Raw genomic sequence first — 112,447 nt, forward strand, 5'->3', positions numbered from 1 at the left:
CGACCGAGGGCGAGGTGTACATCGGCGGCCAGCTCGTCAACGGGCTGCCGCCGCGGATCCGCCGGGTCGCGATGGTCCTCCAGTCCTACGCGCTCTATCCGCACAAGACCGTCCACAGCAACATCGAGTTCCCGCTGAAGGCCGAGAACGTCCCGCGTCACCTGCGCGAGCGCAAGATCCGCTGGGCGGCCGACCTCCTCGGCATCCCGGACCTGCTCGGCCGTAGGCCCCGGCAGCTGTCCGGCGGTGAACGCCAGCGGGTCGCGCTGGCCCGTGCCCTCGTCCGAGAGCCGGCCGTCTTCCTGCTCGACGAGCCCCTGTCGGGGCTGGACGCCAAGCTGCGTGCCACCACCCGCGACGAGCTGAAACGCTTCCAGCGGCAGATCGGCACCGCGACGATCTACGTGACGCACGACCAGGAAGAGGCGATGGGCCTCGGCGACCGGGTCGCGGTGCTGGACGCCGGGCGGCTGCGCCAGGTCGGCACGCCGCGCGACATCTACGACGAGCCGGCCGACACGTTCGTGGCGACGTTCGTCGGCTCTCCCCCGATGAACCTCGTGCAGCGCGCCAACCGGCTCGTCGGCTTCCGGCCCGAGCATCTGCTGCCGGCGGAGAACGTCGCGTACGACTCCCGCGTCACCATGCCGCTGCGGATCGAGCGCATCGAGTACCTGTCCGGCGACCGTCACGTCTACGGCACGGTGACGAAGATCGGCACGGAGACGCGTGTGATCGCGCGGCTGCCCGCGACCGTCATCACGCCGCTGGCACCCGGCGAGACGCACGAGTTCGCGGTGCCGGGCGACCGGCTGCGCTTCTTCGACGCCGAGTACGGAATCCGTACCGCGCCGGTACGGATCGGCGGTTGAGCGGCACGCGGGCGCGCGCCGGCGACCGGACGCGCCTCACCGACCGCGAGGGGTTCTTGGCCTGGGCGTTCCTGCTGCCCACGATCGTCTACCTGACCGCGCTGGTGGTGGCGCCGTTCGGGCTGACGGTGGCGTTCGCGTTCTCCCGCTCGACGAGCGACGCGCCGTCGTACCGGTTCGGTGGGCTGCGTGGCTTCCGCGCGGTGTTCGGCGACGACGTCTTCTGGCGGTCGCTGCTCGACACTCTCACCCTGACCTGCGTCTCGGTCGTTCTCGTCGTGGTCCTCGGGACGGTCCTCGCGCACGTCCTGCGCGCCGACCTCCGCTTCCGGCGCACCGTGCGCACGCTGGTCCTGCTGCCCTGGACGACGCCGGTCGCGCTGTCGGCCATCTCCTGGCGCTGGCTGCTCGGTCCGGCCGGCTCGCCCGTGGAGCGGGTGCTCCGCGGCGCCTCACTGCTGCACGGCGGCGGGTCGCCGCTCGGGCGTACGGGGCCCGCGGCGGTCGCGGTGGTGGCCGCGCACGTCTGGCGGCTGACGCCGCTCGCCGCCGTCATCGTGGCCGCCGGGCTGAACGCCGTGCCGTCCGGTGTGTGGGACGCCGCGCGTCTCGACGGGGCCGGTTTCTGGCGGCGTCTCTTCGGCGTGACGGTGCCGCTGACGCTTCCGGTGACCGCGGTGGCCGCGGTGTTCACGGCTGCCATCACGTTCGTGGACATGGCCGTGGTCCGGGTGCTGACCGGCGGCGGGCCGCACGACTCGACCCAGGTACTGCCCACGCTCGCGTACCTGCGCGGCGTCGAGGGCGGGGACATCGGCGCCGGGGCGGCGGCGTCCCTGTTCCTGCTGCCGCTGTTCCTCGCCGGTGTGGTCGTGGCGCTCCGGGCCGTACGGCGGGCGGAGGCGATCCGGTGACCCCGGTGAACGGGCTGGCGGCGCGCACGGCGGCGCGGGAGATGCTGCGCCAGCGGCGGCTGGCGGCCGTGCGGCAGGTCGTGGTCCGCGTGACGGTCTACGCCGTCGCGGCGGTCGCCGCGCTGGTGTGCGCGGCGCCGTTCCTGTGGGGCCTGGCGACCGCGTTCGAACGCGGTACGCCCGGCGCGCGGCACCGGCCGACCACCGAGCACGTCCGCGCGCTGTTCCACTCGACGCGCTTCCCGACGTTCGTGGTGAACACCCTGGTGGTCGGCGGTCTGGTCGTGGTCGTCACGCTGGCGCTCGCGCTGCCGGCGGCGTACGCGCTGTCCCGGCTGCACCGCTCGTGGGGCGGGCGGGCCGGGCTCGCGATCCTGCTGGTCTACCTCGTGCCTCCACCGCTGCTGTTCCTGTCTCTGTCGCGGGTGGTGGCGACGCTGGGGCTGGCCGACTCGATCTGGTCGCTCGTCCTCGTCCACCCGACCGTGACGGTCCCGGTGTCGGTCTGGCTGCTCGCGGCGTTCCTGCGCGGCGTGCCGGTCGACATCGAGGAACAGGCGATGGTCGACGGCCACAGCCGCTTCGGCGCGTTCGTCCGCGTCGTGGCGCCGCAGGTGCTGCCGGGGATCGCGGCCGTCGTGGTCCTCACCTTCACGCTGGCCGCCGGGGAGTTCACCTACGCGCTGACGTTCATCTGGTCGGACGCGAGCATGCCGGTGAGCACCGGGCTGCCGGCGCGGCTCGGCGGCGGCGACCCGATGCTGTGGCGGTCGGTGCAGAGCGGCGCGGTCTTCGTGGCCGTACCGCTCGCCATCGCGTGCGGCCTGTTCCTCGACCGGTTCGTCTCCGTCCTCGCGCAGGGCGCGCACCGGGACTGACGGCCGCCGCTCGGCCCGGTCAGGTCTCCGCCCCGCGCGGGCTCGCGTCGGCGACCCGGCGGGCCACCGGGGCCATCCACACGTAGTACAGGGCCGAGGCGACGATCAGGCCGATGATCCAGGAGATGTCGGCGCCGCCGAGGTGCTTCACGAACGGCCCGGTGAAGAACGTCGAACTGACGAATGGGACCTCGACCAGGACGCCGATCACGTACGCACCGATGGTGCGCCAGTTGAACCCGCCGTACACGCCGTCGGGCCGGAAGATCGCGTCGATGTCGTACCGCTCCTTGCGGACGAAGTAGAAGTCGATCAGGTTGATCGCCGTCCACGGGATGAGGAAGTACGCCAGGAACAGGATGAAGTTCTCGAAGTTGTGCAGGAAGTCCGCGCTCGCGGCCAGCGCGACGACCGTGCCCACGACGGCGGCGAGCAGCACGAAGACCAGCCGCACGCCGGCGTTCATCCGCATCGGGCGCAGCGCGGTCAGCGTGGTGGTCGCCGACATGAACATGCCGTAGAGGTTCAGCACGTTCACCGCGACGATGCCGAGCACGATGATCAGTGAGAACGCCCAGTGCGGCTCGGCGAGGCCGACGACGAACGACACGGAGCCGCCCTCGAAGGACTTGGCCGCCACCGCGGCGCAGACGCTGCCGAACGCCATCATCCAGACGGTGCCGAGCACGCTCCCGCCGTAGGTCCACCAGAACGCCGCCCGGACCGACGTGTCCTCCGGCAGGTAACGGGAGTAGTCGGCGACGTACGGCGCGTAGGTGATCTGCCAGGTCGCGGCGATCGCCACCACGAGCAGGAACGTGCCCGCGCCGACGTGCCCGGAGTGCCAGACCCGGCCCACGTGGTGCCCGGTCAGCAGGTGGTACGTCAGGTAGAGGAAGCCCACCGCGGCGATGAGGCTGACCCACTGCTCGTACTGGTGGATCAGCCGGTACCCGTAGGCGGCGAGCACCGTGCACACCGCCGACACGACGATCGTGGCGGGCGTCCGGCCGATCCCCCACCAGTCGGCCAGCGCCGCGCCGCCCAGCACCGCGCTGGTGGCGAAGAAGCCGACGTACATGAGGACGACGAGCAGCAGCGGCAGGATCGCCCCGTAGAACCCGAACTGCGCGCGGCTCTGGATCATCTGCGGGATGCCGAGCTTCGGGCCCTGGGCGGAGTGAAGGGCCATGAAGATCGCGCCGAGCAGGTTGCCGACGACCAGGGCGACGAGCGCCCAGGGCAGCGGGAGGCCGAGCACCACGCCGAGCGCTCCCGTCACCGCGGTGGTGACCTGCATGTTCGCGCCGAACCACACGGTGAACAGCCTCCACACCGACCCATGCCGCTCTTCGGGCGGCACGAAGTCGATCGACCGCTGCTCGACCCCGAGGGCCGCACCCTGTCCGGCACTCTGGGTACCGCCGCCGACCTGCTGTTTCGTCATGCGCGCACTCTCACGCTCGCATCGGGCGTCCCGCAAGAGTCGTTCCCGGCGAAATGTCTGAGATGCGAGACAACGGCGTTCCGCTCACACCTCGCGCCGGTGGAAGGCGTCCAGGAGGTGCAGTTCCTCCTCGGAGAGGCGCAGCGCGCCCGCGGCCACGTTGGCGGCCAGGTGCTCGCGGTCGCCGGTGCCGGGGATGACCAGCACGTGCGGTCCGCGGTGCAGCGCCCACGCCACCCGCACCTGCGCCGCGCTCACCCCGTGCGCCCGCGCGACGGCGAGCACCTCGTCGGCGTCGGTCCCGCGCACGCCCGCCTGCCCTCCAGTGCCGGCGATCGCGTAGAACGGCACGAAGGCGACGCCCTGCTCCTCGCAGACGCGAACGAACTCGTCCTGTTCGGGGCGCACGCCGACGCCGTACATGTTCTGCACGCAGACCACCGGCGCGATGGCCCGGGCCTCGGCGAGGTGGTGCGGCCGGACGTTCGACAGGCCCAGGTGGCGGATGAGCCCGGCCTCCCGGAGCTCTGCCAGTGCGCCGAAGCGCTCGGCGATCGAGCCGGTCCCGAGGATGCGCAGGTTGACCAGGTCGAGGTGGTCGCGGCCGAGCTGGCGCAGGTTCTCCTCGACCTGGCCGCGCAGCCGCGCGGGGCCGGCGTGGGGCAGCCAGGCGCCCGAAGGGTCGCGGCCCGGCCCCACCTTGGTGGCGATCACCAGGTCGTCCGGGTAGGGGGCCAGCGCCCGGTTGATCAGCTCGTTGGCGGAGCGCAGCGAGGAGAAGTAGAACGCGGCGGTGTCGATGTGGTTCACCCCGAGTTCGACGGCGCGGCGCAGGACCCCGATCGCCTCATCGCGGTCGCGGGGCGCGGCGTCGGCCGCGAACGCCTCTCCGGTCTGGGGCAGCCGCATCGCGCCGAATCCGATCCGGTTGACCCGCAGGTCGCCGAGGGCCCAGGTCCCCGCGGCCGCGGCTGGCGAGCGCGGGCCTGGACCGGGGATGGCTCGCCGAGCTGATCCCGCCGCGCGGGTACGTTCCCGACTTCATCAACCCGGCGCCGGCCGGGCCGGCCCCCACCCTGGCGGACGAGCTAGCCCGGATCCAGACCGCTCCGGCCGCCCGCGTACGCGACGACCTGGACCGGCTGGGGCGCGAGCAAGGCCGTCTCGGTCCCCGGCTGAGCCGGCTGTACGCCGACCCGCCGGCCCAGCTGCCCCGGGTCGCCGAGGAGATCGAGGCCTACTGGGAGCTGGCGCTGGCCCCGTACTGGTCCCGGATCCGTTCGGTGCTCGACGCGGACGTCTTCCACCGCGCCCGCCAGGTCGCCGAGCACGGCGCGGGTCACCTCCTGGCCCATCTGCACCCCTCGGTGAGCTGGACAGAAGACGCGCTGCGGCTGGCCCGCCGGCAGCGGCCCCTGTCCCGGACCGCGGCGGGCCCGGGGCTGCTGCTGATCCCGTCGGTCTTCACCGGACCCGACCTGTTCACCCGCGTGGCGCCGCCGGATCCGCCGCAGCTGGCCTATCCCGCGCGCGGCACCGGCACGCTGTGGCGGCCGCGGCCCGTGACCGGGACCGCCGCTCTCGCCGCCGTACTCGGCCGGTCGCGGACCCTCCTGCTGACGGAGCTGGAGGCCCCGGCCTCCACGACGGAGCTCGCCCGGCGTACGGGCCTGTCGCCCGCCGGGGTCTCCCGGTGCCTCACGGCACTGCGCGACGCGGGCCTGGTCAGCGCCCACCGCGCCGGGCACTCGGTGCTGTACGCCCGCACCGCCGCCGCCGAGTCCCTCCTCGCGGCGCCCGGCGAGCAGTGAGCCGCCGCCCGAAAGTGTCGGTGGCCGGGCGTACGGTGCGCGGCATGACGACATGGGCGGAGTTCGAGGCGAAGGCACCGGAGCTCGCGGCGCTGGGCGAGGCCCGGTTCCGGGCCGGCGGGCTGGCGCTCGTCGGCACGTTGCGGGCGAACGGCTGGCCGCGCATCACCCCGGTCGAGCCCAGGTTCGTCGACGGCGAGTTGCAGCTCGGCATGATGTGGCAGTCGTTGAAGGCCCTTGACCTGCTCCGCGACCCGCGGTGCACCGTGCACAGCGCCACCTCCGACAAGGACGGCACCGAGGGCGACTTCAAGCTGTACGGCACGGCCGAGCACGTGACCGATCCCACACGCCGCGAGCGGCACTGCCAGGTGACGGAGCAGGAGATCGGCTGGCGGCCGGCCGACGACGAGTTCCACGTCTTCTCGATCCACGTGGAAGAGGTCGCGTACGCCCTCTTCGGCGGCGATGAGGACGACCCGAAGATCTATTCCTGGCGTCCGGGGGGCGACCTTCGACGGCTGCACGTACGGTCCTGATAGGACTGAGGTGAGCGTCCGGCCGACCGGGTCACCCGGCCCGCGTGCAGGGGGCCGGACGCGTACCAACCGCGATCCCAGGAGGTTGCCATGGTCGGCAGGCCGCCCCTTCCGCACGACTTTCTCCCCCCGGTCGAGTCCTTCTCGGTGACCAGCGACGACGTCGCGGACGGCGAGCGTCTGTCCAACGCCCAGGTCTTCAACGACTGGGGCTTCAGCGGCGACAACATCTCGCCGCACCTGAGCTGGTCGGGTTTCCCGGCCGAGACCAAGAGCTTCGCCGTCACCTGCTTCGACCCCGACGCGCCGACGGGCAGCGGCTTCTGGCACTGGGTCCTGTTCGACATCCCGGCGTCGGTGACCGAGCTCCCGGCCGGCGCGGGCGGCGGCGACTTCAAGGGCCTGCCGCAGGGCGCCGTGCACGCGCGCAACGACTACGGCAACAAGGAGTTCGGCGGCGCGGCTCCGCCTCCGGGCGCCCCGCACCGCTACGTCTTCACGGTGCACGCCCTGGACACCGAGTCCCTGGGGCTCCCCGCCGACACCGCCCCGGCGGTGGTGGGCTTCAACATCACCGCCCACAGCCTGGCCCGCGCCCAGGTCGTCCCGGAGTACGAGAGCTGACCCACGGGCGGTGTGGGCGGGCGCGCCCACACCGCCGTACAAGCCCGGACAGGCTCTGTCGGAGGGCACCGGCCCCGGAAAGGTTTCCGGGGCCGTACCTGTTCGGCACGGCCCCGAAACCAAGCCCCGGCGGCGCACCCCCCGGGACCCATGTGACCCGCACGACCGGGTCCCCAGCCCCGTTGGTCACCTCCGGACCCCCGGAGACGCCGGCCGTCGTCACATCTGGACCTGGGCCGCCGTTCACACACCGGCCCAGGCCATCTCATGATGGACGGCGGCGCCATCGTTCCGCTTCGCTTCCGCTATCGGTCGGGGCTCCCGATCCGATGCCGCGTGCGGTGAGACCGGTCAGATCGACGGACCGGTCGCTGCCACATCGTGTGCGCTGGTGTCTCCACCTGGGACGATTCCCTCGAACGGGAACCGCTCGGCGCCGAACGCCGGCCTGAGGTCCGTCAGCCACTTGGCCGCGGGATCGTACTTGGCGAAGAACGGCTTGTTGACGAACTCCGGGTCGCGGCACTGGATGAAGTGCAGCAGGAACAGCTTCTCTCCGCCGACCTCGACGACGCCGTCGACGCAGACCTTGCCCGGAGTGGCGGACATGGACGGGCCTCGGACCGTACGGCAGAGGCCGGAGACGTTCTTGTAGGCGTCACGGAACACCTCGTAGGCGCGCTCGAGCGTCACCGCGAAGTAGTCCTGCGGGCCCGTGTCCCGTTCGATGAACATGTAGTACGGCACCATGCCCATCCGGAGCTGGCGCCGCCACATGCTCTCCCAGAGCTCGGGCGAGTCGTTGATCGTACGGATCAGTGGCGCCTGCGTGCGGATGACGGCCCCGGTGTCGCGGATCCGGCGGACCGCCTCGGAGACCATCGCCGGCTCCAGCTCCCGCGGGTGCGTGAAGTGGGCCATGAACGCCAGGTTCTTGCCGGCGTTGCTCACCTGCTCGAACAGGCGGAGCGTGTCGTCGGCGTCGGGGTCGGTCACCCAGCGTTGCGGCCAGTACGCCAGGGCCTTGGTGCCGATGCGGATCGACTCGATCTGCTCGACCTCGAGAAGAGGCTCGATGTAGCGGCGCAGCACCGGCTCGCCCATGATCATCGGGTCGCCGCCGGTGAACAGGATGCTGGTGACCTCTGGGTGGCTCCCCAGGTACCGCTTGAGCCGGTCGATGTCGTCGGCCGCCATCTTCAGGTCCGGCTCGCCGACGAACTGGGCCCAGCGGAAGCAGTACGTGCAGTACGCGTGACACGTCTGGCCCTGCTTGGGGAAGAACAGCACCGTCTCGTTGTACTTGTGCTGCACACCCGGCATCGGCTCTTCGTTGAAGCTCGGGATGTTGAGCTGCAGCTGGCCCGCGGGATGGGGGTTGAGCTTCATCCGCACCTGGTGGGCCAGCGCGTCGATCTCCGCCTTGGGCGCGTCCCGCCGGATGAGGTCGGACAACCGCGTGACGTCCTCGGCGGGGAGCATGTCCTCTTGGGGGAAGACGAGCCGATAGATCGGATCGTCCGGTGCAGCGGACCAGTCGATCAGCTCGTCGAGGACGTAGCTGTTGGTGCGGAACGGCAGAACCGTCGCGACCGCCCTGGTGCCCAGGCGCTGCTCGGCGGTCAACCCGGCGCGGGCGGTGAGCTCATCCAGGTGTTTCGCCGTGTAGGCGCGGAATCGGCGGCCGGTGGTTCGCACAGCGGCCGGCGCCGCGTCATTGACCAAGGTCACGTGTTGTTACTCCTTTGGCATCGAGGGAAAGCGTGCGATGCGCCACATCCGCCCAGGTGGGCGTGCGGGCGCTCGCCGGCAGGTTGTTTCATCTCCTTCGAAATCGATCGACTACGGCGCCGCAGGTCGCAACGCCGCCACGCTCCCCGCCCCATTGAACCCTGAATCTCCCGTTTCTTACGAATCTGGTACCCGTACAGGTGCTTATCGATACGCGAACACAGGGGCCACTGAATCTCTCAACGTCACAATCGACTCAAAAGTGTCAGCTCGACACGCACTGCCGGGCTCGATCCGGGTCAGCGGTCTGCGACATACTGTGTAACCCCAGTCCCGCTACGCCACGAAAGTCACTGTGCTCCCGCTCCGACACCACCGCCCCACGGGGGGCGACCGTGGGTAGACACCGCAAGAGGCAACGCCGGCACCGCCGCCGGGCGAGGATCGCGCTGGTCGCGGCCGGTCTGCTGATCCCGCTGACCGGCGGCGCCGTGGTGTTCGCGGCCACCGACGACTCCGGCACGACCGCGGCCCAGGCGCCGAGGACGAGCGACGGAGCGGTCCGCCGGGCGTACACCCACGGCTCATCGCACCCGCGCTCGACCGCCGGGGCATCGTCCACGCCGACGCCCGCCCGCACGCCGGCCGCGTCGGCGGCGCCGTCCCCGCCCGCGGGGCCGCGGATCGGTTTCGCCCCGTACGCCGACGTGCTGTCCTGGCCGCCGCCGGACCTGTCCAAGACCCACGCGAAGGCCTACACGATGGGGTTCGTCTCGGCCGGCGGCGGATGTTCGGCCGCCTGGGGCGGGCTGTCGGCGGTCGACGCCGCGTTCGCGGTGCACCGGATCAAGGACGTTCCGGGGAAGGTCATCCTGTCCTTCGGCGGTCCGCACGGCACCGAGCTCGCACAGAGCTGCGAGAGCGTGGACGCCCTGGTCAAGCAGTACCGCAAGGCGATGGACGCCACCGACCCGGCGGGGCTCGACTTCTACCTCACCGACGGCACGCTGTCCGACACCCTGTCCGTGCAGCGCCGCGTGCAGGCGCTCGCCCGGATCCAGCGCGACGACCTGCCGCTGTCGATCACGCTCCCGCTGCACCGGTCCGGACTGTCGGCGACCGCGCTCTCCGCGCTGCGCTCGGCCGTCGCGGGCGGCGTACGCGTCTCGGTCGTCAACCTCGTCCCGGCGGACGGCGCGGGCCAGTCGATCACCGCCTCCGCCACCACCGCCCACGGCCAGCTGGCGCGGCTCTACCACCTGGGCGACGCGCAGACGTGGCAGCGCATGGGCGTGACGCCGATCATCGGCGTCGCGGGCGTGGACGCGCAGTTCCGGCCGGCCGACGCCGGGCAGCTGTTCGCCTGGGCCACCGACCACGCCCTCGGGCGACTCTCGATGTGGACGGTCACCCGCGACAACCCGTGCACCGCCGACACGAGCGTCTCCCGCGACACGTGCAGCGGCCTGGACGAGGACGCCGGGGTCTTCACCAAGATCTTCGAAGGCTTCTGACACCCGGACCGGGCGGTCCTTGACCCCCGGATGGCGGGCGGCAGGGAGTCCGCTGGTTCTACCCGCGTCTGGGCAGGTCACAGGGCTGGCCGGTCGTTCGGCTCCGGTCCTGAGTCCTTATGCTTGGACTCTGGGCGGGGGGAGCCTAAGCCGTGACTGTGAGCTCGTACGGGGGTTCACGCGAGCCGGGCATGGTGCCGGTGTTCGCGTGGCTGCTTGCCGCCATCGCCGGGATCACGTACGCGTCGTGGGTTCTGCAGTTCCTCCTCAACCCCGGGCTCGACCCGGTCAACGGCTACGTCAGTGAGCTGTCCGCCAGCGACCAGCCCTACCACTTCCTGTTCTCCGCCGGTGACTTCGTCTCCGGCCTGCTGACGATCATCGTGGTGGTGGCCGTGCTGCGGGCGGTGCGGCCCCGCGGCTATGCCATGGCCGGCTGGCTGGCGCTGTTCCTGTTCGGCGTCTTCTCGATCGCCGACTCGCTGTTCGCGATGGACTGCGCGCCCAACTCCGACACGACGTGCGCGCTGCGGGAGCGGGCCGGGAAGGTCTCCTTCGCCCACCAGTTCCACAGCGTGACCAGCGTGTGCGTCGTGACGGCCGGCATCGTCAGCCTCGTCGCCCTCACCATCGCCTCCCGCCGTCACCGCCGCTGGCCCGTGATCGCCCGCTGGAGCTGGCTGTTGCTGGTCGTGGAGACCGTGACGGCCGTGGCCACGCTGCCGCTGATGTACTTCGGCGTCCTCCTCGGCGTGATCGAGCGGGTACAGGTCGCGATGATCTCGGTCTGGCTGTTCGTGATCGCCGCCCAGCTCCACGCCGACCGCCGCCGCGCCCCCGTTCCCGCACCGACGGCTCGGGACCGGCCGCCGGGCGGCGCCGCCCCCGTACGCGAAAGGCCGGAGTCCGCCCGGCGGCCCGTACGCGGGCGCCGTCACCGGCCCGACGACGGCGCCTGGGAGAGGACCGCGCGCACGTGAACGGACCGCTGCCCGGCGAGCTCCTCCTGGTCGGCGACGACCGCCTGCACGTGGTCGAGGAGGGCACCGGTACGCCGCCCGTGCTGCTGACCTCCGGGCTCGGCGGCGCCTGGTTCGACTGGAACCCGGTCGCCGAGCTGCTGCGCGAACGGCACCGCGTCATCGCCTTCGACCGTCCCGGTCTGGGCGGCAGCCCGCCCTCCGGTCACCGGCCGGCCGGGCTGTGCGCCGAGGCGGACCGTCTCGCCGGGCTCGCCCGCCGTACCGGTGAGGCGGTGATCGTGGTGGCGCACTCGCTCGCGGGCTTCCACGCGGAGGCATTCGCACGCCGGTACCCCGAGCTGGTCGAGGGCCTGGTGCTGGTCGACCCGAGCGTCGAGCAGGACAGGCCGCCGCACGCGTGGCGGCTCAGCCGGCTCGCGCCCGCCGCCGGGCTCGCCGGGCGCGCGATCGGCATGACCGGCCTGGCCCGGTTCGCCGGCCCGCTCATCCGCGGTGTGGTCATGCGGCGGATCACCGAACGCGGCGACGTCGCGCCGCCGGAGTTCTCCCGCGCCGTCTACGGGCGGGCGCACGTGCTCGGCACGCTCCTCGCCGAGAACGCCGCGTACCGCCAGCTCGCCGCCGACCTGCTCACGCTCCGCGAGTCGGCCCCGTTTCCCGAGGTCCCGCTGTGTGTGATCACGGCGCTCGGCGACGTACGCGGGGACGGCCGCGAGTGGCGGCGGGCCCACGCCGACATCGCCGCGCTCAGCCCGTACGGGCGGCAGATCATCCTCCCCCGCACCGGGCATCTGGTGCAGATCGACCGGCCCGAGGTCATCGCCGAGGCGGTGGACCGGCTGTGAAGGGACTTCTGGCGTTCGCGGTGGCCCTCCTGCTGGTCCTCCTCGCCCTCGCGAGCTGCACCGATCCGGCGCGGAAGGTCTCGGAGAGCTCGCTGCGCAACGCCACCGCCCGCGGCGCGACGGAGGAGATGCACGGCCTGGGCTACGAGATCAAGAAGGGCATGCGCTGCCGGACGCTGTCGGCCGACACGATGTCCGTCGTGCGGGTGCAGTGCGTGGGACGCACGACGCGAGACGAGCCCGTACGGGTGGACGCGGTCGCCTCCGACGCCGCGTCCGCGCACCCCCGCCAGGAGTTCGTGATCAAGGTCGGCGGCCGGGAGGTCGTCCGTACCCCGTGCCTCGGCCAGGGCTGCCAGGACCGTGACCGGTGAACCGGCGCGCCGGGGGGCACGATAACTTTCGCGCATGCAGCGCCGAGCCACCGGACCCAGCCGCATGACAGAGACGGCCGGGATCCTGGGCGGCACCGACAGCGAGCGCATCGTGGTGGACGCGATGGGCGGTGACCACGCGCCCGGCGAAGTGGTGGCGGGCACGATCATCGCCGCGCGCGAGCACGGCGTACGGCCCATCCTCGTCGGCCAGGCCGCCCGAATCCGGCAGATCCTCGCCGCGCACGACGCGCTCGGGGAGATCCCGATCGTCAACGCCGAGGACGTCGTCGCGATGGACGAGGGCGCGCTGGCGGGCCTGCGGCGGCCGCGGTCGTCGGTGGCGGTGGCCTGCCGGCTGATCCGGCGGGGGTACGCGTCCGCGCTGGTGTCGGCCGGGTCGACCGGCGGTGTCGTCGCGACGTCCCGGCTGCGGCTGCGCGGCCAGCCCGGCGTGGCCCGTCCCGCGATCGCCGTGGTCCTGCCGACCCGGCCGCGGCCGACCGTGTTCCTCGACGCCGGCGCCACCGCCGACGCCAAACCCGAGATGCTCGTGCAGTTCGCCATGCTCGGCACGGCGTACGCCCGGGTCCGGCTGGGCGTCGAGGCGCCGCGCGTCGGGCTCCTGACCATCGGCGAGGAGGCGGGCAAGGGCGACAAGCTGACCCGGCGGGCGTACGAGCTGCTCGCCGGTGACGTGGAGGGCGTGGACTTCGCCGGGAACGTCGAGGGCTCCGACCTGCTGACCGGCAAGGTGGACGTCGTGGTGACCGACGGGTTCACCGGCAACGTCGCGCTCAAGACGATCGAGGGCGCCGTACGCCTCGCCGTCGCGGAGATGCGGCAGGCCCTCACCGCCAGCCGCACCGCGAAGCTCGGCGCGCTGCTGCAACGACGGCGCCTGCGGCACCTGCGGCATCGCCTGGACTCCGAGACGTACGGCGGCGGGGTGCTGCTGGGGCTGAACGGCACGGTCGTGATCGCGCACGGGTCCTCGCACGCCCCCGGCGTGGCGGCGGCGTGCGTGCTCGCCCGCGATCTGGCCCAGAGCCGCATCGTGGAGCAGATCGGCGAGCGCATCGCCGCGAACCGCCCGCACCGGCTGCCCCGCCGGGAGGAATCCCGCTGACCCGCCGCCGCTCCTCGTGGTTAACTCACCGGTAACCACCGGGAGGTCTTTGATGGAGCGGTCGTACGACGTGGTGCTGATGGGCGGAACCGGGTTCACCGGAGGGCTCACCGCCGACTACCTGGCCTCGCGTCTACCGGCGGACGCCCGGTGGGCGCTGGCCGGACGGAACCTGTCGCGGCTGGAGGCGCTGCGCGACCGGCTCGGCGTGGACGTGCCGCTGCTGCGGGCCGACGCGACCGACCCGGACTCCCTGCGCGAACTCGCCGCCTCGTCGCGCGTCGTCCTCAGCACGGTCGGCCCGTACCTCGATCACGGCGAGCCGCTCGTCGCCGCCTGCGCCGAGGCCGGCACCGACTACGCCGACCTGACCGGCGAGCCGGAGTTCGTCGACCAGATGTACCTGAAGTACCACGCCCGGGCGACGGAGACGGGCGCGCGGCTCGTGCACTGCGCCGGGTTCGACTCGATCCCGCACGACCTGGGCGTCTACTTCACGGTCCGGCAGCTTCCGGCGGGCGTGCCGCTGCGCGTGAGCGGCTACGTGCGGGTGAACGGCAGGATCTCCGGCGGCACGTACCAGTCGGTGATCACCGTGGCGTCGCGCGCCCGGCAGATGGCCGAGGCCCACCGGCGGCGCCTCCGGGCCGAGCCGTCGCAGGAGGCGCGCCGGATACGCGCCCTGCCGGGCCGTCCGCACCACAACGCCGGCCTGGGCGCGTGGGCCATGCCGTTGCCCACGATCGACCCCGACGTCGTACGGCGCTCCGCGGCGGCCCTGGATTCGTACGGCCCGGACTTCTCCTATAGCCACTTCGTCGCGCTGAAGCGGCTGCCGAGCGCGGCGGCCCTGATGGCGGGCGCCGCGGGCCTGCTGACCGCGGCCCGGATCCCCCCGGTGCGTGAGTGGCTGCGGGGCCGCCTGAGTTCCGGCGAGGGCCCGTCGGAGGCCCGGCGGGCGAAGAGCTGGTTCGACGTCCACTTCGCGGGCGAGGGCGGCGGGCGAAAGGTCGTCACGCGGGTACGGGGCGGCGACCCGGGCTACGGGGAGACCGCGAAGATGCTCGCCGAGACCGGCATGGCACTGGCCTACGACGACCTGCCGAAGACCGCGGGCCAGGTCACGACGGCCGAGGCGATGGGCGACGCCCTGCTCGACCGCCTCCAGAAGGCGGGCATCACCTTCACCGTCGTGGGCCGCCGCGAATAGTTCTGTCGGAGGGTCCGCGTACAGTCCGTAGCCACCCGGAAGCTGTACGTGAGACAGGAGACCCTCGAAGAGATCCACGAGTCGGGCTATCTCCAGGCGACACCGATCCCGGTCGGCGGCGCGCTGTCCCTCCCCGCGCCTTTCGAGATCACCCTCGACACGACGACGATGCCGAGGCGAAAACACTAGGCGTCTCCGGCCATCCGGAACGCAGGCCACGGGCACAGTCCTCCGGGGCGTCCGGCGGGTCGGCGGATATTCGGTCGGGCCGGCGCGGTTCCGCCGATAGGCTTTGAGAAACTTCGCAGCGTGAGCTGCCGTACGCCTGTCTCCTGAGGATCTCCATGTCCGACCCGCAAAAAGTTCTCACCGCTCGCGTCCAGGCCGCCCTCGGGCACGCCTTCGGGGAGCCCGACGCGGATCCGGCGATCCGGCCGTCGCAGTTCGCCGACTTCCAGGCCAACGTCGCTCTCGCGCTGGCCAAGAAGCTGGGCCGCAAACCTCGCGACATCGCGGCCGAGCTGGTCGAACGCCTCGACGTCGCCGACATGTGCGAGAAGGTGGAGATCAGCGGGCCCGGGTTCGTCAACCTGACGCTGCGGAACGAATGGATCGCCGGCCGGGCGCAGCTGATGCACGGCGACGAGCGGCTGTCCGTCGAGCCCACCGCGACGCCCCAGACGACGATCGTGGAGTACTCCTCGCCCAACGTCGCCAAGGAGATGCACGTCGGTCACCTGCGCACCACGATCGTCGGTGACGCGATCGCGCGGGTCCTGGAGTTCCTCGGTCACAACGTCGTCCGGGACAACCACCTCGGTGACTGGGGCACGCAGTACGGCATGCTCATCGAGCACCTGCTCGACGTCGGCGAGGACTCCGACGAGGGCATGCTGCTCGAGACCGACCCGAACGCCTTCTACCAGTCGGCGCGGGCCCGGTACGACACCGAGGAGGAGTTCGCGGTACGGGCGCGGCGGCGGCTGGTGAGGCTGCAGGCCGGCGACCCCGAGACGATGCGGCACTGGCAGCGGCTCGTCGACCTGTCCAAGGTCTACCTCCACACGGTCTACGGGCGGCTCGGCGTCACACTCACCGACGACGACATCCGCGGCGAGAGCTTCTACAACGACATGCTCGCCGACACCGCCGACGAGCTGGCCGCGGACGGCATCGCGACGATCAGCGACGGCGCGCTGTGCGTGTTCCCGCCCGGGTTCACCGGACGGGACGGCGGGCCGCTGCCGGTGATCATCCGCAAGAGCGACGGCGGCTACAACTACTCCACCTCCGACCTGGCGACGATCCGCTACCGCGTGGACAAGCTGACCGTCGACCGGATGATCTACGTGGTCGGGTCCCAGCAGTCCCTGCACTTCCAGATGCTGTTCGCGGTGGCGCGGATGGCGGGCTGGCTGCCCGACGGCGTACGGGCCGAGCATGCCCAGATCGGCAACGTCCTCGGCTCCGACGGCAAGATCTTCCGGACTCGGAGCGGCAAGTCGATCAAGCTGACCGAGCTGCTCGACGAGGCCGTCGAGCGGGCCGGGGCGGCGTTCGACGACGTGCCGCACGAGGAGCCGTTCGACGAGGTCGCCCGGCGCGAGGTGGTCGAGGCGGTCGGCATCGGCGCGGTCAAGTACGCCGACCTGTCCGTGGCGCGCGACAGCGAGTACGTCTTCGACTTCGACCGGATGATCTCCTTCCGGGGCAACACCGGGCCGTACCTGCAGTACGCCACCGCGCGGATCCGGTCGATCTTCCGCAAGGGCGGGCTCGCGCCGGAGGACGCCATCGGCCCGATCGCGATCGGCCATGACGCCGAGCGGGCGCTCGCCCTGCACCTCCTGGGCTTCGGCTCCGCGCTGGAGACGGCCGGGGAGGCCGCCGAGCCGCACCGGCTGTGCGCCTACCTGTTCGACCTCGCCTCGGCCTACACCACCTTCTACGAGAACTGCCCGGTGCTGAAGGCCCCCGACGAGGACACCCGCGCGTCGCGGCTGGCGCTGTGCGCCCTGACCCTGCGCACACTGTCGAAGGGCCTCGAACTCCTGGGCGTTACCACTCCGGAACGCATGTAGCCCCCACTGCGTCGCATAAACCGGGACGATATGCGGCGAGGAGGGCACGTGCGCGAGCGGAGCGGCCAGACCGGCAGCCACAGCGACTCGTTCACCGGCCCGGTGGAGGAGGGGTTGTGAGCGACGACTGGTGGAGCGACGCCGGTTACGACGCCGGTTACTGGGAGAACAGGGCGACCGACCGGCGGCAGGACCGCCAGATCGAGAAGCTTCAGGGCGAGGTCCAGGCCGCCTACAGCTACGCCGCGTCCCGGTCGCGGGCGTTGCAGTCGCGGCTGTCGGAGGTCCAGGGCACGCTCGAACGCCGGCTCGGCCGGCTGGCCAAGTCCTTCGACGCGTTCGTGGAGCTGTCGGACGTCCGGCTGGAGCTGGCGATGTTCGACCGGGAGTCGGCGGTACGGCACCGCACGCGCCGGCTGCTCACCGGCCTGACCCAGGGCGCCGGCGACCCGCCGCCGCTCGACCTGGATGAGTGTCCCGGCTACTGGCTGAGGCCGGCGGCCGACGGCCTGGCCGCCCTCGTGCGCGGCGACGACGAGGCGGCGGAGAAGTTCACCGCCGAGGCGATCGCCCTCGACGAGGACCGCACGACGCTGTTCCTCACGCTCGGCCTGGCGACGGCCGGCCGGTACGTCGACGCGGTGCCCTGGCTGTCGCGGTCACTGCCGTCTCTCGGCACGACGGTGACCGCGGTGCAGCGGCAGCTGTGGATCGCCTGCGCCGACGGCGCGTTCGGCGCGCCGGGCGCCGCCCACATCGAGCGGCGGCTCACCGAGGTGATCGACGAGATGCCCGGTGAGGCCGCCGAGCAGGAGCGGGAGCGCTGGCGTCAGGCGGTCACCGGCAAGCCCGACGGCCGCCGGGGCCGGGCGAAACTGCCGCGTGAGCTGCAGAACGTGCCGGGCCTGACCGAGCCGCCGGTCGTCGCCGAGAGCCTCGCGGGCCTGCGCAGAAAGGTGGAGGAGGCGCTCCAGCCGGTCGACGTGGAGCCGGCCGCCGACTTCGTGGGCCTGCTGATCACCCTGGTGGACGAGGGCGCGCCGGACGAGCGCGAGTTGATGGCCCGTGCCCGCGAGCTGCGCGACATCATCGAGACGGGCGCCGGGCAGCGGCCGCCGGCCTGGGACGCCCCCGCCGGTGAGACGCTCGAACTCCTACGCGGCGACCTGTTCTCCCGGTCGGCGCCGGGCCCGCGCGCGCTCGCGGTCAGGGTGGGCTCGCGCTGGCTGCGCGCGATCGCCGAGGGTCTGGCCGAGCGCGCGTCCGCGGCGCCGCCGGACGCGGTGGACGTACGCGTGTACGGCCATCCCCTCCGGGTCGGGCTGGACGGCACGCCCGCGCTGCCCGAGGCCCAGGCCACGATCGACGAGGCCGCCACGGTCAGCCCCACGGGTGAGCGGCTCGGCATGGCAGTGGCGATCGCCGGGGTCCTGGTGCTGGCGCTCACGATCGCGGCCGGGATCCCGGCGCTGGCCGTGGTGTCGGCCGCGATGATCCTCGTCGGCGCCGGAATCTGGATCAAGCTGCGAGCCGATCGGTCGCGGGCCCGTAAGGAGGCGGAGCACAACAAGGAAAGGCTCGCCCGGCAGGCCGAAACCATTACCGGCGCGCTGAAGAACTGCCACACCGTTCACAAGAATCTCGCGAAAACCGTGGAGGCGGATCGCCAGGCGATCGTCACCGTCTTGACCTAGGAGATTTACGGGTATTCGTGCCACTGTGAGAGCAACATCCCGGAGGCACGTATGGGCAGGGACGTAGCGGCGATCACGGTCTCCACCGAAGACCGGCGGCGTTATCGCGAAAAAGTGCAGCGCTGCCTGGAGGCGTTCGCGGCGATGCTGAGAGACTCCCGGTTCGCGCCCGAACCACCCAGTATGGGAATGGAGATCGAACTCGCGCTCGTGGATGACGGAGGACGGCCGGCGATGCGGAACGCGGCCGTCCTCGACGCGATCGCCGACGATCAGTGGTCGACCGAGCTCGCCCAGTGCGACATCGAGGTGAACCTCCCGCCGTTCCCGCTGGCCGCCAAGTCGCTGGGCGCGCTGGAGCAGAGCGTGCGCGACACGCTGAACGACGCCGACGTCCGCGCCCGGCAGCAGGGCGCCCGGCTCATGCTGGTCGGCATCCTGCCGACCCTGCGGGAGACCGACCTCACCGAGGAGACCCTGTCCGCCAACCCCCGTTACCGGCTGCTGAACGAGCAGATCATCACCGCTCGCGGCGGCGAGGCCCTGCGCCTGGACATCGACGGCCGCGAACGGCTCCGTACCCTCGCCGACAGCATCTCGCCCGAGGCGGCGTGCACGAGTGTGCAGTATCACCTGCAGGTGACCCCCGAGGACTTCGGGGCGTTCTGGAACGCCTCGCAGATGATCGCCGGGGTCCAGGCCGCCCTCGCCGCGAACTCACCGTTCCTGTTCGGCCGTGAGCTGTGGGCCGAGACCCGGATCCCGCTGTTCGAGCAGGCCACCGACACCCGTGCCAAGGAGCTCAGAGAGCAGGGCGTACGGCCGCGCGTGTGGTTCGGCGAACGCTGGATCACCTCGGTCCTGGACCTGTTCGAGGAGAACAGCCGTTACTTCTCTCCCCTGCTGCCCGTCTGCGACGACGGCGACCCCCTGGACGAACTGGCCCGCGGCGACGCCCCGGGCCTGAACGAGCTCACCCTCCACAACGGCACCATCTACCGCTGGAACCGCCCCGTCTACGACATCGCCCAGGGCCGCCCGCACCTGCGGGTGGAGAACCGCGTGCTGCCCGCCGGGCCCACCGTCGCCGACACCATGGCGAACGGCGCCTTCTACTACGGTCTCATCCGGGCCCTGGCCGACGAGGAACGCCCGCCTTGGAACCGCATGCCGTTCGCCGCCGCGGCCGGCAACCTGCGCCGCGGCGCGCGGTACGGAATGGACGCCATGGTGGTGTGGCCCGGCGTCGGCGAGGTGCGGGTGACGGACCTGGTGCTGCGCGTGCTGCTGCCGAAGGCCGCCGCCGGTCTCGAGCGCTGGGGCGTCGACGGAGTCGTACGGGACCGGCTGCTCGGCATCATCGAACAGCGCTGCCTGGCCGGCCGCAACGGCGCGACCTGGCAGGCGGGCACGGTGCGCGCGATCGGCGGGGACCGCCAGGAGGCGCTGCGCCGGATGGTGCGGCTCTACCTCGAGCACATGCACACCAACGCCCCGGTCCACACCTGGCCGATCGGCTGAAGGCCTACTGGAGGTAGCCCTCGACCTCACCCGCCGGCCGGGACGAGGCGTCGTCCGGGTTCTCGCCCGCGTCGCGCCGGGCCCGCCGCTGGCGCAGGAGATCCCAGCACTGGTCGAGGGCCTCCTCCAGGCTCCGCAGCCGCTGGTGCTCCTCCTCGGCGGCCAGGTCGCCCTTCTGCAGGCGTTCGCGGAGCGTGTGCTCCTCGTCCACCAGGCCGTGGATCCGGCCGAGAATCTCGCTGTCCTGCATCTTCAGATCACCTCAAGACGACAGTCTGACAGCTGCCGCGCCCGCGGCGCACACCGCCGGTGGGCATGCGCCACCCGCACCGCGGCCTGACTGCGGCCGCGGCCTCTCTGACCACCGGCCGGACCGGGTCCCGTGCGCAGCGGACCCGGCCGGTCAAGGACCGGGCCTTACAGCGGGCTGCGGCTGCCGACCAGACCGTTGAGGAACCCGCCCGTGCTCTCCGGCTGCGGCCGGGAGGCGGACGCCGGTTCCTCCTTAGGCATGGCCTCCTTCGCCTTGCCGGCCGCCTTCTTGGCGGTCGACCTGGCCTTGGTCGTGGCCTTCTTCGCGGTGGCCTTCACCCCGGACGGCTTCTTCGCCGCCGCCGTGGTCCGCTTCGCCGTCGTCCCCGCCTTGGCGGTGGTCTTCTTCGCCGCGGTGGTGGTCTTGCGGGCCGTGGTGGCCCGCCCACCCGCGGCCGGCTTCGCGGCGCCGGCCGGCGGTTTGACGGCCGAGAAGGTCTTGGCCGCGTTGGTGAGCGCCTCGGCGGCGGTCATGAGCGCCTTGGTCGCGGTGTTCATCGTCTTCATGGCGGTGTTCATCGCCTGCGCCGAGGACGTCGCCTTGCTCGCCGCGTCGGTCATCTTCGTCGCCGCCGACGAGACCTTGGTCGCCGCGGACGACACTCGTGTCGCGGCGGCCGCAGGAGTGACGGACGACTTCGCGGCCGACGTGGACCGCGCCTTCGTCGACTTGGCGGCCGGCTTGGACGCGGTCTTGCGCGCCGTGCTGCCGGTCGTCTTCTTGGCGGCGGCCGTGGTCTTCTTCGCACCGCCGGACTTCGTGCGGCTCGTGCTCGCCGTTGAACGGCGGGCGGACGAACGCGTCATCGTATTAGTGGGCACTGATCCATCCCCCCGTGTCGATCAGCTTCGGGGGGATCTATTCCACAATTGGCGAAGATCTACACGCCTACCGGGTGCCAGACGGTCTTTGTTTCCAGGAATGTGGTCATCCGGACAGTGCCCGGATCCGCCGTCCAGTCGTTTCCGGCGGGCCGCAGGACGCGCTTGAGGTTCTCCGCGGCGGCCTTCTCGCACTCGGCGGCGAGCTCCTCGCCGGCGCCGGTGAGGTCGAGCCCGTTCACGTCCATGTGCGAGGCCAGCCACGGCGCCAGCTCGGCGCGGTGCCCGGTGAGGATGTTGATGACGCCGCCCGGCACGTCGGAGGTGGCGAGCACCTCGCCGAGGGTGACGGCGGGCAGCGGCGCGGGCTCGGCGGCCACGACCACGGCGGTGTTGCCCGCTACGACCACCGGCGCGAGCACCGACACGAGGCCGAGCAGCGGGCCGTCCGGCGCGACGATGCCGACGACGCCGGTCGGCTCGGGCGTGGAGAAGTTGAAGAACGGGCCGGACACCGGGTTGGCCGCGCCGGTGACCTGCGCGATCTTGTCCGCCCACCCGGCGTACCAGACCCAGCGGTCGACGGCCGCGTCCACCTCGGCGCGCGCCGCGTTCTTGGCCAGGCCGGTGGCGCGCAGCTCCTCGGTGAACTGGTCGCGGCGCCCCTCGAGCATCTCGGCGACCCGGTAGAGGATCTGCCCGCGGTTGTACGCGGTGCGGGCCGCCCAGCCCGCCTGGGCCTTGCGGGCGGCCACCACCGCGTCGCGTACGTCCTTGCGGGAGGCGCGTGAGGCGTTGGCGAGGAAGTTGCCCTTGGCGTCGTTCACGGCGTACGACCTACCGGACTCCGATCGGGGAAAGGCTCCGCCCACGTACAGCTTGTACGTCTTGCGCACACTCAACCGGTCGGTCATGAGCCCTCCTTCGTCGGGTTGGTGACCGGGGGGCCGTGCTTGTCGGTTCGCTCGCTCCGCTCGCTCACTGCAGGTACGCCTCCAGTCCGTGACGTCCGCCCTCACGGCCGAAGCCGGACTCCTTGTATCCCCCGAACGGCGAGGCCGGGTCGAACTTGTTGAAGGTGTTGGCCCACACGACCCCGGCGCGCAGCCGCTCGGCCATCCACAGGATCCGGGACCCCTTCTCGGTCCACACGCCCGCCGACAGCCCGTACGGGGTGTTGTTGGCCTTCTCCACGGCCTCCTGCGGCGTGCGGAAGGTCAGCACCGACAGCACCGGACCGAAGATCTCCTCGCGGGCGATGCGGTGCGACTGGGCGACGCCGGTGAAGACCGTCGGCGCGAACCAGAAGCCGCGGTCGGGCAGCTCGCAGGGCGGCGACCAGCGGGTCGCGCCCTCCTTCTCCCCCACCTCCGACAGCATCCGGATCTTCTCCAGCTGCGCGGCGGAGTTGATCGCGCCGACGTCGGTGTTCTTGTCGAGCGGGTCGCCGACCCGCAGCGTCGCCATGCGGGTCTTGAGCCGGTCGAGGAGCTCATCGGCCACCGACTCCTGCACCAGGAGCCGCGAACCCGCGCAGCAGACGTGGCCCTGATTGAAGAAGATGCCGTTGACGATGCCCTCGACGGCCTGGTCGAGCGGGGCGTCGTCGAAGATCACGTTGGCGGCCTTGCCGCCGAGCTCCAGCGTGAGCCGCCTGCCGGTGCCGGCGACGGCGCGGGCGATCTGGCGGCCCACCTCGGTCGAGCCGGTGAAGGCGACCTTGTCGATGCCGTCGTGCTCGACGAGGGCCCGTCCGGTCTCCCCCGCGCCGGTGACGATGTTCACCACGCCGGGCGGCAGGTCGGCCTGGCGGCAGATCTCGGCGAACGCCAGCGCGGTCAGCGGCGTCGTCTCGGCGGGCTTGAGGACCACGGTGTTGCCGCAGGCCAGTGCGGGCGCGATCTTCCAGGCCAGCATGAGCAGCGGGAAGTTCCAGGGAATGACCTGCCCGGCCACGCCCAGCGGGCGGGGGTCGCGGACGGCGTACTCCAGCTTGTCCGCCCAGCCCGCGTAGTAGAAGAAGTGCGCGGCCACGAGCGGGACGTCGACGTCGCGCGACTCGCGGATCGGCTTGCCGTTGTCGATCGACTCCAGCACGGCCAGCTCGCGGGAGCGTTCTTGGATGATCCGGGCGATGCGGAACAGGTACTTGGCCCGCTCGGCCGCCGGGAGCCGGGACCAGACGCCGTCGTAGGCCCTGCGGGCGGCGGCGACGGCGCGGTCGACGTCGGCGGCGTTCGCCTCGGCGATCTCGGCGAGGACCTCCTCGCTCGCCGGGTTCACCGTCTTGAACGACGTGTCCGCGTCGACGAACTCACCGTCGATGAACAGGCCGTACGAGGGTTTGATGTCGACGATGTCGCGCGACTCGGGCGCGGGCGCGTACTCGAACATCTGCTAGTCCAGGGTGAAGTAGTCGGGACCCGCGTACACGCCGGTCGTGAGCTTGCGGCGCTGCATGAGCAGGTCGTTGAGGAGCGAGGAGGCGCCGATGCGGAACCACTCGGGCGTCAGCCAGTCCGGCCCGGCCGTCTCGTTGACCAGCACCAGGTGCTTGATCGCGTCTTTGGTCGTGCGGATGCCGCCGGCCGGCTTGACCCCGACCTGGCGGCCCGTACGCGCGCGGTAGTCGCGTACGGCCTCGAGCATGACCAGGGTGACCGGCAGCGTGGCCGCCGGGCTCACCTTGCCGGTGGAGGTCTTGATGAAGTCGGCGCCGGCCATCATGGCCAGCCAGGACGCCCGGCGGACGTTGTCGTAGGTGACCAGCTCGCCGGTCTCCAGGATCACCTTCAGGTGCGCCTCGCCGCACTCGGCCTTGATCGCGACGATCTCGTCGTGGACCTTCGCGTAGTCGCCGGCGAGGAACGCGCCCCGGTCGATCACCATGTCGATCTCGCTCGCGCCGTCCTCGACCGCCCGGCGGGTGTCGGCGAGCTTGGCGTCCAGGGGCGCCCGTCCGGAGGGGAAGGCGGTGGCGACGCTCGCCACGCCGATGCCGCTGCCCGCCAGGGCGCGTACGGCCTCGGCCACCAGATCGGAGTAGACGCAGATCGCGGCCACCCTGGGCACGCTCGCGTCGCTCGGATCGGGGTGCATGCCCTTCGCGCACAGCGCGCGGACCTTGCCCGGCGTGTCGGCGCCCTCGAGCGTCGTCAGGTCGACCATGGAGATGGCGAGGTCGATCGCCTCCGCCTTGGCCGACTTCTTGATCGACCGGGTCGCGAGGCGCGCGGCACGCTCCTCGGCGCCCACCTGGTCGACGCCCGGCAGCCCGTGCAGGAACCGGCGCAGCTCGGCAGTGCCGGTGACAAGGCCCGGCAGAGTCTCCGTTGACACGCACACAGCATCGCCCATGGGACCCTCGGGCACAAAACGGGTCCGGCACGAACGCACCGGACCCGTTTTGGCAGGTTGTGTGGAATCAGCCAGTAGCGAGGTAGACGCCGTTACCGGTCGGGTCGTCCGGATCGCCCTCGGGGAAGGCGGCACCGGCCGCCCACACGGTCGAGTCCTTGACGGCCAGTGCGGTGAGGTTGATGTCGTGGCCGGACGGGCGCGGTGCGGTCACGTTGGTCACCGAGCCGCCGACGACGTGCGTCAGCTGCGGATCCCACGCGCCCCGCAGCAGCCACACGCCAGAGCCGCCGTCGCCGGTGACCCGGGTGTAGCCGCCGTAGCCCTGCGGGAAGGTCTGCGAGGACCACTTCGCGCCGTCCCAGTGCAGGAGGACCGGCTGGGTGCAGGTGTCGTCGCCGTCCTCGCCGCACGGCCAGTCGATCCCGCCGGACGCCCAGACGTTGCTCGCCGACGGGGCGTAGACGTCACTGATCACGCCCACGGCGTCCGGCTCGGGCAGCGTGAACTTCGGCGTGGCCGCGAGCTTCCAGGCCGATCCGGTCCAGTGCATGACGGCCGGCTGGTTCTTGTAGGTGCCGCCCGCGTACACGTGGGTGCTGGACACGCCCGCGATCGCACGGGCGGGGGCCGGAAGGGCGACCTTCTTCCAGCTCGTGCCGTTCCAGTGCATGGCCGTCGTGGTCTCGTCACCGCCGACCGCCCAGACGTTCGAGGCGCTGAGGGCGCTGGCGTCCACGGCGTCGTAGCGGCCGGTGGTCACGGTGGTCCGGCTCCACGCGCTGCCGTTCCAGCGGGCGGCGAACGTGCCGGCGCCGGTGGTGCCGAACGCCCAGACGTTCTTGCTGGAGGAGGCCGACAGCGCGCTGATCTCGCCCAGCGCGCTGCTCGGGCTCTTGGCCGTGGTCCACTTCCCGTTCAGCAGGTGCTGGACGAGCGGGACGCTCTTGCCGTTCGAGGACTGGTAGCCGGCCGCCCAGGTGCTCCCGGTCGGCGCGACGCTGATCGCCTTGATGCCGTCCTCGCCCGGCAGGGTGTTGGTCTGGGCGACGCTCCAGGTGGCGGCCGTCGTGCCCGCCTTCGTGGGCTCCGCCTGGGCCGCCGTGGTGACCGCGGCGGTGGCGGCCAGCGCCGCGGTGAACGCCGTCAAGCTTGTTCGCATGGGGGATTCCTCTCAGTGGTACTGCTCGACGACGCCGTCGCCGGACTGATCGCCGCTGTCGGACGCGGGCGGGATCTGGCCGACGGCGAGTACGGTCGTGCCGCCGGGCACCCCGGTGACCTGCCGAATCGACGGCGTCTGGCGTCCGCCGGTCGTGGCGACGGGGACGGTGGTCGTGGTGGTGCCGTTCGCGGCGACGTGGACGAAGGTGTCGTTGAAGCTGGAGTACCAGATGCCGCCCTGGCCGTCGGCGCCCGCGCTCAGCGCGAAGTCACCGTCGGCGCCGAGCCGGAGGCTCCACTTGCTCCCGTCCCAGTGCATGATCACCGGCTGGTTGTGCTCGGCCTCGGCGAGGGTGGCGTTCCGGGCCTTCTTGACGCTCTTGAGCTCCTCGCCGCCGCCCCAGTAGAGCCGGCCGACCGCCCAGACGTTGTCGCTCGACTCCGCGACGACGTCGTTGAAGTAGGAGAAGCCGCTCTCTCCCGCCGGAATCGGCACCTCGGGAAGCGTCGACGACGTCCACGACGTGCCGTCCCAGTGCTCCGCCACGGGCTGGTCGCCGCCGTCGCCCACGGCCCAGACGTCATTCGCCGCGACCGCGCCGACCTTCCGCGCGGTGGCGGGCATGGCGACCTGCGCCCACTTCCTACCGTTCCAGTGCAGGGCCTTTCCGCCGTCCGTGCCGCCCTCGTAGTCGTTGCCGACCGCCCAGGCGTTCTTCGGGCCGATCACGGCGACGTCCGAGACGTCGTACGTACCGGTCGACGCCGACGTCCACGACGCGCCGTCCCAGTGCCACGACGCCTGGGCGCCCTCGTTGGTCGCTCCCATGATCCAGACGTTGTTCGGGGAGGATCCGTCGACGCTGCCGAAAGAGCCCGTGTCACCGGGAACGGTGACGGGGGACCAGGTGGTGCCGTTCCAGCGCAGGACGGTGCCGCCGCCGTGGTCGGCGTCCAGCGTCTGCGAGCCCACTGCCCAGGCGTCATGCGCGCCGGTCGCCGCGACGTCGTACAGGCCGTAGTAGTCGTAGCCGGTGTCCGGGCTCAGGTAGGTGACCCGCCAGCCCTCCTGACCGGCGGCACCGGCCGGTGCCGCCCCGGCGGCGACGATCACCGCAGCCAATCCGGCGCTTATCAGCGACTTTCGCATTCAATGTCCTCCATTGCCCGATTTCCCGACGCCCTGACCGAACGGGCGTACGAGAACTTGACGCCGCCGAGGCGTGAATGGTTGGCGAAAGTTATGAGGACAAAGGTTTAAATTTTTCGAAAGTGTTGATCTCGACGGCGCACTCAGTACGGAGAGACGCCCCCGAACATCTCTCCGATGCGCGGAGCGAACGCCACGTCCCCGTCGATCTCCAGCCTGCCGTCGAGGGCGAGGGCCGGAGCCTGCCTCTCCCCCGCCAGGAGACGGAGGAAGTCCGCGGCGCCGATCCGGATGCCCACCACGGGACGGCGTGCCCGCTCCGGCCGTACGTGCGCCCGGCCGTCGCGGATCTCGATCGTCCAGGGCGTCTCCTCCTCGCCCCGGCGCAGGCGGAACTCCAGTTCGCCCTCGAAGCCCATGGCCATCCCGGGATCGAAGGCACGGACCATGCCGGCGAAGAACACCCGCTGCGCGGCCGGCCCGAACCCGCGCTCCAGCCTGTCGTCGGAACGACCGGCGACGAGCCGGGCCAGCGCGTGCCGCCCGCGGGCACGGACCGCCGTACGAGCCGCCGCCCTGAGGTCGCGCGCCGGCGCCCGCCGCCTGCGCGCCCGCGCGAGTTCGGCCGTCTCGTCGATGCGGTACGGGGCCGCCCGCTCGCGTGGCGGCTCCCGTCGCGCGAGGGCCGCCTCGACCGCCGGCGCCAGGCGCTCGGCCCTGGCCCGCTCGCGTTCCTCCCGCCCTTCGGCGAACCGTGGGATGACCTGCTCACCGACCAGTTCGAGGCTCTCGCAGACGTGGTCGTGGCGGTTCGGACCGGCCTGGAGCACGAAGATGACCTGGTCGACGCCGACGGCCTCGTACCGACGGACGAGCTCGGCCACCTGCGCGGGCGTTCCGACCGCCCCGCGCAGCGACCCGACGCCGCCCTCGGTGATCCGCACCGAGAGCGGCGCGTCGACGGCGCCCACGATCCCCCGTGAGTACCCCCGTTCCTCGCGGTGGCGGACGAAGTCGTCCCAGATGCTCGTACGGCCGGGTTCGTGCGGGGAGGTGCCGTAGTAGTGGGCGAGCGCGAACCCGAAGAAGTGCGCCCCGTCGATGCCGTGCTCGATCGCCGTCGCCTCGTCCTCATGGCACATCATGGGCAGCACCACCGCGACGCCGGGATTCACCGCGAACCCGACCGGAACGCATTCCTCGGAGTTCAGCAGGCGGTAGTACTCGTCGACCCAGACGCCGGCGTCCTCGGGTTCGGCGAAGGAGAAGGAGAGCGCGCCGATCCCGTTCCGGGCGGCGAAATGGATGGTCTCGCGCCGCGAACAGGCGACCCAGAGCGGCGGGTGCGGCTTCTGCACCGGTTTGGGGACGACGTTGCGCGGCGGCATCCGCAGGTACGGGGAGTCCCAGCCGGCGAAGGGCTCCTCGACGAACATCCGGGTGATCGCGTCCATGGCGTCCTGCCACATGGCGCGCTTCTCCTCCCGGGGCACCCCGAAGCCCCCGAGCTCGGCCATCGAACTGGCCTCGCCGGTGCCGAAGTCGACCCTGCCCCCGGAGACGAGATCGAGCGCGGCGACCCGCTCGGCGACACGAGCGGGATGGTTGACGGGCGGAGGCAACTGCACGATGCCATGTCCGAGCCGGATCCTCCGCGTCCGCTGCGACGCGGCGGCGAGGAACACCTCGGGCGCGCTGGAGTGGGAGTACTCCTCGAGGAAGTGGTGCTCGACCGCCCAGACGTGATCGAACCCGACCCGGTCCGCGATCTCGACCTGCTCGAGCGCGTCCCGGTAGAGCCGCTCCTCCGCCCGGTCGCTCCACGGCCTCGGCAGCTGATGCTCGTAGAAGATCGAAAACCGAATCTTGACCACCTCCGGCGCCACGACCAGACGAAACGTCCTCTGACCTGGCCGTACCCGCCGAACGCCACCCGGATCAGCCTCCGCGGTGATCTTGTGGCGCTAGGCCACGATCCCGGTCCAGAATTCGGGGTCTTCAGTGAGATTGGTCGTGCGGCTGCGCTCGGAGCGGTTACCGGAGTTCCCTCCGAACATCGGCATCAAGGGCAGACCCTCCCTCATGGCCGCCGCCTCGCTCGCCTGGAGAGCGGCCATTTCCTCGGCCGACCCGATCACACCGGCCGCGGACATGAAGGGGCCGAGGGCTGTAACGCCCCTACTCGCTCCGGGCAGCACCGCGCCGGCGAGGGCCGGATTGCTCGTGAGGCTGTCAAGGAAATGCGTGGGATCCAGCACACCGGCCAGGGTCGTGCCGTTGCCCGCAGTGGCGCCGTATGCGGAGGTGTCGGACTTGGCCAACTTGGTCGAGGTGCCAGACTTGGCCGATGAGCTCGCCCCTTGTTTGGCGCTCGGCATCATCTTGAGTACGGCCGCGCCGATCTCAAGAGCCGCAGCGGCGGAGGCGGTCCCGGTGATCGCCAGGTCCGCGGCCGCCTCGGGATCGCGCGACCCCGGCACAGGAGTGGGATACACCTTCCCCTGGAAAGGCTTCAGCGCCGTACCGTACATGACGAGAGTGTCGCCGATGGTGCTGAGCGCGCTCTGAATATTGCTGCCGGACGCCGACAGATCGGTCATGGTGCTCTTGGCTTTGCTCGCGGCGCCCCCGCTCCACGTCTTGTCACCCGCGAACAACTGCTGGTGGGCGGTATCGATGGTGGAGCCCAGGCTTCCGTAAAGGCTTGATATCTCCTTGATGGCGCTACCACACCCGATGATCGCGTCCGAGTTGATCGCCGCGAACAGCGACTCCGCTACTTCCGCGATTGGCACGAGCGGACCTCCTTGGAGTCGTTCGTCTACGCGTTGGAGATATTGGACTTCAGATCCGACACGATGGCGGAATTATCGGCCTCGCTCGCGTGATAAAGCTTCCCGCTCTGGGAAATCTTGTCGACGGCGGCCTGAACGTTTTTCGCGTGGTTATCATGCTGGACGGCCGCGACCTCAAGCGCCATTCCTATGGCGGCTGCGAGCTCTATTCCAGTGGGCCACATGCCGACGAGAGCTTCGGAAATTCCGAGACCTGCCAGCTGGTTCGAGGTGTCGGCAAGCGGTTCGAGACCGTTCGACACGGTGCTCGCCGCGCCGTCAAAGACCGACCGATGCGGAAACCGCAGCTCTTCGCCTTCACTCATCGCGTCCATCCTCGGGTGATCATCAGCTCCCGCTGGGACTACGCCTGCACTCCAGGGCCATCGTAGCGCTGATAAACAGTCTTGTCTGTAAGAGGATGGCAAAGAGCGGTGGAGACTCCCGCGTAGGCGGTCTGACCTCGCTCGCTACAGACGGTTCGGCTCCGGCGGCGTCGCATGAAGGCTCTGCGGCCGTTGCCTTTCCGGAGAGAAGAGCGGCGTGATGAGCTCGACCATGTCACCCACGACGACCGGCTGGAATCATGTGACCGGTGGACGCCTTCGATTGGTCACGGGTCACCGGTTCGCCTTGGTATCGGCCGGAGGCGGCTCAGGCCGCAGCGGACGCACTGGGCGGTTCTCCGTCGGCCGAGCACGCCGCCCGGGAGGTGGCGCGGCTTCGGTACGAGGTCAGCAACGATCATGAGGGGACCCTCTATCCGGCCGCCGTACCGGCGACGACGGTGTTCCTCGAAGTGATCGCCGATCACCCTGGCCAGGCACGCATGGAGGCCCTCAACGCACTGCTGGACTGGTGGAGCCGCTTCGTCCCCGACCCCGGATTCGAGAATTACGACGACCCGGAGCACGGCCCGGTGAATGTGTGCGAAGGCGTCGAGGAGAGAGTGCGGGCGGCGGCGGGCATGCTGCGCGAGGTGGCGATGGACCACTCCGACGGTGGCCGTCACCGGCCCGCGGTGCGGGAACTGCTGCGGAACCTCGACGATGGCTGGGTCGCCGGCGGCGGCTGAACCGGGCGCGGCCTCAGGCGGGGTTGTCGAAGAACGGGGAGACGGGCTCCCGGTCGCGGCGTCGACCGGAGGCGACGGGCACCTCTCCGGTCACCGGGGCGCTCGTGGCGCCACCCCGCACGCGGGCCAGTTCGCGTTCGAGCTGCTGGTTCTTCCGCTCCAGCGACGCCATCGTCTCCTCGCGCTCCTCGCGCAGGTCGTGCAGCTCCCGGCGGACTCGCGCCTTGCGCAGCAGGGAGATCCAGGCCATCGCCAGCCCCCCGCCGGCGACGAAGGCGACGATCAGCCCTGCGGCGAACACCTGCGCCTCGGTGTGCACTCCGGGCACGTGGTAGCCGAAGAAGCCGAGTGAGGCGGATGACGAGTTGTGGACGATGACCTCGATGCCCACCACGACGGCGGCGACGGCCACAACGACTCCCACGAAGACCATACGGTCCTCTCCTCTCTTCGATCGGACGCGGGCCGTAGGAGCCGTGGGCTCCGGCGACGCCCTGACACCCTCCAGCCAAATGGGCAATTCGGTCAAGGCCGGAAATCATCCGCGCAAGAAATCATCGAAAATAATCGACGCTCCGCACACGGCCAGTAGCTCATCGCTGTTCAGGTCGTAGCGAGCCACTCACCTAGAGCAACCATCATCTTTCTCAATGGTGAATTCACTGAAGAATTCAGGTCGCCATTTCCTCGGCTTCCGGGAATTCCGGGTGCCAGGTCACCGTGAGATGGTCGCGACGGCCGATGAGCTCCAGACGGGCGGTGATGCCCTCCTGCACGCGTCGCAGGCACTCCGGGTCGGTCGCCTCGGCACGGAGGACCAGTTCGGTGTCCGTGGCACGCAGGGTGCAGCGGCCCCACCCGAAGTCGATCAACGCGTCGGCGCCGGACCGCTCGGCGTGCACGACGTGCGCGGGGCCTCCGTCACCGTGGCGGCGCGGACGCCGGAAGGTCCGCCGGCTCATATGGCCTCCGTGCTCGCCGAGTTGCGCCAGGTAGCGGCCGGCTCGGGCGGTGGCGACCCGAGCGTGCGCGCTGACCATGCCCCTCACCTCTCGTCCGCGACGCGGGTGAGCGCGACCAGCCAGGCGGCGATGCCGTCGGGGTGGAGCGGGGACGTGGAGTCAGAGACGGCGGACTGGAGGGAGTCGACGCGCCATCCGCTCGTGAAGCTCGCCCGGATCCGATCGCGGCCGAGTCCGTGCGGCACCTCCCTCTCGCCGGGCCGGCGGTCGCCGTAGCACAGCAGGAACGCACGACCCGCCGGCCGCAGCACCGTCCGCAGGCCCGCCAGGTAGGCGGCACGGTCGGCGTCGGTGAGGGCGTGAAACACCAGTGAGTCGAGCACGGTGTCGAACGTCTCGCCCAGCTCGGGCAGGCCCCGCAGGTCGTGACGCAGGAACCGGGCCGTGAGCGACCGGCGGCGCGCCTTCTCCCTCGCGGCTTCCAGCGCTCCGGTGGCCAGGTCGATGCCGGTGGCGTCCAGGCCGAGGGCGGCGGCCATCAGCGTGTGCTCACCCGTCCCGCACCCGACGTCCAGCACCCGGCCGTCGATGGCCCCGGCCTCGGCGAGCGCGGCGAAAGCGGGCTGGGGACGGCCGATGTCCCACGGCGGTGGACTGGTGTAGAGGTCGTCCAGGTCACGGGGCGGGCGATGCGTGGATGGGCCTGCCATGCGCGTCTCCTTCCGGGTGCCGCTCCGTCAGTATTATTCAATACAATGTGTCTACGTCAATAGACGCGCTGTCGCCATTTCGGCGTTGTGTACCATCGGCCGTGTGCCGAAGCTGTGGGAGGACACGATCGAGGCGCACCGCCGTACGGTGCGCGAGGCCGCGGTGCGTGCCGCCGCGGCACTGGTGGCCGAACAGGGCCTGGCGTCGGTCACGATGTCGCAGATCGCCAAGCGGGCCGGCATCGGCCGGGCGACGCTGTACAAGTACTTCCCCGACATCGAATCGGTCCTGGCGGCCTGGCACGAGGAGCACATCGCCGATCACCTGCGCCGGCTCACCGACGTCGCCGAGCACACCGATCCGGCCGAGCGGCTGCGGGCGGTCCTGCGTGCCTTCGCCTCCATCACCCACCAGCGCCACGACGGCGACCTCGCGGCGCTGTTGCACCGAGGCGAGCACGTCGCCGAGGCCCATCGGCGCCTGCACGCGTTCATCGGCGATCTGGTGGCCGGCGCCGCGGCGGCCGGCACGGTCCGGGACGACGTTCCCGCCGGTGAGCTGGCCACGTACTGCCTGCACGCGCTCACCGCGGCCGGCGCCATGACCTCGTCGGCCGCCGTCCACCGGCTCGTCGAGGTCACTCTGGCCGGGCTGCGGCCCGCGCCGGCCGAGCCGCACCGACAGCCCGGTCAGGCAGCGCCCGGCGACCTCCCATGAGGACGCCGGGCGGTCCCGCCGTACGTCAGTCGGCCGCGAGTACCCGCGCGACCGGACGCCGGCAGACCACGCGGATCGGCAGGGCCGTGAGCGCGGCGACGACCAGCAGGGTCCCGGGCACGACCAGCGGCAGCCGGGCGTACGGGATGAGGATGGACCCGGCCGCGCCGCCCGCCGTACGTGCGGCGTAGTAGACGGCCAGACCGAGCGGGACGCCCAGCAGCGAAGCCCCGAGGGCCGGGAGCAGCTGCGCGGCCGACAGCCCGGCGGTGACCTGCCGCGGCGTCGCGCCGAGCGCACGCGCCAGGCTGGTGAAACGCTGCGTGTCCAGCGACGTCGCCCAGGCGATGAGCACCGCGTTCACCGCGGCGAGCGCGAGCAGCGCCACGGTCAGCGCCAGCACGACCTGGCTCACCTGCTCGGTGACCGGGTTGTCCGCGCCCGGGACGAAGCCGGGTCCGGCCAGCCGGGCGTCCTTACGGGCGATGTCGCCGTGCAGGGCGATCGCGGCGACCACCATCGCGACCGTGAGCGCGAGGCTCGCCGTCGCCAGGATCACCCGGCGCGGGCGGCGCGCCGCCACGCGTACGCCGAGCAGGAACGGCACCGGCAGCCGGGCCGACAGCGCGATCAGCCACGGTGAGCGGCGCGGCGCGCGCGTGGGGCCCGACAGGGCCCGTACGGTACTCGTCCGTGCGCCGCGGATCGCGGGGTACACCGTCGCCGCCCCCGCCACGGCCACCGCCACCAGGGCCACGACCAGCGCCGACGCGACCGTCAGGTGCGGTGATCCGGCGGGCAGCAGCCCGCTGCTCGGCCGTACGAGCAGGGGCGCGGCCGCCCGGCCGGCGAGCAGCCCGACGGCGGTCGCGGCGAGCGCGAGCAGCACGTGCTCGGCCAGCAGCACCACCGCCACGAACCGGGGTGAGGCGCCGACCGCCTTCAGCAGGCCGACGCGGCGGGTCTGGTCGGCGAGGCGTCCGCCGACGAGCACGGCCACGCAGGCGACGCCGAGGAGCGCGAGCGCCCAGGTGCCGGTGAGCAGGGCGCTGTCGACGAGATGCAGCTCCGCGGTCGCGTACGCGCCCATGTCCTGCCAGGAGCGGACGCCCCGGTGCGCCGCCGCGAAGGCCGGGGCGGCCGCGGGGTCGGCCAGCCGCAGCGGCATCACCTGCGACGTCGGCGCGCCGATCCGCCGCAGGTCCGCGCGGGTGACCCAGATCAGGCCGGGGGTGGAGGAGGGGTACGGGACGCGCCCGGCGCTGACCGCGATCCCGGCGACGCGGAAACGGTGCCCGGAGATCGTGATCTTCTCGCCCGGCCGTACGCGCAGAGCGCCGGCGAAGGCGCGTTCGATCACCGCTCCCCCGCGCCGCGCCCACGAGCCGGCGGTGACCTCGGGGCGGTCGACCGCGCCCGGAGCGGTGTCCCGGCCCTGCACGGAGGCGTCGACGCGGATGCCGCGGACGCCGAGCGCGGCGGAGAGGGCCGGGTACGGGCCGGCCGACGCCGTCACGCCGGGCGCGTGCGCGAGCGGCGTGAGCGAGGCCGCGCGGTCGCCGGTCGCGACCGCGTCCGGACCGGCGGTGGCGGCGCGCGTACGGTCCCAGGGCCGGTCGGCGACGCCGCGTACCGCCAGGCCCAGTGTGAGTGTGGTGGTCGTCGCCGCGATGGCGATGAGCAGCAGGAACGCCTCGGCGCGGCGGTGGCGAAGGTCGCGCCGCGCCAGCCGTGCCACCAAGGTGAGCATGCTCATGAGCCCTCCTTCGTCGGTGGAGTGACCATCAGAGCGCTGCGTTCACCGACTCGCTCGCTTCGCTCACTCATGAGCCCTCCTTCGTCGGTGGAGTGACCATCAGAGCGCTGCGTTTACCGATTCGCTCGCTTCGCTCACTCATGAGCTCTCCAGTCCGGCCAGGGCGCCGAGGCCGCCGCCTCCGCCGTTCAGGCGGGTCTCGCCGGCGAGCGCGCCGTCGCGCATGGTGATCACGCGGTCGGCGGTGGCGGCGATCCGTGAGTCGTGCGTGACGATGACGAGGGTCTGGCCCTCGGCGCGCAGCGAGCCGAAGAGCCGCAGCACCGCGGCGGTCGCCGCGCTGTCGAGGTTGCCGGTCGGCTCGTCGGCCAGGACGACGAGCGGCCGGCCGATGAGCGCCCGGGCCACCGCGACCCGCTGACGCTGTCCGCCGGACAGCGCCGCGGGCAGGTGACCGGCCCGGTCGGCGAGCCCGACGCGTTCGAGGAGCGCGGACGCCCGCCGCCGTGCCGTACGCGACGGCACTCCGGCGAGCAGGGCCGGCAGTTCGACGTTCTCCCGGGCGGTGAGCTCGTCGACGAGGTGGAACGCCTGGAAGACGAAGCCCAGCGACTTCCGCCGCACGCCGCTCAGCTGGGTCTCCGACATCCGGTCGAGCCGCCGGCCGTCGAGGTGCACCTCACCGCCGGTGGGCCGTTCGAGCCCGCCGAGCAGGTGCAGCAGAGTCGACTTGCCACAGCCGCTCGGCCCGACGACCGCGACGGTCTCGCCGGGCCGCACCTCCAGATCGACCTCGTCGACCGCGCGGACCAGCCCCGCGTCCCGGCCGTACTCCTTGCGCAGCCGCACGGCCCGCAGCACCGTCATTTCGTCTCCCAGTGGTGAGCGCAGGCGTCCAGCCAGCGCAGATCGGCCTCGAGCCGGAGGATGACGCCTTCGAGGAGCAGCACCGCGGCCGAGTCCTCGGGCTCGGTGAGCGCGGCACGCTGCGCGTCGGCCAGCCGGCGCAGCAGCTCGCGGCGCTGCAGGTCGACGAGCTCCACCGGATCGGCCAGGCGGGCCGCGGCGGCCGCGATCAGCTTGAGGTGGAACTCGGTCGGCCGGCCCCAGCTCACGTCCGCGAGCCAGGTCCGTACGCGCTGCTGGCCCTCGGCCGTGAGCGCGTAGACCTTGCGGTCGGGGCGGTCGGCCTGGCCGACGTGCTCGGCGCTGACCATCCCCGCCTTCTCCAGGCGCGTCAGGGTCACGTAGACCTGACCGGCGTTGAGCGCGTCGCGGAGCGGCCCCAGGGCCTCGTGGAGCCGGGCCCTCAGCTCGTAGCCGTGGGAGGGCTCCTTGGCGAGCAAAGCGAGTACTACGTCCTGCACGGCATCACCTCTAACGGTTAGCCATATAGGTAACGGTTAGCCGTGTAGGACGTCAAATCAGGCGGGACCGGAAGACGGCGGACGGACCGGACGAGGACGGAGGCGATCACCAGCCCGGCCAGCAGGGCGACGCCGTGGATGTCACGGTCCGCGGTCAGTGCCACGCCCGCGGCCAGTGCGCCCGCGGTGGCCCAGCGTCCCGTGGCGACGCCGCGCTCGGCCGCGATCCGGGCGGCCATGGCCGCCACGAAGCCGACCAACGCGAGCGGGAACCAGAGGCCGGCGAGCAGTGCACCGCACCACAGCAGCACGATCATCGGCGCGAACCGCGGAGGACGTCCGTCACCGCGCCAGAGGGCCACCGCCACGGCGCCGGCGAGCCCGCAGACCGCGACGGAGTTCCCGCCGCCGTGCGGCTGCCAGGCGTAACCGGCGAACTCCCCCACCAGGCCGGTGGCGAAGTAGCACAGCAGCCAGCGCGGCCGCGAGACGACCTGCTCGGCGACGACGCCGACGAGAACGAGGAACAGCAGGTTCGAGACCGTGCCCGCCACCCCGCCGTCCTGCACGAACAGCGACGTGCCGGTCCGCCACCAGTCGCCGTGCAACCCGGCGGGGGCACGTCCCAGGTGCGCGAGCATGCCGGGCACGACGAACTGCGCGACGTTCGACAGAGCCGTGACGCCGAAGACGACCGCGGTCACCAGGGGAAACCGCCACAGACCGAGAGTTCTCATGCGATTCACTCTCTCGGGCGGCGGCAGGTCGCGGCAGAGCCGTCGATCCACCTGTCGAAAGGACGAATGTCCCGGGCGTCACCCGTAGGAGCGCCGCCATGCGAGGCACGCCCCGGCGAACGCGTTCAGGTGGCGGGCGCCGAAGTCCTCCGGCGACCAGTCGGCGGGCAGCGCCGCCGTGGCGTCGCGGGTGAGGTAGGCCCATCCGTGGCGGCCGTCGGCGAGCGTGAGGCGTTCCAGGGCGTAGAAGCCGTCCTCGTACGCGTCGATGATCCCCCAGTCCGCGGCGGTCAGCCCGGAGATCAGCACTCCCCCGGCCGCGCCCGGACCCGGCACGAGCACGGGATAGATCCGCCCCTCCAGCGCGGCGACGCGCCAGCCCTCGACGGTCGCCGGGGTGCGGTCGGGCACCCGCCCGAGCAGCGCCCGCAGGACGTCCGGAAACCGCAGTGTGCCGTACGCGAACAGGGCGGCGGGCGCCGGCGGGAGCGACCGGCCCGGCGTCGTACGTGACATGGAGTACCTCCTCCGATTCACGGTAGCGACGCCGGCCCTTATTAAGTCTGTTTTGTCCGTCCTTGATGGCATGCTTGAGGCGTGCCCAACCAGCAGGGAATCAGTGCCGTCATGGTCGGCCGCGCCGCCGAGCTGGCCTTTCTCGAAACCGCTCTGCGAGAGACGCCGGCCGCCCTGCTCTTGGGCGGCGAGGCCGGGGTGGGCAAGACACGCCTGATCCGCGAGTTCCTGGACACCGCACGCCGCCGCGACGGTGGGCCGCGCGTGCTCATCGGCGGATGTCTCCAGATCAGCTCCGAAGGCCTGCCGTTCGCACCGTTCAGCGCGGTGCTGCGGCAGCTCGTCCGCGAGATCGGGGTCGACGGGGTGGCCGCCCTGCTGCCCGGCGGCTCGCCGGGCGGGCTGGCGCGCCTGCTGCCGGAGTTCGGTGAGCCGGACACCGAGACCGCCACGACCGAGGCGCGCACGCGCCTGTTCGACCACGTGCTGCTGCTGTTCGAGCGGCTGACGGAGCAGACGCCCGCCGTCCTGGTCATCGAGGACGCGCACTGGGCGGAGCGGTCAACGCGCGACCTGCTCAGCTACCTGATCCGCAACCTGCCGCCCGGCCTGCTGGTGATCGTCACCTACCGCTCGGACGAGTTGCACCGCGACCATCCCCTCCGGCCGCTGCTGGCCGAACTCGGCCGCGCGGGCTGGGTCCGCCGCCTCGACCTCGACCGGCTGCCGCGCCGCGCCGTCGCCGAGCAGACGTGCCGCATCCTCGGCCGCGAGCCCGCCCCGCAGCTGCTCGACGAGGTGTTCGAACGCAGTGAGGGCAACCCGCTGTTCGTCGAGGCCCTGCTCGGGCGCGACGGCGAGATCAACTGTGAGCTGCCCGAGTCGCTCCGCGACCTGATCCTCGGCAGTGTGCAGCGTCTGCCCGAAGAGACCCAGGAGATCCTGCGCGTCGCCAGCGCGGGCGGCGACCGGGTGGAGCACGCGCTGCTCGCGGCGGTGAGCGGGCTCGACGACACGGGGCTGACCCGGGTGCTGCGGCCCGCCGTGGCCGCGAACGTCCTCGTCGTGGACGGCGAGGCGTACGGCTTCCGGCACGCGCTGATGCGGGAGGCGATCCACGGCGACCTGCTGCCGGGTGAGCACACGCGCACGCACGCGCGGTTCGCCGAGGCGCTGGAGGCCGACTCGTCGCTCGTACCGCCGGGCCGCGCCGCCGCCGAGCTGGCCCACCACTGGTACTCCGCGCACGACACGACGTGGGCGTTGGTCAGCGCCTGGCAGGCCGCGCAGGTCGCCAAGGAGGCCACCGCCTACACCGAGTGGCTCCGGATGATCGACCGGGTCCTTACGCTCTGGGACCGGGTGCCCGACGCCGCCGAGCGGCTCGGCGTCGACCACACCGACGTACTGGAGCGGGCGATCGAGGCCGCCGACCTGGCCGGTGAGACCGAACGCGGCGTGGCGTTCGCCCGCGAGGCGCTCAAGGAGATCGACGACCCGCTCCGCGCGGCCGGGGTGCTGGAGCAGCGGGGCCGCCTCAAGATCCGGCTGGGCCACCGCACCGCGCTGGACGACCTGCGCGAGGCCGCCCGCCTCGTGCCCGTCGACCCGCCGAGCGTCACCCGCGCCCGCGTGCTGTCCACGCTCGCACAGCACCTCTACCTGCTGCCGAACCGCGCCGAGGAGGCGCGCGAGCTCGCCTCACAGGCGCTCGCGGTGGCTCGCGAGGCCGGTGACGCCACGGTCGAGGCGCACGCGCTGACCACGATCGCGGCCTGCGACTTCAGCGACACCGACGCCGAACGTCACATGGCCGTCCTGGACGAGGCCGCGGAGGTCTACCGGCGGGGCGCCGACGACTCCGCGATGCTCCGCGTGGCCACCAACGAGTCGCACATCCTCGAGAGCATGGGCGAGCACGAACGCGCCATCGAGGCGGCCCAGCGCGGCATCGCCCTGGCGCGCAAGCACGGACAGGCCCGCACCTCCGGCGCGTTCCTCACCATCAACCTGGCCGAACCGCTGCTCAACCTGGGCCGGTGGGACGAGGTCCTGGAGGTGACCGAGCACGCGCTGGAGCTGTCGCCGCCGCCGCTCACCCGCGCGTCGCTCCACAACGCGCTCGGCGACATCGCGCTCGCGCGCGGCGACCTGGCCGGCGCCGCGCGGGCCGCCGCCGCGCTCGACTCCGTCCTCGCCCCGACGTTCTCCCGCACGCAGGAGCTGTTCCCCTCCGTACGCCTGCGGCTCGGCCTGAAGGTGGCCGAAGGCGACCTGACCGGCGCGCTCGACATCGTGGAGCACGTGGTCGAAGAGCTGCATCCGTCCGTCAGCAGCCGGTACGGCTGGCCCCTGATGGCCGCCGCGGCGCACGCCTGCGCCGAGGCGCCGGGTGAGCGCTCGGGCAAGCTGCTGGCGCGGCTGTGCGACGAGGCGGACCGGACGCCGGCGCACGGACGGCCGCAGCGCGCGCAACGGCTCGTGTTCGAGGCCGAGGTGGCGCGTGCCGAGGGCCGGGACGACCGGGAGCGGTGGGACGCCGCCGCGGCCGCCTGGGACGACCTCGGCGAGCCGTACCCGCTGGCGTACGCGCTGTGGCGGGCGGCGGTCGCGAGCGGCGACCGCGACCAGGCCACCTCTCGCCTGCGACGCGCCGCCGAACTCGCCGGCTGCCTCTGCGCGAAACCGCTGCGCGAGCGGATCGAGGCGTCCGCCCGCCGGGCCCGCGTGCCGCTCGGTGGCCAGACCGGTGGCCCTTCCCTCGGCCTGACCCCGCGCGAGCTGGAGGTGCTGCGGCTCGTCGCCGACGGCCGCAGCAACCGCGAGATCGCCGGGGAGCTGTTCATCTCCGCCAAGACCGCCAGCGTGCACGTGTCCAACATCCTGGCCAAGCTGGAAGTGGCCAGCCGCGGCGAGGCCGCCGCCACCGCCCACCGGATGGGCTTGGTGTAAGCCCGCGACGGATGCGGCCTGCGGGGCGACGATCCGCGGGACCGCTTCGGTGGGTCAGCCCCCTGTCACGCTGGTCGTCTGCAGCGTCTCTGATCAGTTTTGGGATCCGTGGTCATCTGGGGTGTTGTGACTGGGGGATCTGTCCACCGTGGTGGGGTGGCGTGGGCGTCGGCCCGCGGGGGCTGGGGGTGGAGGGTGCCTCGCGTCGCCTGGGTGCCTTACCTGAATTGACACATAGGAGTCAGAAGCCTAACGGAGGGTGGGCTTAGGACCCGGCGTACCAGCCGGGCATCTCGGATAAGGCACACGCCGGATGTGGGGAGGTGCGGCTTAGGACGAATGTGGACGGTGTCGGAGCACCACCAGGAGGACACCATGCATCCCGAGATCGTCCAGGCCCTGATGAACGAGCGTGTCCGTGAGGCCCACGGGACCGCCGCGGTCTGGCGGCGGCGCGGCCGCGTTCGCCGCCCCCGCGTCCTGTCCCGTTACCCACGGCTACGCCCGACCTGGACCGCTAAGACGGCATAAACACCCTCATGACTGGCATGCTGTGGAGCGTGCGCGCACATGAGGTGAGTCCCGCCTTCGTGGGCCGGGAGGCCGAGCTCGCCACGCTGGCCGACGCTTTCGACCGTGCCCGCGCCGGCGCTCCCGGCGCCGTCCTGCTCGGCGGCGAGGCGGGCGGCGGCAAGACCCGCCTGGTCGGCGAGTTCACCGACCGCGTGCGCGGCGACGCGCACGTCCTCGTCGGCGGCTGCCTCGAACTCAGCACGGCCGGTTTCCCGTACGCGCCGTTCACCGCGGCGCTGCGCCAGCTCGTACGGGAGGCCGGCGCCGCGGAGATCGCCGCGCTGATGCCACGAGACGGCGCCCGCGACCTGGCCCGGCTGCTCCCCGAGTTCGGCGAACCGCCCGCCGACCGCGACCCGGACAGCGCGCGGGCCCGGCTGTTCGAACAGATGCTCGCGCTGCTCGAACGCCTGGCCGAACGCCGTCCCCTCATCCTCGTCATCGAGGACGCGCACTGGGCGGACCGCTCGACCCGGGACCTGCTGGTCTTCCTCCTCCGCAACCTGCTGCACACCGCCGTCCTGGTGCTCGTCACGTTCCGCTCCGACGAGCTGCACCGCGGCCATCCGATGCGGCCGGTGATCGCCGAGCTCGAACGGATCGAAGGCGTCATACGGCTCGACCTGCCCCGCCTGACCCGGACCGAGACGGCCGCCCAGCTCGCCGGCATCCTCGGCCACGCGCCGGAGCCCAAGGTCGTCGAGATGGTGTACGAACGCAGCTCCGGCATCCCGCTGCTCGTCGAGGCCACCGCCGAACATCCCGCCTCCGGGATGCCCCAGTCCGTACGTGACCTGGTGCTGGCCGACGTCAACCGGCTGCCCGAGAACACCCAGGACCTGCTGCGTCTCGCCAGCGCCGCCGGTGTGCGGTTCGGGCACGCGCTGCTCGTCGAGGTCTCGGGCCTGGACGACACGGCCCTGTCGTCGGCGCTGCGGCCCGCGGTCGACGCGAACGTCCTCATCGCCGACGCGCAGGCGTACGCCTTCCGGCACGCGCTGATCTGGGAGGCGATCCACGACGACCTGCTGCCCGGCGAGCACGGCCGCGCGCACCGCCGGTTCGCCGAGGCGCTGGAGGACGATCCGTCCCTGAGCCTGGCCGGCCGCCCCACCGTCGAGATCACGATGCACTGGGCCCGCGCGCACGACCACGAACGCGCGCTGCCCGCCGCCTGGCGGGCGGCGCGGGAGTCGGCCTCCGCGTTCGCCTACGCCGAGCAGCTCCAGCTCCTCGAACGCGTACTGGAGCTGTGGGACCGCGTGCCCGACGCCGAGGAGCGGATCGGCACCGACTGCGTCGACGTGCTCCAGCGCGCGGCGCAGGCCGCCGGCGCGTGCGGCGAGCCCGAGCGTGGTCTGGCGTTCGTCCGCGCCGCCCTCGCCGACCTCGACGAGCGGACCGACCCCGAACGCGTCGCGCTGCTGCTCCGCCGGCGCGCCTCGCTCACCCTCGGGCTGGGCCGTGCGGGCGCCCTGGAGGACCTGCGCCGTGCGCAGAGCCTGGTGCCGGAGGCCTCGATCGCGCGGGCGGAGGTGCTGGCCCTGCTGGGCGGCACGCTGGTGCTGCTCGGCCGCCACGACGAGGCCCGCCCGATCAGCGAGGAGACGCTCGCGCTGGCGGACCGGTTCGACGACGACTGCATCGCGGCGGACGCCCTGAACAACCTCTCCATCGCCGAGTCGGTCTCCGGCCGGTTCGACGCGGCGCTGGCCCTGCTGGAGACCGCACGTACGCGGGCCGAACACGTCCACGACGGCGGGTCGGTGCTGCGGTCGATGGTGAACACGGCCGACGCGCTGGAGGCGAACGGCCGGTCCGAGGCGGCGATCGAGACGGCGCAGCGGGCGCTGTCGCGGGCCGAGGCGCTCGGGCAGGCCCGTACGAAGGGGATGCACGCCGCGAACAACCTGGCGGAGGCGCAGATCTCCCTCGGCCGCTGGGACGACGCGATCGAGACGTTCGAGCGGGCCGTGGAGCTCGCACCGACACCCGGCGTGCGCGGCCAGCACCTGCTCAACCGCGGCCAGATCGCCGTCGCCCGCGGCGAGAGCGACGTCGCGGCCCGGATCGTCGCGGAGCTGCGGGCGCTGTACGCGGTCGACGACCCGTACCCGCAGCAGGTGCTGCCGCTGGCCAGCCTGGTCATCGAGTGGCGGCTGGCCGAGGGCGACGTGCCGGGCGCGATCGAGGCCACGAGGCTCGCCATCGCCGAGCACGACCTGACCCGGGACGCGCGGCACACCTGGCCGGTCCTCGTCGCGGGAATGCGGGCGTGCGCCGAGCGGCGGGACGACGCCCTCGCGGGCGAGCTGCGCGCCATCGCCGCGGCGACCGCCGCGTACGGCCCGGTGATGGAGGCGCGGCGCGCCGTGCTCACCGCCGAGTCCGCGCGGGTCGGCGGCGGCGCCGACCGGTCCTCGTGGGACGCGGTCGCGGCGGCCTGGGAGGCGCTGAACCATCCGTATCCGCTGGCGTACGCGCTGGCGCGCTCGGCCGAGGCCGCGGTGGCCGACGGCGGGCGGGAGGAGGCGTCATCGCTGCTCGGCCGGGCCGCGTCGCTCGCCGACCGGCTCGGCGCCCGCCCGCTGCGCGCCGAGATCGATCGGCTGGCGCGGCGTTCGCGGCTGACCGTGGCGGGCTCGGCGGCGAGCCGGCCGGGCCTGGGCCTGACCCCACGCGAGCAGGAGGTGCTGCGCCTGGTCGCGGAGGGGCGCAGCAACCGCGACATCGCCGAGGAACTGTTCATCTCGGCGAAGACGGCGAGCGTGCACGTGTCCAACATCCTCGGCAAGCTCGGCGTCGCCAGCCGGGGCGAGGCCGCCGCCACCGCCCACCGCATGCGCCTCGCCTAGGGCGGACGTTACGGTCGCCCGTACGAACCGGAAGTCGAGTAGGGGTGGGCGATGCATCCGTTCCGTCAGGCCGTCGAGGCGCGCGACCTCGCCGCGATCGAGCCGCTCTTCGCCGAGAACGCCGTGTTCAACAGTCCGGTCGCGCACCGGCCGTACACCGGCCGGGCGATCACGGCGGCGATCGTACGCGGCGCCGCCCGGGTGTTCGAGGACTTCCGCTACGTACGGGAGATCACGGGCGTGGACGGCCGCGACCACGCCCTCGTCTTCCGGGCGACGGTGAACGGCAGGGAGGTCCACGGCTGCGACTTCCTGCACCTGGACGACGACGGCCTCATCGACGAGATGACGGTCATGGTGCGGCCGCTGTCGGGTCTGAACGCGCTCGCCGAGGCGATGGGCGCCCAGTTCGACCGCATCGCGCGGGAGGCGGCGGGTGCCTGAACGGCGCGCTACTCCGGGACGCGCGCCACGCAGAAGACGGTCTGGCCGAACGGCGGCCGGATCACCTTCTCGATGGCCCGGGTGGTCGGCACGACCGTACGGTCGTAGATCTTGACCAGCTTCGGGTCGGGGTAGCCGGCGCCGCCGCGGCGGACCGCCGCCCACCAGGCGATGCCGCCGAGGAAGTTGATCGGCTTGAGCGTGTCGATGTTGAGCCCCGCGCCCGTGACCGTGGCCCGGAGCGTCTTCGGGGTGTAGCGGGTGACATGGCCGACCTTGCGGTCGAAGTCGCCGTAGAGCTGCATGTAGCCCGGCACCCAGATCACGATGCGGCCGCCGGGCTCCACCACGGCGGCGAGGTCCTTCAGCGCCTGGACGTCGTCCTTGATGTGCTCCAGGACGTTCATCATGACGACCGTGTCGACCTTGCGCTTGATCTTGATCTCGGCGGGCAGCGCGAGGTCGAGCACCTCGACGTCGTCCCGTCCGGCGTAGCGCTTGTTGAGCTGCTCGACGCAGTAGGAGTCGTTGTCGCTGACGACGAGGTAGTCGAGCCGGCCGGCGAACTGCTCGGAGAAGTGACCGAGCCCGGAGCCGACCTCCAGCAGCGACTTTCCGACGTGCGGTGCGACCATGTCGTACTCGTACTGCCGGTAGTTGCGGGCCTCGTCACCGCCGAGGTGGTTCTCCAGCTGTCCCTCACCGGCGGCGGGCTGGTGCTCGCCGTCGAACGTCTCCGGGGTGTCCCGGCGGCTGCCGAGCAGCCCGAGGAGCGTGCTGGCGACGGAATTCTTCTTGGCCTCTGGCATGCGATCACTCGCTGATGTCGACGATTTCGTTGGCCCCGGCAACGGCAACGGGCGCGCGTCAGTCTATCCACAGCGAGCACCCCCGCCGTACGAGTCGCGCGAGTCCGCCCCTCCCTGGAAGGTTCCTGACGATTCCCAGCGAACTCCCATAGTTCTCCATCTCGCCTCTGAACGGCGTCGGGTTCAGTGGGAGGCGTCGACCAAGAAGGGACACGAGGGTGAACAAGAAAATTCTCGGTGGCGTCTCCGCTCTGGCCATCGGCGTGGTGAGCGCCGGTGTCTACCTCGCGGTCCCGGCCTCCGCGGGCTCTCCGCAGGTCCAGCCGGCGGCGGCGACCGGCAAGCCCAGGGCGAACGCCAAGCAGCGTCAGCAGGCCCGCAAGGCGATGCGCCGCCGCGCCGGCGTGCACGGCGAGGCGACGGTTCGTACCAAGAAGAACGGGTTCGTCCAGGTGACCTGGCAGCGCGGCGTGCTCACCGCCAAGAGCGGGAGCGGCTTCACCGTCCGCAGCCTCGACGGCACGACCTGGCAGTGGCGGACGGCCAAGGGCACGAAGTTCCACAAGGACGGCCAGAAGGCCGACCTGTCCAAGCTGGCCGTGAACGACTTCGTCCTCGTCTACGGCCGGGCCGGGGCGGGCGACAGCCGTACCGCGAACCGGGTCTTCGCTCCGAAGAAGGTGCCGGCCAAGGCCACCCAGTCGCCCACGCCGCAGCACGGCTAGAAGCGCGGCGACGTCCCCGGCGACCGGTCGCCGGGGACATCGCGCGCTTCCGTCAGGCACGATGATGGGACCCGATGGACAGTCCACGCGTACTCGTCGTTGACGACGAACCGAACATCCGCGACCTCGTGGAGGTCGCGCTGCGTTTCCACGGCTTCGAGGTGACCACGGCCGCGACGGGTGAGGAGGCGCTGACGCGTGCGCGCGACGACGGGCCCCGGCTCATCGTGCTCGACGTCATGCTGCCCGACCTCGACGGTTTCGAGGTGTGCCGGCGGCTGCGGGGGCGCGGCGACGAGACGCCCGTCATCTTCCTCACCGCGCGGGACACCCCGACCGACACCGTCACCGGCCTGACGCTGGGCGGCGACGACTACGTCACCAAGCCGTTCTCGGTGGACGCCCTGGTCGCGCGGGTCCGCGCGGTGCTGCGGCGCTCCGGGCGTGAGCCGGTCGAGGAGATCCTCCGCGTGGCCGACCTGGAGCTGGACGAGGCCCGCTGGACCGTACGCCGGGCGGGCGCGGAGATCGAGCTGTCGCCCACGGAGTTCCGCCTGCTGGCCTACCTCATGCACAACCACGGACGGGTCCTGACGCGTGCCCAGCTCCTGGAGAACGTCTGGGGCTGGGAGCACTCGTCCTCCTCCCCCGTCGTCGAGACCTACGTCAGCTACCTGCGCCGCAAGATCGGCGCGGACCTGATCCACACGCAGCGCGGTGTCGGGTACGCGCTGCGGCCCCCGTCATGAGGTCCCGGTGAGGTCGCTCAACGCACGCCTGATGGCGGGCATGCTGGCGATCACCGCGATCGGCATGGTGCTGATGGCGCTGATCAGTACGGCGGCGCTGCGCGGCTACCTCATGCACCGGGTCGACGGGCAGCTCCAGGCGGTGCGGAAGAAGCCCGCCCTGGCGCGGGTGGGCGACAGCGTGGCCCCGGCGCGCTACATCATCCTCAACATGGCGCCGGACGGGACCGTGCGCGCGGTCAGCGGCGACGACCCCGACCCCTCGGCGGCGCTCGAACAGGCCCGGCGCATGGGCCCGGGGGTCTTCTTCGACGAGGCGGCGGGCGGCCGGACGTTCGCGATGGGCGGCATGCGCGCGGTCGCCCGGGTGGGCCCGCGCGGCCACGCCACCATCGTCGTCGCCCCGCTCGGGGAGATCCGCGCGTCGCTGGCCTGGCTGATCGTCACCGAGTTGCTGACGAGCGCGGTCATCCTCGGCGTGCTGGCGCTGCTCGGGCGCTGGCTGATCCGGCGCGGGCTCGCCCCGCTGTCGCGGATGGCCACCACGGCGCACGCGATCGCGAGCGGCGGCGACCTGCGCGCCCGCATGGAGGAGTCGCCGTCGGAGGTGGGCCAGCTGGCCGGCGCGATCAACGTGATGCTGGGCCGGATCGAGCAGGCCTTCGTGGCGCGGGTGCGCTCGGAGGCGAAGGTGCGGGAGTTCGCCGCGGACGCCTCGCACGAGTTGCGCACCCCGCTGACGACCATCCGCGGTTACTCCGAGCTGTACGAGCAGGGCGCGGTCGACGCCGATGAGGCGATGCGCCGGATCTCGGCGGAGTCCGAGCGGATGCGGCGGCTGGTCGAGGAACTACTGGAGCTGGCCCGGCTCGACAAGGGCTCCGCGCTGACGCGGGAACACGTCGACCTGGCCGCCCTCGCCCGCGACGCGGTCGCCGACGCCACGGCCGTGGAGCCGGAACGGCCGCTGACGCTGGCGGCTCCCGCGCACCTGACCGCCCTGGCCGACGAGGGCCGGATCCGCCAGGTGCTCGCCAACCTGCTGGCCAACGTGCGCGCGCACACTCCGGCCGGGACGCCCGCGACCGTACGGCTGGCCGAGCACACCGGTTCGGTCGTCATCGAGGTGGCCGACGAGGGCCCGGGAATGGCGCCGGAGGAGGCGGCACGGGCGTTCGACCGGTTCCACCACGCGTCCGGCGGCGACGGCAGCGGGCTCGGGCTGGCGATCGTGGCCGCGATCGCGGCCGCGCACGGCGGACGGGCGATGCTGCGGTCCTCACCCGGCGCCGGGACCGGCGTCCGCGTCGAGCTCCCGCGCGGCGGGCAGGTGCTCGAAGGCGTAGTAGAGCGCGGTCAGCCCGAAGAGGATCAGCGCGGCCAGCGGTGACACGAACCCGATCAGTGTCGTGACGACGTAGGCGACGAACCCGATGCCGAACCTCGGGATCGAGCGGCGTACCGTCTCCGTCTCCAGCCGCGCGTCGAGCATGCCCCGGCGGTGGCCGGCGTACCACCAGATCGCGGAGAAGCAGATCGACATCGCGATCATCAGCAGGCCGTACGCGACCATGATCGTCGTGGCGTCGCCGCCGCGCATGTGCTCGCCCAGTTCGTCGCCGACCACCTCGGTCAGGAACGGCACCGCCGCCACGAACATGAGCAGCAGCAGGTTGAGCACGAGCAGCAGGCGGTCGACCCGGAGGATGTGGTTGAACAGCGTGTGGTGGTTCAGCCACATGATGCCGATGCTCAGGAAGCTGACCACGTACGCCAGGTAGGCGGGCCAGATCTCCAGGAGCCGGTGCGCCAGCGGCCCCTCGCCGCCGGGCACCTTCAGCTCCAGCGCGAGCAGCGTGATCGCCACGGCGAACACGCCGTCGCTGAAGGCCTCGGCCCGTTTCCCATCCATGTGGGCAGTTTGTCGCATGGCCTGGCTACTGGCGGGTAGAACTCTGGAGTAACTTCCTGTGAGGTGATCTTCGTGACACACGTGGACGAACGCACCGCCCGCCGCGTGGCCGAGGAGGCCCGGCAGACGGAGTGGGAACTGCCCAGTTTCGGCAAGCAGCTCTTTCTCGGAGACTTCCGGCTGGACCTGGTCCATCCGCACCCCGAGCCCGCGGAGAACATGCGGCGCAAGGGAGAGGAATTCCTCTCCCGCGTCCGGGAGTTCTGTGAGACCAAGATCGACGCACGGACCGTCGAGCGCGAGTCCCGCATCCCGGACGAGGTGGTCAAGGGCCTCAAACAGCTCGGCGCCTTCGGGATGAAGATCCCTGAGGAGTACGGCGGGCTCGGGCTCAGCCAGCTGTACTACAACCGGGCGCTGATGCTGTTCGGCTCCGCCCACCCCGCGGTCGGCGCGATGCTGTCGGCCCACCAGTCCATCGGCGTGCCGCAGCCGGTCAAGCTGTTCGGCAGCGAGGAGCAGAAGCGCGCGTACCTGCCGCGCTGCGTGAACGAGATCAGCGCCTTCCTGCTGACCGAGCCCGACGTCGGCTCGGACCCGGCGCGGCTGCGGACGACGGCGACCCCGGACGGCGACGAGTACGTGCTGGACGGTGTCAAGCTGTGGACCACCAACGGCGTGGTCGCGGACCTGCTCGTCGTGATGGCCCGCGTGCCGAAGAGCGACGGCCACCGCGGCGGCATCACCGCCTTCGTCGTCGAGGCCGGCGCGGACGGCATCACGGTGGAGAACCGCAACGCCTTCATGGGCCTGCGCGGCATCGAGAACGGCGTCACCCGCTTCCACCAGGTACGGGTGCCCGCCGCGAACCTGATCGGCAAGGAGGGACAGGGCCTGAAGATCGCCCTGACCACGCTGAACACCGGCCGCCTGTCCCTGCCCGCCATGTGCGCCGGCGCGGCCAAGTGGAGCACGATGATCGCGCGCGAGTGGTCGAGCGCACGGGTGCAGTGGGGCCGCCCGGTCGGCGAGCACGAGGCGGTCGCGTCCAAGATCTCCTTCATCGCCGCCACGTCGTACGCCCTGGAGGCGATGCTCGACCTGTCCAGCTCGCTCGCCGACGAGGAGCGCGGCGACATCCGGATCGAGGCGGCGCTCGCCAAGCTGTACGCCTCGGAGATGGGCTTCCTCATCGCCGACGAGCTCATGCAGATCCGCGGCGGCCGCGGTTACGAGACGGCCGAGTCGCTGGCCGCGCGCGGCGAGAAGGGCGTGCCGGTCGAGCAGCTCGTCCGCGACATGCGCATCAACCGGATCTTCGAGGGCTCCTCGGAGATCATGCGGCTGCTGATCGCCCGCGAGGCCGTGGACGCGCACCTGTCGGTGGCCGGTGACATCATCGACCCCGAGGCGGACCTGCCGAAGAAGGCCGCCGCCGTTCGCCGGGCCGGCGGCTTCTACGCCAAGTGGCTGCCGACGCTCGTCACCGGCGCGGGCCAGCTCCCGACGAGCTACGCCGAGTTCGGCCCGCTGGCCAGGCACCTGCGCTACGTCGAGCGCGCCTCGCGCAAGCTGGCCCGGGCGATCTTCTACGCGGCCGGGCGCTGGCAGGGGAAGCTGGAGCGCAAGCAGGGCTTCCTCGGCCGCATGGTCGACATCGGCGCCGAGCTGTTCGCGATGAGCGCCGTCTGCGTCCGCGCGAAGGCCGACGACCGGCCGGAGGCGTACGAACTGGCCGACATGTTCTGCGCGCAGGCGCAGGTGCGGATCGGCGAGCTGTTCGACCGGCTCTGGCACAACACCGACGGCCTCGACGCCGCCTTCGCGCGACGCGTCATGGACGGCCGCTACGCCTGGCAGGAGGAGGGCGTACTGGACCCGTCCATCCCCGGCCCGTGGATCGCCGCGGCCGAGCCGGGACCGTCCAAGGTCGAGAACGTGCACCGCACGCTCGCCTGAGCCCCGCTCAGCGGGCCCGCTCTCCCCGCCGAGAGCGGGCCCGTCCGGTATCTCTCACGCGAGGAACGCGCCGAGGCGCTCCAGCACCGCCTCGGGGCGTTCCTCGGCGAGGAAGTGCCCGCAGTCCTCGATCATCGCGCCGGTCACGTCCTCGGCGTAGTCGCGCCAGACCTCCACGGCGTCGATCGTCTGGAGGAAGCTGTGCTCGCCCCACAGGGCCAGCAGCGGCATCGTCAGTTTGCGTCCGTGGTCGGCGTCGTCGTGCGCGGCGTCCACGGGGAACGCGGCGCGGTAGTCGTCGAACCCGGCGCGCAGCGCGCCCGGCCGTTCGAACGCCCGGACGTACTCGGCGATGTCCTCCTCCGGCAGCGGCGCGTACGACCAGTTGTCGATGAGGAAGCGCAGGTAGGCGTCGGGATTCGCGCCGGCGAGGAGCTCGGGCAGGTCGGGCTGGAGATGGAAGAGCCAGTGCCAGGTGCCGCGGGCGAGGTCCGCGTCCATCCGCCGCCACATCTCCCGCGTCGGGATGATGTCCATGACCGCGAGCCGTTCGATGTCGCCGGGGTGGTCCAGCGCCCAGCGGTGCGCCACCCGCGCCCCACGGTCGTGCCCGATGACGGTCGCCTTCTCGTGGCCGAGCCGCCCGATGAGCTGGTGCAGGTCCTCGGCCTTGGTGCGCTTGTCGTGACCGTCGCGCGGCATGTCGCTGCGCCCGTACCCGCGCAGGTCGGGGACCACGACGGTGTACGCGCGGCTGAGCGGGCCGACGAGATGACGCCAGCAGTGCCCGGTCTGCGGCCAGCCGTGCAGCAGGACGAGGAGCGGACCGGAGCCGCTGGACCGGTAGTACATCCGGATGCCGTTGACGGTGGCGATCGCCATCTTCTAACTCCCTTAGACGGTTATAGCCGAGTCTAACCGTACGATGGGGTTATGGGCGATTGGGTGTGGGACGGCGGACGGCTGAGCATCGACCTGCTCAACACGGTCCGCGACCGCGCGAAGACGCCACGGGAGACCCTGCCGACCCCGGACGACCTCGCCGTCTGGCTGTCGGAGGCGGACCTGCTCGCGGACGCGCACGTCGGCGAGCAGGATCTGGAGAGCGCCCGCCGCCTGCGGACGGCGATCGACACGCTGGCGTTCCCGCCGGAGGATCCGGACCCGTCGGCGGCCGACGAGGCGGTGACCGTGATCAACGCGATGGCGGCCGCGGCGCCGGGCGGCCCGCGCCTGGCACGTGACGGCGCCCGGCTGGTGGCGGTCCCGCCGGAGCCCTCGGCGACCACCGCCCTGGCCCGCGTCGCACTGGACGCCGTCGACCTGCTCACCGGCGATGAGTCACTGCGCGTCTGCGCGGCGCACGACTGCGGCATCCGCTTCGCGGACCGCTCCCCGGCCCGCAACCGCCAGTGGTGCTCGATGCGCCGCTGCGGCAACCGCACCAAGGCCCGCCGTCACTACTCCCGCTCGGCCGGACGCTGAGCCTCACCCGGCGTCACGACTGGGTCGCGCAGGCTTCCAGCACGCTGTTCAGCACCGACGGGAAGCGTTCCAGCGCCTCTTCGCGCAGGGACACGAAGCAGCGGGTGCCGTCCATGCGGTGGTACGTCAGCCCCGCTTCCCGGAGCGTCTTCATGTGGTGGCTGAGGGTCGACGGGCCGACGTCGACCTCGAAGTCGCCACGCACATGCTCTCGGCGGTCCGCCAGCACCGCCATGATCCGCAATCGGACCGGGTCGCCCAGAGCCGAGAGCACCTCGGCGAGCGACACCGCTCGCGGATCGGGATGGGAGAGCCGGCGCGCCATACGCCCAGTCTACCCCCTATATCGAAGTTCGATGATTATCGATATATGGTCGCAGGTGTAACTACTGAGGAGGAGCCCATGGAATTCCTGGTCCGTGTCGACGGCGCCCGCGTCTACGAACTCCCCGCCGACGAGAGCGCGGCGCTGATCGAACGCGAGAGGGTCCGCGGGCGTGAGCTCATGGCCGCAGGGACGATCCGCCACTTCTGGCGCATTCCCGGCCGCCGCGGCAACATCGGCATCTGGTCGGCCGCCGACGCCGACGAGCTGGAGGCGGCGCTGACCAGCCTGCCGGTCTGGCCTTACGCGGACATCGAGGTCACCCCGCTGGCCCGTCACCCGATGACCGCGGTGTCGTGAACCATGGTGCCCGGCGGGCGGCGCGGTCAGAGCGGCGGGACGCGCGACCGGCGCATCCGGGTCTGCCGTGACTCGCGTTCGGTCAGGCGTTCCCACGCGGCGTCGCGTTGGGCCTCCAGCTCGCGGACGCGTCTCTCCAGGGCCACGATGTGGCGGATGGCGGCGAGGGTGATGCCCTCCTGGGCCAGCTGGATGACGCGGCGGATGCGGCCCAGCTCATGGTGGGAGTAACGGCGGTGGCCGCCCGGCGTACGGCTGGGCCGGACCACCTCGTACGTGTCCAGACGGTGCAGGAATCGGGGTCGGGTACGGAGGATCTCGGCGGCCTGCCCCACTGAGTAGCGCGGCCGGTGTTCGTCTTCGGTGAGCATGGCGCGAGACATCGCAGCATGATCCGCGCCCCGGCGCCGCCGGCACACGCCTGCGGTTGTGAGCTCTTTACCTCAGCAGGGCCGACGGGCGTCTCACGGCCACGGGGCCGCGTCGCGGGCCAGGAGGGCCGCCTGGACGCGGTTCGCGCAGCCGAGCTTGGCCAGGATCCGGGTCATGTACGTCTTGATGGTCGTCTCGCTCATGTGCAGCCGCCGGCCGATCTCGGCGTTCGACAGGCCCTCACCCACCAGGCGTACGACGTCCGACTCGCGGGCGGTCAGGGCGGCCAGCCGTCCGGTCGCCTCCCGGCGGCGGTCCGTGGGGGTGACCATGCCGAGCACCGTACGGGTGATGGCCGGGGACAGGTACGCGTCGCCGTCGTGGGCCGCGCGGACGGCGCGGATCAGCTCGTCGGGCCCGCAGTTCTTCAGCACGAACCCGGCCGTCTCGCTGCGCAGGGCGCGCACGACGTTGGCCTCCGCGCCGAAGGAGGTGAGGACGACGCAGCGTACGCCGGGCGCGCACCGGCGGAGCTCCTCGATCGCGCTCAGGCCGTCCAGCACCGGCATGGTGATGTCGACCAGCGCGACGTCGATCCGGTGCCGGACCGCCGCCTCCACGGCCGCCCGGCCGTCCGCCGCCTCGGCGACGACCTCGATGTCGTCCGCCGACCCGAGGATGGTGCGGATGCCCGCCACGATCAGCGGTTCGTCGTCGGCGACCAGGACCCGGATCACCTCACGCCACCCCCACCAGCATGCTCATCGGCAGGACCACGAACATGAGCGCCGCGGTGGCGAACCCGAGCAGGGCCGTGCGCGCCGCACCCGGCACGGGCGTCTCGGCGCCCTCGGTCTCCGCCGCCAGAGGCAGCATCGCCACCAGCCGGAACTCCCCGTTCTCCGTCCGGTGGTCCAGGAATCCTCCGGCCGCCCGCACCCGCTCGTCCAACCCGGTCAGCCCGTGGCCGGCGCCGTCGGCGACCTGGCCCGCGACCGGATTGACGACGGTGACCAGCAGGCCGTCCGGCTCCCACGCGAGGCTCACCGTGACCGGCCGCCCCGGCGCGTGCCGGGACGCGTTGGTCAGCCCCTCCTCCACGACCCGGTACGCCGCCTGCGAGGCCTCCGCGTCCAGGGCGCGGGGCTCCCCCTGCCGCCGGGACGTCACGGCCAGTCCGGCCGACCGGAACTCCGTGACGACCTCCTCGATCGCCGACGTCCCGCGCGACCGGGCGCCCTCGCCGCGGAGCGTGCCCAGCAGCGCGTGCAGCTCGTCCACGGCGTCGCTCGCCGCCGCGCCCAGCCGCCGGACCGCCTCCCGCTGTGCCGGCGGCACCGACACCTCCAGCGCCGACGCCTGGATCGTCACGAGGCTGAGCCGGTGGCCGAGGGAGTCGTGCATGTCCCGGGCGATCCGCAGCCGTTCGCGCAGGCGTTCGCGTTCGGCGAGCAGCTCGCGCTCCCGGCGGAGCCGGCGGTTGTTGCGGTCGAGCGCCGACAGCAGCCGTTCGTGCTGGGCGAGGTAGCGGCCGACGAGCAGCGGCAGCGCGACGAACACGACGTACGCGCAGACGAAGGCCGGGATCGACCGGGGCTCGGGCGGCCGGACCAGGAGCCTGCCGGCCAGGCCGCCGAGGGCGGCGCCGACGACGGCCGCCGTACCGGCGCGGGAGACGACGCGGCGACCGGCCTGGTAGGCGGTCCACAGGAGGAGGACGTACCCGCCGCCGGCCGACACCACGAACCCCAGCGCGATCGTGAAGGTGGCGACCGGCATCCGGTGGGACAGCGCGATGACCAGCGCGAGCCCGAGCGCGCAGGCCAGGACGCCCCACAGGCGGAGCACGTTCCCGTACCCGGTGGCGAGCAGCGCCGTGTCCGCCGCGACCACGGCGGCGGCGAGGAGGTGTCGGCCCATGCGCAGCAGGCTAGGGCCTGTCTCGAAGTCCCCGTCCGTAGCGAGCGGCGTCCAGGCGGCGCGTCGCAAGGCGGAGGAGGGAGTCAGCCTGGTGTTGGCTGGCGACTCTTGCCGGGGTCCCCGCGGAAGCGTGCCGGGCGGCGGAGCCGTTCGGCACGGTTTCGTGGGGTGGGGGCGACAACGCGGCGAGGCGTCGTCTGGGCGCCGCGCAGTAGGACAGCGGGGCTTTGAGACAGGCCCTACGTGGCGCGTCCGCACCGACGTTGGTCGGCGCGATCGTCGACTTTGGAGGACTGCCTCACGGTCGCCCCGTTCCTAGCGTGAACCGGGTGATCGAAGTACGGAACCTGAGCAAGAGGTACGGCGAGACCGTCGCGGTGGAGGACCTGTCGTTCACGGTGCGCCCGGGACGGGTGACCGGCTTCCTGGGGCCGAACGGCGCCGGCAAGTCCACCACCATGCGGATGATCCTCGGCCTGGACCGGCCGACCGGCGGGCGGGCGCTGATCGACGGTGAGCCCTTCGCCCGGCTGGCCGAGCCGCTGCGCCGGGTCGGCGCGCTGCTGGAGACCACGGCCGCGCACGGCGGCCGCCGGGCCCGCGACCACCTGCGCTGGCTCGCGCGCAGCAACCGGATCCCCGAGCGGCGGACCGCGGAGGTCCTGAGGATGACCGGCCTGGAGAACGTCGCGCGTCGGCGGGTGAAGGGCTTCTCCCTCGGCATGGGCCGGCGGCTCGGCCTCGCCGCCGCGCTGCTCGGCGACCCGGCCGTGCTGCTGCTCGACGAGCCGCTCAACGGCCTGGACCCCCAGGGCATCCTCTGGATGCGGAACCTGATGCGGGACCTGGCCGCCGAGGGCCGCACGGTGTTCGTCTCCAGCCACCTGATGAGCGAGATGGCGCTCACCGCGGACCACCTCGTCGTGATCGCCGGGGGGCGGCTGCTCGCCGACACGACGGCCGCCGCGTTCGTGGCCGCGAACAGCCGTGCGTACGTGCGGATCAGGACGCCCGAGCCGGAACGCATGCGCGACGCGCTCGCCGGCGCCGGCATCGCGGCCGTCGCCGCGCCGGACGGCGCGCTCGAGGCGGAGGGCGCCGAGCCGGCGCGGATCGGCGAGCTGGCCGCCGCCCACGGGCTGGTCGTGCACGAGGTGGCCGCGCGGGAGTCGTCGCTGGAGGAGGCCTTCATGCGGCTGACCGGGGAGGCCCGATGAGCGCGGGACGTGCGGCCCTGCGGGCCGAATGGGTGAAGATCCGTACCGGCCGTTCAACGGGCTGGACCCTCGTCCTCACCTTCGTGCTCTGCGTCGGTCTCGCCGTTCTGCTGGGCCTGAGCATGCGCGGCGGCTTCGACCGGATGGACGCCGGGGCGCGGGCGAACTTCGACCCCGTCCTCGTCGGTTTCTACGGCCTGCTGATCGGCGAGATCGCCTTCGTGGCCTTCGGCGTGCTGTTCGTCGGGTCGGAGTACACGAGCGGGATGATCCGGGCCTCGCTGACCGCGGTGCCGCGGCGCGGCGTGTTCTATGGCGCCAAGATGCTGACCGGGGCGCTCACGGCGTCGGTGTTCTCTCTGGCCACCGGATTCGCCACCTTCTTCACCGCACAGGCGGCCCTGGGACCGCACGGCGTGACGCTCGGCTCGGCGGGGGCGTTGCGCGCGACGCTGCTCGCCTGCGCGCACCTGACGCTGATGTGCCTGTTCGCGATGGGCGTGGCGGCGATCGCACGGGGCACCGCGCTCCCACTCGGGATCATGATCCCGCTGCTCTTCCTAGACTCCCAGGGACTCGGCAACGCTCCGGGGATCCGTACGGTCGCGCAGTACCTTCCCGACCAGGTCGGAATGGTGATGATGCGTGCGGTCCCGGCCAGGCCGGACGCCATCGACCACCGCGCCTTCGGCCCGTGGACCGGGTTGGGCGTGCTCGTGCTGTGGGCGGCGGCCGCCGTGGTGGGCGGCTATCTGGTGCTGCGCCGCCGCGACGCCTGACCGAGCTCGGCCTCCAGCTCGGCGATGCGCCGATGGGCCGCGCGCAGCTCGCCCTCGAGCTCGAGGATGCGGCGGATGGCCGCCAGGGTCATCCCCTCGTCGGTGAGCCGCACGACGTACTGGACGAGCGTGATCTCATGGCGGGAGTAGCGCCGCTGCCCGCCGGGCGACCGGCGGGGACTCACGACCTCGTGCTCGTCGAGCCGGCGCAGGAACGCCTGCTGCACGCTGAGCATCGCCGCCACCTGGCCGACGGTGTAGAGCGCGGCCTGGCTGTCGTCGATCGGCAGTGAAGACATGATGCCCCCATCATGCACCGGGCGGGCGTCTCCCTGGAGACGCCCGCCCGGATCCCGGACCCGTCTTACTTGAGCGCCTTGCGCCCGCGGGTCTGGATCTCCACCTTGCGCGGCTTGGCCTGCTCCAGCACCGGGATGCGGACCGCCAGCACGCCGTCGTCGTACGCGGCGTCGATGGCGGACGAGTCGAGGTGCTCCGACAGGTAGACGCGCCGGGTGTAGGTGCCCATCGTGCGCTCCCGTACGAAGAGCTGCTCGTCCTCGGCGATCTCCTCCTCGCGGCCCGCGCTGACCGTGAGAACGCCGCGGTCCACGGTCACCTCGATGGAGCCGGGGTCGATGCCCGGGAGGTCGAAGCGCAGGACCACCTCGTCCTTGCGGCGGACGCCGTCCATCGGCATGACGGCGGGCTGCCGGCGGGTCATCCGGTCGAACTGGCGCTCGAACTCCTGCATGAACGGGTCGATCGACGTCAACAGCATGGAAGCCACCTCCAGGTTTGAACTCTCGTTATGAGCTAACCTCAAACTTGAGTTGTATATTTCCACGAACCTGAGCGGTAAACAACCTCTCTGTAAGGTGACATACAACTTCCCCGGACATGCCGAAGGGCGGGGTGCCTCACATGGCACCCCGCCCTTCGCGGACCGCGGCCCCGACGGGCCGCGAACACCTACACGCGCTCGATGATGGTGGCGTTGGCCTGGCCGCCGCCCTCGCACATCGTCTGGAGGCCGTACCGGCCGCCCGTGCGCTCCAGCTCATGCACGAGCTTGGTCATCAGGATCGACCCGGTCGCGCCCAGCGGGTGGCCGAGCGCGATCGCGCCGCCGTTCGGGTTGGTCTTCTCCAGCGACGCGCCGGTCTCCTTGGCCCACGCCAGCGGCACCGGGGCGAACGCCTCGTTGACCTCGAACACGTCGATGTCGTCGATCGACAGACCGCCGCGCTTCAGCGCCTTCTCGGTCGCCGGGATCGGGCCGGTCAGCATGTAGACCGGGTCCGAGCCCTCGACGACGAGGGTGCGGATGCGCGCCCGCGGCGTCAGACCGTGCTGCCTGACCGCCTCCTCCGAGGCGATGAGCAGCGCACCGGCGCCGACGGAGATCTGTGAGGCCACCGCGGCGGTGAGCTCCCAGCCGTCGCGCAGCGGCTTCAGGCCGCCCATCTTCTCCAGCGAGGTGTCCGCCCGGGCGCCCTCGTCCTTGGTCACGCCCGCGATCGGGGCGATCTCGCGGTCGAAGTGCCCGTTCTCGATCGCGTGGACCGCGCGGCGGTGGCTCTCGAGCGCGAACTGCTCGAGGTCGCCGCGCTTGTAGCCCCACTTCTCGCACATGAGCTGCGCGCCGCGGAACTGGGAGATCTCCTGGTCGCCGTACCGCTGGTTCCAGCCGTCGCCGTACGGGAAGGGCATGCCCTTCTCCAGCGCCATGGCGACGCTGGAGCCCATCGGGACCATGCCCATGTTCTCCACACCGGAGGCCACGACGAGGTCCTGGGTGCCGGACAGCACCGCCTGGGCGGCGAAGTGCACCGCCTGCTGCGACGAGCCGCACTGCCGGTCGATGGTCACACCCGGCACGCGCTCGGGCAGGCCGGCCGACAGCCAGGCCGTACGGGCGATGTCGAGGGACTGCGGGCCGACCTGCATGACACAGCCCATGATCACGTCATCGACCGCCTCGGGATCCACGCCCGTGCGCTCGACCAGTTCCTTCAGCACATGCGCACCCAGGTCGGCCGGGTGCACCGCCGCCAGCGCACCCTTTTTCGTGCCGACCGGGGTACGGACCGCTCCGACGATGTACGCCTCGGCCACGTCGCCTCCCAAAACTCTCGTTACGGGTTCCGTCCCAACCAACCGAACCTTATTCGGTCAGTACGAGGTTACCTCGCCCCGCCCTCTCGTCCATGTGACTCTGCTCTCCCGCTCGGCGCAAACCTCGACCAATGGTGAGCTTTAGGCTGTGCGCCATGGACAACCCACCGCCGGACGCGCAGGAGCTCACCGTCGGCCAGGTGGCCGGCCGCAGCGGCGTGGCCGTCTCCGCCCTGCACTTCTACGAGAGAAAGGGCCTGATCCACAGCCGTCGAACGGCGGGCAACCAGCGCCGGTACCCGCGCGACGTGCTCCGGCGGGTGGCGTTCATCCGGGTGTCGCAGCGCGTGGGCATCCCGCTGAGCGACATCCGGGAGGCGCTCGCCGAGCTGCCGGAGGGCCGCACGCCCACACCCCGCGACTGGGCCCGGCTGTCCGCCGCCTGGCGGGGCGAGCTCGACGCGCGGATCGCCCAGCTCCAGCGGCTCCGTGACGACCTGACCGGCTGCATCGGCTGCGGATGCCTGTCCCTGCGCCACTGCCGGCTGTCCAACCCGTACGACCGGCTCGGCGCCGAGGGACCCGGGCCCCGCCGCCTGCTCACCGACGAGCCGCCAGCCTCCTGAGCGCCTCCGCCGACTCCTCGTTCGCCGGCAGGTGCGCGGTGAGGACCTGGCCGGGCCGCCCGACGCACTCCAGCTTCACGTAGTCGAGTTCGAGCAGACCGACGTCCGGATGCCGGATGCGTTTGCGCGCCGGCTCGTGCCCGCGTACGTCGTGAGCGGCCCACAGGTCGCGGAACTCCGCGCTGCCCGCCAACAGCGCCTCGGTGAGCGCGTGCATGCGCGGGTTGGCACCCTGTTCGGCGGTGCAGGCGCGGAACTTGGCCACCATGGAGCGGGCGTCGGCCGCCCAGTCGACGATCCGCTCCCGCATCGACGGCTCGTTGAACATCAGCCAGATGACGTTCCGCTCGCCGGCCGGCCGCTCGTCGTAGTCCGCGATCAGCGCCGCCTGCGCCCGGTTGTAGGCGATGACGTCCCAGGTCTCGTTGGCGATGTAGGCCGGGTGCGGGTCGAGCGAGTCCACGAACGCCCGCATGGCCGGGTGCACGTCGGCCCGCTCGTTCGCCGGCTCGGGCACCTGTCCCGCGAGCGTGCGAATGTAGTCGCGCTCGGCCGGGGAGAGCTGGAGGGCGCGGGCGAGGGCGTCGAGTACCTGGCCGCTCGGCGTGACGTCCCGTGCCTGTTCGAGCCAGGTGTACCAGGTGGTGCTGACCCCGGAGAGCGTGGCGACCTCCTCGCGGCGCAGCCCCGGCGTGCGGCGGCGCCCGACCCGGGGCAGCCCGACGTCCTCGGGCGTCAACCGCTCCCGGCGAAACCTGAGGAAGGTGGCGAGCTCGGTACGGCTCGACATAGACCGGTACTCCTTATACCCGGATAAAGCCCATCTGGTACCCGTTTAACCTCTGCCCCATCGTGGGGCCATGGCCGTTCTCGCACAAGCCCCCGCATCCGCTCCCGTACGTCCCTGGCCCGCGCTGATCGCGGCGTACGCGGGCGTCTTCCTGACCATCAGCGACCTGTTCAAGGTGCTCGTGGCGGTCCCGGCGATCCAGCGGGCCCTGGACGCGTCGCCCGCGGTGGGCCAGTGGATCCTCGCCGGGTTCCAGCTGACGTACGCGGTGGCGCTGGTGACCGGCGGCCGGCTCGGCGACCGGTACGGCCGGCGGCGGGTCTTCCTCACCGGGATCGCGGTGTTCACCCTCGCCTCCGTCGCCAGCGGCCTGGCGCCCTCCGCGGGACCGCTCATCGCGGCACGCCTCGTCCAGGGCGTCGGCTCCGCGCTCGCCCTGCCGCAGGCCTTCTCCCTGGTACAGGTGCTGTTCGCGCCCGAGCGACGGGACCGGCCGTTCGCGGTGATGGGCGCGGTACTGGGCCTGTCGTCCGTGGTCGGCCAGGTCCTCGGCGGCGTGCTCCTGCAGGCCCTGCCGTGGCGGTCGGTGTTCCTGGTCAACGTGCCGGTCGGACTGGTGATCCTCGTCGCGGCCCGGCGACTCATGCCCGAGTCGCGCGCCGCCGGGGCCGGGCGGGTCGACGGACCCGGCACGGCACTGCTCAGCGTCGCGCTGGTCCTGCTCGTCCTGCCGCTGATCGAGGGACGCCGGCTCGGCTGGCCGGGCTGGACCTGGGTGTGCCTGGCCGCCGCGCCGGTCGCCCTCGCGGCGTTCGCGCTCATCGAGCGCCGGGTGCCCGCGCCACTGGTGGACCTGCGGCTGTTCCGCGACCGGGCGTTCACGCTCGGCGCCGTGACCGTGCTCGCCTGGTACGTGATGGTCAACGCGTTCAACTTCGTCATGGCCCTTGAGCTGCAGGACGGGCTGCGCCTGTCCGCGATCCGGGCCGCGCTGGCCTTCGTGCCGTTCGCGGTGGCGTTCCTGCTCGGCTCGCTCGCGGCCGGCCGCCTCGCCCCGGTGTTCGGCCGCAGGCTGCTGGTCGCCGGGGCGCTGGTCGCGGCGGCCGGGTTCGGCGTGCTGCTCGCCGAGACGTACACCACGGTCTCGATCATGGCGGCGACGGTCGTGCTGGGCGCCGGCATGGGCCTGGTGCAGACGCCACTGCTCAACGTCGCGCTCAAGGGCGTACGGGAGGAGCACGTCGGCACCGCGTCCGGTGTGCTGTCCACGGCGCAGCAGGTCGGCGGCTCGGTCGGGGTGGCGCTCGTCGGCGTCGTCTACTTCCGCGCCGTGCCGCACGGCTGGGCACACGCGTTCGCCGCCGGGTGCGGCTTCGGGCTCACCCTCGTGCTGGTCGGCCTCGTCCTGCTCCTGGCCCTCCCCCGCGCGGAGTCGACCGGCAGGGCCTGAACACGGGCCGGCTCGCTCGTCACCTGACTCGGCGCGTCCGCGGGATCCGCCGTCCGCCGTGCGCGCGTCTGACCGCGACGAGCACGATCAGCCAGACCGGGAAGGCGAACTTGAAGTGACCGGCCACCGCCACGCCCGCCAGGACCACGGTCGCGAGCGCGGCCACGCCCGCCAGCCCGATCCATCGCATCCGCGCCGCCGACCAGGCCGCCTCGCCTGGTGCGGCCGCCACCGGCAGGTCGGCGGTCAGCGCACGCAGGTCGCCGAGGGTCCGAGCCGAGGTCGCCGCCGTGCTCCGCTCGTCGAACTCCTCCATGGTGAGCCGCCCCTGCGCGTAGTGCTCGCGCAGGAGGTCCAGGACCTCGTCACGGTCGCGGTCGGCGGCCCGAAGCGCGTCGTTCATGCCCTCCATCCAACCCCGCGGCGCGCGGCGGCGTCATCGACCGCTCGGTGGGAAAAGTCCTCCACCGTGGGGTGGAGCGGCTCAGCCGACCGGGTTGGCCCCGCGCAGCATCGTGAGGTGTTCGCGCAGCGCCGGCAGGGCGGTACGGGCGAGGGCGATCACCGCGGGCGACGAGCCGCCGCGCACCTCCTCCTCCGTGCGGGCCAGGGCCTTCACGTGGGCGTCGATCACCACGTTCACGAAGTCGCGGTCGAACCGGCTGCCCGTCTCCTTCTCCAGCCGCTGGGCGACCGCGAACTGTCCGGCGCGCCGGCTCCGGGGCAGGCCGGCGCCCAGTGCGTTCGCCACGTGAAGCAGTTTCGCGTCCAGCGCCGCATGCTCGGCGGCGAGCACGCGGCCGGCGTGCCGTACGGCGGCGGTGACGCCCTTGCGCTGGGCGAGCCCGCCGTACTGGACGTCCGCGAGGTCGTCCTGGTGAGTGGCCGTCAGCCAGGCGCGGTCGGCGTCCGACGCCGGGGCGTCCGCCGGGACCGTGACGGCCGCCTCGCGTCCGGTACGGCTCGTGCCGCACGCGCCCAGCACGCCCAGCACGAGCGCCATGGCCATCGTCGAGTGCACGGGACGTGCCACGGAGCCTCCCCCCTCTCACCGGCGGCCTCCCGCCGGTGTCCCCTCCCCCGCCGGTGCCCGTTCTCGGCGACCGGCAATCACCGAGATCCACTCAGACCGCGGTGAACGGCTACGCTGGTACGGGCTCAGCGCACCAGAGGAGAGAGCCGTTGAGTGGTCTCGTCACACTGGCACTGCTGGCGATCCTGGGAGCGTTCATCGTGACCAGGATCATGCGTCGCATCGGCTTGGGCATGTCACGCAACAGCACGTTCGGGTTCATGTTCGCGTTCGTCGTGCTCGTGCTGATGCTCTGGGGTCAGTCCTTCCGTTCCTGATTCGCTCGAACTCCCGGCGCGCCGGGCGCGTCATATCCGATGCCCAGTCCCGGTACCGCCCATGGGAGGCGACGATCCGTGCTCCACTCCAGGTCACAGGCGCACAGCACGAACACGGCCTGTCACCTGCGTCGTCTCGTGGACTTCGCCGAACCCCGTCCCGATGACGTCTGCCTCGACGTCTCCGGCGTCTCCGGCCTGGCCTCGGCGATCCGGCCGTGGGTGGGCGAGCTCACCAGTGCCGCCGAGGGGTCGCTGCCGTCCGGCAGCTTCACGCTGGTCGTCGCCCCGCTCGGGCACGCCCGCGGTGACCAGGTGAGGCTGGTACGTGACCTGTTCCGGGTCTGCCGCGGCCGGCTGGTGCTCGCCGACCTCGTCCGTACGCGCGCCGGCGACGGCGACCACATCGAGCGGCTGCGCGACCCGGACCGGACGAAGATGCGTACCTTCCGCGAGCTGCTCGACCTGGTCGAACGCGCCGGCGGGCAGACCCGCCGGATGGACGTGTTCACCGTCGAGCGGCCGATCGAACCCTGGCTGGCCGGGGCACGCGACCCCGACCGCATCCGCCGGGAGCTCACCGCCGAGATCGACGGCGGCCCGCGGACCGGCGCGCGCCCGCGACTGATCGGCACCGAGCTGTGGTTCACCCAGTCGTGGGCGTACTTCGCGGTGGATCCTGACCGGCCTCCAGGCCGGCGACGAGCACGGCCGCGCCGCTGACGCGGTCGCCGGCCAGGTCCGCCAGCGCCTGGTCGGCCTGGTCGAGGGCGTACGGCGTGACGGTCACCTCCAGCCCCAGCCGGTCGGCGAGCCGGAGGAACTCCTCGCCGTCCGCGCGGGTGTTGGAGGTCACGCTGCGCAGCTGCCGCTCCTGGAACAGGTCGTCCTGGTACTCCAGGATCGGCACGTCGGTGAGGTGGATGCCGGCGATGGCGAGCGTGCCGCCGCGGTCGAGACGCCGCAGGGCGGCCGGCACCAGCTCCCCGGCCGGCGCGAAGATGATCGCCGAGTCGAGCGGCTCCGGGGCGGGGTCGAAGGAGTCCTGCGCCGAGTCCGCGCCGAGCCGCAGCGCCAGCTCACGCGCCGCCTTCGCCCGGGTGAACACGTGCACGCGGGCGCCCTCGGCCAGCGCGATCTGCGCGGCGAGGTGCGCCGAACCGCCGAACCCCCAGATGCCGAGCCGCCCGCCCGGTGGGAGCGCGGAGCGCCGCAGCGCCCGGTAGCCGATGATCCCGGCGCACAGCAGGGGCGCGACCTCGACGTCCGGCCGGTCGCCGGGCAGGGCGTAGACGTAGGCCTCGGGCGCGACGGCGTACTCGGCGTATCCGCCGTCGGCGTCCCAGCCGGTGTAGAGCGACGAGGGACAGAGGTTCTCGGCGCCGCGGCGGCAGTAGGCGCACATGCCGCACGTATGACGCAGCCACGCGACGCCGACCCGCTCACCCGGCGCGAACCGGTGACCCTGCCGGACCACCTCGCCGACGATCTCGTGTCCGGGCGTGACCTGCGGCAGGTGCGGCGGCAGGTCGCCCTCGGCCACGTGCAGGTCCGTACGGCACACGCCGCAGGCGCGCACCCGTACCAGGACCTCCTCCGGCCCCGGTTCGGGGATCTCACGCGTCACCGCCTCGATCGGCCCGGTCTCGATCGGGCCGGGCCTGGTGACCTCCCACGCCAGCACGTCTTCAGCGTACGACCCGCGCCCCGGCGCGGCCCGGAACCCGGCGGTCAGGACTTCAGCGGGATCTCGAACCAGACCGCCTTGCCGTCGTTGGTGGGCCGTGATCCCCAGCGGGCGGCGAGCTGGTCGACGAGGTACAGGCCGCGGCCGCCCTCGTCGGTCTCGCCCGCGCTGCGGATGCGCGGCAGGCGCATGTCCTTGTCGAGGACCTCGACCCACACCGAGCGCTCGCCGCGGCGCAGCCGGAGCGTGAAATCCTTGGTCGGCGGCTCGGGCCGGCCGAGCTCGGGGAGCTTGTCGTCCCACGGATCGTCGAAGCCCGCCGGGCCGTCGAGGCCGAGCGCGCCCTCGAGGACCAGTTCCCGGCGCGGGGCCGGTGTGTTGGCGGCGTGCAGGACGACGTTGGTGACGACCTCGGAGACCAGCAGGCAGGCGAGCTCGGCCTGTTCGTCCAGCATCCCCCAGTTGGCGAACGTCTCGGCGGCCATGCGCCGGGCCTCGGAGACCATGATGGGCTCGGCCTGGAAGGTGCGCTGTTCGACCTGGAGGCGTACCGGGTTGGTGCGCACGACCACGATCGCGACGTCGTCGTCGATGTCGCCGGGCACCGCCTCGAACGCCGCGTTGGCGATCGCCTCGACGTCCTTGCGGTCGGCCCGGCGCACGGACTCGCGCAGCATCTCGCGCGCCTGCTCGCGGGTGTAGTGCTCGCCGTCGTCCTTCGGCCGGCGCTCGATCAGCCCGTCGGTGTAGAGCACGAGCGTGGTGCCGGGGGGCAGCTCGCGCGTCTCCTCCTCGTACAGGATCTCGCCGCCGAGGCCGGGCTCGCGCACGCCGAGCATGGCGCCCTTGCCGACCGCCTCCATGTCGATGACCTCGCCGTCGATCAGCAGCAGCGGCGGCTCGTGCCCGGCGTTGGCGAAGGACAGGATGCGCGACCAGGCGTCGTAGACGAAGTAGGTGCACGACACGAGCGGGTGGCGCCGCTCGGCCGTGTCGGCCGGCTCGCCGTAGCCGCCGGGCCCGACCATCGTGCGGACCCATTCGTCCAGCTTCATCAGGATGTCGGCGGGCGGCTTGTCGTCCTGGGCGAAGGCGCGCAGCGCGGCGCGGAGCTGCCCCATCACGGCGGCGGCGCGGGCACCCCGGCCCTCCACGTCGCCGATGACCAGGCCGACCCGGCCCGCGGAAAGCGGGATGACGTCGTACCAGTCGCCCCCGACCTGGGTCTGGATGCCCTGGCCGTGCGACTCCAGCGGGCGGGCCGGCTCGTAGCGCCAGGCGATCTCCAGCCCGTCGAGGTGCGGCGGGCGGTCGCCGGGCAGCAGGTTCTTCTGGAACGCCAGAGCCGTCTCGCGCTCCTCCTCGAACAGCATGGCGTTGTCGATGGCGAGCGCGACCCGGCTGGCGATCGCGCCGACCAGGTCGCGGTCGAAGCCGTCGTAGTGCGGGTCGGGCCGCCGGCTGATGCTCGACAGGGCCAGGCTCATCACGCCGAGCACCTCGCCACGCGCCAGCAGCGGCGCCGCGATCACCGACGTGATGCCCAGGTCGTCGCCGAGCTGCTTGCTCGCGGCGCTGGGCGCCGTCATGCGCTCGGCCACGACGTCCTCGACGACGACCGCGTCGCGACGGGCGAGGGCCTTGGCGCAGAAGTGGCCGGGCGGGTAGGCGACCGTCTCGCCGACCTCGGCCCACGTGCCCGGCGGCGGATTCCACTCGCCGCCGTGCCGTGAGACACGGCGGATGAGCTTCTCGCCGCCGTACAGGTCGATGAAGCAGTGGTCGGCGAACTGCGGCACGAGGGTGTCGGCGACCCGGCGCAGGGTCTGCTGGAGCTCCAACGACGCGGCCAGGCGCTCACCGATGCGCTCGAGCAGGCCGTAGCGGTCCTGGTCGCGCTGGTTGCTGCGCAGGGCCTCGCGCGCGAAGATCACGATGCCTTCGACGGCGCCGGAGGGATGACGCAGCGGCACGGCGTACGCGCGCGTGTAGACGGTGCTGCCGTCCGCGCGCAGGTTGCAGAACGTGCCTTCCCAGACCGCGCCCTTCAGGACGTGACGGGCCAGATCCCTGGCCTGGTCGTGGTCCTCCTCGGCGATGCCGAGCGACAGGATCGACCGCCCGATGTACTCCGAGCCGCCGAAACCCAGCAGCTTCTCGGTGAAGGCGTTGCAGTAGATGACGTTGCTGTAACGATCACAGACGATGACCGCCATGTCCGCCTGGCCGAGCACCGTCTCGGGCGGCAGCAGCGGGTCCACGGGTGGTTCACCCCAGCGCTTCATACGCCCGCCACCTCGCCATTGCCGTCCCCTTCCCTATTGAACGACGGACGACGGCCCGGGACACGTGGAATGGGCAACTCAGCGCTTTGAGACGAAGACGTGGGAGGCGATACGGCTGGGGAGCTCGGTCGAGGGGCTGTCGGATTCATCGTCGCGCGTCACCCTGACACCGTCGTCGCCTGCGGCAAGCGTCACCTCACGTCCCGGTTGTATCCCAACCTGCTTGAGTCTAAGCATCAGTGCGGTGTCGCTTTGCACCTGCTCGCTGATGCGCCGGACCACGACGGGGGTGCCGGTGGCCGTCGCGACGTCGGTCATGACCGCGAGCGGTTCACCCGGCGGCGCCTCGGGCACGTCGGCGCCGAGTTCGTTCAGGCCGGGAATCGGGTTGCCGTGCGGGCACGTCGAAGGGTCTCCGAGCAGGTCGACCAGCCGCCGCTCGACCGACTCGGACATGACGTGTTCCCAGCGGCAGGCCTCGACGTGGACCTCTTCCCACGGGAGACCGATGACGTTGACGAGAAGGCATTCGGCGAGCCGGTGCTTGCGCATCACCCGGACCGCGAGGGAGCGGCCGGTTTCGGTCAGGTCGAGATGCCGATCACCCTCTACTCTCACCAGCCCGTCGCGCTCCATGCGCGCCACCGTCTGGCTCACCGTCGGGCCGCTCTGCGACAACCGCTCGGCGATTCGGGCTCGAAGCGGCACGATGCCTTCCTCTTCGAGCTCGAAGATCGTCCGGAGATACATCTCCGTCGTGTCGATCAAGCCGTGTGCGGTCAAGGTTTTCCTCCAGTTCGCTCCTGATGCTACGGCCGATCGCGACTCTGCGGGGAGCAGGCGACGGCAAGAGCGATCCTTATCTGTTCATATACCCGAACGTGAACCGCCGATGTGGTCTTCCCGCGACCGGGAAGAGCCTTCTTGACGATAGGTTGGAGCCGTCATGCCACGTTTCGAGGGGGCGGGACGCTGGGTCCCGCCGGGGGCCGGGCTCGACGGCCTGCGCCGCGCCGCGCAGGGTTGCGAGGGCTGTGACCTGTACGAGAACGCCACGCAGACCGTCTTCAGCTCCGGCTCGGCGTCGGCACGGGTCGTGCTCATCGGCGAGCAGCCCGGCGACCAGGAGGACCGCCAGGGCGCCCCGTTCGTCGGCCCGGCCGGGAAACTGCTGGACAAGGCGCTGGCCGACGCCGGGATCGACCGCTCCGACGCGTACGTCACGAACGCCGTCAAGCACTTCCGGTTCAAGCAGGAGGGGCCGGGCAAGCGGCGCATCCACCAGACGCCGGACGCGGCCCAGATGACGGCCTGCCGCCCGTGGCTCGCCGCGGAGCTGCACATCATCGACCCCGACGTCATCGTGCTGCTCGGCGCGACCGCGGCCAAGGCCCTGCTCGGCCCGTCGTTCCGCGTCACCCGCCAGCGCGGCCGGCTCATCCCCCGGCCGCCCATCGACGACGAGACCTCCCGGCAGAACGCCTGCTACGTCGCGACCGTGCACCCGTCGGCGGTGCTGCGGGCCGACGACCGCGACTCCGCGTACGCCGGGCTGGTCTCGGACCTGAAGGTCGCCGCCGAGGTGCTGGGCTGACCCTCGCGCGGACTCTTACGGCCGCTCGTCCGCCGGGCCGCGCAGGGTGGCGGTGTAGCGGCGGAACGACGGCACCGCGAGCCCCGCGACGACCACCAGGCCCGCGCACACCAGTCCTCCCCCGGTCCACGACGCCGTCGCGCCGGCGATCGAGGCGGTGACGCCGGCGCGCAGGTCGCCCAGGCGCGGCCCGCCCGCCACGACGACGGTGAACACCCCCTGCAACCGCCCGCGCATCTCGTCGGGGGCGTACGTCTGCAGGATCGTCTGCCGGAACACCGCCGAGACCAGGTCGGCGGCGCCGCCGACGGCCAGCAGCAGCACCGCGAGCCACAGCGAGCCCGCCAGGCCCGAGGCCGCCACGGCCAGGCCCCACACCACGATGACCGCGATGAGGGCGATGCCCTGCCGCTGGATCCGGCCGATCCACCCGGACACCAGACCGCCGATCACGGCGCCGATGGCGATCGCCGCGACGAGCCAGCCGACCGCCTCCTCACCGCCGAAGCGTGTCTCCGCGACCTCGGGGAACAGGGCACGGGGCATCGCGACGCCCATCGCGATGATGTCCACGACGAACGACATCATCAGCACCGGCCGGGTGATCAGGAACCGCAGCCCCTCGACGACCGAGCGGAACCCGGGCCGCCGGATCTCGCCACCGATCGGCGGCAGCGCGGGCAGCCGCACCGCGGCGTACAGCCCGACGGTGAACAGCACCGCGTCGATCCCGTACGCGACCGCGTACCCGCCGTGCCCGATCACCACGCCCGCCAGGACCGGGCCGATGAACGTGGCCACCTGCGAGGCGGTGAAGTTCAGCGTGTTGGCGGCGGGCACCAGGCTCACCGGGAGCAGACGCGGGATCACGGCACCGCGCGTGGGCGAGCTGACCGCGAAGCCGACCGCCTGGACGACGACCAGCCCGATGATCAGTGCGACGCTGTCGACGTGCAGGAAGGACTGCACGAGAAGGCCGAGGGTGGCCGCCCACGTCACGAGCGACGCCATGATCAGCAGCCTGCGGCGGTCCATCATGTCCGCGACCGCCCCGCCCCACAGCCCGAAGACGATGAGCGGCACGAGGTTGGCCGGCCCGAGCAGCCCCACCCACAGCGAGGACTTGGTCAGGTCGTAGACCTGCACCGAGATCGCCACGGAGGTGAGCTGGAAGCCGGTGAAGGACACCGCCTGCCCGATCCACAGCCGGCGGAACGGCGGCTCGCTGAGCGGGCGGGTGTCGATGGCGGCCCGCCGCACGAGGCTCCGGGCGCGCCGGGACCACGAGGGAGGTGTCTCTTCGGATGCTTCGGGTGACGCCGTAGCGGGGGATGACTGGGGGTCAGCGCTCAAGGACTCAGTCTCTCTACCGCCCATTTGTCCGGTTCATGCACATCGGGACGACGGTATCGCAGGCGGTCGTGCATGCGGTTCGGCCGCCCCTGCCAGAACTCCACGCTCACCGGTACGACGCGGTAGCCGCCCCAGAAGTCCGGCAGCGGCACCTCGCCCGGCCAGCGGCGGGCCAGCTCGGCGTACCGGCTCTCCAGCTCCTCGCGGGTGACCACCGCGGACTGGTGCTCGCTCGCCCACGCTCCGAGCTGGGAGCCGTGCGGCCGGGTGTGGAAGTAGGCCGCGGACGCCTCGCGGGACAGCCGTTCGGCGGTGCCCTCGACGATCACCTGCCGGTGTACCGCGTGCCAGGGGAAGACCAGGGACACCCGGGGGTTCTCGGCGATGGTCCGCGCCTTGCGGGATCCATGGTTCGTGAAGAAACGAAAATCTTCTGGGCCGTACCCCTTGAGCAACACCGTGCGGGCGCTGGGCGTACCGTCGGCGGTGGCCGTGGAGAGGATCATGGCGTTGGGCTCGGGCAACTCGGCCGCGACGGCGTCGGCGAACCAGACGTCGAACTGGCTCAGCGGGTCGGCGGCGAGGTCGCGCTCGTCCAGCCGGGCGTCCCTGTAGGACTTCCGGAGGTCGGCGGGGTCGGTTGGCTCCACGACAGGACATCCTCTCGCGCCGCCCCGGGGATGACACGGCAGGGTTCCCGCATAGAGTTGCTGGAAACGAAAAAATTGCGCATATCACACCCCCCCGGGTACTGAGCAGCGTGCAAGAAGAGGTTCAATTATCAGTCGGGTCTGTACACCACAGGGGACGAAAGGCAGGACAGAACATGTCCGACTTCAAACCCGGCCTCGAGGGCGTCGTCGCCTTCGAGACTGAGATCGCCGAACCGGACAAGGAGGGCGGTGCTCTCCGATACCGGGGCGTCGACATCGAAGATCTCGTTGGCCACGTCTCCTTCGGTGACGCATGGGGTCTGCTGGTGGACAACAGCTTCGACCCCGGACTGGCGCCCGCCGAGCCGTACGTGCTCCCGGTGCACTCCGGTGACGTACGGGTCGACGTCCAGAGCGCGCTGCCCCTCATCGCGCCGTCCTACGGCATGCGTCCGCTGCTGGACATCAGCGACGAGCAGGCCCGCGAGGACCTGGCTCGCGCGTCGGTGACCGCGCTGTCGTTCGTGGCGCAGAGCGCCCGCGGCCTCGGTCTGCCGATGGTCCCCCAGGAGCGGATCAACGAGGCCCGCACCATCACCGAGCGGTTCATGGTCCGCTGGCGCGGTGAGCCGGATCCCAAGCACGTCAAGGCGATCGACGCCTACTGGGTGTCGGCCGCCGAGCACGGCATGAACGCCTCCACCTTCACCGCCCGCGTCATCGCCTCCACCGGGGCCGACGTCGCGGCGTCGATGTCGGGTGCGATCGGCGCCATGTCCGGTCCGCTGCACGGCGGCGCGCCCGCCCGTGTCCTGCCGATGATCGAGAAGGTCGAGCAGCTCGGTGACGCCCGCAAGGTCGTGACCGACATCCTCGACAACCACGAGCGGCTCATGGGCTTCGGGCACCGCGTCTACCGCGCCGAGGACCCGCGTGCCCGCGTGCTGCGTCGCACCGCCAAGGAGCTGGGCGCGGCCCGCTTCGACGCGGCCAAGGCACTGGAGGACGCCGCGCTGGCGGAGCTGCGCGAGCGCCGTCCGGACCGGCCGATCGAGACGAACGTGGAGTTCTGGGCCGCGGTCATCCTCGACTTCGCCGAGGTGCCGCCGCACATGATGCCGGCCATGTTCACGTGCGCCCGCACGGCGGGCTGGGCCGCGCACATCCTGGAGCAGAAGCGCACCGGCCGTCTCGTACGGCCCAGCGCCCGCTACGTCGGCCCGGCGGCTCGCTCGGTGTCCGACGTCGACGGCTCCGCCGAGCTCACCACCAAGGTCTGAGCAGGCACGACACGCACGGCCCGCGGCTGCCCCGGCACCGCGGGCCGTACCCGTCCCTCGGCCCCCATGGGGAACCATGTACACCGGCCCACGCGATGAGGACCCCGACGAGCGCGACGTCGCGCTGCTGCGGGAGGAGCGCGAGCGCGAGGAACGCCGCACGCGCCGTGACCATGCCTCCCGTGCGGTCGTCGCCTGGGTGATGGCCGCCGCGCTCGCCCTGCTGTCCTACGACTCCGGCCGCGCCGCGATCACCGCCCGGCAGGACGGCCGGCCCTGGCGGTACCCGGCGTGTGTGTCGTTGATCTGCCTGCTGGCGCTGGTGTGGCTGGTGGTACGGGCGGTGCGGCGAAGACGTCGCGACCGGGTCTCACATCGCGGACCGGGCTGAGTTCGGCCGGATCGCTTGATTAGGCTTCATCGGGTGAGCGACATCGTGATCCCAGACAGCCTCAAGCCCGCGGACGGCCGATTCGGCTCAGGCCCGTCGAAGGTCCGTCAGGAACAGCTCGCCGCGCTCGCCGCCTCCGGCGCGACGTACCTCGGCACCTCTCATCGGCAGAAGCCGGTCAAGTCGATCGTCGCCAGGGTCCGTGAGGGCCTGGCGGAGCTGTTCGCGCTGCCGGACGGCTACGAGGTGCTGCTGTCCAACGGCGGCACGACCGCCTTCTGGGACGCCGCGGCGTTCGGTCTCGTACGCGAGCGGTCCCAGCACGTGGTGTTCGGCGAGTTCTCCTCCAAGTTCGCCAAGGTCGTCGAGAAGGCGCCGTGGCTGTCGGATCCGTCGGTGATCGAGTCCGCGCCGGGCACGCACGCGCTGCCGGCCGCCGAGGACGGCGTCGACGTCTACGCCCTCACGCACAACGAGACCTCCACCGGTGTGGCGATGCCGATCGAGCGGCCCGCCGGCACCGACGCCGAACGCGGCCTCGTCCTCGTGGACGCCACCAGCGGCGCCGCCGGCCTGCCCGTCGACGTCGCCCAGACCGACGTCTACTACTTCGCGCCGCAGAAGGGCTTCGCCTCCGACGGCGGCCTGTGGCTGGCCCTGGCCTCACCGGCGGCACTGGCCCGCATCGAGGAGATCGCCGCGTCCGGCCGCTACGTCCCGGACTTCTACGACCTGAAGGTCGTGGTGGACAACTCGCGCAAGGACCAGACCTACAACACGCCGGCCGTGGCGACGCTCATGCTCATGGCCCAGCAGATCGACTGGTTCCTCGCCCAGGGCGGCCTGTCCTGGTCGACCGGCCGCTGCGCCGACTCCGCCCAGCGGCTCTACACCTGGGCGGAGAAGACCTCCTACACCACGCCGTTCGTGACCGACCCGGCCCAGCGCTCGCAGGTCGTGGGCACGATCGACTTCGAGGGCGTGGACGCCGCCGAGGTCGCCAAGGTGCTGCGCGCCAACGGCATCGTCGACACCGAGCCGTACCGCAAGCTGGGCCGCAACCAGCTGCGCATCGCGATGTACCCGGCCATCGACCCGGCCGACATCGAGGCCCTCACCGCCTGCGTCGACCACGTGGTCGAGCGCCTCTGAGCTCCGTTCGGCCGGCCGCCGGCGCCCGGTCCGGGCCCGGCGACGGCCGGTGTTCGGGGGTTTCTACAGCTCCGGTGGCGGGGCGGCGCCGTGGCCGGCGTCGGGCGGGCCCCACGGGAGGCCGTGGCGCTCGCAGGCGCGGCGGAGCTCGGTCAGGTCCGGCGGGAAGGACACGCGGCGCAGCACCCGGCCCGCGGGGCTCCACACGACCAGCCGCGGCGCCTCGGCCTCGTCGATGCCCACGCCGCCCAGCGCCTGCCGGGTGACGCTCCACTCCGTACGGCCCAGGCGTGTCACCGAGGAGATCCCCAGGGCCGAGACGCGCAGCTGCGGGCGGTTGCGGTCGTACAGCCACGCGCCCGCGAGGCCCAGGACCAGTCCCGACGGCGCCGACCACGCCAGCGCCGGCCAGAACCCGCCCAGGTCCGCGCGCAGCCACAGGGAGCCGAGCACCGCGACCAGCTCGCACAGCGTCGCCGTCACCGCGTACGCGAGCGCGCGGGTGCGGGTCGGCACGTCGAGCCGGGCCTCGGGCAGGGTCTTCTTCGGCTTCTCCTTCGCCGGTTCGGCCGTCTCCAGATGGGTCATCGAGCCGTAGAAGGCGGCGTTGACGTACGCGTCGTACTCGGCGTCGGTGATCGGGAGTTGCACGCGCCGCGCGGCGTCGCGCAGGTCGGTGCGGGAGATCCGCAGCATCGACAGCGGGGCCGCGAGGAACTCGTCGCCCTCGTCGTCGTACATCCGCAGCCAGGCGTGCCCGTCGACGGTGAGCAGCTCCATGCCGCCGATGCGGTCGCGCGGCATGCGCAGGATGACGTCGCCGGCGCCGTCGGCCCAGCCGATGCCGTCGTCGTCGACGACCAGGCGTCCGCCGGGGACGCGGGAGAAGATCTCCGGCAGCCCGGCCAGGCCGTACTCCGACGGCCGCGGGACGGCCTGGTCGGGCGTGACGACGTGGTAGCCGCGCTCGTCCAGCGCGTGGGTGAGCTGGAAGGCGTCCAGGCCGTGCGCGGGCAGCCGGGCGAGCACCTCCAGCCGATGGCCGAACAGCGTCACGACGGTCTGGTCGGCGGCGGGCCGTCCCGAGACCGGGTCGATGGCCGTGCCGGGGCCGACGACCGCGGCGGCCACCGCGCCGCCCCGTACCCGCCACTCCCCCACCGTCGCGTGCCGGATGCGCAGCTCGGACGGCATGATGGTCCAGCTCAGCGGTGCGCTCCGCAGCCTCCGGCGGCGGGCGGTCATCATCGCCACGCCGCCGACGAGCGCCCACAGCCCGCCCATCAGCCGGCCGCCGAACGCCACGCCGCTCTCAAGGGCGATCCGGGTCACCATCGTCAGCGAGAGCAGCGTGACGAGGACGCCGAGGGCGGTCGTGCGCCGCCGGCCGGTCGTGGCCGTGGCGAGGCGTCCGGTGTCGGTACGGGAGGCGGTGCGCGGCTCGTGCGCGACGGCGAGGAGGGCGGCCTCCTGGTCGCGCAGCCGCTGCTCGGCCCGGCGGCCGAGGGCGCGTGGCGCCTCGTCCTCCTGTGGCAGGCCGTCGTCCTCGAAGAGCGACCGGTCGCCGTCGATCACGTGGGTGGTGATGCCAAGACGCCGCGCGGTGATGTAGAAGCTCAGCAGGTCGAAGCCCATCTCGGCGAGCGGGCCCGCCACGGTGGCGCCGAACCGGTGGAAGATCGTGAGAACCCCGTCGTCCGCGGTCACCGCGAACTCCTCGACGCGGCTCAGCTCGTACGCCTCCACCACCGTGCCGTCGGCGGCGAGGTGCTCAAGCCCGCGCGCGGACAGCCGCCAGCGGCCCGGCCGCCGCTCCCACAGGCCCAGGAGCCAGGGCAGCGCGTAACAGGCGATCACGGCGGCCAGCCACAGCCCCGGCGGCCGGATCGGCAGCAGTGCGACGACCAGCGAGAGGAGGGCGAAGGGCCCGGCCGCCACCGGACGCAGCCGACGCGCCGGAGCACGAAGGCCGATCAACTCGAGGTTCACGAGAACAGATCGTGACATGTCAGCGCCCATCCCGTCATGACCCTCGTCTGCGAGCGAACAGGCCGGCGATCAGAATGACCACTCCGGCGACCAGCACCAGACTCACCGCCGAGAACTTCTTCGAACCCCTGGTAGACCCGGCGGCGCCGTCCTTACCCGATGAGTTCGCCGGGGACGCGCCGGTGGTTCGCGCCGGCAGCGCATTGGCCGGAACCGGCACCTGCCACAGCGGCTGTTTCACGCCCTCGGAACTGAGCAACAGCGACCGGCCATCGGCGGTGAAGGTGATGCCCTCGCCCTGTTTCTGGCTCGGCACGGACACGTCCGCGATCTTCTTGCCCGGCGCGCGGTAGATCTCCGCCTCCCAGTAGCCGCGGATCACAAAGGTCCGGCCGTCGGGGGCGAACGCGCCGTCGGTCGCGTAGAACGGCGCGTCACCGACCTTGTGCATGATGTTGTAACCGCTCGTACTGAGGCGCTTGGGGCCCTCGTACAGCGAGTCGCTGAACGCCTTGCTCGCGATGTAGAGCCGTCCCGTACGCGGGTTGATCATCATCGTCTCGGCGTTGCGCGGGCCGTCGGCGTACTTGATCCGGTACGCCGTGGCGCGCAGCGTCTGGCTGCGCAGCACCGACGGCTCGGGGATCCGGTAGACCGTGACGTACGGCCAGGCGCCGTCCAGGTTGTCGCCGATGTCGCCGACGTAGATCCCGTTCGGCCCGAGCGCCATCGCCTCCCAGTCGCGGTTCCGCGCGCCGGCGAGCGTCAGCGTGGCCCGCGTGCGGCAGTCCGGGCCGAGCGCGTACACCTGCGGCAGGCCGCCGGAGTCGTTGAAGGTGTAGACGATGCCGGGGTGACGCCGGCTGGCGGCCAGGCCACTGGACTCGTCGATGCGCGAGTCCTTGATCGTGCAGAGCTTCTTCGGCTCGTCGTCCTCATCGGCGTGCGCGGTGCCGGGGACCACGGTCGCCGCGACGGCCATGAGGGCGGCGAGGGCCCTGGTCACGGATCGCGGCGACATGCTCTGGGTCTTCACCGCTCCACGGGCGCGTGAAGCCTGGCGCGGGCGACTCAATGGAGAAGCGTGCCGACGACCACGGCGGACAGGAGGACCGCCAGGACGGCCGGCAACAACCATCGCGGAGCACGGTTCACGCCATGAGCCTATGCGGTCCGCTGATCCACCGAACCGCCGGTGCGATCCCCGCGTCAAAGCCGGAAAGCGACCGGGGACATCGGGGACAGGGGTGAGATCGATGTGCGGGCTCTTCGGGCTCTACCGCTCGCCGGGGGCGAGGCACCCGGAACGGGCATCGGACGCGTTCGTGGCGCTGGGCATGCTCGCCGGGGAGCGGAGCGCCGACTCCGCCGGAGTGGCGTTGTTCGGCCGCCCCGGCACGATCAACGTCGAGACGCCGACCGTCCAGGGCGACGTGACCGACGGCGGCTGCCGCGTGGTCAAGGGTCGGGGGACGTTCCTCCGGGTCTGGCGGCACGATCTGCTCGCCGGCCTGGACGCGGCCCCGGTGGCGCTCGGCCAGGTACGCCGGGCCACCCGGGGCAGGCCGGACCGGCTCGTGGAGACCGGCCCCCTCCTGGTCGGCGCGCTGACCGGCACGCACAGCGGCGACGTGGACGCGGCCGGACTGCGCGCCCGCTTCGCCACGCCACCGGCGGCCGGTGACGCCGACAGCGAAGTGATCTTCCAGGCGCTGGCCGCCGGGCACCGCCCCGAGAACGTTCTGAGCGCCCTGCACGGCCGCGCGGCGCTGGCGTGGGTGGACCGGACGCGGCCGGGCCGCCTCCACCTGGCGCGGGGCGCGCTGAGCCCGCTGTGCGTGGCCGTGGACGCCGAGGGCAACCTCTACTGGGCCTCGAACCCGGACTGGTTCCGCAGGGTCGAGCGGGACACGTCGGTACGCTTCCGGTCGGCCGTCCTGCTGCGCGAGGGCACGCACCTGACGGTGGAGGGCGACAAGGTGAGCAGCGCGGAGTTCGTCCCCACGGCCCGCCCAGGCGATCCGATGATGCCGGACCGGGTGTGGCAGGACTTCACCACCACCGACCGCGAGCACGCCCTCGCCCAACGCCGCCACCGGATCGCCGAGACCTGCGTCGCCTGATCGACGGAGTGCGACGACGCGATCAGTCGCGGCGCGGCCTCGTCAGTCGCCCGGGGTCGATCTCGACGGGAAACGGCCGGCCGAGCTTGATGAGTTCGCCCGACGCGGCGATCTGCTTGTACGTGCCGTCGACCAACTCGAACACGGTCAGCTTGGGGACGGGCACCAGTTCGAGAACCCAGTAGTGCTCGATCCCGGCTTCGGCGTACGCGTCGAGCTTTTCCCCGAAGTCCCGGTTGCGGCTCTGTCTGCTACCGCTGATCTCGGCGACCAGCGCCACGTCGGCCGCCTGGTACTCCTGCGGCTCGGAGTCGAAGGCGTCCCATGCCACCACCGCGATGTCAGGGACTTTCAACCAGTCGTCGCGGCGGTCGGTGACGACTTCCACCTCCGGGAGCACCTCAAGCCCAGCAGCCCTCGCGGGCCCGCGAAGGAGAACTGCGAGCTCCAGCAAGGCGGCCTGGTGGGGAGAGGAAGGGCGGGGGCTCACGATCAGGACACCATCGTCGATCTCATACCGGTTGAGTTCGTCGTCCGGCAACCGGTGGAGCTCATCGACAGTCCACGGTCCGTGACGTTCTGTGAACGATAGCAACACCGCGTGACCTCCTCTCCTGTTCGCGCAAAGTCAGCTTAGTTCTGATCGCTGCTGTTAGCAGGCATGATCTGCCGGATCCCGAACGCTGATCTCCTCCATGCCCGGCGGCTCGGGCACCATGGCCGGTGTGAAGGACGGACGACCGGATGCTTCCGCCGGGCTGCGGGAGCTTGAGGCGGTGCTCGAGCGGATCACGTACGCCAACGAGGAGACCGGGTACACGATCGCCCGGGTGGCGACCGAGCGCACCGGCCCGGACCTGCTCACCGTGGTCGGTCCCCTGCTCGGGGCGCAGATCGGGGAGAGCCTGCGGCTGACCGGGCGCTGGACCACGCACCCCAAGTACGGCCGCCAGTTCGAGGTCCGTTCGTACACGACCGTCCTGCCCGCGACCGTCCAGGGCATCCGCCGCTACCTCGGGTCCGGTCTCATCAAGGGCATCGGGCCGGTCATGGCCGACCGGATGGTCGAGCACTTCGGCACCGACATCCTGCGCGTCATCGAGGAGGAGCCCGCGCGCCTGGTCGAGGTTCACGGGCTGGGCCCCAAGCGCTCGAAGCGGATCGGCGAGGCCTGGGAGGAGCAGAAGGCGATCAAGGAGGTCATGGTCTTCCTGCAGGGCCATGACGTGTCCACCTCGCTCGCCGTGCGCATCTACAAGAAGTACGGCGACCAGTCCATCGAGGTGGTGCGCAAGGACCCGTACCGGCTGGCCGCCGACGTGTGGGGCATCGGGTTCCGCACCGCCGACACCATCGCCCGCGCCCTGGGCATGCCGCACGACGGGCCCGAGCGGATCAAGGCCGGCCTGCGGTACACGCTCTCGCAGGCCGCCGACAACGGGCACTGCTACCTGCCCGAGCCGAACCTCGTCACGGAGGCCGTGAAGATCCTTGAGGTCCCGCGTGAGCTCGTCCCACCCTGCGTGGATGACGCCGCCGCCGCGGAGGAGGTCGTACGGGAGCGGGTGCCGGTGGGCGACGGCGAGGTGCCCGCCGTCTACCTGCCGCCGTTCCACCGCGCCGAACGCTCCCTCGCCGGCGGCCTGCTGGACCTGCTGCACACCAAGGAGGACCGTCTTCCCGCGTTCCAGGAGGTCGACTGGGACCGGGCGCTCACCTGGCTCCGCCGCCGTACGGGCACCGACCTCGCGCCCGAGCAGGAGGAGGCGGTGCGCCTGGCGCTGACCTCACGGGTCGCCGTGCTCACCGGCGGGCCGGGCTGCGGCAAGAGCTTCACCGTACGGTCCGTGGTGGAGCTGGCGGCGGCGCGGAAGGCCAAGGTGCTGCTGGTCGCGCCGACGGGGCGGGCGGCCAAGCGGCTCGCCGAGCTGACCGGCCACGAGGCCGCGACCGTGCACCGGCTGCTCAAGCTCCAGCCGGGCGGTGAGCCGGAGTTCGACCGCGACAACCCGCTCGACGCCGACCTGGTCGTGGTGGACGAGACCTCGATGGTGGACGTCATCCTGGCGAACAAGCTGGTCAAAGCCGTGCCGCGTGGCGCGCACCTGTTGCTGGTGGGCGACGTCGACCAGCTGCCGTCGGTCGGCGCGGGCGAGGTGCTGCGCGACCTGCTCGCCGCCGACGCGGTGCCCCGTGTCCGGCTCACCAAGATCTTCCGGCAGGCGCAGGAGTCCGGGATCGTGGTCAACGCGCACCGCATCAACGCCGGGCAGGCGCCTCACGTGCGCGGGTTCCCCGACTTCTACCTGTTCCCGTGCGAGGAGACCGAGCCGACGGCGGAGCTGACGGTGGACATCGTGGCCCGCCGCATTCCGCGCAGGTTCGGCCTCGACGCGCGGCGTGACGTGCAGGTGCTCGCCCCGATGCACCGCGGGCCGGCCGGCGCGGGCAACCTCAACGCGCTGTTGCAGGAGGCGCTCACGCCGCACCGCGACGACCGGCCGGAACGCCGCTACGGCGGCCGGGTGTTCCGCGTCGGCGACAAGGTCACCCAGCTACGGAACAACTACGACAAGGGCGCCGCCGGGGTGTTCAACGGCACGGTCGGCGTGGTGACCGCCCTGTCGCTGGAGGAGCAGACGCTGACCGTGCGCACCGACGAGGACGAGAGCGTCCCGTACGACTTCGCCGAACTGGACGAGCTCGCCCACGCGTACGCCGTGACGATCCACCGCTCGCAGGGCAGCGAGTACCCGGCCGTGGTCATCCCGCTGACGACCAGCTCGTGGATGATGCTCCAGCGGAACCTGCTCTACACCGCGGTGACCCGGGCGAAGAAGCTGGTCGTACTGGCCGGCTCACGCCGCGCCCTGGCGGCGGCCGTACGCACCGCCGGCGCCGGCCGCCGCCACACGTCCCTCACCCACCGCCTGGAGGTCGCGCGCTAGCGGCCCATTCGGCTCGGGTCAGCGCGTACTCGACCACTCCGCGTTCGAAGCCGTCGACCGCCTCCAGCCCGTCGCGGTGGAACGTACGCGTGAGGATCAGGCCGGACTTCTCCATCACGCGCCGGGAACCGAGGTTGACCGCCATCGTCTCCGCCACCACGCGCTCCACCCCGAGCTCGGTGAACCCCTTGTGGACCAGGGCCCGCGACCCTTCGGTCGCGTAGCCCCGGCCCCAGGCCGGCCTGCGCAGCCGGTAGCCGAGCTCGATCTCGCCGTCCGGTCCGTTCTTCGCGGGGCGGAAGTGGAACCAGCCCAGAAACCGTCCGGTGGACCTCTCGTCCGCCGCCCAGTAGCCGAACCCGTCGAACCGCTCGTAGAAGTCGAAGACCACCGGCAGTATCCGGCTCCGCACCTCCTCGCGGGGAGTCGGCTCGCCTCCGTTGATGAAGCGCATGACCTCGGGGTCGCCGTCGAGCTCGACCAGGTCGTCCTCGTCGGCCTCGGTGAAGCGCCGCAGCGCCAGCCGCTCGGTCTCCAGGAAGATCGACATCTGTCGATTATCACCGGCTCTCCGCCGGGCGGAGGGTGTCATGGGCGGCACGTCGCCCCTCGGCCACAAAGGCGGTCACCAGGCGGTCGCCGCAGGGGTTGCCGTTGGCCGGGTACGCGTCGTGTCCGCCGGAGTCCACGGTGACCATGCGAGCGCGGTTCCCGAAGGCGCGGCGCAGGTTCAGCGCGCCGCTGTAGGGAGTGGCCGGATCGCGCCAGGTTCTGCACGAGCAGGACGTTCGACGGTCCGCGCGAGGTGACCCGCGTCGGGCGGCGAGGACGGCACGAGGTACGGGGGTCGCGGGCACGGGCGGAGGGCGCGCCGGGTACGTTGCGGATACGGGTTCGGCAAGGTGGAGGAGTACATGGAGCTGGTGCATTCCGGCAAGGTCCGGGACGTCTACGCCGATGGCGACGACCTGATCCTGGTCGCGTCGGATCGGGTGAGCGTCTACGACGTCGTCCTGCCGACCCCGATCCCGGGTAAGGGCGCGATCCTGACGCAGCTGTCGCTGTGGTGGTTCGACCGGCTCGGCGACGTCGTGCCGAACCACGTGATCTCCGAGGACGTGCCGGCGGAGTGGGCCGGGCGGGCGATCCGGTGCCGGCGGCTGGAGATGTTCCCGGTCGAGTTCATCGCCCGCGGCTACCTGGCGGGGCTGGGCCTGAAGGAGTACGAGAAGCAGGGCACCGTCTCGGGGGTGCCGCTGCCGCCGGGTCTGGTCGAGGCGTCGCGGCTGCCCGAACCGGTCTTCACCCCGACCACGAAGGCGACGACCGGGCACGACGAGTTCATCACGTTCGACGACGTGGTCCGGGAGATCGGCGCCGAGACCGCCGAGCGGCTGCGCGACCTCACGCTGGAGGTCTACCGGCGCGGCGCGGACCTCGCCCGTGAGCGCGGCGTCATCATCGCCGACACCAAGCTGGAGTTCGGGCGCGCCCCGGACGGCACGATCGTGCTCGCCGACGAGGTGCTGACGCCGGACTCCTCGCGGTTCTGGCCGGCCGACTCGTGGGAGCCGGGCCGTGCGCAGCACTCGCTCGACAAGCAGTTCGTCCGCGACTGGTCCTCGTCGGTGACCGGCTGGGACCGTACGCCTCCGGGTCCGGAGATCCCCGACGACGTCGTGGCGGCCACCCGGGCGCGCTACGCGGAGGTCTACGAGCGGATCACCGGCTCGCCGTGGCGTCTCTGAGCGGCCAGCGGTCCAGCGTCTCGTACCGCACCTCGGCGCCGAGGTGACTCTGGACGAGGTGGATCTCGCCGGCCGTCCACGGCGTCCCCTCGTACGCCGCGAGCTCCTCCACGAGCGGCCTGAGGTCGCGTGGCGCCCGCGTACGGGCGACGGTGAGGTGTGGGTGGAAGCGGAGCGCGCGGCCGGTGTCGATGCCCTCGCGGCGGCCGGCGGCCCGGCAGGAGTCCGCCAGGCGCTGCAGGTCGGTCTCGATGCCGGTCCACAGCGTGTGCGCCGACCGTGCACGGGGGAACGCCCCCGCGCCCGCGAACGCCAGCTCCCGCCGGGGGTGTCGCGCGGCGGCGCGTTCGAGGCGGGGGCGCAGGCGCGCGGCGGTCGGCTCGTCGACCTCGCCGTAGAAGGCCAGCGTCACGTGCCAGGTGTCCCGGCCGGTCCACCGCAGGTGCGGCCAGTCACGGTACGGCGCGAAGGCCTCCGCGATCTCGTCCAGCACGTGCTTCGGCGGGATGAGCGCGACGAAGAGTCTCACCCCACCAGGGTCTCAGAGACCGGACGGGAGCCCTCGGCGTGCGGCTCCGCCTCTCACTTCCCCTCGCCGAGCCCCTCGGCCATACGGGGCCGTAGCGCGTTCAGCGCCGGCCGCGGAGCCATGATCGCGACGACGATGGTCACGGCGGCCAGGGAGACGATGCCGCCGATGATCAGGCCCGAACGCGGCCCGAAGACCTCGGCGAGCCAGCCGAGGAGCGGCGCGCCGATCGGTGAGCTGCCGGCGAAGACCAGCATGTAGAGGCCCATCACGCGCCCGCGCATCCAGGACGGCACGCTGAGCTGCACGACGGCGTTCGCGGTCGTGTTGAAGGTCAGCAGCGCGAGGCCGGTCGGGACGAGCGCCACGAGGAACAGGCCGTACGTCGGCATCGCGCCGCTCACGATCTCCAGCACGCCGAACGCGGCGGCGGCGATGAGCATCAGGCGCATGCGGGGCTGCTTGCGGCGGGCGGACAGCAGCGAGCCGGACACGGCGCCGACCGCGAGCATGGTCGAGGCGAAACCGAACGAGCCGGCGCCGCTGTGGAAGACCTCCCGGCTCATCAGCGCGGTCGTTATCTGGAAGTTCATGCCGAACGCGGCGACGAAGAACAGGACGATCAGCAGCATGACCAGGTCGCGGCGGTCACGGACGTAGCGCAGGCCCTCGCGGAGCTGGCCCTTGGCCCGCGGCACGCGCGGCCGGATGTACAGCTCCTCGTCACGCATCAGGTAGAGCCCGACCAGCACGGCCAGGAACGAGGCGGCGTTCACGATGAAGACCGGGCCGGTGCCGATCGCGGCGATCAGCACGCCGGCGATGGCCGGGCCGAGGATGCGGGCCACGTTGAAGATCGCGCTGTTGAGGGCGATGGCGTTGGACAGGTCCTCCGGCCCCACCATCTCGACCGCGAACGTCTGGCGCGTGGGGTTGTCCACCACGGTCAGCACGCCCAGTCCGAACGCGAGCGCGTACACGTGCCACACCTGCGCGCTGCCGGTGAGCGCGAGGACGCCCAGGATCAGCGCGAGCGCCCCCATCGCCACCTGGGTGATCATGAGGACCCGGCGCTTGGGGAACCGGTCGGCGATCACGCCGCCGTACAGGCCGAACAGCAGCAGCGGCAGGAACTGCAGGCCGGTCGTGATGCCGAGCGCCGTGCCGCTGCCGTGGGTGAGGTTCAGGACCAGCCAGTCCTGCGCCACGCGCTGCATCCAGGTGCCCGTGTTGGAGACGACCTGCCCGGCCGAGAACAGCCGGTAGTTGCGGTTGCGGAGCGAGCGGAAAAGGCTCAGCCGTGACTGAGTCTCTCCAGGATCGGCGCCGCCTGACGCAGGATGGACTGCTCCTCCGGCGTCAGCTCCGCGAGCCGCTGCGCCAGCCACGCCTCCTTGCGCCGGCGCTCCTCCTTCAGGAGCTTGTCGCCCGCCGCGGTCAGCCTGAGCACCACCTGCCGCCGGTCGGTGGGATGGGGACTGCGCGTCAGCAGGCCGTCCGCCTCCAGGCGCGCGATCGTCCGGGTCATCGAGGGCGGCTGCACCTTTTCGTGCGCGGCGAGCTCGCCAGGGGTGAGGGCGTCGTGCCGGGCCACCGCGCCGAGCGCCCCGATCTGCGTGGCGCTCAAGGAGTGACCGCCCTCGGCGCGCATGCGGCGTGAGAGTCGTGAGATCGAGACGCGCAGGGCCGCCGCCAGGCCCGCACGGCTTCTGGTCTGTGACGTTTGCATGTTCATTAGCTGAAGTCATTACTCTTGCTAACGATATATGACGATTGTCTATTCCGCCAGTTCGTTAGCGAGACGAAGGACTTCGGCCCTCTCCTTCTTCCACGGGGGGGACGACGGCGCGCTCTCCCGACCTGGTCTGAGACGGGGACGGGGCGGCGCCTCCGCCGCCCCGTCCCCGTGGATCAAAGGGTATGTCGGATAGCTCCCGGTTAGTACTCCCACCCGGCGTCGCTACCGGACGGCCGACACTCCCGCGAGGAAGATCGTGATCGCGTCGTCGACGAGCGCCTCGCCCTGGGGCGTCGGGATCCGGCGGGACGTGACGAGCGCCGAGATGCCCTGGACGGTCGCGGACAGCAGCAGCGTCAGCCGGCCGACGTCGCCCGCGTCGTACGCGCCCGCCTCGACGCCCACGCCCATGATGCCGGTCATGGTGTCGAACAGGCGCTCCGCGGCACTTCGGACCGCCCCCGAGGGGCCGTCCACCTTCGTCGCGAACATGAGATCGAGCAGCGCCGGTTCCCGCACGGCGAACCTAAGGTACGCCGAGCCCGCCGCGCGAAGGACGCGCGCGTGGTCGCCGGGCGCGCGTGACACCGCATCGCGGATCTCGTCGGCGAGCCGGACGAAGCCGCGCTCCGCCAAGGCGTCGAGCAGTGCGTTCCGATCGATGAAATGACTCCGCGGGGCGCCGTGACTCACGCCCGCCTCCCGCGCCAGCTCGCGCAGGGACAGCGCGTCGATCCCCCGCTCCCGGAGCACCGTCTCCGCCTGGTCGAGCAGCACGGCACGGAGGTTGCCGTGATGGAAAGGCCGATCGGACACGGGACCACGGTACCCGAAAGTAGACATTGACTAGTTTCTAGACAGTGCCTAGTCTGCGGATGCGGCTCACGTCATCCGGCGACGCGACCCCGCCCAACGGAAAGAGGCCCGGAGATGACCGAGCAGAACACCGCACTCTGGCTGCGGAAACGAGGCGCGCCCTTCGAGGTCGGGCCCGCCCCCTACACGCCCCCGGCGGCGAACGAGGTCGTCGTCCGGGCGCGGGCGATCGCCGTGAACCCCATCGACGGCATACCGGGGTTCCTGTACCGCGTGGTCGTGCCCTGGCTGACCTTTCCGGCCATCGTGGGCTCGGACGTCGCCGGCGAGGTCGTCGAGGTCGGGCCCGGCGTGACGCGGCTACGGCCGGGCGACCGCGTCCTCGGGCACGCGGTCGGCATGGAGAAGTCGCGGAACCGCGCGGCGGAGGGCGCCTTCCAGCACTACGTCGTGCTCATGCAGCACATGGTCTCCCCCATCCCCGGCTCGCTGTCCTTCGAGCAGGCGGCCGTGCTGCCGCTGACGCTCTCGACCGCGGCGACCGGCATGTTCCAGCAGGACCACCTCGGGCTGGCGATGCCCCGCCCCGACCCCGCCGACCGGCCGGAGACGGTGCTCGTGTGGGGCGGTTCGACGAGCGTCGGGAGCAACGCGATCCAGCTCGCCCGCAACGCGGGCTACCGGGTCGTGGCGACGGCGTCACCGCGCAACTTCGACTACCTCCGGTCGCTGGGCGCGGCCGAGGTGGTCGACCGCCGTAGCCGCGACGCCGTCCGGGAGATCGTGGACCGGATCGGCGACAGCCCGCTCGCCGGCACGCTCGCGATCGGATCCGGATCGCTCGTGCCGGCGGTCGCGATCGCCTCCCGGACCAACGGCGGCAAGCGCGTCGCGTCGGCGCAGCCCGAGTCGGTCACGCGCCTGCGGGGCCCGCGGGCACGGCGACGCGGGGTACGGGTGAGCGGGATCTGGGGCGGCACCCTGAAGGACAACGAGGTCGGGCCGGCGATCTACGTCGACTTCCTCCCGGCCGCGCTCGCCTCCGGCGCGTACCGATCCGCGCCGGAGGCGACCGTCGTCGGCGCCGGGCTCGCCCGCATCCCCGACGCGCTGCGGCGGCTCCGAGACGGCGTCTCCGCGCGGAAGCTCGTCGTCACCGTCTGAACCCGCCCGCCTCAGTCCACGCCGAGGATCACCTTGATCGGGACGATGGCGTAGTAGGCCACGAACAGGACCGCCACCAGCCACAGCAGCGGGTGCACCTCGCGGGCGCGCCCGCGGACGGTCTTGATGACGACGTACGAGATGAAGCCGGCGCCCATTCCGTTCGTGATGGAGTACGTGAACGGCATGATGACCATGGTCAGGAAGGCCGGGATGGCGATCTCGTAGTCGGAGAAGTCGATCCGCCGGATCTGGCTCATCATCAGGAAGCCGACCACGACCAGCGCCGGGGTCGCCGCCTCGAACGGCACGATCTGCACGATCGGGGCCAGGAACATCGCCACCAGGAACAGCACCCCGGTGACCACGTTCGCCAGGCCCGTACGGGCGCCCTCGCCGACACCCGCCGCCGACTCCACGTACCCCGTCGCCGACGACACCGACCCGGCGCCGCCCGCCGCGGCCGCGATTCCGTCCACGAACAGGATGGTGCCGATGTTCGGCGGCGCGCCGCGCTCGTCCAGCAGTCCAGCCTCGCTGCCGATGCCGACGACCGTGCCCATGGCGTCGAAGAAGTCGGCCAGGACCAGGGTGAACGCGAACAGCACCGCGGCCAGCACGCCGACGCGGGCGAACGACCCGTACAGGGTGAAGTGTCCGATGAGCGACAGGTCCGGCGTACCCGCGATGTGGTGGATGCCGGGCAGCTTCGGGACGTTCAGGCTCCAGCCCTTGGGGTTGACCACCCCCGGCTTCACGACCGTCGGGCCGGCGTGGGACAGGGCCTCGACGATGATCGCCAGGATGGTCGTGCCGACGATGCCGATGAGGATGGCGCCCTTGACCCGCCGGGCGACGAGCACCGCGGTGACGAGCAGGCCGAGCACGAACACCAGCGCCGGCCAGCTCTGCAGGTTGTTCGAGATGCCGAGCTGCACCGGGACCGTCGTGCCCGCCTCGTTCGGCACGCGGCGGACGAAGCCGCCGTCCACGAAGCCGATCAGCGCGATGAACAGCCCGATGCCGACGCCGATGGCCGCCTTCAGCCCCTCCGGCACCGCACGGAAGATCGCGGTTCGGAACCCGGTGAGCACGAGGACGGCGATGACGATGCCCTCGATCACCACCAGACCCATCGCCTCGGGCCAGGTCATCGCCGGGGCGAGCGTCGCGGCGACGAAGGCGTTCAGGCCGAGCCCGGTCGCGATCGCCAGCGGGAACCGCCCCGCCACGCCCATGATGATCGTCATCACCCCGGCCACCAGCGCGGTGGCGGCCGCGACCTTGGGGATGCCGAGGACCGCGCCCGTCTTGTCCGGCACGGTGCCGATGATCAGCGGGTTCAGCACCACGATGTAGGCCATCGTGAAGAACGTCGCCAGCCCACCGCGGATCTCGCGGCCCATCGTGGAGCCGCGTTCGGTGATCTTGAAGTATCGATCCAGGCCGTTCCGCGGCTCGGCGGCCACTGTCGTCGTCGTCACGTCCTTACCTCTCCTCGCCCAGGGGCCCCGAGTCGTAAAAATGACGTACGCAGAGTGACAGACCAGACAATGCGGACGGAAGACTTTCGCGACGTGATCTGCGGCTCTGCCCCCGCGATCGGGCTGCCGATACGCTTGATCCCATGACGCGGCAACCCGAACCGCCCCCCATGGAGACCAACGACGTCCTCGTCTCCGCCGTCGGGGCGGTGGCCTTCGCGGTGGCGTTCGTGGTCCTGCTGATCGTCCCGCTGGCCCCGGACCATCACTGGTGGCGCTGGGTCTGCCTCGTCGGCTTCCTGATGGGCGTGTTCGGCTGCTGGTACATCCCGCACCTGCAGCGCCGCCGCGCCGCGGCCGCCGAACGCCACGCCGCCAAGCGCGCCGCGGACTCCCCGCCCGAGTAACGGGGTTCGAAGCGCCTCAGTACCGGCGGCGGCTCGCCACGAACGGCTCGATCACCTCGGCGTAGTCCGCCACTCCGCCGAGATCGGGCCCCGGCACGTAGCCGCGCGGAAAGCGCGCACGGTAGGGACTTCGCTCGTACGGCCGGCCCGCGCCCGCGAACGCCGTCCGGCGACGCCGCTCGACCGGCCCCGGGTGGACGTACACGACGCCCGCCGCGACGAGCGCCATCAGCCCGAGGACCACGATGACCAGCAGGTCCCACGGCCAGCTGACGTGCCGAACGAAGATCTCCAGCAGACCCAGGCCGGCCCACACCGGCACGATCGCGCCCCAGGCGAACGCCATCCGGTCGACGTCCCGCCCCCAGAACGCCGTGTGGCCGATGTGCCACAGCCTGCGCGCGACCTCCTCAGGCGGCCTGAGCGCGAGCAGCCGGCCAACGCACTCCTCCTGCTCCAGCGCCTCGCTCTCGGAGGGGTAGTAGTGATACCACCGCCGCTCGACCCAGTCGGGGATCTGCTCCCAGACCGCCGCCTTCGTGGCGGGCGTCGCCTCAGCCCACATCGAGATGATCCGGTCCAGGATCTCCTGGCGGTCCTCGCCCGCCAGCAACAACCGGATGTAGCGGTCGGCGACGGTGCCGTCGTGTGGAGCGATCGCGTAGGCCTCGGCGTACTCCACGCGGTAGACGACCAGCATCTTCACGTACGCCGCCTTGACCCGAGGATCGTCCGGGGCGATCTCGAACGCCGTGGTGACGCCCTCATCGCTCTCCAGCAGAGCGTCGAGGCAGCGCCGGCGGGCCTCCTCGTCTCCGGGCAGCAGGCGGTACGCCTGGCGCAGGGCGTCCAGTCTCTCCCGGCTTCCGCGATCGTGATCGCCGCCGAGGGCTCCGGTCCGGCCGTCCGCCTGCGCCCATTCCAGCAGCGACTCGGCATAACGCCTGCGGACCTCGTCGTCCTCGGGCGCCAGTTCGAACGCCTTGCGCACTCCCTCGTCGCCCTGCTCCAGAAGCACGCGGGCGTACGAGCGGCTGATCTCGTCGTCGGCGGAGTCCATCTCGTGTGCCAGCCGCAGTGCGCGCCTGGCCTCGCTCTCCCGACCGAGGCCGTGGAGGGCGCGGCCACGCTGATGATGACTGGCGGCGTGGTGGGATTCGAGACCGATGCCCTTGTCGGCCTGGTACAGCGCCAGCTCCGCCTTGCCCTCGTCCAGGTTCCGCCTGGCCAGTTCCGCCCACCCGTCGGCGTCGGAGGGCTCGCTGAAGGCCGACGGCCTCGCCGGGGCGTCCGTGGCCGTGGCGAGGACCGTGGGCGCCATCGCCAGGTGACGCAGCCTCTCCAGCAGCTCGCCCGACGTCGGCCGCCGGGCCGGCTCCTTGGCGAGCGCGGAGGTCACCACGGCCCGGAGGGCACCCTCCAGCCCGTCGAGGTCGGCCTCTCCGCCGAGGACGCGGAACCCCACCGCCTGGGGGCCGCCGGTGCCGAAGGGCGGCCGGCCGGTCGCCGCGAAGGCCGTCACGGCGCCCCAGGCGAACACGTCGGCCGGTGCGCCGACCTCACCCGCGCGCAGCTGCTCGGGCGCCATGTAACCGGGCGTCCCCACGGCGAACTCCGACGTCACGCGCTGGGTGATCTCATCGTGCAGGGCCAGTCCGAAGTCGATGACCCGAGGCCCGTACGGGCTGAGCAGAACGTTTCCGGGCTTCAGATCCCGATGGGTGATCCCCGCGGCGTGGATGTGGCGGAGGGCGGCCGCGATGCCGATCGCCACGGTCTCCAGGTCAGACCCTCGCAGCGGACCATCCCGGTGCACCGCCTCCTTCAGCGTGGGCCCGGAGACGAACTCGGTGACCAGATACGGCGGTTCCGCCTCGGGATCGGCGCCGATCAGCCGGGCGGTGCAGAACCGGTCGAGGCGGCGTAAGGCGGCGATCTCCCGGCGGAACCGGCTCAGGTCCGCCTCCTTGCCCCGTTCGAGCAGCTCCGGCCGGATCACCTTCACGGCGACGGGATTTCCGGCGCCGTCCTGCGCGAGGTAGACCACGCCCATCCCACCGGCGCCCAGCCGCGCCTTGACGACGTACCCGGCGATGCGCCGTGGATCGGACTCGCGCAGTTCATCGCTCATCGGCGCGAACCTCTCGCTCATTCGGTGCCTTGGGTCGATTATCCGCGTCGTGTGGGAATCTACGGCTGTCCGGATCACTGGCGCGACGAGATCCATGAGGAGCGGGAATGGCGATCGGACAACAGTTCGTCAAAGGCAGCCTGGGAGTGCTCGACTGCACGCGACAACTCTTCAGATCGCCCGAGGCGTCATTGAGGATCCTCGAACGCGGTGAAAAGCCGCGCATCCGCGTGGGGGTCGTCGGCTACAGCGGCCAGCGGTTCGACGAGGATGCGGCACGAGAGCTCCTGAGAAAGGCCTACGCAGCCGTCAGGAAGGATTACCCGGACCAGGATCTGACGGTGGTGTCCGGGCTGACGAAATTGGGCATCCCCAAGATCGCTTATGAAGAGGCCGGGGAGCACTGGCTCGCCGAGGGGGTGGCCAGCGGGCAGGCCATCGACTTCCCGTGGTCCACCGTCGACAGGATTCGCATCGTCGGCGACAACTGGGGAGACGAGAGCGACACGTTCGTGCACGGCATCGACGTGCTCATCCGTATCGGAGGCGGGGAACAGACTCGCGCAGAGGTCCTGGCGGTCAAGCGGCTGGGCAAGCCGGTGTACGAGCACCGGCTGCCGACACTGGAGGCGTCCGCCGACTCGTGAGGTCGCCGTACCGCGGCCGCGGCCGTCCCGCCGTTACAGCTCCGCTTCGGCCAGCAGGGTGGGCAGGGCGTCCGGGTCGCGCAGCGCGGCCTCGGCGAGCAGGCGGTCGCTCCAGCGGTCGCACGCCCACGCCGCGCCCCTGGCCAGGCCCGCCGGGTCGCTCGCGTGGACCGTGCCCGCGTCGTACCACCACGGCACCGCGACGCCGTCGACCACGAGCTTCTCGTGCAGCACGTATGTCTCGGGGGCCTCCGGCAGCACCGCGCGCAGGACGTCCGGCACCGGCCGCGGTGCGCCCGCCGACTCGATCGAGCCCGGCACCTCCTCGCTGCCCAGGGCCAGCTCCAGCGCGTCCGCGACCTCCACCGGCACGAACAGCAGCGGCTGCCCCGCCAGCAGCGGCAGCAGGTCGGGCCGGTCCACGACGATCGCGTCGCCGGCCGGCACCACCTCCGGCTCGCCGTCCACGAACGCGCGGACCTCCGCCGGCGCGGGCACGTCCAGGTCCGCAGCGGCCAGCGCGCGCCACAGGCCGCGCAGCCGCGTGCGCGAGACCGTACGCGCGGGGTCGGCCAGCCGGTCGAGCAGCTCGGCGGCGCCGTCCGGTTCGGCGAGCAGCGCGGAGAGCGTCGTACGGACGCCGAGCGCCCGCAGCAGCTCAGGATCCAGGCCCGGCGGCGCCAGGTCGTACAGGCCCTCCAGGTCGCCGGGCAGGCACAGCTCGCCGGGCCGCCGCCCGTCGAGGACCGGGTGCCGCCGCAGCCACCACGCGGTGTACGACGGGACCGTGGCGTTCCGCCCGTCCGCGAGGATCACGCGTACGGGCTCGGTGACGGCGGCGCGCAGCGGCGGCTCCGCCAGCAGCGCGAACGCCCCCGGCCAGTCGGCCACGAACTCCAGGTCGCGCACCGCGGTGAACTCGGGCACCACGAAGCCCTCGCCGAGCTCGTCCGCCCACTCCTCTTCGGCGTCGAGGTGGTGCTCGGGCTCGATGACGTCCTCGTCGCGTACGAGCGCGAAGGTCCGCAGGACACCGGCGGCTTCGAGCGTCTCGGCGCCGTGGCGTTCGACCAGGCCGGCGTCCACGACGCCGAACGGCGCGTCGTCGGCCACCACGGCGGCCAGGGGTGCGCCGGGCAGCAACAGCTCACCGGCCGGGTACGGCTCGCCGTCCTCGTCCGGCAGCGCCATCTCGGCCAGCCACGGCTCCTCGCCGGGCCGCAGGCGGGCGCGGGCGACGAGCGTCAGGACGGCGGTCCAGATCGGCTCGGGGTCCTCCTCGTCGTACGAGGCGGCCACCGCCGCGCGGGTCGCGGGGTCGGTCAGGACCGCGCGCGGCCCGGCCTCCACCGCGCCGAGCCGGAGCAGCAGCGGGTGCGCGGCGTCCGGATGCACGATCCGCAGGCCGAGCGCGTCGAGCCCCCGTGGGTCCGTGACGAGCAGCCCGCGCGGGCCCCGCACCGTGCGGCCGTCGGCGAGGGGCACCGGCAGCCCGGTCAGCGCCTCGCGGTCGGCGCCTTCCAGCGCGGCGTACAGCCGCCGCCACCAGCCGGGGTCGCCGGCGGCCGACCCGGCGAGCGCGTCGACCACGTCGGCGACGCTCAGGCGCCGTACGCCGAGCGCGGCGAGGGCCGGATGCCGCGCCGGCCAGTCCGCGGGCAGCAGGTCGGGCACGACCTCGGCGAGGACGTCGGGCAGCGCCGCGGGCCCGTCCACGACGACGGTGTCCCGGCCGCGGACGAGGACGGCCTCATCCGCCGGGACGAAGGCGAGCTCCGCCGGGTCGTCGCCGAGGATCCGCCCGCCCTCGGACGGTCGTGCGGGCACGGGCAGCAGCGGGGTGTCGGGCAGGCGCGCGAGGACGGCACGGCGAAGCCGCGCGTCCAGCTCGCCCTTGGCGACCGGTCCGGGGACGAGGTCGAGCAGCCGGGCCGTCGGCGGCAGCAGCGCCGGATAGATCTCGGCCGCGCGCTCGATGAGGAAGTCGGTGAGCGGCCCGGGCGCGACGTGCCGCCGGTCCGGCGCGAGCGGGAAGGTCGCGAGCAGCAGCGCGGGCAGCCCGAGCGGCTCGTCGCTGGGGGTCGGGGCGTGGATCACGGCCGGCACTGCCGGGGGAAGGTCGCCGTCGGGCACGGCCCAGCGGACCTGCCAGCCGGCCCGCTCCTCCACGGGCCGGTCGGCGAGCAGGGACGCGTCGGCGGTGCCGCGCGCCTCCGCCGTGTGCCAGGTACGCCCGTCGATGGTCACCGTGCCGGTCGTCACGCCGCGCCGCTCCTCGCCCCGGTGCCAGGCCGCGGTGAGCGTGCGGGGCTCGCCCGCGTCGACGACGATCTCGGTGAGCGCGGGCAGGGCGATCATGAGCGCGGGCCCGGCCTCGTCGAGCAGCCGCCGTACGAGGGTCTCGGCGGCGGCGTCGCGCAGCGGCAGGCGCACGGCGCTGTCGTACCCCTCGGGGAGCTCCGTGTCGTCGCCGGGCCACGGCAGGCGCAGCACCGGCACGGCGCCACCGCGCCGGTCGAGCTCGTCCGCCAGCTCGGGGACGGCCGCGACCTCCCGGCGGGTGCCGGAGGCCGACCATGCGACGGCCCGGACGGCCCCGTCGGTGCCGCGGGAGGCGATGGACGGCTCGTCGCTCACCGCGACGACGGCCGCGAAGCCGACGCCGAAGCGGCCCGCCGACCCGGTCTCGTCGCGCTTGGCCGACGCGCGCAGCGTGCTCAGCGCCTCGACGCCGGCGGCGTCCAGCGGAGCACCGGTGTTCGCGACCGTCAGCACGCCGTCGCGCAGGGTGAACCGGATCCGCCCGGGCACGCCGGCGCGCAGCGCCGCGTCGGCGGCGTTCTGGGCCAGCTCCACCACCACGCGGTCGCGGTAGCCGCCGCGGGCGTGGTCCTCCTCGGTGTTCGCGTCCTCGCGGAAGCGGGCCGGGGACGCCGACCAGGCCGCCAGGACCCGCGCCCTGATCGCGGCGGTGCCGTACGGATCCTCCATCGCGCGCCTTTCGCCGCCCGCCGCCTCCGGAAGGCGACGGGCGCAGAGACTGTCGGGGCTCCGGGGCCTCAGCTGTGGCCCAGGGCCTCTTCGTCGGTGAGCGTCGCGGAGGGCATGACGTCGTACCCCAGCTCGTCCACGATCGGCGGCGCCGACTCGGCCGCGGCCGGCATCACGACGGCCTCCGAGTGCGCGCCGCAGCCGTGGTCGAGGGAGACGACCCTGCCGTCGTCGGGGGCGTACTCGTTGGCGCACACCCCGAACCCCTGCCGCAGCGAGCCCGCCAGCGGCACGAAGAAGCCACAGGTGGCGCAGTGCGCCGGGGCCGAGCGGGCCATCGGCGTCGCCGGACCGGCGTCACCGGAGTGCCAGCGGGCGGCGGCCTGGTCGCGCCCCTCGGCGGACAGCACCCGATGGCGGCCGAGGCCGAGCTCCCAGAACAGCTCCTCGTCGGTCTCGCCCGAGCTGCCCGACGTGTCGGTGAACCCGGGCACGAGCCGCTCGTCGTCGGCCTGGGTCGGCAGCAGGTCGCCCGGACCCAGGTCGCCGGGGCGCAGCCGGTCGCTCCAGGGCACCCAGGCGGGCGAGAGCATGGCGTCGTCGCCCGGGAGCAGGACGCTCTCGCTCACCGTGACGTTCTTGGCGCGCGAGGCGCGCACGACCGAGACGGCCCAGTGCCAGCCCCGGTACGCCGGGTCCAGGCAGACGAAGTAGTGGGTGACGACCCGGTCGCCTTCGGGTAGCAGACCAAGGTGATCACCGACGTACTCCGGGGCCGAGGTGTCTTCGGCGGCGGCACGCGCCAGGTCGACGGCTGCTGCCGCGGCCGCGTCGACCGCGGGTGTACGGCTCCGCCTCGCGGCGGCCGGGCTGCTGGAACGCACTGGACTCACATAAACGATTGTCGCCCATACAGGGGCATGGGTTTGCCCCGAAGAGGCAGACTTACGTCATGAGTTTGCGGTCACGGGCGGGAGACGCCGGACGGGCGGTGCGCACGATGACCCGGAGCATCGGGCGCACGACACGCCGCGCCACCCACGCCGGCGGCGCCGGCCGGACGGGTCTGGGCAACCTGATCGAGCTGGGCGCGGTCAACAGCGCCGGAGACGCGCTGATCGCGGTGGCCCTCGCGGGGACCATGTTCTTCAACCTCGACGTCAAGCAGGCGCAGGGACAGGTGGCGCTGTATCTGCTGGTCACGATGGCCCCGTTCGCGCTGGTGGCGCCGCTCATCGGACCCGCGCTCGACCACATGCGCCACGCGCGGCGCATCGCCATCGCCGGCACCATGCTCGCCCGCGGCCTGCTGTGCTGGGGCATGGCCGGCGCCGTCCTGCACAAGGACCCGCTGACCCTGCTGCCCGCCGCGTTCGGCGCGCTGGTGCTGTCCAAGGCCTTCGGGGTCTCCCGGAGCGCCGTGACGCCGCGCGTGCTGCCGGAAGATCTCAGTCTCGTAACGGCCAACGCCCGCGCGTCCTTCTGCGGCCTCGTCGCCGCGTCGATCGCCGCGCCGCTCGGCGCCGGGCTGGTCGCGGTCACCAACGCGGGCTGGGCGCTGCGCATCGCGACGGTCGTGTTCCTCGCCGGCGCGGTCCTCGGCATCCGGCTGCCCGCGCACGTCGACACCCCCGAGGCCGAGCCCGGCCCCGGCCAGGAGCCCGACCGGGACGACGCGCCCCCGCCGGCGCGTACGGACACATCCGGCCGCTGGCGGACGCTGCTGCGCGTCGGCCCGGTCGTCGGCGAGGCGATCCGCGCCAACGCCGCGCTGCGGGCGCTGTCGGGCTTCCTGATCCTCTACCTGGCGTTCCTGCTGCGCACCAAGGAGTTCGTCCACCCGGTCTCGCCGAACATCGCGCTCGGCATGCTGGCCGCCGCGGCCGGAGCCGGCGGGCTCGTCGGCACGGCCATGGGCGCGCTGCTCAAGGCGCGCGCACCGGTGGGCATCGTGCTCAGCACGCTCGCGTTCGCGACGGCGACGGCCGCCGTGTGCGCGGTGTTCTTCGGCCTCGTGGCGGCGCTCGCGGTCGCGTTCGTGGGCGCGCTCGGCCAGTCGCTCGGCAAGCTCAGCCTCGACGCGATCGTGCAGCGCGAGATCGGCGAGGAGGTCCGTTCCTCCACGTTCGCCGTGTCGGAGACGATCCACCAGCTCGTCTGGGTGCTCGGCGGGCTGGCCGGCCTCGGCATGTCGATCATCGCCTCGAACGGCCACATCGCCCTGGCGATCGTCGCCGCCGCCCTGGCCGCCACGCTGGTCATGCTCGTCTACCGGCGGGCGGCCCGCCGCGCCGCACGCCGCCGCGGCCGTACGGAGGGCGAGCCGACCGTGGCCGACACCGCGGCCTGAGCCGGGCCCGCCTACTGCTGGTCGAAGTCGTCGGCGACCGCGCGCAGCACCTCGCCGATCTTCTTGGCCATCTTGCCGTCCGGGTGCTTGCCCCGGCGGTAGGTGGTGGAGACGCCCTCGAGCAGCTTGATGAGGTCCTCGACGAGGATCACCATCTCGTCGGGCTTCTTGCGCTTGGACTTGACGACCGAGGGCGGCGCGTCGATGGTGCGTACGCTCAGCGCCTGCTGACCCTTGCGGCCCTCGACGACCCCGAACTCCACGCGCTGACCGGGTTTGAGCGAGTCGACCCCCGCGGGCAGCGCGGAGGAATGCACGAAGACCTCACCGCCGTCGTCGCGAGTGAGAAAGCCGAACCCCTTGTCGGCGTTGTACCACTTGACCTTGCCACTGGGCACAGGTGACCTCGTTGCTAGCTCTTGTCCGGACAGGCCATATCAAGGTTATTGCCTCGACGAGGGGCCTGGGTTGATCAGTTCGGTCAAAGTCTCCGGGAAAACCCGCAAATCGGGCAACACGATATCGGCTCCGTACGCCAGAAGCGCCTCCGCGTCGTACGGTCCGGTGGCGACGGCCACACTGCGCGCCCCGGCCGCCCGCGCGGCGTCGACGTCGCCGACGTGGTCGCCCACATACACGGTCGCGCCGAAACGGCTCAGTGCCGTCCCCTTGGCGGTACTGAACAGTGCCCCCGCCACCTCGTCCACGTTCAGCCCGAGGGCCCGTACGGTCGCCTCGGCGTGCACCTGGCTCTTGGCGGTGACCACGATGACGCGTCCCCCCCGCGCCTTGACCGCCTCCACGGCCTCCGCGGCGCCGGGCATGGTCACCGTCGCGGGCACCGCGATGTCGCCGTAGAAGCCTCGGTAGATCGCGGCCATCTCGGTCACGCGCTCGGCGGGGAACCAGTTCGCCAGCTCGGTCTCCAGCGGCGGTCCGAGCCGGGAGACGACGGCGGCGGTGTCGATGGGCACGCCGGTCCGCTCGGAGAGCGCGACGAAGGTCGCGGCGATACCCTTCCGCGTGTCGGCGAGAGTCAGGTCGAGGTCGAAGCCCACGGAGATCACAGGCCCCAGGGTACGTACGGCCTCGGGGACCGCGTGCCCGCGCCCTCCCGGCAGTGGCGATGCGACGGGATCCGAGTGGGAGGGCGCGGAGTCTGCGCGAAATCTGGATCTATGGATTTCGTCACCGGCGGAACTCGCATTAGAACGAGCCCGAAACAACGGTTAACGCGATGCGGATATACCCAGTGCCGATCGTCCAAACCACGTCACCGACAGATCGCTCCCCCGAGTAGGAAATGCATATGGCGAAAAGGCGGGAAGAGTCAGAAAAGACGACTAAGACCGAAGCGGAGGAGCCCGGCGCGTCCGGGAGGCCGGATCCTGCGGCCCCGACGGACGCCGCGACCGCCACGCGCCGGGAGCCTGGGCACCGCGCCCGGGACGCCGAATCCCTGCGTACGGGCGTGCGCCGCGTGTCCGGCAGGGCGGCCGACCTCGTCCGGATCCTGGCGATGATCATTTGCGTGCTTCTCGCCCTGCACATCGCGTTCGTGGTGTTCTCCGCGAATCGCGACAACTCGATCGTCCGAACGGTGAACGACTGGGCGGACTGGTTCGCGTGGCGATTCCGCGACATGTTCGTGCCCAAGGACGAACGTGTGGGCGTCCTCGTCAACTACGGAATCGCCGCCGTGGTGTACCTCATCGCGGGCCGCGTGGCGGCGGCCCTCATCCGCCGCATCCGCTGAGAGGCCGGTCGCGCGTCAGGGCCGCCATCGTGCGGCGAAGGCGCGAGACGGGTTCTCGACGAAGATCGCGGTTGCCAGCGCGGCGCCGAGTTCCCGTTCGATCCGCGGGCGCAGGCCGCCGAGCAGGAACGGCATGCCGGGGCCGTCGGCGGTGGACCGGGCCGCCGGGGTGACCGTGTCGGCGCCGAGCAGGATCCGGTGGGCGTGGCCGGCGTCGGCCAGGGCCGCGATGCTCTCCAGCAGGCGCCAGTCGGTGGCGTGGTGCACGCGGGACGGGCCGTCGAACGCCAGGAACGCGCCCGCCTCGCCGGCCGCGCGGTGGATCCCCGGGTCCGGAAACCGGTGCAGGTGCCCGAGGATCACACGGTGCGGAGGGACCCCGTGCCTCCCGCACAGCAGGTCGAGTACGTCCATGGCGGCGGTTCCGCCCTCCAGGTGGACGCCGATGGGCGCGTCGGTGGCGTGGTGCGCCTCGGCGGCGGCGGCCATGACGTGCCGGGCGTGGTCGTCGAGGCGGTGGTACGCGCCCGCGACCTTGATCAGTCCGGCCTTCACCGGAGCGCCGGTCAGCTCGTGGACGAACAGTCCGGCCAGGTCGTCGGGGACGCCGGCCGGCGCATCGGGACCGTAGTGCCTGGCCTGGTGCATTCCGGTGGCGCCGATGACGTGGACCCCGGACCGCCGGGACAGGCCGGGCAGTTCCTCGGTTCGCGGGCCCATCCCCCACGGCGTCCACTGCACCACGGCACGCCCGCCGAGCGCGGCGAAGGCGTTCAGTTCGGCGAGCGCCGCGTCGGCGTCGTCCAGTTCCTGTCCGGGCAGCGCCGGTGAGCCGATGAACAGATGGTCGTGGGCGTCGCAGACGCCGAGTTCGCCGGGCGCGATATCCCCCAGCACCGTCCTGACCAGTTCGCTCATGGCCCGACCTCCGCGAGCGTGGTCGCGGCGACCCGGAGCCCGGCCAGCGCCTTGGGCACGCCGACGTAGGGCGCGAGGTGCACGAAGACCTCGATCACCTCCTCGCGCGTCATCCCGATCCGCAGCGAGGTACGGACGTGGCCGGCCAGCTGCGGATCGACGCCGCCGACCGCGACGAGAGCCGCCAGGTTGGCGACCTGCCGGTCGCGCAGCGACAGCCCCTCGCGAAGGTACGTGCCGCCGAACAGGGCGGTGACGATCCAGTCCGTGAACCCGGGCGCGGTCTCCTCGATGCCGCGCAACCCCTCCCTGGTGGCCTCGTCCTGGAGCACCTCCAGCAGGCGGTACCCCTCGTCCCGATCCAGCCGTGCCGCATTGATCATCATGTCCGCCCTTCGGTTGTGTAACGCCTCAGCCGTTACGTCGTCACCATAACAGTCGTAACGGATAAGGCGTTACAGTGGCCGCATGGCCAGAGAGGACAAGCTCGCCTTCCGCTTCGACTGCGGCGCCACCTGGCTGAACCTGCTCGCCACCACGGGTCGCAGGTTCAGCGCGCAGCCGGTCGAACGGCTCCCCACTCCCGACCGGCTCGCCGAGTGGCTGGAGCACTGCGAGCTGTCCCCGGTCCGGCGGCCCGACCAGGGCGACCTGGACCGGGTCCGGGAACTGCGGGAGACCCTGCGCACGCTGGCGCTGGCCACCGTCGACCGGGTGCCGCCGCCCGCGGACGCCGTCGCGGACCTGGCCGCGTTCCTCGCCGAGCATGACGATCCGGTCCGGCTGACCACGGATGACCGGTTGCGCCGCGAACCCCCGGCGACGGCGGCGCAGGCCCTCGCCCGGATCGCCCGTCAGGCGGTGGACCAGCTCACCGGCGCGGACCGGCTGGCGCTGAAGAGCTGCCCGGAACACGACTGCCGGGGCGTCTTCCTCGATCCGCCGGGACGCCGGCGCTGGTGCCCGTCACCGGCGTGCGCGAGCCGGGGCCGGGTCCGTGCGCTCCGCGCCCGCCGCGCCGCCGGCGGCACCCCGGCCCGCCCCGGCTCGAAGACCACCACAGACGTCACCGCCGAGCACGACCCGCCGGCCGGCCGCCGTCACTGACCCGGCGGCCGCCGAACCGCTCGGCCGGTATTCGTGATCAGGCGAATTTCCTGGCTTCCAGATCCTTCAGACCCAGTTCCTCGATCGACGTCTCGCGCATCTTGTATTTCTGGATCTTTCCGGTGACCGTCATCGGGAAGTCGTCGGCGAAGCGGACGTACCGGGGGATCTTGTGGTGGGCCAGCTTTCCCCGGCAGAAGTCCCGTACGTCCTCCGCGGTCAGCGTCGAGCCCGGCCGTTTCTTCACCCAGGCGCACAGCTCCTCGCCGTACTTGACGTCCGGAACGCCGATGACCTGGACGTCCTCGATGTCCGGATGGCCGTACAGGAACTCCTCGATCTCGCGCGGGTACAGGTTCTCCCCGCCGCGGATCACCATGTCCTTGATCCGGCCGACGATGTTGACGTAGCCGGCCTCGTCCATGGTCGCGAGGTCGCCGGTGTGCATCCAGCGGGCGGCGTCGATGACCTCGGCGGTCCGCTCGGGGTCCGCCCAGTACCCCAGCATCACGGAGTACCCGCGGGTGCACAGCTCTCCCGGTGCCCCGCGCGGCACGGTCAGGCCCGTCGCCGGGTCGACGATCTTCACCTCGATGTGCGGGTGCACGCGGCCGACGGTGGAGACCCGGCGCTCCAGCTCCTCGTCGTACCGGGTCTGGGCGGAGACCGGTGACGTCTCGGTCATGCCGTAGCAGATCGTCACCTCCCGCATGTGCATCTCGGCGACGACGCGCCTCATCACCTCCACCGGGCAGGGAGAGCCCGCCATGATGCCGGTGCGCAGCGACGTGAGGTCGTAGGAGGAGAACTCCGGCAGCGCCAGCTCGGCGATGAACATCGTCGGCACCCCGTACAGCGAGGTGCAGCGCTCGGCCTGCACGGCGTCGAGCGTCGCCTTCGGGTCGAAGACCGGCGCCGGGATGACGATGCACGCGCCGTGCGTGGTGATCGCCAGGTTGCCGAGGACCATGCCGAAGCAGTGGTAGAAGGGCACCGGCACGCAGACCCGGTCGATCTCCGTGTAGCGGCACAGCTCGCCGATGAAGAAGCCGTTGTTGAGGATGTTGTGGTGCGACAGCGTCGCGCCCTTGGGGAAGCCCGTGGTGCCCGAGGTGTACTGAATGTTGATGGGATCGTCGGGCGACAGGCCCGCCATCCGGGCGTCGAGCCGCTCGGGGTCCAGCGCGGCGCCCGCGGTCGGCAGCGCCTCCCACTCCTCGGTGCCGAGGTAGATCACCCGCTCCAGCGACGGCAGGCCGGAACGCACCTCCTCGACCATCCCCCGATAGTCGCTCGTCTTGTACGAAACGGCGCTGACCAGCAGCTTCACGCCCGACTGCCGGAGCGCGTAGGTCAGCTCGTGCGTGCGGTACGCCGGGTTGACGTTGACCAGGATGGCGCCGATCTCCGCGGTGGCGTACTGCAGCAGCACCCACTCCGGATTGTTCGGCGACCAGATGCCGACGCGGTCTCCCTTCTCGATCCCGGCGGCGATCAGGCCGCGGGCGAGGGTGGCGACCTCCTCGTCGAACTCCTCGTACGTCCAGCGCCGGCCGCTCGGCACGTCGACGAGCGCCTCGCGGTGGGGAATGACGGACGCGACGCGCCGTAGGTTCTGCCCGATGGTCTCTCCGAGCAGTGGAAGGTCGGAGGTTCCGTGGCTGTATGAGGGACGGGACATGGACCCACCTCCTCGTGTATTTCACCGCATCTGCCCGCTTGCCACCAGAGCGTCGTACGGCTTCTCCGATGTCAGTGAGCGCTTTCATGGCCTACGCTTTTCGGGGAGGAGCACACATGCAGAGATCCACGCGCGAGCGGATCGTTTCCGAGGCGCTCCGGCTGTTCGCCGAACGCGGTTACGCCGCGACGTCCGTGGCCGAGATCGAGGCGGCGTCGGGCCTGTCCCCGGGCGCCGGTGGTCTCTACCGCCACTTCCGCTCCAAGGAGGAGGTCCTCGCGGCGGCGGTGCGCGAGCACATCACTCGCACCTCCAAGCAGGTCTCCGCGACCTTCCAGCACGCCGACGACGTACGGGCCCGGCCGCTGATCGACCGGCTGCGGCTGGCCGCGACCCTCGGCATGGGCAAGATGCGCGAGGAGGCCGACCTCATCCGGGTGCTCTTCCGCGACCTCGACAAGTTCCCCAACCTCATCGCCGAGATGAGGGAGGGCATCGTCAACCCGCTCTACGACATGATCGGCAAGTGGCTGGCCGGCCAGCCGGAGATGGCCGGCGTCGAGGCCGACTGGGACGCGATCGGCCTGGCCCTCGGCGGCTCCATCGTCAACTACTGGCTCGCCAGCGACGCCCTGCACGAACCTCCCCAGCGCGTCGACGAAGAACGCTTCATCAACGGCTGGGCCACCCTCGCCCTCGGCCTCGCCGGCCAGCCCGCCCAGGCCGTCTGACCGCCGCGCGAGAAACGACGCTACGGCTCGCGTGGGTCCGGACCCGGATTACCGTTGTGGGGTGAGCACGGAGACCTACGCGGACTGGCTGCGGGCGCGCGACGACGACGAGTTGCGCGCGCTGTTCGCGTGCCGTCCCGAGCTGATCACTCCGGTGCCCTCGGACATCACGGCGCTGTCCTCCCGCGCCTCGGCCCCTTCCGCCCTGTCCCGTGCCCTCGACCGCCTCGACCGGCTGGCGCTGAGCGTGTTCGAGGCGCTGCTCGTGCTGCCCTCCCCCACGACCTACGAGGACCTGGCCGCCGCCGTCGGCGCGGACGTGCGCGGCGCGCTCGGCCGATTGCGTTCGCTCGCCCTCGTGTGGGGCGACGACGACGAGCTGCGGGTCGCGCCCGGCGCCCGTGGCGCGGTGCCGCACCCGGCCGGCCTCGGCCCGCCCGCCAAAGAGGCCTTCGCGTCCTACCCGTCCGACCGCATGACCGCGCTGCTGGACGACCTCGGCCTCGGCTCGGTGCAGGCGATCTGCGAGCGGATCGGCCCCCTGGTCGCGGACGCCGGCCCCGAGGCGCGCGCCGCGCTCGACCGGCTCGCCTGGGGGCCGCCGATCGGCAAGGTCGAGGGTGCCCGCCGCCCCGTCACGCTCGCCAGCGCGAACTCCCCGATCGAGCGGCTTCTCGCCCGCGGGCTGCTCGCCGCCACCGACGACCGTACGGTGACGCTCCCCCGCGAGGTGGGCCTCTTCCTCCGTGGCGGCCGGGTCTTCCGCGACCTGGAGACCGCCCCGCCGCCGCTCGGCGGCACCGTGCGCGAGCGGAAGCTGGTGGACAGCACCGCGGGCGGCCAGGCCTTCACCACCGTCCGCACCATCGAGGACCTGCTCGAACGCTGGGGCGTCGACCCGCCGGGCGTGCTGCGCAGCGGCGGGCTCGGCATCCGCGACCTGCGGGCCACGGCCACGCACCTGGACCTGCCCGAGTGGACGACGGCGCTGCTGGTCGAGGTCGCGTACGCCGCCGGCCTGCTGGCGCGCAGCGGCGACTACGACGGTTCCGGCATGGGCAGCCGCGGCGGAGACGCCGTGTGGCTGCCCACCCCGGCGTACGACCTGTGGCGGCTGCACGACACCGAGCGCCGCTGGGTCACGGTCGCGGGCGCCTGGCTGCGCATGGACCGCGTTCCCGGCCTCGCGGGCGAGCGCGACGAACGCGACCGCCTGATCAACGCGCTGTCCGACGAGGCGATCCGGGCCAGCGCGCCGCAGGTGCGGCGCGCGACGCTCGAGGCGCTCGCCGACGCCCCGGCCGGCACCGCGCCGGCCACCGAGGGCGTCTACGCCAACCTCGCCTGGCACCAGCCGCGCCGCGGCGGCGTGCTGCGCGAGCGGCTCGTCGGATGGACGCTCCGCGAGGCGGAGGCGCTGGGAGTGACGGGGTTCCGGGCACTGGCCCAGCACACGCGGGTGCTGCTCGCCGGCGGCGACGCCGAGGCGGCCCTGCGCGCGGTCCTGCCCACGCCCGTCGACCACGTGATGATCCAGGCCGACCTGACCGCCGTCGCCCCCGGGCCGCTGGTGGCCGACCTCGCCCGTGAGCTGGCGCTCGCCGCCGACGTCGAGTCGACCGGCGGAGCCACCGTCTACCGCTTCACGCCCGAGTCCGTACGCCGCGCGCTCGACGCCGGGCGCGGCGCTTCGGAGCTGATCGAGCTGCTCACGCGGCACTCGACGACCGCCCTGCCGCAGCCGCTGAGCTACCTGATCGAGGACGTCGCCCGCCGGCACGGGCGGCTGCGCGTCGGCATCGCGTCGGCCTACGTCCGCAGCGACGACCCTGCCGTACTGGAGGAGATCATGGCCGACCGGCGCGCCGAACAGCTGCGGCTGCACCGGCTCGCCCCGACCGTGCTCGCCTCCCGCGTTCCCCGCTCCGAGCTCCTCGACGGGCTCCGCGTCCTCGGGTACGCCCCGGTGGCCGAGTCGCCCGAGGGCTCCGTCGTGATCACCCGGCTCGACTCCCAGCGCGCCGACACCGCCGGGCACGGCGCGTACGAACCGGCGCACCAGTCCGTCTTCGGCTCCGGTCCCGACGGCTCGGTGATCACCGCGGCGGTACGCGCGCTGCGGGCGGGCGACGAGGCCGCCCGCGTCGCGGCCCCGAACGGCTCGCCGCCCCGCTCACCGGCGGCGGCGATGGTCCAGCGCCTGCGCGAGGCGACCGACCGCGGCGGGCGCGTGTGGATCGGCTACCTCGACCAGCAGGGCCAGGCGTCCAGCCGCATCATCGAACCCGCGCGCATCGAGGGCGGCTTCCTCACCGCGTACGACGCGACCCGCGCCGCCGTGCACCGGTTCGCGCTCCACCGCATCACCGGAGTCGCCGACGTGGACGGCGCCGGCTGACCGCTCCGGAGAACCGGACACGGTTCTCGTGCGTCCTACCGATGGGCTGATATGGGCCGATATCCAGGAGAGTCACCATGACGTGGCAGGACCCCCAGGGGCAGCCGGACTGGCGCGACGCGTACGGGCAGAACGCGTACGGCCAGCAGGGCTACGGACAGGACCCGTACGGTCAGCAGCCCTACGGACAGGATCCGTACGGCAACGGCTGGTACGGCCAGGCCCAGTACGACCCGCACGGATACGGTCCCTACGGTCCGGGCACCGCTCAGCGGAGCAACGGCTCGGCCGTCGCCGCGCTGGTGGTCAGCATCATCGAGGGCTTCCTCTGCTGCGGCGGCGTGCTGTGGATCCCCGCCGTGATCATGGCGGCGATCGCGATGAGCAAGAAGGACTCCGACCCGGCGGCCGCCCGCAAGCTGACCATCGCCGCCTGGGTCTGCTGCGCGGTCAACGTCCTCCTGTGCATCGGGCTCCTCATCGCCCTCTTCGCGATCGGGGAGTTCTCCGATAACTCCACCACCACTCCCTGACGAATCCGCGCGGGAAGCAGCGAGGGGGCTCCGGCTGTTGGAGACTGTGACCCCTGGCTCCCGAAAGGCATCCCGTGACCGACGGCCCGCTCATCGTCCAGTCCGACAAGACACTGCTGCTCGAGGTCGACCACGACGCGGCGGCCGAGTGCCGTAAGGCGATCGCCCCGTTCGCCGAGCTCGAACGCGCGCCCGAGCACGTCCACACCTACCGGATCACGCCGCTGGCGCTGTGGAACGCTCGTGCCGCCGGACACGACGCCGAGCAGGTGATCGACGCGCTGATCAGCTTCGCGCGCTACCCGGTCCCGCACGCCCTTCTCGTGGACATCGCCGACACGATGGGCCGGTACGGCCGGCTGCGGCTGGAGAAGCACCCGACGTACGGGCTGGTCCTCTCCTCCTCCGACCGGGCGGTGCTGGAGGAGGTGCTCCGCGCCAAGAAGCTCCAGGCGATGTTCGGCCCGCGCGTGGACGACGACAGCGTGGCGGTGCACCCGAGCGAGCGCGGCACGCTCAAGCAGGCGCTGTTGAAGCTCGGCTGGCCGGCCGAGGACCTCGCCGGCTACGTCGACGGCGAGGCGCACCCGATCTCCCTGGTCGAGGACGGCTGGGGCCTGCGCGGCTACCAGCGCGAGGCGGCCGACTCGTTCTGGCACGGCGGCTCGGGAGTGGTCGTCCTGCCCTGTGGCGCCGGCAAGACGATCGTCGGCGCGGCCGCGATGGCGCACGCGTCGGCGACCACGCTGATCCTCGTCACCAACACCGTCTCGGCGCACCAGTGGAAGCAGGAGCTGCTGCGCCGCACCTCGCTGACCGAGGAGGAGATCGGCGAGTACACCGGCACCAAGAAGCAGATCCGGCCCGTCACCATCGCGACGTACCAGGTCATGACGACCCGGCGGAAGGGCGTCTACACGCACCTGGAGCTGTTCGACGCCCGCGACTGGGGCCTGGTCCTGTACGACGAGGTCCACCTGCTGCCGGCACCGATCTTCCGGATGACCGCCGACCTGCAGACCCGCCGCCGGCTGGGCCTGACCGCCACGCTCGTGCGCGAGGACGGCCGCGAGGGCGATGTGTTCTCCCTCATCGGCCCCAAGCGGTACGACGCTCCGTGGAAGGAGATGGAGGCGCAGGGCTGGATCGCCCCGGCGGACTGCGTCGAGGTGCGCGTGACCCTGACCGAGTCCGAGCGGCTCGCGTACGCCACGGCCGAACAGGAGGACCGCTACCGCTTCTGCGCGACGACGCCGACCAAGTCGTCGGTCGTGCAGGCCCTGGTCGACCGCCACCGGGGCGAGCAGACCCTGGTCATCGGCCAGTACATCGACCAGCTCGACGAGCTCGGCGAACGCCTGGACGCCCCGGTGATCAAGGGCGAGACGAAGATCAAGGAGCGCGAGCGGCTGTTCGACGCCTTCCGGTCCGGCGAGATCTCGGTGCTGATCGTCTCGAAGGTGGCCAACTTCTCCATCGACCTGCCCGAGGCGGCCGTCGCCGTCCAGGTGTCGGGGACGTTCGGGTCACGCCAGGAGGAGGCCCAGCGCCTCGGCCGGGTGCTGCGCCCGAAGTCGTCCGGCAAGGGCGCGCGCTTCTACTCCGTGGTCGCCCGCGACACCCTCGACCAGGACTACGCCGCCCACCGGCAGCGCTTCCTCGCCGAGCAGGGCTACGCCTACCGCATCGTCGACGCCGACGCCGTCCTCGCCGACGAGGAGATCTGACTCCGCGGTGCGCGCCCGGCTCAGCGCGGGGACGCCGACGGTACGGGCGGCATCGCCGAGCGTGGCGGTGACGGGCTCACCGACCGCGGGGTCGGCCGCGGGGTCGGTGTCCGATCCGCCGGGCTGCGCGCCTGCGGCGGCCGCACGCCGGTCGGCGTCGGCCGTGGCGTGACCGGCACGCCGCCGCTCGGCGACGCCGGCGGAGCCGACCTGACCGGTGAGACCGGCGGCGGCACCGATGCCGGACGCCGGTCCGGCCACAGCAGCCACCCCGTCAGCACGGCCAGCGCCACCGCCGCCGCGGCCACGAGCGGTCCCCACCGGGCCGGGAACGCCCACCCCGTACGCGCGGCGCCGCGACAGCGGTCGATCAGCCCGGCGTCCGGTTCGATGTCCTCGGCGGCGCGCCGATAGTGCTCGGTGAGCAGGTCCTCGAGGTCGTCACGCATGCCGCGAGCCCTCCTCCGCCAGTTCGCGCCTCAGCGCGAGCATCGCCCGTGCCGTGTGGCTCTTGACCGTTCCTCGTGAGACGCCGAGGGCTTCGGCGATCTCGTGTTCGTTCAGCCCGCACCAGTAGCGCAGCACCATCACGGCCCGCTGCTTGACGGGCAGCCGTACCAGGACGTCGTCCAGCGTCGTTCCCCCGTCGTCGTACGCCCGCCGCGCGTCCGCGAGCCGGTCCACGTCCTCCGCGCCGCCCACCGGCACGTCGGACCGTCTCTTGCGGCGCTTGCGGTCGTCGATGGCGAGGTTGACCAGCACGGTCCGCGCGTACGCCTCCGGCCGGCCGCCGCGCCGGACCCGCGTCCAGCGGCGGGCGACCCGCTCGTACGTCGTCTGCAGGAGGTCCTCGGCCAGATGGCGGTCGTAGACCAGGAAGACCGCGGTGCGCAGCAGCCGGCCCGCGGAGGCGGCCACGAACTCGTCGAAGGTGAGCTCGCCGCCGTCGCCTCCGCGGGCGTCGTCATCGTTCAGGCTCGACAGCGTGCCACCTAGCCCAGTCCGGGACGCGTCGGCACGGCGCACGGGGTCGGCACCGGACGCGGCGTCGGGCGGGTGGCGCGGGTCGGCGTGGGCACCGGCGTGCACGGCCGGGGCTCCGGCGTACGGCTGGCAGGAGCGCTCGGCACGGGTGTGGGCGGGCGGCTGTCCGGAATGCTCGGTACGGGAGTGGGCGGACGGCTACCGGGAGCGGTCGGCGTGGGAACGGGAGTGCGGATGTCGGAAGGCACGGGAGCCGGCGGGCGCGACTCGGTGCGCCGGGGCCTCGCCGCCGGCGCGTCGTCGGCCACCCGGGTGATCGACGGCCCGTGGTGGGCGCTCGCGGCGATGGCGGTGCCGCCCGCCCACACTCCCGCGATGACGGCGGCGGCCGCTCCGGCACTCACCAGCACTCTCGTCGCCCGGCGGCGTCTGCGGTCGGTCATCAAAGGTCCCCTCTCGTTGTCCCTACACCCCCATGAACCCCTTCCGCCCGCCGATCGGTTGTCATGGTCCTTCGGATTTCCGCCGGAAACTAGGCGGGCAGGGGGTCCTGGCCGAGCATGCGGTGACCGTTGGCCGCGGAGGTACGCACCGCGGCGAAGCCATAGGCGATCATTTCCGCCTCGTACGCGGCCAGCGCCGGGATGAGCGGTTCGCCGTGGGCGATCCGGCCGAGCGCGGTGGCGAGGCCGGCGGCGTCGCGCAGGGCGGTGTTGGCGCCGACGCCCGCGGCCGGGCTCATCGCGTGGATCGCGTCCCCGAGCAGAGTGACATTGGTCGTGGGCCACGGGTCGATCGGCACGCTGGTGCGCAGCGTCAGCGGGAAGACCGTGCCGGATAGCCAGTGCTCGATGATCCGGCGGACCCGGGGATGCCAGCCTTCGATCATTCGCAGGGTCATCGCCCGCAGCCGTTCGCCGGACATGGCGTGCAGCTCCTCGTCCGTACACGGCAGGAACTCGGGGCGCGAACCGAACGAGCACGTCATGTAGTCGGTGGTGTCGGTCAGCCGTACGCCGGGGGCCAGACGGGTGACGGCCCGCGTCACCGGTTCGGGGTACTCCACCGGCGCGACGCCGACGTAGTTCTTGTTCGGCCCGACGATCGGGGTGAACACGGCGTGCATCTCCGGGAGGAACAGGTGCCGGGTCCGCTCGTCCAGCGGCACCTTGCCGTAGAACTGGCGTAGCCCGGTGTCCACCACGCGGGCATGCGGCAGGTACTGGCGGCGCACGGCGGAGTTCACGCCGTCGGCGGCCACGAGGACGTCCCCGGTCACCCGGGTGCCGTCGGCGAAGTGCGCGGTGACGCGGCCGTCGGCCGCCGTGGTGTGGCGGGTCAGCCGCCTGCCGAAGACGACGGCGTCCCGCACGCCGCTGAGCAGGATCTGCCGCAACGTCAGCCGGTTGACCGCCAGGTGCACGCCGTCGTCGGCGGGTTCGAGCAGGGGTTCGACGCGTTCAGCATGCGCAAGCTGGCCGTCGCGCTCGACGTCAAGTCCCCGTCGCTGTACTGGCACGTGCGCAGCAAGGACGAGCTCTTCGAGCTGCTGATCGACACCGTCATCGGCCGGTGCGCGTTGACAGAGGATGACGGCCGCGACTGGATGGATCGACTGGTCGCCATCGGGCTCGAACTGCGCCAGGTCCTCCTGGCGCATCCCTCGATGGTCAGGCTGCTGCCCGGGCGGATACCGTTCGGCCCGAACGGGCTGCGGCTGGCCGACCACGTCATCGGCGTCCTGCGCCGGGCCGGCTTCGACGACCGCCTCTCCGGCTACGGCTACCTGCTCCTGATGTTCTACGTCGTCGGTTTCGCCGGCCAGGAGGTGGCCTTCGGCAAGGGCGCCGCCAACCAGGCACGCCTGACCCAGGTCAACGAGTTCCTCCGCGGCCTGCCCGCCGACCGCTACCCCGACCTGGTGGCCGTGGCCGACGACCTCACCGGCCGCCCTGGGCTCACGCACCGGTTCGAACTCGGCCTCGTCGGGATCTGCAAGGAACTGGCCGTCCAGGCGGGCCGCACCGAGTCGCCTTGACATGCAACCTTCCAGTTGCCTAAATTTACCGCAACCGAAAGGTTGCCTTTGTTCGAGGGATGGGAATGGACGCGGTCTTCAAGGCGCTCGCCGACGCCACACGCCGGCGCCTGCTCGACAGCCTCAACACGCGGGGCGGGCAGAGCCTGCGGGAGTTGTGCGCCGAGTCCGGCATGACCCGGCAGGCCGTCGCCAAGCACCTCGCCGTGCTGGAGGCCGCCGGCCTCGTGACGACCGCCTGGCACGGCCGGGAGAAGCTGCACCACCTCAACGCCGCGCCCATCAACGAGATCACCGAACGCTGGATCAGCCGGTACGACCGCGAGCGGGTGCGCGCGCTCGCCGACCTGAAGACCTCACTGGAGGACCGCCTGATGAGCAGGCCCGAGTTCGTCTACGTCACCTACATCAGGACCACGCCCGAACAGCTCTGGCAGGCGCTCACCGATCCGGTGTTCACCAAGCGCTACTGGGGCGTCGAGTTCGGTACGGATTGGTCGGCGGGCGCGCCGATGACCTGGCGCGAGGGCGGGTTCGAGACGACCGATCCGGAGCAGGTGGTGCTGGTCAGCGAGCCGTACCGGCGGCTGTCCTACACCTGGCACACCTTCACGCCCGAGTGGGCGGAGTACGCCGGCAAGTCCGCGGACGCCCTGGCCGCACTGGCCGCCGAACCCCGGTCGAAGGTCACGTTCGAGCTGGAGCCGACCGGGGCGACGGTGAAGCTCACCGTGACCCATGACGGCTTCGATCCCGACAGCGCCGTACTCCCGGACGTGAGCAACGGCTGGCCGCACGTCATCGCCAGCCTCAAGTCGCTCCTGGAGTCCGGCGAGCCGCTGTGAGAAAGCGGCCCCCGGACAGGACCCCTCAGATGCCCAGGAAGCCGCCCATCCCACGATTGGAGGACCGGGTGGTGTCGTAGGCGAGCGGGCAGGCCAGCGTCAGCGTGCGGATCGGCTCGGGGAGCTGGAAGTTGAGCTGCAGCACGTAGCGGTCGGCGCCGCTGAACATCTGCGAGATGTAGTCGCCCACGCCTCCGGCCCGCCGGAAGGTCGCGATCTGGACGTTCTGCCAGTCGGTCACCTGGGAGCTCAGATGGTCGAAGTAGCCGATCTGGCGCTCGTACGCGTCGAGCATCTCGTAGCCCTGCAGGGCCCGCTTACGGAGATGGCCGATCAACTGCCCCTGCGGCGTGACGACGTCGATCTTCGGTGTGCCGACGTAGGAGTACGGCTTGTTCACCCAGAAATAGGGCATGCCGTCGGGCCTGGTCACCAGGAGGTCGCGCTTGGCCTGGTCGTTGCGGCGCTGGTTGAGGACCCGCCAGGCCTTCTGGGCTCCGTTCACGCCCTGTTCCGCGACATTGGCGACCGGCTGGCCCTGCGGGTTCCAGATGGTGTACTTCGCCTCGACCGAGAACATCTCCGGCGGCTGGTCGTAAACGAGCACAGGGGTGCTGAAAAGGTCCACGCGCGAAGTGTACGACCGACGCGGCAGTCCGGGGACGGTATTCGTTTCGCCTGAAAAGAGGCATAACGAAAGGGGCGGCCCCAGCACCGAGGACCGCCCCTGACGTTGTCGGACTCAGAAGTCCATGCCACCCGCGTCGGGAGCGGCCGGAGCCTTCTCCTTCTCGGGCTTTTCGGCGACGACGGCCTCGGTCGTCAGGAACAGCGCCGCGATGGACGCGGCGT

At 72.0% G+C, this 112,447-nt stretch carries 114 protein-coding genes (2 of these 114 cut by a window edge); 52 read left to right on the plus strand and 62 right to left on the minus strand.

The genetic code is table 11. From position 1 onward, the window contains the following. The 3 genes in view from QSK37_RS13525 to QSK37_RS13535 are tightly spaced (each overlapping or abutting the next) and all read left to right on the plus strand, a layout consistent with a single transcriptional unit that may run on beyond the window. Positions 1-872: the 3' portion of an ABC transporter ATP-binding protein gene (locus tag QSK37_RS13525; RefSeq protein ID WP_285620259.1), read on the plus strand. Its footprint begins 208 nt before the window's first position; the window shows 872 of its 1,080 coding nt (coding positions 209-1,080); its start codon lies off the left edge, out of view; the stop codon is at positions 870-872. Next, positions 869-1,786, plus strand: a complete 918-nt coding sequence (locus QSK37_RS13530; protein WP_285620260.1) for a carbohydrate ABC transporter permease — start codon at positions 869-871, stop codon at positions 1,784-1,786. The genes QSK37_RS13525 and QSK37_RS13530 overlap by 4 nt, the downstream gene beginning before the upstream one ends. Then, positions 1,783-2,664 (plus strand): carbohydrate ABC transporter permease, encoded by an 882-nt coding sequence (locus QSK37_RS13535; protein ID WP_285620261.1) that lies wholly within the window; start codon positions 1,783-1,785, stop codon positions 2,662-2,664. The genes QSK37_RS13530 and QSK37_RS13535 overlap by 4 nt, the downstream gene beginning before the upstream one ends. A gap of 19 nt (positions 2,665-2,683) precedes the next feature. Here QSK37_RS13535 and QSK37_RS13540 read toward each other — a convergent pair whose 3' ends face one another. Continuing rightward, a complete protein-coding gene (locus QSK37_RS13540; RefSeq protein WP_285620264.1) occupies positions 2,684-4,111 on the minus strand; it encodes a purine-cytosine permease family protein in 1,428 nt (475 codons plus the stop codon). Positions 4,112-4,195: 84 nt separating this feature from the next. Continuing rightward, a complete protein-coding gene (locus tag QSK37_RS13545) occupies positions 4,196-5,110 on the minus strand; it encodes an oxidoreductase (RefSeq protein WP_285621987.1) in 915 nt (304 codons plus the stop codon). 230 nt (positions 5,111-5,340) lie between these two features. Here QSK37_RS13545 and QSK37_RS13550 point away from each other — a divergent pair, with 230 nt between their 5' ends. From QSK37_RS13550 to QSK37_RS13560, 3 genes are all read left to right on the plus strand, one after another. Next, on the plus strand, positions 5,341-5,922 hold the full coding sequence (locus tag QSK37_RS13550) for an ArsR/SmtB family transcription factor (protein WP_285621990.1): 582 nt from the start codon (positions 5,341-5,343) through the stop codon (positions 5,920-5,922). Positions 5,923-5,966: 44 nt separating this feature from the next. Continuing rightward, positions 5,967-6,461, plus strand: a complete 495-nt coding sequence (locus QSK37_RS13555; RefSeq protein WP_285620266.1) for a pyridoxamine 5'-phosphate oxidase family protein — start codon at positions 5,967-5,969, stop codon at positions 6,459-6,461. A gap of 90 nt (positions 6,462-6,551) precedes the next feature. Next, positions 6,552-7,085, plus strand: a complete 534-nt coding sequence (locus QSK37_RS13560; protein WP_285620268.1) for a YbhB/YbcL family Raf kinase inhibitor-like protein — start codon at positions 6,552-6,554, stop codon at positions 7,083-7,085. 351 nt (positions 7,086-7,436) lie between these two features. Here the strand turns inward: QSK37_RS13560 and QSK37_RS13565 are convergent, their stop codons facing one another. Continuing rightward, entirely contained in the window at positions 7,437-8,816 is a 1,380-nt protein-coding gene (locus QSK37_RS13565) for a KamA family radical SAM protein (protein WP_285620270.1), read from the minus strand. A gap of 395 nt (positions 8,817-9,211) precedes the next feature. Here QSK37_RS13565 and QSK37_RS13570 point away from each other — a divergent pair, with 395 nt between their 5' ends. From QSK37_RS13570 to QSK37_RS13615, 10 genes are all read left to right on the plus strand, one after another. After that, complete coding sequence (locus tag QSK37_RS13570; RefSeq protein WP_285620272.1) at positions 9,212-10,330, plus strand: glycoside hydrolase family 18 protein; 1,119 nt, start codon at positions 9,212-9,214, stop codon at positions 10,328-10,330. A 152-nt stretch (positions 10,331-10,482) separates the two neighbouring features. Beyond that, complete coding sequence (locus tag QSK37_RS13575) at positions 10,483-11,310, plus strand: DUF998 domain-containing protein (protein WP_285620274.1); 828 nt, start codon at positions 10,483-10,485, stop codon at positions 11,308-11,310. Beyond that, on the plus strand, positions 11,307-12,158 hold the full coding sequence (locus QSK37_RS13580; protein ID WP_285620276.1) for an alpha/beta fold hydrolase: 852 nt from the start codon (positions 11,307-11,309) through the stop codon (positions 12,156-12,158). The genes QSK37_RS13575 and QSK37_RS13580 overlap by 4 nt, the downstream gene beginning before the upstream one ends. Beyond that, positions 12,155-12,532 (plus strand): hypothetical protein, encoded by a 378-nt coding sequence (locus tag QSK37_RS13585; protein ID WP_285568600.1) that lies wholly within the window; start codon positions 12,155-12,157, stop codon positions 12,530-12,532. Before QSK37_RS13580 ends, QSK37_RS13585 begins: the two co-directional genes overlap by 4 nt. Positions 12,533-12,596: 64 nt before the next feature. After that, entirely contained in the window at positions 12,597-13,661 is a 1,065-nt protein-coding gene (gene plsX / locus QSK37_RS13590; RefSeq protein WP_285620278.1) for a phosphate acyltransferase PlsX, read from the plus strand. A gap of 52 nt (positions 13,662-13,713) precedes the next feature. Beyond that, complete coding sequence (locus QSK37_RS13595; protein WP_285620280.1) at positions 13,714-14,871, plus strand: saccharopine dehydrogenase family protein; 1,158 nt, start codon at positions 13,714-13,716, stop codon at positions 14,869-14,871. Between the two features lie 48 nt (positions 14,872-14,919). Beyond that, a complete protein-coding gene (locus tag QSK37_RS13600; protein WP_285620282.1) occupies positions 14,920-15,060 on the plus strand; it encodes a hypothetical protein in 141 nt (46 codons plus the stop codon). Between the two features lie 155 nt (positions 15,061-15,215). Next, a complete protein-coding gene (gene argS, locus QSK37_RS13605; RefSeq protein ID WP_285620285.1) occupies positions 15,216-16,952 on the plus strand; it encodes an arginine--tRNA ligase in 1,737 nt (578 codons plus the stop codon). A gap of 116 nt (positions 16,953-17,068) precedes the next feature. Beyond that, a complete protein-coding gene (locus QSK37_RS13610) occupies positions 17,069-18,646 on the plus strand; it encodes a hypothetical protein (protein ID WP_285620287.1) in 1,578 nt (525 codons plus the stop codon). Between the two features lie 51 nt (positions 18,647-18,697). After that, complete coding sequence (locus tag QSK37_RS13615; RefSeq protein WP_285620288.1) at positions 18,698-20,167, plus strand: glutamate-cysteine ligase family protein; 1,470 nt, start codon at positions 18,698-18,700, stop codon at positions 20,165-20,167. A 4-nt stretch (positions 20,168-20,171) separates the two neighbouring features. On the opposite strand, the gene QSK37_RS13620 is transcribed toward QSK37_RS13615, so the two are convergent. The 10 genes from QSK37_RS13620 to QSK37_RS13665 form a co-directional block, all read right to left on the minus strand. Continuing rightward, positions 20,172-20,417 carry a DUF2630 family protein gene (locus QSK37_RS13620; protein ID WP_285620290.1) on the minus strand — a complete coding sequence of 82 codons (246 nt, stop codon included), beginning with the start codon at positions 20,415-20,417 and terminating at the stop codon, positions 20,172-20,174. A 167-nt stretch (positions 20,418-20,584) separates the two neighbouring features. Next, positions 20,585-21,286, minus strand: coding sequence for a hypothetical protein (locus QSK37_RS13625; RefSeq protein ID WP_285620292.1), 702 nt, complete (start codon positions 21,284-21,286; stop codon positions 20,585-20,587). A 74-nt stretch (positions 21,287-21,360) separates the two neighbouring features. Continuing rightward, positions 21,361-22,215 (minus strand): aldehyde dehydrogenase family protein, encoded by an 855-nt coding sequence (locus tag QSK37_RS13630; protein WP_285620294.1) that lies wholly within the window; start codon positions 22,213-22,215, stop codon positions 21,361-21,363. A 64-nt stretch (positions 22,216-22,279) separates the two neighbouring features. Next, positions 22,280-23,695 (minus strand): aldehyde dehydrogenase family protein, encoded by a 1,416-nt coding sequence (locus tag QSK37_RS13635; protein ID WP_285620296.1) that lies wholly within the window; start codon positions 23,693-23,695, stop codon positions 22,280-22,282. Positions 23,696-23,698: 3 nt separating this feature from the next. After that, positions 23,699-24,658, minus strand: coding sequence for a deoxyribose-phosphate aldolase (gene deoC, locus QSK37_RS13640; protein ID WP_285568585.1), 960 nt, complete (start codon positions 24,656-24,658; stop codon positions 23,699-23,701). Between the two features lie 67 nt (positions 24,659-24,725). Then, complete coding sequence (locus QSK37_RS13645) at positions 24,726-25,820, minus strand: hypothetical protein (RefSeq protein ID WP_285620297.1); 1,095 nt, start codon at positions 25,818-25,820, stop codon at positions 24,726-24,728. A 12-nt stretch (positions 25,821-25,832) separates the two neighbouring features. Next, positions 25,833-26,972 carry a WD40/YVTN/BNR-like repeat-containing protein gene (locus QSK37_RS13650; protein WP_285620299.1) on the minus strand — a complete coding sequence of 380 codons (1,140 nt, stop codon included), beginning with the start codon at positions 26,970-26,972 and terminating at the stop codon, positions 25,833-25,835. Positions 26,973-27,115: 143 nt separating this feature from the next. Continuing rightward, complete coding sequence (locus tag QSK37_RS13655) at positions 27,116-28,846, minus strand: LLM class flavin-dependent oxidoreductase (RefSeq protein ID WP_285620302.1); 1,731 nt, start codon at positions 28,844-28,846, stop codon at positions 27,116-27,118. A gap of 90 nt (positions 28,847-28,936) precedes the next feature. After that, the gene (locus tag QSK37_RS13660; RefSeq protein ID WP_285620304.1) at positions 28,937-29,767 is read right to left on the minus strand and encodes a hypothetical protein; all 831 of its coding nucleotides are present in this window, start codon (positions 29,765-29,767) and stop codon (positions 28,937-28,939) included. A 26-nt stretch (positions 29,768-29,793) separates the two neighbouring features. Next, positions 29,794-30,132, minus strand: coding sequence for a hypothetical protein (locus tag QSK37_RS13665; protein WP_285620305.1), 339 nt, complete (start codon positions 30,130-30,132; stop codon positions 29,794-29,796). Positions 30,133-30,401: 269 nt separating this feature from the next. On the opposite strand from QSK37_RS13665, the gene QSK37_RS13670 reads away from it, so the two are divergent. Next, positions 30,402-30,881, plus strand: coding sequence for a hypothetical protein (locus QSK37_RS13670; protein WP_285620306.1), 480 nt, complete (start codon positions 30,402-30,404; stop codon positions 30,879-30,881). Positions 30,882-30,894: 13 nt separating this feature from the next. Here the strand turns inward: QSK37_RS13670 and QSK37_RS13675 are convergent, their stop codons facing one another. The 3 genes from QSK37_RS13675 to QSK37_RS13685 all read right to left on the minus strand — a co-directional run bounded on the left by QSK37_RS13675 (position 30,895) and on the right by QSK37_RS13685 (position 32,553). Further along, positions 30,895-31,314, minus strand: a complete 420-nt coding sequence (locus QSK37_RS13675; RefSeq protein WP_285620308.1) for a hypothetical protein — start codon at positions 31,312-31,314, stop codon at positions 30,895-30,897. A gap of 238 nt (positions 31,315-31,552) precedes the next feature. Beyond that, positions 31,553-31,921, minus strand: coding sequence for a DUF2218 domain-containing protein (locus tag QSK37_RS13680; protein ID WP_285620309.1), 369 nt, complete (start codon positions 31,919-31,921; stop codon positions 31,553-31,555). A gap of 5 nt (positions 31,922-31,926) precedes the next feature. Beyond that, a complete protein-coding gene (locus tag QSK37_RS13685; protein WP_285620311.1) occupies positions 31,927-32,553 on the minus strand; it encodes a class I SAM-dependent methyltransferase in 627 nt (208 codons plus the stop codon). 103 nt (positions 32,554-32,656) lie between these two features. On the opposite strand from QSK37_RS13685, the gene QSK37_RS13690 reads away from it, so the two are divergent. Next, positions 32,657-33,271: a TetR/AcrR family transcriptional regulator gene (locus tag QSK37_RS13690; RefSeq protein ID WP_285620312.1), complete on the plus strand. Its 615-nt coding sequence runs from the start codon at positions 32,657-32,659 to the stop codon at positions 33,269-33,271. A gap of 25 nt (positions 33,272-33,296) precedes the next feature. Here QSK37_RS13690 and QSK37_RS13695 read toward each other — a convergent pair whose 3' ends face one another. The 5 genes from QSK37_RS13695 to QSK37_RS13715 form a co-directional block, all read right to left on the minus strand. After that, the gene (locus tag QSK37_RS13695; RefSeq protein ID WP_285620314.1) at positions 33,297-35,027 is read right to left on the minus strand and encodes an ABC transporter permease; all 1,731 of its coding nucleotides are present in this window, start codon (positions 35,025-35,027) and stop codon (positions 33,297-33,299) included. A 138-nt stretch (positions 35,028-35,165) separates the two neighbouring features. Further along, the gene (locus QSK37_RS13700) at positions 35,166-35,894 is read right to left on the minus strand and encodes an ABC transporter ATP-binding protein (protein ID WP_285620315.1); all 729 of its coding nucleotides are present in this window, start codon (positions 35,892-35,894) and stop codon (positions 35,166-35,168) included. Next, the gene (locus tag QSK37_RS13705; RefSeq protein ID WP_285568563.1) at positions 35,891-36,394 is read right to left on the minus strand and encodes a PadR family transcriptional regulator; all 504 of its coding nucleotides are present in this window, start codon (positions 36,392-36,394) and stop codon (positions 35,891-35,893) included. Before QSK37_RS13705 ends, QSK37_RS13700 begins: the two co-directional genes overlap by 4 nt. Before the next feature lie 17 nt (positions 36,395-36,411). Next, entirely contained in the window at positions 36,412-37,131 is a 720-nt protein-coding gene (locus tag QSK37_RS13710; RefSeq protein ID WP_285620316.1) for a rhomboid family intramembrane serine protease, read from the minus strand. A 78-nt stretch (positions 37,132-37,209) separates the two neighbouring features. Beyond that, entirely contained in the window at positions 37,210-37,647 is a 438-nt protein-coding gene (locus QSK37_RS13715; RefSeq protein WP_285620318.1) for a gamma-glutamylcyclotransferase family protein, read from the minus strand. An 81-nt stretch (positions 37,648-37,728) separates the two neighbouring features. On the opposite strand from QSK37_RS13715, the gene QSK37_RS13720 reads away from it, so the two are divergent. The 3 genes from QSK37_RS13720 (at position 37,729) to QSK37_RS13730 (ending at position 44,471) form a co-directional block, all read left to right on the plus strand. Continuing rightward, entirely contained in the window at positions 37,729-40,599 is a 2,871-nt protein-coding gene (locus QSK37_RS13720; protein ID WP_349497964.1) for an ATP-binding protein, read from the plus strand. 539 nt (positions 40,600-41,138) lie between these two features. Further along, positions 41,139-44,027: an ATP-binding protein gene (locus QSK37_RS13725; protein ID WP_285620320.1), complete on the plus strand. Its 2,889-nt coding sequence runs from the start codon at positions 41,139-41,141 to the stop codon at positions 44,025-44,027. Between the two features lie 51 nt (positions 44,028-44,078). Next, positions 44,079-44,471: a nuclear transport factor 2 family protein gene (locus QSK37_RS13730; protein ID WP_285620322.1), complete on the plus strand. Its 393-nt coding sequence runs from the start codon at positions 44,079-44,081 to the stop codon at positions 44,469-44,471. A gap of 8 nt (positions 44,472-44,479) precedes the next feature. Here QSK37_RS13730 and QSK37_RS13735 read toward each other — a convergent pair whose 3' ends face one another. Further along, the gene (locus tag QSK37_RS13735; RefSeq protein WP_285620324.1) at positions 44,480-45,280 is read right to left on the minus strand and encodes a class I SAM-dependent methyltransferase; all 801 of its coding nucleotides are present in this window, start codon (positions 45,278-45,280) and stop codon (positions 44,480-44,482) included. A 218-nt stretch (positions 45,281-45,498) separates the two neighbouring features. Here QSK37_RS13735 and QSK37_RS13740 point away from each other — a divergent pair, with 218 nt between their 5' ends. The 3 genes from QSK37_RS13740 (at position 45,499) to QSK37_RS13750 (ending at position 48,144) form a co-directional block, all read left to right on the plus strand. After that, positions 45,499-46,005 carry a hypothetical protein gene (locus tag QSK37_RS13740; protein WP_285620326.1) on the plus strand — a complete coding sequence of 169 codons (507 nt, stop codon included), beginning with the start codon at positions 45,499-45,501 and terminating at the stop codon, positions 46,003-46,005. A 74-nt stretch (positions 46,006-46,079) separates the two neighbouring features. Continuing rightward, positions 46,080-46,754: a response regulator transcription factor gene (locus QSK37_RS13745; protein WP_285620328.1), complete on the plus strand. Its 675-nt coding sequence runs from the start codon at positions 46,080-46,082 to the stop codon at positions 46,752-46,754. A gap of 7 nt (positions 46,755-46,761) precedes the next feature. Beyond that, the gene (locus QSK37_RS13750; protein WP_285620330.1) at positions 46,762-48,144 is read left to right on the plus strand and encodes a sensor histidine kinase; all 1,383 of its coding nucleotides are present in this window, start codon (positions 46,762-46,764) and stop codon (positions 48,142-48,144) included. Here the strand turns inward: QSK37_RS13750 and QSK37_RS13755 are convergent. Then, the gene (locus QSK37_RS13755) at positions 48,034-48,666 is read right to left on the minus strand and encodes a TMEM175 family protein (protein WP_285620332.1); all 633 of its coding nucleotides are present in this window, start codon (positions 48,664-48,666) and stop codon (positions 48,034-48,036) included. The two genes, QSK37_RS13750 and QSK37_RS13755, sit on opposite strands and share 111 nt — an antisense overlap. A gap of 72 nt (positions 48,667-48,738) precedes the next feature. Here QSK37_RS13755 and QSK37_RS13760 point away from each other — a divergent pair, with 72 nt between their 5' ends. Next, positions 48,739-50,625 carry an acyl-CoA dehydrogenase family protein gene (locus QSK37_RS13760; protein WP_285620334.1) on the plus strand — a complete coding sequence of 629 codons (1,887 nt, stop codon included), beginning with the start codon at positions 48,739-48,741 and terminating at the stop codon, positions 50,623-50,625. A gap of 54 nt (positions 50,626-50,679) precedes the next feature. On the opposite strand, the gene QSK37_RS13765 is transcribed toward QSK37_RS13760, so the two are convergent. Then, complete coding sequence (locus QSK37_RS13765) at positions 50,680-51,507, minus strand: alpha/beta fold hydrolase (protein ID WP_285620335.1); 828 nt, start codon at positions 51,505-51,507, stop codon at positions 50,680-50,682. 51 nt (positions 51,508-51,558) lie between these two features. On the opposite strand from QSK37_RS13765, the gene QSK37_RS13770 reads away from it, so the two are divergent. Continuing rightward, positions 51,559-52,110 carry a CGNR zinc finger domain-containing protein gene (locus QSK37_RS13770; protein ID WP_285620337.1) on the plus strand — a complete coding sequence of 184 codons (552 nt, stop codon included), beginning with the start codon at positions 51,559-51,561 and terminating at the stop codon, positions 52,108-52,110. 13 nt (positions 52,111-52,123) lie between these two features. On the opposite strand, the gene QSK37_RS13775 is transcribed toward QSK37_RS13770, so the two are convergent. Continuing rightward, positions 52,124-52,435, minus strand: a complete 312-nt coding sequence (locus QSK37_RS13775) for an ArsR/SmtB family transcription factor (protein ID WP_285620338.1) — start codon at positions 52,433-52,435, stop codon at positions 52,124-52,126. 78 nt (positions 52,436-52,513) lie between these two features. On the opposite strand from QSK37_RS13775, the gene QSK37_RS13780 reads away from it, so the two are divergent. After that, a complete protein-coding gene (locus QSK37_RS13780) occupies positions 52,514-52,795 on the plus strand; it encodes a muconolactone Delta-isomerase (protein WP_285568538.1) in 282 nt (93 codons plus the stop codon). A 26-nt stretch (positions 52,796-52,821) separates the two neighbouring features. On the opposite strand, the gene QSK37_RS13785 is transcribed toward QSK37_RS13780, so the two are convergent. The 3 genes from QSK37_RS13785 to QSK37_RS13795 form a co-directional block, all read right to left on the minus strand. Continuing rightward, a complete protein-coding gene (locus tag QSK37_RS13785; protein WP_285568536.1) occupies positions 52,822-53,178 on the minus strand; it encodes a MerR family transcriptional regulator in 357 nt (118 codons plus the stop codon). 81 nt (positions 53,179-53,259) lie between these two features. Then, the gene (locus QSK37_RS13790) at positions 53,260-53,904 is read right to left on the minus strand and encodes a response regulator (protein WP_285620340.1); all 645 of its coding nucleotides are present in this window, start codon (positions 53,902-53,904) and stop codon (positions 53,260-53,262) included. Between the two features lies 1 nt (position 53,905). Next, a complete protein-coding gene (locus tag QSK37_RS13795; RefSeq protein ID WP_285620342.1) occupies positions 53,906-55,087 on the minus strand; it encodes a sensor histidine kinase in 1,182 nt (393 codons plus the stop codon). A gap of 329 nt (positions 55,088-55,416) precedes the next feature. On the opposite strand from QSK37_RS13795, the gene QSK37_RS13800 reads away from it, so the two are divergent. After that, entirely contained in the window at positions 55,417-56,304 is an 888-nt protein-coding gene (locus tag QSK37_RS13800; RefSeq protein ID WP_285620344.1) for an ABC transporter ATP-binding protein, read from the plus strand. Further along, the gene (locus QSK37_RS13805; RefSeq protein ID WP_285620345.1) at positions 56,301-57,083 is read left to right on the plus strand and encodes an ABC transporter permease; all 783 of its coding nucleotides are present in this window, start codon (positions 56,301-56,303) and stop codon (positions 57,081-57,083) included. The genes QSK37_RS13800 and QSK37_RS13805 overlap by 4 nt, the downstream gene beginning before the upstream one ends. On the opposite strand, the gene QSK37_RS13810 is transcribed toward QSK37_RS13805, so the two are convergent. The 3 genes from QSK37_RS13810 to QSK37_RS13820 all read right to left on the minus strand — a co-directional run bounded on the left by QSK37_RS13810 (position 57,053) and on the right by QSK37_RS13820 (position 59,201). After that, positions 57,053-57,382, minus strand: a complete 330-nt coding sequence (locus QSK37_RS13810; protein WP_285620346.1) for a MerR family transcriptional regulator — start codon at positions 57,380-57,382, stop codon at positions 57,053-57,055. The two genes, QSK37_RS13805 and QSK37_RS13810, sit on opposite strands and share 31 nt — an antisense overlap. 65 nt (positions 57,383-57,447) lie before the next feature. Further along, complete coding sequence (locus tag QSK37_RS13815) at positions 57,448-57,864, minus strand: Hsp20/alpha crystallin family protein (protein WP_285620348.1); 417 nt, start codon at positions 57,862-57,864, stop codon at positions 57,448-57,450. A 191-nt stretch (positions 57,865-58,055) separates the two neighbouring features. Continuing rightward, positions 58,056-59,201 (minus strand): acetyl-CoA C-acetyltransferase, encoded by a 1,146-nt coding sequence (locus tag QSK37_RS13820; protein WP_285568524.1) that lies wholly within the window; start codon positions 59,199-59,201, stop codon positions 58,056-58,058. A gap of 155 nt (positions 59,202-59,356) precedes the next feature. Between QSK37_RS13820 and soxR the strand changes: the two genes are divergently transcribed. Further along, positions 59,357-59,827 carry a redox-sensitive transcriptional activator SoxR gene (gene soxR, locus QSK37_RS13825; RefSeq protein WP_285620349.1) on the plus strand — a complete coding sequence of 157 codons (471 nt, stop codon included), beginning with the start codon at positions 59,357-59,359 and terminating at the stop codon, positions 59,825-59,827. Here soxR and QSK37_RS13830 read toward each other — a convergent pair. Continuing rightward, on the minus strand, positions 59,802-60,617 hold the full coding sequence (locus QSK37_RS13830; RefSeq protein WP_285620351.1) for a helix-turn-helix transcriptional regulator: 816 nt from the start codon (positions 60,615-60,617) through the stop codon (positions 59,802-59,804). The two genes, soxR and QSK37_RS13830, sit on opposite strands and share 26 nt — an antisense overlap. A gap of 70 nt (positions 60,618-60,687) precedes the next feature. Here QSK37_RS13830 and QSK37_RS13835 point away from each other — a divergent pair, with 70 nt between their 5' ends. Next, on the plus strand, positions 60,688-62,067 hold the full coding sequence (locus tag QSK37_RS13835) for an MFS transporter (RefSeq protein WP_285620353.1): 1,380 nt from the start codon (positions 60,688-60,690) through the stop codon (positions 62,065-62,067). A gap of 19 nt (positions 62,068-62,086) precedes the next feature. Here the strand turns inward: QSK37_RS13835 and QSK37_RS13840 are convergent, their stop codons facing one another. Both QSK37_RS13840 and QSK37_RS13845 read right to left on the minus strand, forming a co-directional pair. Further along, complete coding sequence (locus QSK37_RS13840; RefSeq protein WP_285620355.1) at positions 62,087-62,470, minus strand: DUF1707 SHOCT-like domain-containing protein; 384 nt, start codon at positions 62,468-62,470, stop codon at positions 62,087-62,089. A gap of 81 nt (positions 62,471-62,551) precedes the next feature. After that, positions 62,552-63,100: a DUF4142 domain-containing protein gene (locus tag QSK37_RS13845; protein ID WP_285620357.1), complete on the minus strand. Its 549-nt coding sequence runs from the start codon at positions 63,098-63,100 to the stop codon at positions 62,552-62,554. 149 nt (positions 63,101-63,249) lie between these two features. Between QSK37_RS13845 and QSK37_RS13850 the strand changes: the two genes are divergently transcribed. Then, positions 63,250-63,417, plus strand: a complete 168-nt coding sequence (locus QSK37_RS13850) for a hypothetical protein (RefSeq protein ID WP_285620359.1) — start codon at positions 63,250-63,252, stop codon at positions 63,415-63,417. A gap of 78 nt (positions 63,418-63,495) precedes the next feature. Beyond that, a complete protein-coding gene (locus QSK37_RS13855; RefSeq protein WP_285620362.1) occupies positions 63,496-64,140 on the plus strand; it encodes a class I SAM-dependent methyltransferase in 645 nt (214 codons plus the stop codon). Here the strand turns inward: QSK37_RS13855 and QSK37_RS13860 are convergent. The 3 genes from QSK37_RS13860 to QSK37_RS13870 form a co-directional block, all read right to left on the minus strand. Next, positions 64,064-65,101: a zinc-dependent alcohol dehydrogenase family protein gene (locus QSK37_RS13860; RefSeq protein WP_285620364.1), complete on the minus strand. Its 1,038-nt coding sequence runs from the start codon at positions 65,099-65,101 to the stop codon at positions 64,064-64,066. The genes QSK37_RS13855 and QSK37_RS13860 overlap by 77 nt on opposite strands. Before the next feature lie 47 nt (positions 65,102-65,148). Next, on the minus strand, positions 65,149-67,389 hold the full coding sequence (locus QSK37_RS13865; protein WP_285620365.1) for a SpoIIE family protein phosphatase: 2,241 nt from the start codon (positions 67,387-67,389) through the stop codon (positions 65,149-65,151). Positions 67,390-67,467: 78 nt separating this feature from the next. Further along, entirely contained in the window at positions 67,468-68,172 is a 705-nt protein-coding gene (locus tag QSK37_RS13870) for an iron-dependent transcriptional repressor DtxR (protein WP_285568509.1), read from the minus strand. Between the two features lie 163 nt (positions 68,173-68,335). Here QSK37_RS13870 and QSK37_RS13875 point away from each other — a divergent pair, with 163 nt between their 5' ends. After that, positions 68,336-68,983, plus strand: a complete 648-nt coding sequence (locus QSK37_RS13875) for a UdgX family uracil-DNA binding protein (RefSeq protein WP_285620366.1) — start codon at positions 68,336-68,338, stop codon at positions 68,981-68,983. Positions 68,984-68,998: 15 nt separating this feature from the next. Here QSK37_RS13875 and QSK37_RS13880 read toward each other — a convergent pair whose 3' ends face one another. Beyond that, positions 68,999-70,243 (minus strand): MFS transporter, encoded by a 1,245-nt coding sequence (locus QSK37_RS13880; protein WP_285620370.1) that lies wholly within the window; start codon positions 70,241-70,243, stop codon positions 68,999-69,001. A gap of 89 nt (positions 70,244-70,332) precedes the next feature. Then, on the minus strand, positions 70,333-70,986 hold the full coding sequence (gene pdxH / locus QSK37_RS13885) for a pyridoxamine 5'-phosphate oxidase (protein ID WP_285620372.1): 654 nt from the start codon (positions 70,984-70,986) through the stop codon (positions 70,333-70,335). 176 nt (positions 70,987-71,162) lie between these two features. Between pdxH and QSK37_RS13890 the strand changes: the two genes are divergently transcribed. From QSK37_RS13890 to serC, 3 genes are all read left to right on the plus strand, one after another. Further along, on the plus strand, positions 71,163-72,269 hold the full coding sequence (locus QSK37_RS13890; RefSeq protein ID WP_285568502.1) for a citrate synthase 2: 1,107 nt from the start codon (positions 71,163-71,165) through the stop codon (positions 72,267-72,269). 76 nt (positions 72,270-72,345) lie between these two features. Continuing rightward, on the plus strand, positions 72,346-72,660 hold the full coding sequence (locus tag QSK37_RS13895) for a hypothetical protein (protein ID WP_285620374.1): 315 nt from the start codon (positions 72,346-72,348) through the stop codon (positions 72,658-72,660). 33 nt (positions 72,661-72,693) lie between these two features. Continuing rightward, positions 72,694-73,812, plus strand: a complete 1,119-nt coding sequence (serC, locus tag QSK37_RS13900) for a phosphoserine transaminase (RefSeq protein ID WP_285620375.1) — start codon at positions 72,694-72,696, stop codon at positions 73,810-73,812. Between the two features lie 63 nt (positions 73,813-73,875). Here serC and QSK37_RS13905 read toward each other — a convergent pair whose 3' ends face one another. Next, the gene (locus tag QSK37_RS13905; protein WP_285620376.1) at positions 73,876-75,801 is read right to left on the minus strand and encodes a hypothetical protein; all 1,926 of its coding nucleotides are present in this window, start codon (positions 75,799-75,801) and stop codon (positions 73,876-73,878) included. A gap of 34 nt (positions 75,802-75,835) precedes the next feature. After that, complete coding sequence (locus QSK37_RS13910; protein ID WP_285620378.1) at positions 75,836-76,822, minus strand: hypothetical protein; 987 nt, start codon at positions 76,820-76,822, stop codon at positions 75,836-75,838. A gap of 235 nt (positions 76,823-77,057) precedes the next feature. Between QSK37_RS13910 and QSK37_RS13915 the strand changes: the two genes are divergently transcribed. Continuing rightward, positions 77,058-77,924: a class II glutamine amidotransferase gene (locus QSK37_RS13915; RefSeq protein ID WP_285620380.1), complete on the plus strand. Its 867-nt coding sequence runs from the start codon at positions 77,058-77,060 to the stop codon at positions 77,922-77,924. A gap of 22 nt (positions 77,925-77,946) precedes the next feature. Here QSK37_RS13915 and QSK37_RS13920 read toward each other — a convergent pair whose 3' ends face one another. Then, positions 77,947-78,522: a Uma2 family endonuclease gene (locus QSK37_RS13920; RefSeq protein ID WP_285620382.1), complete on the minus strand. Its 576-nt coding sequence runs from the start codon at positions 78,520-78,522 to the stop codon at positions 77,947-77,949. Between the two features lie 118 nt (positions 78,523-78,640). Between QSK37_RS13920 and recD2 the strand changes: the two genes are divergently transcribed. Beyond that, the gene (gene recD2 / locus QSK37_RS13925) at positions 78,641-80,872 is read left to right on the plus strand and encodes an SF1B family DNA helicase RecD2 (protein WP_432705571.1); all 2,232 of its coding nucleotides are present in this window, start codon (positions 78,641-78,643) and stop codon (positions 80,870-80,872) included. On the opposite strand, the gene QSK37_RS13930 is transcribed toward recD2, so the two are convergent. Continuing rightward, entirely contained in the window at positions 80,844-81,422 is a 579-nt protein-coding gene (locus QSK37_RS13930) for a GNAT family N-acetyltransferase (protein ID WP_285620386.1), read from the minus strand. The two genes, recD2 and QSK37_RS13930, sit on opposite strands and share 29 nt — an antisense overlap. 10 nt (positions 81,423-81,432) lie before the next feature. Further along, on the minus strand, positions 81,433-81,801 hold the full coding sequence (locus QSK37_RS13935) for an alpha/beta hydrolase (RefSeq protein WP_285620389.1): 369 nt from the start codon (positions 81,799-81,801) through the stop codon (positions 81,433-81,435). Here QSK37_RS13935 and QSK37_RS13940 point away from each other — a divergent pair. Continuing rightward, positions 81,787-82,620: a phosphoribosylaminoimidazolesuccinocarboxamide synthase gene (locus tag QSK37_RS13940; RefSeq protein WP_285568489.1), complete on the plus strand. Its 834-nt coding sequence runs from the start codon at positions 81,787-81,789 to the stop codon at positions 82,618-82,620. The two genes, QSK37_RS13935 and QSK37_RS13940, sit on opposite strands and share 15 nt — an antisense overlap. Here QSK37_RS13940 and thpR read toward each other — a convergent pair. From thpR to QSK37_RS13960, 4 genes are all read right to left on the minus strand, one after another. After that, entirely contained in the window at positions 82,595-83,149 is a 555-nt protein-coding gene (gene thpR, locus QSK37_RS13945) for an RNA 2',3'-cyclic phosphodiesterase (RefSeq protein ID WP_285620391.1), read from the minus strand. The two genes, QSK37_RS13940 and thpR, sit on opposite strands and share 26 nt — an antisense overlap. 53 nt (positions 83,150-83,202) lie before the next feature. After that, entirely contained in the window at positions 83,203-84,447 is a 1,245-nt protein-coding gene (locus QSK37_RS13950) for an MFS transporter (protein ID WP_285568928.1), read from the minus strand. Further along, positions 84,444-84,884, minus strand: a complete 441-nt coding sequence (locus tag QSK37_RS13955; RefSeq protein WP_285620395.1) for a MarR family winged helix-turn-helix transcriptional regulator — start codon at positions 84,882-84,884, stop codon at positions 84,444-84,446. Before QSK37_RS13955 ends, QSK37_RS13950 begins: the two co-directional genes overlap by 4 nt. 225 nt (positions 84,885-85,109) lie before the next feature. Continuing rightward, positions 85,110-85,703, minus strand: a complete 594-nt coding sequence (locus QSK37_RS13960; RefSeq protein WP_285620397.1) for a TetR/AcrR family transcriptional regulator — start codon at positions 85,701-85,703, stop codon at positions 85,110-85,112. Positions 85,704-85,817: 114 nt separating this feature from the next. Between QSK37_RS13960 and QSK37_RS13965 the strand changes: the two genes are divergently transcribed. After that, positions 85,818-86,867, plus strand: coding sequence for a zinc-binding alcohol dehydrogenase family protein (locus tag QSK37_RS13965; protein WP_285620399.1), 1,050 nt, complete (start codon positions 85,818-85,820; stop codon positions 86,865-86,867). An 11-nt stretch (positions 86,868-86,878) separates the two neighbouring features. Here the strand turns inward: QSK37_RS13965 and QSK37_RS13970 are convergent, their stop codons facing one another. Continuing rightward, a complete protein-coding gene (locus QSK37_RS13970) occupies positions 86,879-88,273 on the minus strand; it encodes an NCS2 family permease (RefSeq protein ID WP_285621996.1) in 1,395 nt (464 codons plus the stop codon). A gap of 221 nt (positions 88,274-88,494) precedes the next feature. Between QSK37_RS13970 and QSK37_RS13975 the strand changes: the two genes are divergently transcribed. Next, the gene (locus QSK37_RS13975; RefSeq protein ID WP_285620401.1) at positions 88,495-88,758 is read left to right on the plus strand and encodes a DUF2530 domain-containing protein; all 264 of its coding nucleotides are present in this window, start codon (positions 88,495-88,497) and stop codon (positions 88,756-88,758) included. Positions 88,759-88,774: 16 nt separating this feature from the next. Here the strand turns inward: QSK37_RS13975 and QSK37_RS13980 are convergent, their stop codons facing one another. Next, the gene (locus QSK37_RS13980; protein ID WP_285620404.1) at positions 88,775-90,889 is read right to left on the minus strand and encodes a serine/threonine-protein kinase; all 2,115 of its coding nucleotides are present in this window, start codon (positions 90,887-90,889) and stop codon (positions 88,775-88,777) included. Positions 90,890-90,996: 107 nt separating this feature from the next. Between QSK37_RS13980 and QSK37_RS13985 the strand changes: the two genes are divergently transcribed. Then, the gene (locus QSK37_RS13985) at positions 90,997-91,536 is read left to right on the plus strand and encodes a hypothetical protein (RefSeq protein WP_285620407.1); all 540 of its coding nucleotides are present in this window, start codon (positions 90,997-90,999) and stop codon (positions 91,534-91,536) included. 33 nt (positions 91,537-91,569) lie between these two features. On the opposite strand, the gene QSK37_RS13990 is transcribed toward QSK37_RS13985, so the two are convergent. After that, entirely contained in the window at positions 91,570-94,527 is a 2,958-nt protein-coding gene (locus QSK37_RS13990; RefSeq protein WP_285620409.1) for a sacsin N-terminal ATP-binding-like domain-containing protein, read from the minus strand. A 68-nt stretch (positions 94,528-94,595) separates the two neighbouring features. Continuing rightward, positions 94,596-95,420: a DUF3027 domain-containing protein gene (locus tag QSK37_RS13995; RefSeq protein WP_285620412.1), complete on the minus strand. Its 825-nt coding sequence runs from the start codon at positions 95,418-95,420 to the stop codon at positions 94,596-94,598. A gap of 59 nt (positions 95,421-95,479) precedes the next feature. Between QSK37_RS13995 and QSK37_RS14000 the strand changes: the two genes are divergently transcribed. Further along, on the plus strand, positions 95,480-96,877 hold the full coding sequence (locus tag QSK37_RS14000) for an MFS transporter (protein ID WP_285620416.1): 1,398 nt from the start codon (positions 95,480-95,482) through the stop codon (positions 96,875-96,877). Between the two features lie 11 nt (positions 96,878-96,888). On the opposite strand, the gene QSK37_RS14005 is transcribed toward QSK37_RS14000, so the two are convergent. Both QSK37_RS14005 and QSK37_RS14010 read right to left on the minus strand, forming a co-directional pair. After that, complete coding sequence (locus tag QSK37_RS14005; RefSeq protein WP_285568473.1) at positions 96,889-97,275, minus strand: cold-shock protein; 387 nt, start codon at positions 97,273-97,275, stop codon at positions 96,889-96,891. Between the two features lie 45 nt (positions 97,276-97,320). Continuing rightward, positions 97,321-97,944 (minus strand): HAD family hydrolase, encoded by a 624-nt coding sequence (locus QSK37_RS14010; protein ID WP_285620419.1) that lies wholly within the window; start codon positions 97,942-97,944, stop codon positions 97,321-97,323. A 413-nt stretch (positions 97,945-98,357) separates the two neighbouring features. Here QSK37_RS14010 and QSK37_RS14015 point away from each other — a divergent pair, with 413 nt between their 5' ends. Then, positions 98,358-98,633 carry a hypothetical protein gene (locus tag QSK37_RS14015; RefSeq protein WP_285620422.1) on the plus strand — a complete coding sequence of 92 codons (276 nt, stop codon included), beginning with the start codon at positions 98,358-98,360 and terminating at the stop codon, positions 98,631-98,633. A gap of 15 nt (positions 98,634-98,648) precedes the next feature. Here the strand turns inward: QSK37_RS14015 and QSK37_RS14020 are convergent, their stop codons facing one another. Beyond that, positions 98,649-99,551 carry a phosphotriesterase family protein gene (locus tag QSK37_RS14020; RefSeq protein ID WP_285620424.1) on the minus strand — a complete coding sequence of 301 codons (903 nt, stop codon included), beginning with the start codon at positions 99,549-99,551 and terminating at the stop codon, positions 98,649-98,651. Then, on the minus strand, positions 99,548-99,934 hold the full coding sequence (locus QSK37_RS14025; protein WP_285620426.1) for a carboxymuconolactone decarboxylase family protein: 387 nt from the start codon (positions 99,932-99,934) through the stop codon (positions 99,548-99,550). The genes QSK37_RS14020 and QSK37_RS14025 overlap by 4 nt, the downstream gene beginning before the upstream one ends. A gap of 85 nt (positions 99,935-100,019) precedes the next feature. Between QSK37_RS14025 and QSK37_RS14030 the strand changes: the two genes are divergently transcribed. Next, on the plus strand, positions 100,020-100,658 hold the full coding sequence (locus tag QSK37_RS14030; protein ID WP_285620427.1) for a CGNR zinc finger domain-containing protein: 639 nt from the start codon (positions 100,020-100,022) through the stop codon (positions 100,656-100,658). 37 nt (positions 100,659-100,695) lie between these two features. On the opposite strand, the gene QSK37_RS14035 is transcribed toward QSK37_RS14030, so the two are convergent. Beyond that, the gene (locus QSK37_RS14035) at positions 100,696-102,339 is read right to left on the minus strand and encodes an AMP-binding protein (protein WP_285620429.1); all 1,644 of its coding nucleotides are present in this window, start codon (positions 102,337-102,339) and stop codon (positions 100,696-100,698) included. Between the two features lie 116 nt (positions 102,340-102,455). Between QSK37_RS14035 and QSK37_RS14040 the strand changes: the two genes are divergently transcribed. The 4 genes from QSK37_RS14040 (at position 102,456) to QSK37_RS14055 (ending at position 107,728) form a co-directional block, all read left to right on the plus strand. Then, on the plus strand, positions 102,456-103,070 hold the full coding sequence (locus QSK37_RS14040; RefSeq protein ID WP_285568462.1) for a TetR/AcrR family transcriptional regulator: 615 nt from the start codon (positions 102,456-102,458) through the stop codon (positions 103,068-103,070). A gap of 61 nt (positions 103,071-103,131) precedes the next feature. Continuing rightward, positions 103,132-105,468, plus strand: a complete 2,337-nt coding sequence (locus QSK37_RS14045) for a helicase-associated domain-containing protein (protein ID WP_285620430.1) — start codon at positions 103,132-103,134, stop codon at positions 105,466-105,468. A gap of 77 nt (positions 105,469-105,545) precedes the next feature. Continuing rightward, complete coding sequence (locus QSK37_RS14050) at positions 105,546-106,001, plus strand: hypothetical protein (protein ID WP_285620432.1); 456 nt, start codon at positions 105,546-105,548, stop codon at positions 105,999-106,001. Between the two features lie 74 nt (positions 106,002-106,075). After that, positions 106,076-107,728 carry a DNA repair helicase XPB gene (locus tag QSK37_RS14055; RefSeq protein ID WP_285620434.1) on the plus strand — a complete coding sequence of 551 codons (1,653 nt, stop codon included), beginning with the start codon at positions 106,076-106,078 and terminating at the stop codon, positions 107,726-107,728. 20 nt (positions 107,729-107,748) lie between these two features. Here the strand turns inward: QSK37_RS14055 and QSK37_RS14060 are convergent, their stop codons facing one another. The 3 genes from QSK37_RS14060 to QSK37_RS14070 form a co-directional block, all read right to left on the minus strand. Continuing rightward, complete coding sequence (locus tag QSK37_RS14060) at positions 107,749-108,177, minus strand: hypothetical protein (protein ID WP_285620436.1); 429 nt, start codon at positions 108,175-108,177, stop codon at positions 107,749-107,751. Beyond that, complete coding sequence (locus tag QSK37_RS14065) at positions 108,170-108,817, minus strand: SigE family RNA polymerase sigma factor (protein WP_285620439.1); 648 nt, start codon at positions 108,815-108,817, stop codon at positions 108,170-108,172. The genes QSK37_RS14060 and QSK37_RS14065 overlap by 8 nt, the downstream gene beginning before the upstream one ends. 427 nt (positions 108,818-109,244) lie before the next feature. Next, positions 109,245-110,135 carry an FAD-dependent oxidoreductase gene (locus tag QSK37_RS14070; RefSeq protein WP_285620441.1) on the minus strand — a complete coding sequence of 297 codons (891 nt, stop codon included), beginning with the start codon at positions 110,133-110,135 and terminating at the stop codon, positions 109,245-109,247. On the opposite strand from QSK37_RS14070, the gene QSK37_RS14075 reads away from it, so the two are divergent. After that, positions 110,130-110,750: a TetR/AcrR family transcriptional regulator C-terminal domain-containing protein gene (locus QSK37_RS14075; RefSeq protein ID WP_285620443.1), complete on the plus strand. Its 621-nt coding sequence runs from the start codon at positions 110,130-110,132 to the stop codon at positions 110,748-110,750. The two genes, QSK37_RS14070 and QSK37_RS14075, sit on opposite strands and share 6 nt — an antisense overlap. Positions 110,751-110,815: 65 nt before the next feature. Continuing rightward, positions 110,816-111,595 (plus strand): ArsR/SmtB family transcription factor, encoded by a 780-nt coding sequence (locus QSK37_RS14080; protein WP_285620445.1) that lies wholly within the window; start codon positions 110,816-110,818, stop codon positions 111,593-111,595. A gap of 25 nt (positions 111,596-111,620) precedes the next feature. Here the strand turns inward: QSK37_RS14080 and QSK37_RS14085 are convergent, their stop codons facing one another. Beyond that, positions 111,621-112,223: a hypothetical protein gene (locus QSK37_RS14085; protein WP_285620449.1), complete on the minus strand. Its 603-nt coding sequence runs from the start codon at positions 112,221-112,223 to the stop codon at positions 111,621-111,623. A 114-nt stretch (positions 112,224-112,337) separates the two neighbouring features. Further along, a protein-coding gene (gene groL / locus QSK37_RS14090; RefSeq protein WP_285620452.1) for a chaperonin GroEL crosses the window boundary here: on the minus strand, positions 112,338-112,447 show its 3' end. It continues 1,513 nt past the right edge of the window; 110 of the gene's 1,623 nt are visible here — the last part of the coding sequence; the start codon falls outside the window, past its right edge; its stop codon occupies positions 112,338-112,340.

This window comes from Actinoallomurus iriomotensis, assembly GCF_030269445.1.
Classification (GTDB): Bacteria; Actinomycetota; Actinomycetes; order Streptosporangiales; family Streptosporangiaceae; genus Actinoallomurus; species Actinoallomurus iriomotensis.

Bases quoted from the DNA above. Each gene is read 5' to 3' on its own strand.
- QSK37_RS14000 (WP_285620416.1), top strand. From the start codon at position 95,480: ATGAGTTTGCGGTCACGGGCGGGAGACGCCGGACGGGCGGTGCGCACG.
- QSK37_RS14035 (WP_285620429.1), bottom strand. From the start codon at position 102,339: ATGTCCCGTCCCTCATACAGCCACGGAACCTCCGACCTTCCACTGCTC.
- QSK37_RS13810 (WP_285620346.1), bottom strand. From the start codon at position 57,382: ATGTCTTCACTGCCGATCGACGACAGCCAGGCCGCGCTCTACACCGTC.
- QSK37_RS13645 (WP_285620297.1), bottom strand. From the start codon at position 25,820: ATGCGAACAAGCTTGACGGCGTTCACCGCGGCGCTGGCCGCCACCGCC.
- QSK37_RS13635 (WP_285620296.1), bottom strand. From the start codon at position 23,695: ATGTTCGAGTACGCGCCCGCGCCCGAGTCGCGCGACATCGTCGACATC.
- QSK37_RS13555 (WP_285620266.1), top strand. From the start codon at position 5,967: ATGACGACATGGGCGGAGTTCGAGGCGAAGGCACCGGAGCTCGCGGCG.
- QSK37_RS14050 (WP_285620432.1), top strand. From the start codon at position 105,546: ATGACGTGGCAGGACCCCCAGGGGCAGCCGGACTGGCGCGACGCGTAC.
- QSK37_RS13755 (WP_285620332.1), bottom strand. From the start codon at position 48,666: ATGGATGGGAAACGGGCCGAGGCCTTCAGCGACGGCGTGTTCGCCGTG.
- QSK37_RS13940 (WP_285568489.1), top strand. From the start codon at position 81,787: ATGGAGCTGGTGCATTCCGGCAAGGTCCGGGACGTCTACGCCGATGGC.
- QSK37_RS13875 (WP_285620366.1), top strand. From the start codon at position 68,336: ATGCCACGTTTCGAGGGGGCGGGACGCTGGGTCCCGCCGGGGGCCGGG.
- QSK37_RS13840 (WP_285620355.1), bottom strand. From the start codon at position 62,470: ATGAACGACGCGCTTCGGGCCGCCGACCGCGACCGTGACGAGGTCCTG.
- QSK37_RS13965 (WP_285620399.1), top strand. From the start codon at position 85,818: ATGACCGAGCAGAACACCGCACTCTGGCTGCGGAAACGAGGCGCGCCC.
- QSK37_RS13785 (WP_285568536.1), bottom strand. From the start codon at position 53,178: ATGTCTCGCGCCATGCTCACCGAAGACGAACACCGGCCGCGCTACTCA.
- QSK37_RS13675 (WP_285620308.1), bottom strand. From the start codon at position 31,314: ATGGTCTTCGTGGGAGTCGTTGTGGCCGTCGCCGCCGTCGTGGTGGGC.
- QSK37_RS13710 (WP_285620316.1), bottom strand. From the start codon at position 37,131: ATGAGAACTCTCGGTCTGTGGCGGTTTCCCCTGGTGACCGCGGTCGTC.
- QSK37_RS13700 (WP_285620315.1), bottom strand. From the start codon at position 35,894: ATGACGGTGCTGCGGGCCGTGCGGCTGCGCAAGGAGTACGGCCGGGAC.
- QSK37_RS13935 (WP_285620389.1), bottom strand. From the start codon at position 81,801: ATGCACCAGCTCCATGTACTCCTCCACCTTGCCGAACCCGTATCCGCA.
- QSK37_RS13985 (WP_285620407.1), top strand. From the start codon at position 90,997: ATGGCGATCGGACAACAGTTCGTCAAAGGCAGCCTGGGAGTGCTCGAC.
- argS (WP_285620285.1), top strand. From the start codon at position 15,216: ATGTCCGACCCGCAAAAAGTTCTCACCGCTCGCGTCCAGGCCGCCCTC.
- QSK37_RS13620 (WP_285620290.1), bottom strand. From the start codon at position 20,417: ATGCAGGACAGCGAGATTCTCGGCCGGATCCACGGCCTGGTGGACGAG.
- QSK37_RS13975 (WP_285620401.1), top strand. From the start codon at position 88,495: ATGACGCGGCAACCCGAACCGCCCCCCATGGAGACCAACGACGTCCTC.
- QSK37_RS13895 (WP_285620374.1), top strand. From the start codon at position 72,346: ATGTACACCGGCCCACGCGATGAGGACCCCGACGAGCGCGACGTCGCG.
- QSK37_RS13970 (WP_285621996.1), bottom strand. From the start codon at position 88,273: ATGGGCCGCGAGATCCGCGGTGGGCTGGCGACGTTCTTCACGATGGCC.
- QSK37_RS13715 (WP_285620318.1), bottom strand. From the start codon at position 37,647: ATGTCACGTACGACGCCGGGCCGGTCGCTCCCGCCGGCGCCCGCCGCC.
- QSK37_RS13765 (WP_285620335.1), bottom strand. From the start codon at position 51,507: ATGGCGATCGCCACCGTCAACGGCATCCGGATGTACTACCGGTCCAGC.
- QSK37_RS13775 (WP_285620338.1), bottom strand. From the start codon at position 52,435: ATGGCGCGCCGGCTCTCCCATCCCGATCCGCGAGCGGTGTCGCTCGCC.
- QSK37_RS13595 (WP_285620280.1), top strand. From the start codon at position 13,714: ATGGAGCGGTCGTACGACGTGGTGCTGATGGGCGGAACCGGGTTCACC.
- deoC (WP_285568585.1), bottom strand. From the start codon at position 24,658: ATGGGCGATGCTGTGTGCGTGTCAACGGAGACTCTGCCGGGCCTTGTC.
- QSK37_RS13625 (WP_285620292.1), bottom strand. From the start codon at position 21,286: ATGACGCGTTCGTCCGCCCGCCGTTCAACGGCGAGCACGAGCCGCACG.
- QSK37_RS13615 (WP_285620288.1), top strand. From the start codon at position 18,698: ATGGGCAGGGACGTAGCGGCGATCACGGTCTCCACCGAAGACCGGCGG.
- QSK37_RS13745 (WP_285620328.1), top strand. From the start codon at position 46,080: ATGGACAGTCCACGCGTACTCGTCGTTGACGACGAACCGAACATCCGC.
- QSK37_RS13910 (WP_285620378.1), bottom strand. From the start codon at position 76,822: ATGTCGCCGCGATCCGTGACCAGGGCCCTCGCCGCCCTCATGGCCGTC.
- QSK37_RS13770 (WP_285620337.1), top strand. From the start codon at position 51,559: ATGGGCGATTGGGTGTGGGACGGCGGACGGCTGAGCATCGACCTGCTC.
- QSK37_RS13780 (WP_285568538.1), top strand. From the start codon at position 52,514: ATGGAATTCCTGGTCCGTGTCGACGGCGCCCGCGTCTACGAACTCCCC.
- QSK37_RS13980 (WP_285620404.1), bottom strand. From the start codon at position 90,889: ATGAGCGATGAACTGCGCGAGTCCGATCCACGGCGCATCGCCGGGTAC.
- QSK37_RS13930 (WP_285620386.1), bottom strand. From the start codon at position 81,422: ATGTCGATCTTCCTGGAGACCGAGCGGCTGGCGCTGCGGCGCTTCACC.
- QSK37_RS13890 (WP_285568502.1), top strand. From the start codon at position 71,163: ATGTCCGACTTCAAACCCGGCCTCGAGGGCGTCGTCGCCTTCGAGACT.
- QSK37_RS14030 (WP_285620427.1), top strand. From the start codon at position 100,020: ATGGCCAGAGAGGACAAGCTCGCCTTCCGCTTCGACTGCGGCGCCACC.
- QSK37_RS13540 (WP_285620264.1), bottom strand. From the start codon at position 4,111: ATGACGAAACAGCAGGTCGGCGGCGGTACCCAGAGTGCCGGACAGGGT.
- QSK37_RS13990 (WP_285620409.1), bottom strand. From the start codon at position 94,527: ATGGAGGATCCGTACGGCACCGCCGCGATCAGGGCGCGGGTCCTGGCG.
- QSK37_RS14040 (WP_285568462.1), top strand. From the start codon at position 102,456: ATGCAGAGATCCACGCGCGAGCGGATCGTTTCCGAGGCGCTCCGGCTG.
- QSK37_RS13915 (WP_285620380.1), top strand. From the start codon at position 77,058: ATGTGCGGGCTCTTCGGGCTCTACCGCTCGCCGGGGGCGAGGCACCCG.
- QSK37_RS13735 (WP_285620324.1), bottom strand. From the start codon at position 45,280: ATGCCAGAGGCCAAGAAGAATTCCGTCGCCAGCACGCTCCTCGGGCTG.
- QSK37_RS13730 (WP_285620322.1), top strand. From the start codon at position 44,079: ATGCATCCGTTCCGTCAGGCCGTCGAGGCGCGCGACCTCGCCGCGATC.
- plsX (WP_285620278.1), top strand. From the start codon at position 12,597: ATGACAGAGACGGCCGGGATCCTGGGCGGCACCGACAGCGAGCGCATC.
- QSK37_RS13650 (WP_285620299.1), bottom strand. From the start codon at position 26,972: ATGCGAAAGTCGCTGATAAGCGCCGGATTGGCTGCGGTGATCGTCGCC.
- QSK37_RS13865 (WP_285620365.1), bottom strand. From the start codon at position 67,389: ATGAAGCGCTGGGGTGAACCACCCGTGGACCCGCTGCTGCCGCCCGAG.
- QSK37_RS13680 (WP_285620309.1), bottom strand. From the start codon at position 31,921: ATGGTCAGCGCGCACGCTCGGGTCGCCACCGCCCGAGCCGGCCGCTAC.
- QSK37_RS13955 (WP_285620395.1), bottom strand. From the start codon at position 84,884: ATGAACATGCAAACGTCACAGACCAGAAGCCGTGCGGGCCTGGCGGCG.
- QSK37_RS14020 (WP_285620424.1), bottom strand. From the start codon at position 99,551: ATGAGCGAACTGGTCAGGACGGTGCTGGGGGATATCGCGCCCGGCGAA.
- QSK37_RS13805 (WP_285620345.1), top strand. From the start codon at position 56,301: ATGAGCGCGGGACGTGCGGCCCTGCGGGCCGAATGGGTGAAGATCCGT.
- QSK37_RS13630 (WP_285620294.1), bottom strand. From the start codon at position 22,215: ATGACCGACCGGTTGAGTGTGCGCAAGACGTACAAGCTGTACGTGGGC.
- QSK37_RS13665 (WP_285620305.1), bottom strand. From the start codon at position 30,132: ATGAGTGAAGGCGAAGAGCTGCGGTTTCCGCATCGGTCGGTCTTTGAC.
- QSK37_RS14025 (WP_285620426.1), bottom strand. From the start codon at position 99,934: ATGATCAATGCGGCACGGCTGGATCGGGACGAGGGGTACCGCCTGCTG.
- QSK37_RS13695 (WP_285620314.1), bottom strand. From the start codon at position 35,027: ATGAGCATGCTCACCTTGGTGGCACGGCTGGCGCGGCGCGACCTTCGC.
- QSK37_RS13685 (WP_285620311.1), bottom strand. From the start codon at position 32,553: ATGGCAGGCCCATCCACGCATCGCCCGCCCCGTGACCTGGACGACCTC.
- QSK37_RS13830 (WP_285620351.1), bottom strand. From the start codon at position 60,617: ATGTCGAGCCGTACCGAGCTCGCCACCTTCCTCAGGTTTCGCCGGGAG.
- soxR (WP_285620349.1), top strand. From the start codon at position 59,357: ATGGACAACCCACCGCCGGACGCGCAGGAGCTCACCGTCGGCCAGGTG.
- QSK37_RS14080 (WP_285620445.1), top strand. From the start codon at position 110,816: ATGGACGCGGTCTTCAAGGCGCTCGCCGACGCCACACGCCGGCGCCTG.
- QSK37_RS13835 (WP_285620353.1), top strand. From the start codon at position 60,688: ATGGCCGTTCTCGCACAAGCCCCCGCATCCGCTCCCGTACGTCCCTGG.
- QSK37_RS13725 (WP_285620320.1), top strand. From the start codon at position 41,139: ATGACTGGCATGCTGTGGAGCGTGCGCGCACATGAGGTGAGTCCCGCC.
- QSK37_RS13815 (WP_285620348.1), bottom strand. From the start codon at position 57,864: ATGCTGTTGACGTCGATCGACCCGTTCATGCAGGAGTTCGAGCGCCAG.
- recD2 (WP_432705571.1), top strand. From the start codon at position 78,641: ATGGCCGGTGTGAAGGACGGACGACCGGATGCTTCCGCCGGGCTGCGG.
- QSK37_RS13795 (WP_285620342.1), bottom strand. From the start codon at position 55,087: ATGGGCCGACACCTCCTCGCCGCCGCCGTGGTCGCGGCGGACACGGCG.
- QSK37_RS14060 (WP_285620436.1), bottom strand. From the start codon at position 108,177: ATGCGTGACGACCTCGAGGACCTGCTCACCGAGCACTATCGGCGCGCC.
- QSK37_RS13560 (WP_285620268.1), top strand. From the start codon at position 6,552: ATGGTCGGCAGGCCGCCCCTTCCGCACGACTTTCTCCCCCCGGTCGAG.